The sequence below is a fragment of the Bacillus sp. ME78 genome, from assembly GCF_903970865.1.
In the GTDB taxonomy this organism is placed as follows: Bacteria; Bacillota; Bacilli; order Bacillales; family Bacillaceae_G; genus Bacillus_A; species Bacillus_A cereus.
This window is the reverse complement of sequence record NZ_CAJCKK010000003.1, coordinates 114,398-229,740: the sequence shown is the minus strand read 5'-3', so window position 1 is coordinate 229,740 and position 115,343 is coordinate 114,398. Positions and strand designations below refer to the sequence as shown.

The following is a 115,343-nucleotide window of genomic DNA, read 5'->3' as shown; positions in this document are numbered from 1 at the left end:
AAAATAAAAAGAAGCAAGCATGTATTTCATGCTTGCTTCTTTTCTTTATTTTGTAGAAACTTCGCCTTCAGCTTCTGTTTGCGGAATAAAGTATCCGATTATACCACCAATTATTGCTGGAACGATCCAGCCGATTCCTAAGTTATAAAAAGGGATCGTGTGTACGATATTAGCGATAAAACTTGGTATCATTCCCACATTATCAAGTGCGTGAATACAGCTAATAATGAATGCTGCGATCATTGCTCCGATGTAGACAGAAGGTTTACGTTTCGTATATTTATCGATAAATGATACGAAAATTAAAATGATTGTAATTGGGTACAAAATAATTAATACAGGTAGTGTGATTTTAATTAATAAGCTTAATCCTAAGTTTGAAATAACGAAACTAAAGATACAAACGTATAGTACGAGCTTTTTGTAAGAAACATTTGTTAATACTGTTGCGAAATAGTTGGCGAATGCACTTACAACACCAATTGCTGTTGTTAAACAAGCGAAGATAATGGCGATACTTAATAAAACATTACCGCTTGTCCCAAAGAATTGGTACATAACAGTTGCTAATAGTTGACCACCGTTCTCGAATTGTCCCAAGTTTCCGTTTGAAGCTCCGATATAACCGAGTAAGAAGTAAACAATTGTTAAGAATAGAGCAGCAATGCTTCCGCAAATGATTGTATATTTTGCGATAGATTTCTTCTCTTGTATACCGTTTTGACGAATTGCATTTACAACAATTGTTGATAGTACGAGAGCGCCAATTGCATCTAACGTTAAAAATCCTTCAAGAAATCCTTTGAAAAACGGGATGTCTTTATAGTCACCGATAGGCTCTGCAAACGTTCCTGGTGAAAGAATCGCTTTTGTTGCCATAATTGCAATAATTACAAGTAAAATTGGTGTTAATATTTTACCGATATGATCTACTAGCTTGGATGGATTTAATGATAAGAAGTAAACGACTGTAAAGAAAATCGCACTAAAAACTAACATAGAATACCATTGATCTGGGAAAAGTGGTGCAATCCCGATTTCATAAGATACAGATCCAGTTCGTGGAATGACAAATAGTGGGCCGATTGAAAGATAAATAATGATAGCGAATACTGCTGCGAATTTTGGATGAACACGGCTCGCTAAAGTGTTAAAACTACCACCAGCAAGGGCAACAGCAACGATAGCAAGTAAAGATAAACCGACGTCTGTAATAATAAACCCTGTAATGGAAACCCACATATTTTCTCCGGAAGAAAGACCAAGAAGGGGTGGGAAAATCATATTACCAGCACCGAAGAAAACTGCGAATAGTAATAAACTAATCGAAAGTATTTGCGCTGGTTTCAAAGTTGTACGCATATAAAGAAAATCCTCCTAATGAGTATTTTTGTCGAAAATTCAAATAATTTGTCGAGTAACTGTTATTATTTTAAAGGTCTGATGACTAGAAAGCAATAGGGAATTTTGAAAAAATTAAAAAATAATGCATTAAATCGAATAAATATACTATTTGTATGTTTAATAGGAAGGATTTAACTTTTAACGTAAAAAAAACACATATCGCTAGGATACGTGTATTAAAAATATATTTTTCTATCGCGTTCTTCTTTTAAAATTTCAACCGCTTCTCGGAAACGTTGTGAATGGACAATTTCTCGTTCGCGTAAAAAGCGTAAGCTGTCATTTATGTCGGGATCGTCAGATTGGTTGATAAGCCATTGATATGTGGCACGCGCTTTTTCTTCAGCCGCAATATCTTCGTATAGGTCGGCAATTGGATCACCTTTAGCTTGTATATAGGTTGCAGTAAATGGAACACCAGCTGCGTTATGGTAATGAAGTGCGCTGTCATGATCGACGTAATGAGGGTCTAGACCAGCTGCCTTCATCTGTTCAGGAGTCGCATCTTTTGTCAGCTTATAAACCATCGTAGCAATCATTTCAAGATGTGCAAATTCTTCTGTACCAATATCGGTAAGGAGGCCAATGACTTTATCGGGAATTGTATAGCGCTGATTTAAGTAACGTAGTGCAGCGGCTAATTCTCCATCTGCACCACCGTATTGCTCAATTAATAATTTTGCAAGTGCTGGATTACAAGTTCCTACTTTAACAGGGTATTGTAATTTTTTTTCATAAATCCACATAGTTTCTCTCCTTTATATTTGCCATGGCCAAGGACCTTTACTCCATTCCCAAGGGGCATTAGAATAGCTATTTCCATACTGTTGAAGCGGTCCATATTTTTCTTCCATTTGTTGTTTTAATACTCTTCGTTTATAGGAAAAGTCATTAAATTGATTAATAGCTGCTGTATCGTCTGGGTGGGTGTCTAAGTAAAGTGTTAGTTCCACTAATACAAAGTCTAATTCTTGGAGATTCTCTAAAAGTCGATAATATTCTTCTGGTAGTGGTTGATTCACGTCAGTAGTCACCGCCCTTTTTTATAAGGATTTTCGTAATAATCATAAAAAACAGGCCATAAAGTTCCTTTTTGTAGTGCTTCTTTCGGTGAGAACTGTGGTAAATTTGGCGGTTGAAAACCTAAATATAAATTAGGAGGGGTAGAGTAATATTTTTTTCCAATAGGAGGACAAGGATCTTGAGGGCTATGATATGGCACATATGATTTCATGTATTTATCCATTAATAAACCTCCTTATATCTTCATCACTACGTATTGTATTCAGACATAATAGGCATTTATGACACATATAAAAAGGTAATAGGTACAGGGGGAATGAATGTGGAGCAATGTATTATATTAGAAGTGAAAAATTTAAAGGAAACTTTGTATTTTTACGAAGGGATTTTAGGAATAAGACCTAGTTTAGAAAGACCTCAATTGGATGTAACAGGGGTTTGGTATGATTCTGATTCAAAGAGAATTAGTTTTGTTATGAATCGCATGTTAGGGGGACGAGAGAAGAGTTTTACGAATTCATGCGCTGGTTTAACATTTTCAATTTCTAACATAGAGAATTTAAAGAAGAGGTTAGTGTTTTATAAAATTGCATATACAGAAAACAAAAGTGAGAAGAGTATTGTAGTACAAGACCCAGATGGATATAAACTTCAAGTGATAGAGAAGGATGAATAAACGGAGGCGATTTAGTGGAGAGGAATTATGAAGAAAGTGCGTTGTTTGAGCATCAATTTTGGCTAAGGGTGCTTACTGATCATTCGCAATTTTTACTTGATGCATTAGCTCCGAAGGAAAAAGAAGATATAAAGAAGGCCACATATTTTCTTGAAACATTTACGAATCTTTTAAATAAAGTTCATAATGTGAATCTCATTGCATTTTCAAAAGAGGCAGAACGAGCCGCAAAGGAAATACGAACGTTTAAATTAAGTATTATACAGAAACAACTTGAGGGAAAAATCACTATTCATTTTACGCCAACTTTCATCAATCATATGGTAAACGAAGTAGAAGAATATATAACGGTGTTAGAATTTTTAAAGAAAGGAGAAGTTCCGCCTGTTTTTCATGAATTACATTATCATCTCGTTTGGTTAACGGATGCGGCTGGTCATGCAGGCTCTATTTCTGGTGGATTAGATCTTGTTGAAAAAAGATTGAAAGAGAAAAGTGAAGAATTTACGAAGCACTTTGAACAATTTTACTTAAAGGCAGTTGAGATGACAGGTTATTTACGGACAGAGCTTCATCATTTTCCTGCATTAAAGAAGTTTACAAAAGATGTTTCACTTGAGTTAAAATTATTTTCGCATTTTCTCCATGAGGTTGAAGAGATGGAGTTATCGAATGAAATATTAAGTGCATTATCTGCTAGAATGGCGGATCATATGGCAAGAGAAGAATGTTATTACTTATTAAAATTAGCACAATCTTCTGGACTTGAGATGCCAAAATGTAATCCGCTTTAAAGAAAAAAGAGGTCAATTTTATTTGGCCTCTTTTTCTGTTTTATTGTCTCTTTTTATTTTTGCTTGTTCAATACTTGCCTGTAATGTCTCCATAATATTGATGATGTTTGGAGCAGGAGAGATGGTTTCGGTTTTTTCCTGTTGTTCAATTTTATTTTCGATTAATTCGGTAAGAGCTTCTTTATATTCATCTGTATATAACTCTTGTTCGAAAGGATTTGTAAGATGGTGGATTAAATTGATAGCTGCTGTGAGTTCTTGTTTTTGAATCGGATAATTTTCAATACTTGGTAAGTTAGGTGTATTTGTTATATCGCGAATTTCATTAGGGTAGTGAATAGTTTGTAATATAAGCCCATCTTCAAAGTTACGGATAATAGCTAAATGTTGTTTTTTTCTAATGGAAATATGGATAAGACCAAGTTTATTCGTACGTTCAAGAGCTTCTTTTAATAATAAATACGATTTTTCATGTCCTGAGGTAGGGCCTATAAAATAAGAACGATCGTAGAGAACAGAATCAATTTCGTTATTTTGGACAAAAGATATAATACGAATAGATCTTGGTTCGTGAGCTTTTTGCAACTCAGCTAATTCTTTTTCATCCATAATAATGTACTTATGAGGTGCGTATTCATAGGCTTTTACAATATCTTTATCATCAATTTCTTCATCCGTACAATCAGGAGCAAATTTTTTATATTTAATAGGTGTTAAGCATTCTTTATGAAGACTTAAAAATTTTATATCGTTTTCTTCTACGGCACTGTATAGTTTGATTCCTATATTTAATAGTCCAAGTGAAAGGGCACCTTTCCATACGGTATGCAAATGAAGCCTCTCCTTTCATTCAAAAATGATTATGTATATTATGAGATAGTAAGAAATTTCCTATACGTTTATTTGTTTTTAGTAAAGAGTAAGCGAGAGAGCTTGAGATATAAAATATATTGACAAGCCCCCAAAAATATTTTAATGTGATTGTATAAAATTGTGTATATAAAGGGGAGTAACTTATTACAGTAAAGTCGTCATTACAGGGAGAAACCCTCGGCTTTATTGGCAACGTTTCGTTGTTAGTGAGACCTTTACCAGCAATGGTAAAGGCCCCTTATTGTCTTTTTTAGGACCCTTACCATGTTTGGTAGGGTCCTTTTTGTATACAAAGAGAGGAGATATAAAAATGAAAAAACTTATTAGTAGATTAAGAGTTGTATTTCATGTTCGCCGATTTGTTCCATTCCTATTTGACTTTTTCACTTCAAAAGAGGTTTCAATAAAGAAGAAAATTTTATCTATTGCGTTTTTAGTTGGTTATGTTGCGATGCCGCTCGATTTAATTCCAGACTTCTTACCGTTTATTGGTATTTTAGATGATATTGGAATTGTGTTATTTATTTTGAACCGAATTGTAAAAATGGCGCCAGTTCAATTACAAGAAAAGCATAACGTAAACGTAGGATAGGAGTTAAAAATATGGAGCAAATTATTTTAGATATAATCGAGTTTTTAAAGCAGTTTTCTTATTTTGGAGTTGTGTTAGCATTAACGTTTGAATTTATTCCAGCAGAAGTAGTTTTGCCCATGGTTGGGTATTGGGTATACGAGGGTGATATGAATTTTTGGCTTGCTGTACTAGCCGGAACGCTCGGCGGAACGACAGGACCGTTAACGTTATATGCACTCGGTTATTACGGCGGTCGTCCTCTATTAATAAAATACGGGAAATACTTCTTCATTAAAGAAGAACAAATTCAAAAAGCAGATGATTTCTTTGAGAAATATGGACCGGTTGTAGCATTTGTTGGACGCTTTGTACCAGGAGTTAGAACGCTTATTTCGGTTCCGTGTGGTATGGCGAAAATGAACATATGGAAATTTAGTATATATACATTTGTAGCAATGTTCCCGTTAACGACTTTGTATGTTTATTTTGGAATGAAATTAGGTCCGCATTGGGAAAAAGCAGCAGATGTTGTTGGGCAATATATGCTACCAATATTAGGAGGCGTTATTCTTATCGTTGCTAGTATCTTTGTCTATAAATATATGAAGAAAAGAAATAAAACGGAATCTATTTAGTCATTTGAATATTTTTTGAAAATAGATGAATAGTACAGGCAAAAGACTCTGAGGGACATACACATATAGGGAATATAAAAGAGAGAGGGGAAACAACTATGTCTTGTGAGTGCTCAGGGTCAGCATTAACTTGTTGTCCAGATAAAAATTATGTGCAAGATAAAGTGTGTAGTCCGTGGTCTGCTACTGTAGTTGCAACAGCAATTGATAATGTTCTCTATACAAATAATATTAACCAAAACGTAATTGGTACTGGTTTTGTTAAATATGATGTTGGACCAGGCCCAATTACTGTAGAGGTACTTGATTCTGCTGGGGGTACAATTGATACACAAACATTAAACCCAGGAACGAGTATTGCTTTTACGTATCGCCGCTTTGATAGTATACAAGTTGTGTTACCTGCAACACCTGCTGGAACGTATCAGGGAGAATTTTGTATTACAACACGTTATCCACTTTCATAGCAGAATAGGAGAGGATCGAAATGGGAATGAGAAGTTCCAGTTTGTCTTGTTGTTCTAATAAAACACTGGTGCAAGACCAAGTATGTACAGACTGGTCTATTACAGGTGCTGGTACTCAAATTGTATATACAAATAATATCACGCAAGAAGTATATGGTTCAGGCTACGTGAAGTATGATGTAGGTGCCAACCCGATTACAGTTGATTTTTTAGTAGGTACAACAGTAGTTGATACAATTACTGTACAACCACAAAGTAGTGGTACTTTCACTGTCCGATATTTTACTACTGTCCGAATTACTACGACAGGAACGACTGTTAATCAAGGCGAGTTTTGTATTACAGTACGTTATCCAATCTCATAAAAAGCATACCGTGAACGGTATGCTTTTTATATTAAGGAAATAATGAAATTGGTATTCTATAAGCAACATGTAAATTCGCAACAGTACTTGCCTTCTAAATATAGTGAAGGATTACTTGTTATATTAATAATACTGACCGACTGTAAGTCTTTTCCTGTGTACGATATTGTATTACCAGGAAACACAGTGAAAATATTGGTTACTGTTCCAACGATTTGAATTGTAATTGCTTCGGTGCTGCTAGTACTATTGTAAACCGAGACAGTACCTGATATAAGTAGTATCCCATCACTTTGCCATAGTATCATTGATTGTGATGCATCTTTGGCAGAGGGGATGGTGTTATTAGTTATGAGGAAATTCCCTGCAAATTCATTTGTTACTCGCTCGCAATTTGGATTTGGAGGAGGGGGCGGTGGACAAGGGTCTGGACAAATAATAGATAAAGGAGCGAAACAGCCGATATTTTTTTTATTCTTCAATACAACCCCTCCTTTTAAGTTGTCTTTTATTACTATTAAATGTAAAAGCATGGCCGATGTGTTAAAAAAAGAAGGAAATATTAAAAATTAAGATTGTCTAATAGGCTTAAACCTTAACTTATCATTAGCGTTATAGAAAAGATTATATGTGAATAGTCATAGGAAAAGAATGATCAGACTCTTTTAGACAAAAGGTGGTTGTATACAATAGTACGAGTAATGTTGGACTTAATTTCTAATTAACTGTATATTTACAAAAATCTAATAAAGTTCATTTGTTATTTAAACGACATTAACATGTATTAGATAAAATAGCCCTTGTAATGAATCAATTATTATGAGGAGGATTCACGTGGACAGAAATGCTTTAAGAAAAGTAAAAGGCCTTATTGGATTATTAATGGTTTTTGTATTAGCGTTCGTATCATTTCCGTGGAGTACATCAGTCAAGGCGGAAGAGAAAAAGCAAGAAAAGGCATCAAGTGAGAAGAAGATAGTTTTTCCAGTTGTAAGTGATGTGCATATTAAAAATAGTGGAACAGATGATACGTTTCGCTGGAAAAGAGCGATCGAACAGTTTAATACATTAGCACCGAAGCAAGATGCATTTGTTATTGTAGGTGATTTCACGGATACAGGATCGGTGCAGCAATATGATCGTTTCATGCAAGTGTACAATGAAAATGCAAATAAAGATGCTGTGCGAATGAATTCTCTTGGTAACCATGATTATTGGAACGGTTTATCTGTAGAAGGTGCGCAGAAGCGTTTCTTAGAAAAAACAGGTATGGAATCAATTTATTATCATAAAGTGGTAAAAGGTTATCACTTCCTTGTTATGTCTCCAGAGAATGGAACAACTCATGGCTATTATTCGGACAAGCAAATTAATTGGTTAAAAGAAGAAATGGCAAAAGCGCAAAAAGATGATCCAGAAAAACCGATTTTTGTATTTTTACATCAACATATTAAAGATACAGTGTACGGTAGTCATGAATGGGGAACACAAGATAGCGCAAAAATTAATGCAGTATTAAAGGAATATCCACAAGTTATTACGTTTTCAGGTCATTCGCATTATCCGTTAGACGATCCAAGATCGATTCATCAAAAAGACTTTACATCAGTTGGTACATCTTCAGTAAGTTATATGGAAGTTGAAGGTGGTAAAGTACAAGGGAATATCCCGCCAGGAGCTAGTACGTTAAGCCAAGGTTTATTAGTAGAAGTAGATGATAAAGAAGTAACGATTAATCGTCGTGATTTCCATACGAATTCTTGGACAGGCGAGCCTTGGAAAATTAAATTACCAGCAAAGAAAGAAACATTTACACATGTAGAAGATCGTGATAAAGAAAAGCCTTACTTTGCTAAGGATGCAAAGCTTGCTGTATCAAATGTAACAGAAAATGCGGCAACAGTAACATTCCCGCAAGCATTGGACAACCTTCTTGTTCACTCTTACCGTGTACAGGCTAGAGATAAGCAAACGGGTGAAATAAAAAATAAATTGTTAGCATTCTCAGAGTTTTATCGTGATCCAGTGCCAAAAGATCTTACGTTTACGCTTGCAGGGTTAGATGGCGGGAAAACATATACACTTGAAGTCGTTGCGATTGATTCATTTGGCAATGAAACCGCGCAGCCGTTAACTGTGGAAATTACTACGAAAAAAGATAATATTGACCCGAATGTGAAAGTACCAAAAGCTGATGTTTTCGATGTAAACTTTGCAGATGGTACATTTAAAGACAATTCACCATTTGGTACAAAAGGTGATGTGAAGGGCAATGTGACTATTGAATATGATAAAGCATTGAAAAAGAATGTTATGAAGTTAAACGGACAATCTAATACATTTGGATACCTTCCATTTTCAGCAGCACAAAAAGAGAAAGTAGCAAATACATTTACGCTAGAAACGGTATTTTCAATGAATCAAATCCGTGGTCAAGGTATTTTGCAAAATACAGAGAGCGGCGGAATTGGATTTGAGTCTACAGGAAGTGGATATGTTGAATTATGGGCTCAAATTGGCGGCAGCTATAAACGTGTTGGAGTTCAATTAGAAGCGAACAAAACGTATCACTTAACAGGAACGTATAACGGAAGTGAAGTGGCAATTTACGTAGATGGTAAAAAAGTAAATAGCCAGCCAGCTACTGGGAAAGTGTATCATCCAAACGTACCATTTGCATTTGGAGCGGATCCTGATAGTAACGGAAATGGTGGTATTCCGTTAAATGGACAAATTGCGCTTGCGAAATTATATAGTAAAGCGTTAAGTTCTTCAGAAGTATTAGCAGCGTACAATGAGTTCTCTAACCGTACGAAGTTAGAGCAAGTAACTGCGTTATTTGAAGAGCTTGGAAAAGTAAAGGAAGTGCTAGCTGGTACGTATGAATTTGGTGATAAACCAGGTCAATATTCAAAGGAAGCATTTCAAGAACTAGAGAAAAGCTATAATAATGCAAAACAAGTGTTTGAAAATGTAGGGAGTACGGGAGAGCAAATCGTTCAAACATATAACGAATTAAAAACAGCTAATGCAACATTTGTACAATCTAAAGTAGTAGAACAACCGAAAACACCGAAAGAAAAATTACAAATCAATATTGAATCTGCAAAAGTAGTAGTGAAAAAAGCGCAAGATGCAAATGTAACGGACGGTTCAGTGAAAGCATTGAGTCAAAAAATTACAGTGGCCGAAGCTGTAGTGAAAGATGTAAAAGTAAAAGATGCACAGGTAGAAACGATGAATCGTACTTTAGAGTATACGATTTCACTTGTTGAAAAAAGCATAAACAAATAAGAGAGAAGAAAAGAAGCTTATCATGATAGGCTTCTTTTTTGTTATACTAAAAGTAGTATAGAATGAAGGAGCGAATAATTTGGAACAGAAAAAGCTAAAAAGAATTCTTGAATATGTATGGATTGCGGTTGTGCTCCTTGTAGGATATTATTTCTTAAAAGAGAAAAGTATTTGGGTTTTATTTTTAATGACTTTCTTATTAGCAGGACTAGGAACGTTATTTATTAACTTTTTCTTTGATAGTTTGAATGCCTGGAAGAATAAAAAGAAGGGAACGAAGTAAAGGAGGGAATATATGCAAAAGTGGAAGCTCATATATCAGGTGATTATTTTCCTATTACTTGTAGGTATTGGAATTGTTAAATACGCAACGCCAATAGGAAATTGGGCATGGTTTACAGCTTGCATTGGCATATTTTTCATTTTACAGTCGTTAACGAAAAAATATAATAGTACAGAAAGATAGCTCGCCGTTTTATCGGCGAGCTATTTTGTTATGCTTTTTTCTTTTCATCATTCGTTTTTTCGGTAGCTAAGTGACTATGCTTTCTAGAGTAGAAGAAATAGAAGCATAAGCCGACTATAAGCCAAACGGCAAAGCTAATCCATGTTGTTTTAGACAAATTGATCATTAAATATAAGCAGCAAAGAATCGCGACAACTGGTAATACAGGTACGAAAGGTGTACGGAATCCACGTTTTAAATCAGGATGTGTTTTTCGTAAAATAAGTACAGCGCAGCAAACGAATGTAAAGGCTGTTAACGTACCGATGTTTACTAAATTCGCTAGCAAATGTAAATCTAAAAGTCCTGCTAATAAAGCAGCAACAACGCCAGTAATCCACGTATTTAATAAAGGGATTTTTACTCTTTTATTTACACGTGCTAGCGCTTTTGGAAGTAGACCGTCACGGCTCATTGCATACGAAACGCGAACTTGTCCATACATAACGACTAAGAGAACGGTTGTCATTCCAGTCATCGCTCCAACAGCGAGTAGTCCTGCAATTGTGTCCTCACCAACGAAATGCAATGCAAATGCAACTGGATCAGAAACGTCTAATTGCGTATAAGGAACCATACCTGTTAAAACGAAAGATACAATCATATATAAAACAGTACAAATAAGAAGAGAACCGATAATACCAATTGGTAAGTCACGCTGCGGTTTTTTCGTTTCTTCTGCAGCGGTTGCGATTGCATCAAATCCTAAGAAGGCGAAGAACACAGTGGCAGCCCCAGTAATAATACCGTCGTATCCGAATGGGATGAACGGTGTCCAATTTTCAGGTTTTACATATTTTGCACCTGCTACGATAAAGGCAATGATAACAGCTAGTTTAATAAGAACCATAATATTATTAATGCGTGCACTTTCACGTATACCAAAACTTAAAAGGCCAGTAATAAGAAGTAAAATGCAGACAGCTGGTAAATCGATGAGACCACCTTTTCCTACGCCGGGGGCCGAGGCGATTATGGCGGGCAGGTGTATATTGAACCCTTGTAGTAATGATTGCAAATAACCAGACCAACCGACAGCTACTGCTGCAACGGCAAGTAAATATTCGAGCATTAAACACCATCCGACGATGAAGGCGACGACTTCTCCGACTGTCATGTATGCGTAAGTATACACACTTCCTGAGACAGGAATAGAAGAAGCAAATTCAGCATAACAAAAGGCTACACAAGCACAAGTAAATGCAGCAATAAGAAATGATAGCATAATACCAGGACCAGAATGTTTTGCTGCAACAATACCTGTTAATACAAAGATCCCTGTCCCAATTACGGCGCCGATCCCTAAAAACGTTAAATCGAGTGCAGTTAATGTTCTATCTAGCTGCTTTGGTGATTCAGTACTAAGCGCTTTTTTTCGTAATAATGACTTCACTTTGGACTCTCCCCCCGTTTTTTCATTTCCATAACTGCGACTATAGTATGAGCCCATTAAAAAAGAGTAAGTAAGTGGAGGTGCAGTTATGGTATGTAGTTTTTTAAAATTGCTGGATTAATCTTAATATAATTCAGAATATTTTGTCAAATAAAAATATGACAAATAAAATGCGGATCAATAGGGGAAACTACTTGCAGAAATGGACGGGGGTTAACGACCCACTGATTAAAGTTAAAGTAGGAGCAGATGCTATGTTATTTTATTTTGAACTTGTCGTCATTTTACTTTGTACGAAATTAGCTGGTGACATTAGTGTGAGACTGGGTCAGCCTTCTGTACTTGGTAAGTTAATTGTTGGTATTATTATCGGTCCGGCTGTACTCGGTATTATTAATAGTTCTGAACTAATTGATGAACTGAGTGAGATTGGTGTTTTGTTACTTATGTTTATGGCAGGACTTGAAACAGATTTAGAAGAGTTAAACCGGAATTTGAAATCTTCATTTGCAGTAGCGGCTGGTGGAATTATTTTTCCTTTCATCGGTGGTTATGTAACAGGATTGCTGTTTGGATTAATACAGTCCCATGCCATTTTTTTAGGGTTATTACTTTGCGCAACATCGGTTAGTATTACGGTTCAGACGCTACGTGATCTAGGAAAAATGAATACGAGAGAAAGTACAACAATTTTAGGTGCTGCCGTATTTGATGATGTCATTGTCGTTATTTTATTGGCATTTGTAATGAGTTTTTTAGGAACACAAGATGTGAATATAACACTTGTCATTGCAAAGAAAATTATTTTCTTTGTAAGTATTGTTTTTATTGCTTGGAAAGTCGTTCCTTGGATTATGAAAATGCTTGTACCGCTTCGTGTAACAGAAGCGTTAATTAGCGCGGCTCTTATTATTTGCTTTTCTTTTTCTTATTACAGTGAAATGATGGGAATTGCAGGTATTATTGGAGCATTTGCCGCGGGAATTGCTATTTCTCAAACAGAGTATAAGCATGAAGTGGAACATAAAATTGAACCGATCGCTTATGCAATATTTGTTCCAGTATTCTTCGTAAGTATCGGAATGGAAATTACATTTCAAGGTATTGGAAGCCAGCTTTGGTTCATTATTATTATGACTCTCATTGCGATTTTCACAAAGTTAATCGGATCAGGTTTAGGAGCAAGGCTGACAGGATTTAACCTTCAATCTTCTATTAGTATTGGTGCGGGGATGGTATCACGTGGTGAAGTAGCGCTTATCATCGCAGCAAATGGACTTACGGCGAATTTATTAGCGAAAGAAAATTTCACAGCGATTGTTATTGTTGTTATATTGACGACGATTATTACACCGCCACTTTTGAAGAAATATTTTGTATAGAGAGGAAGGGCTTATCTGATGTAGGTAAGCTCTTTTTTTATTCCCAAAAGCAATGATCATATAGTATGAAGGGTTTGTAATTATGGTAAAATCTATGTATGTGATATGACAAGGAGAGGGAAGTGTGAAGATTACGAAGGAGAAGGTTATCGGTGTAATCGTACTTATTGCAGTATGTATACCATTTACTGCATGGAAAGAATCAAAAGTGAACGATTTTCCGGTTTCTATTTTTTCGGAAGAAGCAGATGGTGAGTACAATCAGAAGCTGAAATATACTGCTTTTTTACCTGATGTTGCGATTTGGATGAACGGTTGGGAAAAGAAGTGGACAGAAGGGGAAAGAACTGTTTATCAAAAAGGGAATCGCATTGTAAATGTGTTTCATCCTCCTGGTGATAATGGTTTTTACCTTCTTGAAGCAAGAGAAAATAAGTGAACGCAACCGTAAGAAGTGGAGGTTAAATAGTGAAAGCTTCAACATTACTATTTAAAATTGAAAGTAATATGGATCAATTTTCACCAGCTGAGAAGAAGGTTGCCATGTACATAATGGAGAATGCAGAGATTGTGCCGAATTTAACGACGAAAGAAGTTTCAACGAATGCAGGCGCAAGTGAAGCGAGTGTCGTTCGCTTTTGTAAATCGATTGGGATCGGAAGTTTTAAAGCATTTAAGATAGCACTCGTTCGTGAATTAACGATTGCTGATTATAATATTAACGATTTTTCAGTGATGAATACGGAAGATGGACCGTACGATTTATTTAATAAAGTTACTTATGTGAATAAAGCTGCAATTGAGGCGAGCGTTACTGCGATAGATAAGAAGGAACTTGAGAAAGCTGCAGATCGTATTGTCAATGCGGATAAAATTATATTTTACGGAGTAGGCGGATCAGCTACGCCAGCAATGGACGGGGCTTATAAATTTACGCGGCTTGGATTTACAGCGGTGATGCTATCTGATTTTCATATGATGTTGCCACTTGTGACGAATTTAAAAGAAGGCGATATATTTGTTGCGATTTCAACATCTGGTCGAACGAAAGATGTGCTTGAAATGGCGCAGTATGCAAAGAGACAAGGTGCAACTGTTATTGGAATTACGAAATTAGATCAATCATCACCCCTATATAAAGAAGCGGATATTCGCCTTTGTATGCCAGATGTAGAACAAGATCATCGTATTGCGAGTATTGCTTCGAGAATGACGCAATTAAATATGATAGATGCTTTATATGTTATTACTTTCAATCGAATTGGTAATAAAGTATTGGATCAATTTATGGAGACGCGAGAAGAAGCGTTGCGGTTACGGAAGTTAAAGTAGAAGAAAAGATGAGGAGACTCATCTTTTTTATTATCTTTGACACAAATATGTCATGTTGTGAAATTTTATTTCATAAAATAAGAAAGAGTTATTGATTTTTAGTTTCTTAAAGTTATAATAAAAGTGTGAAATATAATTTCAAAGAGGGTGGAAATATGTTAGAAAATTTATCGACAGAACATCGTAATGAGAAAACAATGAATCTGGATGAAATGAGCATAAAAGAAGTGTTGCAAAGTATGAATGAAGAAGATCGAACTGTTGCGTTAGCAGTTGAAAAAGAGATAGAACAAATTGAAAAGGTTGTACAGACTGTTATTAAATCTTTTGAAGAAGAGGGACGCTTAATTTACATTGGTGCTGGTACGAGTGGTCGTTTAGGTATTCTAGATGCAGTGGAATGTCCGCCGACATTTGGCACGGATGATAAAATGGTGCAAGGATTTATAGCAGGTGGATTGAAAGCGTTTACTAAGGCGGTGGAAGGTGCCGAAGATCGCGAAGAGTTAGCAGAAGAAGATTTAAAATGTATTGGATTAAATGAGAAAGATACAGTGATTGGAATTGCTGCCAGTGGCAGAACTCCTTACGTAATTGGCGGCTTGAAATACGCACAGAGCGTAGGAGCGAGTACAGCGAGTATTTCTTGTAATAAAAATGCTGAAATCAGTAAATATGCAAAGTTAAATGTGGAAGTAGAGACAGGTGCAGAAATATTAACAGGATCAACGCGTTTAAAAGCTGGTACAGCACAAAAATTAGTGCTGAATATGATTTCAACAGCTTCGATGATTGGTGTAGGAAAAGTATATAAAAACTTAATGGTAGATGTTCAATCCACAAATGAAAAGTTAGTAGAACGGTCAAAACGAATTATTGTGGAAGCAACAGGCGCTAGTTATGAAGTAGCGGCAGAGTATTATGAAAAGGCAGAACGTAACGTAAAAGCTGCCATTGTTATGGTGTTGTTGCAGTGTGAGTATGGGGAAGCACTGGAGAAACTAAAATACGCAAAAGGGTTTGTGAAGAAAGCACTATAAAGTAATAGGGAGGGGGATTCTATTATGAAGAAAGAAGAGAGAATGGCCAAGGAAATTTCGGAGCAACTTGGGGGAATAAAAAATATTCGTAGTATTGCTCATTGTATGACGAGACTACGTTTAACGCTTCATGATGAAAGTAAAGTAAATATGGACCTTTTGAAAAAAGTTGAAGGCGTTATGGGCGTTATAGAAGATGAGACTCTTCAAGTTGTCGTTGGTCCAGGAACAGTAAATAAAGTAGCAGCTGAAATGGAAGGTTTGACAGGACTACGAATTGGTGAGGTAGCAGATCATCACCTTGAAGATATTGGGCAAGAGATGAAATCAGAGATTAAGAAGAAAAATAATACACCGGTGAAAAACTTTTTACGAAAAATAGGAAGTATTTTCATCCCATTAATTCCGGGGCTTGTTGCGTCAGGAATTATAAACGGGGTTGCTAACTTTGCGAAAAATGCTGGTGCTGATCCAAATGCAACGTGGTTACAAATGTTACTACTCATTGGCGGCGGTATCTTTACATTCTTAGGAATTTTAGTCGGCTGGAATACAGCGAAAGAATTTGGCGGGACACCGGTTCTTGGGGCAATTGCTGGTATTTTAATTTTCAACCCGGCGATGGCAAACGTAAAATTGTTTGGTGAAGCATTAGTGCCCGGACGGGGCGGATTGTTTGCAGTTATTTTTGCAGCGTGGCTTATGGTTGTAGTGGAAAGACAAGTTCGAAAAGCAGTGCCAAATGCAGTTGATATTATCGTGACACCACTCATTACTGTATTAGTTGTAAGTATCGTAACGATGTTAGCCATTCAGCCATTAGCAGGTTTCTTATCAGATGGTATTACGAGCGGAATTAATGCTATTTTAAATATTGGCGGAGCATTTGCTGGCGCAGTACTTGCGGGAACATTTTTACCTCTCGTTATGGTCGGATTGCATCACGGTTTAACACCAATTCATATGGAATTTATTAATCAAACACACGTAACACCTTTATTACCAGTGCTCGCAATGGCTGGTGCTGGCCAAGTGGGCGCAGCAATTGCGATTTATGTGAAAACAAAAAACAAACGACTTCGTAACGTAATTAAAGGTGGATTGCCAGTTGGCTTTTTAGGAATTGGTGAGCCGTTATTATACGGGGTGACATTACCACTTGGGAAACCGTTTATTACTGCTTGTTTAGGAGCGGCTGTCGGTGGTGCATTCCAAGCAGTTATGCAAACAGCTTCTCTTGGAATTGGCGTATCAGGGCTATCTTTAATTCCTTTAATTGCTGACAATAAATATTTACTCTATTTCTTAGGTTTAGTAATTGCATATGCTTTCGGATTTATCTTTACGTACTTCTTCGGATTTAAAGAAGAAATGGCAGAAAACATATAGAGAAAGGGATTCCTTTCTCTTTTTCTATTAATAGAAAGGGAGATTTATATGATCGGAGTTTCCATTTATCTTTCAAAAGAACGAGTAGAGAAACAAGAAGAGTGGCTAAAAGTAGCGAAGGAAAATGGGTTTACATCTATTTTTACATCACTGCACATTCCAGAAGATGATCCAAACACGTATAAAGAGTTAATTCAAATATTAGGGAAACAAGCTCTTGCACATGAAATGGAGTTAATGGTTGATGTTTCTCCAAAATCGTTACACCATTTAGGGCTAACATATGAAAATGTGGAAGAACTATTGGAATGGGGCATTACCGGTTTAAGAATGGATTACGGCATTGCGCCAAAAGAAATTGCAAGCGTATCTCATAAGATGAAAGTAGCTTTAAATGCGAGTACGATTACAAAGCCATTTTGGAAAGAATTACTTGCAGAACATATAAGAGTAGAGAATGTAGAAGCATGGCATAATTTTTACCCACGTCCAGAGACAGGACTAGCAAAGTCCTTCTTACAAAAGCAAAATCAATATTTACAGAAGTGCGGAATAAAGACGATGGCATTTATTCCAGGAGATGCGGAAAAACGAGGTCCGTTATATGAAGGGTTACCAACGTTAGAAAAACATCGCAATATGCGCCCGCTTGAAGCGTACTTAGAACTTGTTCAAGATTGTGGTGTTGATAAAGTATTGATTGGAGATATAAGCGCAAGTTTGGAAAGTATGCAAGAAGTAGCTAGTGCGAGTAGAGGGATTATTCCATTGCGTTACAAATCATTTATAACTGATAAAGAAGTATTAAAAGTGGTGGAGCAAGTGCATACAAATAGACTAGATCCGGCTCGTGATGTTATTCGATCTGTAGAATCAAGGGAAAGAAACAGAGTGGTTTTACAGCCGATGCATACAATTGTAAGAAAGAAAGGCAGCATTACAATTGATAATGAATTGTACGGTAGATATGCAGGGGAGATGCAAGTTGCTACACATGATTTACCTGTAGATGAGAAAGTGAATGTTGTTGGAATGGTTGTGGAAGAGGACGTTTCTTTACTTCCTTATATTGGTGCTGGAAAAATGTTTCAACTTTTTCTATGCGATAGAATAAAAGCTTGAATTAGCGCTATTTTGTAAGAAAACATTATCCGTAAAAGGGATAATGTTTTTTATTTTCTTTAAAAAAGTATTTGACGAATGAAATAAAATACCGTATTGTTTTGACTTGTAAATAAAAGTTCACCATAACAAAACAAAAAGGAGAGTTCAAAATGAATCAATATATTGGGAATTTAATTATTCGTATCGTGTTAGGAGTTACGTTCTTTGCACACGGTTTAGCAAAGTTTCAATCAGGTATCGATAATGTAGCAGGATGGTTTACAAGCATCGGTTTACCAGGTGGCCTTGCATACGGCGTAGCAACTGTAGAATTAGTTGGTGGTATATTATTAATTATCGGTTTAGGTGTACGATATGTAGGATTGTTATTCGCTCTTATTTTAGCTGGAGCTATCGTAAAGGTAAATGGAGCAGCAGGTTTATTAGGAGATGGAAAGAATCCAGGATATGAATTAGATCTTGCATTATTATCAATGGGTGCGTATTTATTCGTAGTAAAAGCAGAAGGATATGTAGATCGTTTCTTAAAAGAGAAAGTAATGAAAACGAAGTAAATTTTATTTATAAATTGTTGACTTGAAGAATTATTGTAACTATAATGATTACAACTAATGAATTACGAATGAAACAATTTAAATATTTTTTTACACAAGATGTAACTATATTGGTTACGTCTTGTGTAAACATAAATAAACGGGAGGAAGTAATATGCCTAAATCAAATTTAGAAATTATTCAAAGCACGTATGAAGGATCAGCTTCTTCGAATGCAAAGCAGTTAGCAGAAGCCCTCTCTGAAAAAGTGGAATGGACAGAGGCAGAAGGTTTCCCGTATGGCGGAACATATACAGGCGTAGAAGCTATAATGGAAAATGTATTTAGCCGTTTAGGATCAGAATGGGATGATTATAAAGCAAGGGTAAATACATATCATGAAGTAAACGGAAAAGATGTAATTATTGCTGAAGGTATGTATTCTGGAGTTTATAAAGAAACAGGAAAATCATTTGAAGCAGAATTTGTTCATGTATGGCAACTTGAGAACGGAAAAATCGTGAAGTTTAAGCAATATGTAGATAGTCATATTGTTAGGGAAGCGATGAAGAGATAATGCTTTTTAAATGGATCTTAGGTATATGCATTACAATTATAGTAATTTTCTCGTCTATAGTTGGCGGAAAGAAATTGCTTGCATATGTGGAAAAAGAAAATACAAATATTCAAAACGAGCGAGCGGCAAACGAAAAAGAGAAAAAAGCTGCAGAAGAAGCTCCGCAAATTAGTGAAGGTGAAATTATTTCTACTATGCATAAAATGGTGCACCAAAAGGTAAAATCCTCTGAAAAATGGGGATTTGTAGAGATGACAAAAAAGGAAATTTCTAATGTGAAAAGGGATATTGAAAATAGTACAGGTTTTCAATATAAAATGAAGTTATTTTCTATTATAAATAGATGGGAAAAAGGAGATTTTTCTCAAACTGTTGAGGAGCATAACTTTTTATGGAGCCTTCAAGGTGGAGATACTGGTAAGGCGACGGAACGTTTATCGCCAGAAGAGGAAAAACAGTATATAAAAGAAATGAAGAGTAAATAAAAACATCGCCAACCCAGATGACGATGTTTTTTCATTAAGAATGTTTTCGCATTAAAGGTCTAACAGGCTGAACGGCAACAGTTTTGAAATGAGAAAATAAATAACACCCTGTTACAACGACAATTGTCCCTAAAATTTGTATCCACGTTAATTCTTCTCCGAGGAATATGAATGCTAAAATGGCTGTGAAAATTGGATTGAAGTTTAGAAAAATACCTGATGTAGTTGCGCCTAATTTTTGTACACCAATATTCCAAAATACCATACAAAGAACTGTCGAAATAAGCCCAGTATATAAAAGTGATGTGATGAAAGAAGTATTTATATTTGAAACAGTGAAGCTACCTATGTTAAACGGTAGTAATAAAATAACGCCGAAAATACCAGAGTACAACGTTGCCATAAGTGGTGTAGTTGTTTTTGTTGCCCATTTACTACAAACAGAATAGATTCCCCAAATACAAACTGCTGCAATCATCCATAAATCGCCACTATTAAAATGTAGTGAAAATAAAAGCGAGAAATCACCTTTTAATAGGACGAGGATAACCCCGAAGAATGAAAGAATCATGGATAGGATTTGGAGTGTATTTACTTTTTCTTTTAGAAATAATACTGAAAATAATGCGATTGAAATTGCATTCAATGTAGAGATAAGACCTACATTCGTAGCGGATGTTTTTTCTAATGCTAAAAATTGAAAGATGTTAAAAAGAGCGACCCCTGAAATTCCCATCAATATTAAAGGAAGTATTGCGGTACGTGGTGGAAGGATTTTCTTTTCTTTAAACCATACCATCGGTAATAAACAAACAATCGCAATCATCCATCTTAAATTTGTCAGTGTCATCGGCGATGCATGATCGACGAGTGATTTTCCAACGACAAAATTTCCTCCCCATAATAAGCTCGTTAGTAATAGTAAAAAGACGTAAAAATAAGGCATGCTAAAATCCCCTTTTTTGTAATCAATACGAATTGTAAATAATTTTAGCATTTTTCTTTATTGTGTAATATATTCTTTTGTATAATGGTGAAAACTCGATAAAATCTTTAGTTATGAATGATATTTACGGAATGATATTCAGTTTTTTGTAAGGTATAAGGTGTTTTTTCGAATAATCATCGGTAAGAAAAAAGGGGGGAATTATAATGGAGTCGTCTGTTATTAAAGTGTTGGATGATTTGGATGTACAAATTTTAGATATATTGCAGAAGGAGTCACAAGTAAGTAATGCAGAGCTGGCACGTCGCGTTAATTTATCACCGGCTGCGATGCATGCAAGAATAAAAAGATTGGATGGGGAAGGTTTCATCGATAAGCAAGTTGCGATTTTAAATCAAGAAAAGCTTGGGTTTGATTTATTATGTTTTATTTTTATGAGTACAAATATTCATCAATTTGACAAGCTGGAAGTGTTGGAGAAAGAATTAGAATCGATGCCGGAAGTGTTAGAATGTCACTGTTTAACAGGAGAGTACGATTATTTATTAAAGGTTGCAAATCGTGATCGTAAAGAACTGGAGCAGTTTATTAGAAAGCTGAATAAGCTTGGTATTACAAGGATACAGACAAGTTTAGCACTTCGTGAAATTAAATATTCGACGGTATTGCCGATACGAAATGAGGAACCGAGCATCGATTAGATTGCTTGGTTTTTTGTTTGTATAAATTGATTGACGAGGAGAAAAGAGGGATGTATTATTATATAAAAATATGAATTAAAATTCATTTTAAGTTATAAATATTAATATTGAGGGGCAAGGGGATGTAATATGAAAATCTGTAATGCGGTGACGAGTGATGTGAAAGAAATTTATAGTCTTATTGAGGTTTATGCAAAAGAGGGAGTTGTTTTACCACGTTCTCTTTTGTCTCTTTATCAATATTTGCAATGTTTATATGTTATGAAAGAAGACGAGAGAATTGTTGGAGTTGCTGGCTTGCATGTATTAGGAGAAGATCTTGCAGAAATACGATCGTTAGTAGTTTCGCATACATATGCAGGGAAAGGGATAGGGCGTATGCTTGTAAATCATGTAATGGAGGAAGCTACGAAAATAAATGTAAGAAGAGTAATTTCCTTAACATATGAAACAGTATTTTTTCAAAAGTGTGGATTTGATTTTATAAATAAAGAAGCGTTGCCAGAGAAAGTATGGATTGATTGTAGACATTGTCCAAAGGTGGATTATTGTGATGAAGTGGCGATGGTGCGGTATGTTGGATGAAAAATTTATAGAGAAAAAGTTCCCACTATTATTTACATATATAGTGGGAACATATATTTCCATAAGAAATGGACAGGTTATTAAGAATTTGAATTCTTTTGTCTCACGGCAAAATTATAAAGTGGATCTTTAAGTTCATAGTTATACGTTAAACCGTCGACAATTCCTACAACTTTATCATTATCATAAAGATCGAGCATAAATTGTGCCATTTGTTTTGCGGTGTGGAATTTTGGTACAACATTATCGTATTGGAATTCATCAATATCAAATGAACGCTTCGCAAATTCTGTTTCAGTTGCAGCAGGAGCTAAAACTTTTGCTCGCAGTTTTGCGCCTTGTTCTTTCAGTTCGTGAGACAGCCCTTCTGTAAATGCACTTACATAGAATTTCGTAGCGCAATACGTAACAGCATCAGCAACAATTGTGTATCCGCCGCCCGATGAAACGTTAATAAGCTGTGTTCCGTCAACCATTGAATAATCTCGAACGAAAAGAGAAGAGAGTATTGTTAGTGCTTCTATATTGACATGCAACATCGTCTCGATTTTATTTAAATTTTGTTCAGCAATTGAGGCGAAATTACCAAAACCTGCGTTGTTAATCCACGTTTCAATTTGAAAAGATTGTAGGCTTTCATAAAGTTTATAAACATCTTCAGTAACAGATAAATCAGTTTTTCGAATGACAACATCCAATTCTGGATGCATTTCGTTAATTTTCAATTTTAATTCGTTTAATTCTTCTTGTCTTCGAGCTACAAGTACTAAATTTTTTCCGCGAGATGCAAATGCTAAAGCTGCTTCATAACCAATTCCGGAACTTGCGCCAGTAATAACAGTGTATTTCATATAAAATCCCCCAAAATTCAAATTCATTTATGGTTAGATTGTATTTGTTAGAGTATACTCTAAGTCAAACGTTTTTTATAAATTTGATACGGTTATAAAATATATGAGGGTAAGCATGTGAAGGGAGTTTTAGTATGTACACAATTAGCGAGGTAGCAAAATTATTAGGCGTGAGCACACATACACTACGTTATTATGAAAAGGAAAATATATTAATTGCAAATCGTGATACAAATGGTAATCGACTTTACGAAGAGTCACATATAAAGTGGTTGCAGTTTGTAATGAAATTAAAACAAACGCAAATGCCAATAGCGAAAATAAGAGAATACGCTAGATTATATACAGAAGGGGAGCATACAACAGAAGCTCGTTTACAGCTCCTAGAAGATCATAGGAAATCTATTCAGATTCAAAGAGAAAACTTAGAAGTTACAGAGAAGATGCTCGAGAATAAAATTAGTGCATACAAAAGCTCATTGGAAAATAAATAGATGTTGTTATGTGATGAAAAATGGATTTGATCTATGAGTATTTCATCATAAGTGTGCGGACAAATAAAAAAGAGCAGCTAGCAAAAGCTAACTGCTCCATTCAAGGGATCTCTCCAAGGGGGAGTGGAGAAAATATTATGTTACTAGCAGTATTGACAGATTATTGAGAAATATACAAATTAGATGAAAGAAATTTTAAATAAACTTTCGGCATTGACAGTTTTTAAAATGTTCATGTACAATATATATGAATGACATTCAGTCATTTTTATGTGACAGGATGCAGTTAGCTTAGAAGTGGAACAAATACAATGGTAAATGAGGATGATAGTTGTTTTTATATAGTATTGATGAAAGAGTATATTTTTTTAAAACAAAATGACTGATAGTCAGTCATAAGAGGTGAGAGGTATGAAAAATAGAGCTTGGTTATATGTCATATTAACATGTATCTTTGAAATTTTTTGGGTGTTTGGTTTTAATACGGCTAATACTTGGTGGCATTGGATTATTATTTTAGGAGTTATCGCTGTTGATTTTCACTTCCTTTCTAAAGCGTGTGAACATCTTGCAACAGGGACTGTATATGCTGTTTTCGCCGGAGCTGGTACGGTAGGTACTTTCTTAATGGATGTATTTCTTTTCGGTGGAAGTTTCAGCGCAGGCAAACTATTCTTCATTCTTATGGTAGTAGCCGGTGTTATCGGTTTAAAGCTAGCTGATAATAAAGAAGAAACTGTGGAAGGAGCTGCTTAAAAATGGGTTGGTTTTTCGTATTTTGTGCTGCAATTAGTGAAATAGTCGGTGTGATAGGACTTAAAATGTATAGTAAAGATAAGACATTGGCCAATGGTGCGATTTATATAGGCGGGTTTGCTACATCCTTCGCATTTTTGTATACTTCCTTCTTATTTTTACAAGTAAGTGTCGCGTATGCGGTTTGGATTGGTATCGGAACAGCAGGTGCAGTTTTGTTAAACATGTTCTTGTTTGGTGAGTCGAAAAGTAAAGCGCGTATCATTAGTGTGTTTCTTATTGTATGTGGAGTGACAGGATTAAAGGCACTTTCTTAAAGATATATTGTATTTTTATCTCCTAATTGTTTATTAGGAGATTTTATTATAAAAAAATGATTTCCTCTTAGAGTTCACTATCATTGACAGTACAATCGATTATCTTATAAAATGAGTGACAGTCATTCAATATGCGTGTGAAAGGGTTTAGATGATGAATAAAAAAGAGAAAATTGTCTATGCAGCTATTGAAGTGTTTCAGGAAAAGGGCGTCGAAAAAACGAAGATTTCTGATATCGTGAAATTAGCTGGCATTGCGCAAGGAACTTTCTATTTATATTTTCCTTCTAAGCTATCTGTTATGCCTGCAATAGCAGAAGTGATGGTTGAAAAGATGATACTTGCAGTGAAAGAAAAAGTACAAAAAGATGTACCTTTTTCAAATAAAGTGGCACAAGTAATCGATGCGGTGTTTCACTTTATAGAGGAATACCGTGAAATACAAGCTTTAATGTATGCGGGTCTTGCATCTACAGAACATATAAAAGAGTGGGAAGCTGTGTATGAGCCTCTTTATATGTGGTTAAGCGAATTTTTAAGTGAGGCGAAAGAAGCTGGTGAAATTCGTGATTCGGTTCACGCAGAACGAACAGCGAAGTTATTTATCGCTCTTGTTGAATCAGCAGCGGAACAAGTTTATTTATATGATCATAAAGATGATGAGCAAGTGGATTTGCAAAAGGCAGAAGTACTAGATTTTTTAACACATGCACTACATATAAAGAAGTAGTAAGATGAACCTGTCTGAAAAGGTAGGTTCATTTTTGAGGAAAACTGAATGATAGTCATTCACCTAATGCTTATGTATGTGTGGAAGGATAGAGTGAAATTCTAATGAGTGGAGGCATCTTCACTCATTACTAGCCCGCAAAGAGCAGGATAAAGAAAAAGCTTCTTGGGCATTATTTTTTGAGAGGAACTTACGGGAAGAGGTGTTAAAAAGTGAAGAAACCGATAAAAGAACAAAAGATGGTATTGGTCATTCTTTTGAGTAATATATTTATCGCTTTTCTAGGGATTGGATTAATCATTCCGGTTATGCCGTCCTTTATGAATGATATGCATTTAACAGGGAAGACGATGGGATATCTCGTTGCAGTATTTGCAATGGCACAGCTCATTACTTCACCTATTACAGGCCGATGGGTTGATCTTTACGGTAGGAAGAAAATGATAATCATTGGATTATTTATTTTTGGTGTTTCAGAGCTTCTTTTTGGATTGGGAAAAGATGTATGGATGCTTTATGTAGCAAGGGTATTAGGCGGAATTAGTGCTGCTTTTATTATGCCTGGTGTTACGGCATATGTTGCGGATATTACATCTATTCAGGAACGTCCAAAGGCGATGGGATACTTATCTGCGGCTATTAGTACTGGATTCATTATAGGGCCTGGAATCGGCGGATTTATTGCAGAATACGGTATACGTGTGCCGTTTTTCGTTGCAGCAGCAATTGCTTTTATAGCATGTGTGATTTCAATCTTTATTTTAAAAGAACCGTTAACGAAAGAAGAACTTGCAGAGATTTCTTCTAATACGAAAGAATCAAGTTTTATTGGTGATTTAAAGAAATCATTACATCCAATGTATGCAATTGCATTTATTATCGTATTTGTACTCGCATTCGGATTATCGGCGTATGAAACTGTGTTTAGCTTATTCTCAGATCATAAATTTGGTTTCTCGCCGAAAGATATTGCAGCAATTATTACAATCAGTTCAATCTTTGGGGTAGTTGTGCAAGTATTTATGTTTGGCAAATTGGTAGACATGTTCGGTGAGAAAGTATTAATCCAAATATGTTTAATTGTAGGTGCAGTATTAGCATTCGTCTCAACTGTAGTCTTTAATTATTGGATTGTACTTCTCGTTACTTGCTTCATTTTCTTAGCATTTGATTTACTTCGTCCAGCTTTAACGACGTTTTTATCAAAAGCAGCTGGAAAAGAGCAAGGATTCGTTGCTGGGATGAACTCGACTTATACGAGTTTAGGAAATATAGCAGGACCAGCGATGGGCGGAATATTATTTGATATGAACATTCATTATCCATATGCATTTTCAGGCGTTGTTTTAATAGTTGGTCTCGGCATTACATTTATGTGGAGAGAGAAACAGTTGGCTGAAAGTTTTGCTAAGTAATAAAACCCCTTACGACGGTAAGGGGTTTTTGTTTTATCCTGATTAAAGTTTCATTTTATAAACTTAATCCAAACCGTTTTAATTCAATAAAAATCCCCTCTAATTGCTTTCCTTTATCCGTTAATGTGTACTCTACACGAGGCGGAACTTCTGGATATACTTTTCTCGTTATAATGCCTTGAGACTCTAATTCTTTTAGTCGAAGCGATAATGTTTTTGGACTAATACCATCCATTGATTTTTGTAAATCACTAAAGCGTAATGTTCCTTCGATAAGAAGATCACGAATGATTAAAAACGTCCATTTTGTACTAATTACATCAAGCGTTTTAGCGATAGGACAAGGTATGCCAGGTAAACCTTTCGTTAATTCAATTGGATCTATATTGTTCATGGAACTAGCCCCCATAAAATTTTTTTGGATGAATTTGCTTTATAGTATCACAAAACTATACTTTTGGTAACTATATGAAAAAAATATCACTACTTCCATAAAGGAAGTTAGTGCATATACAATAGCAATACGAAATACAAAGGCTTAGATGAAGAGGGGGTGATTTTCATGGGGATGAAAAATTTGTTTAGATTCCTTAGTGTATTTGTTATTTGTATTGTGCTTGTAGCATGCGGTGTGGAGGGGAAAACTGAAGTCCAGTTATTAAAAGAAATGCCAAAGCCAAAAGCAATGACAATTGATCCCTCACTAAGTAAAAAAGAAGCGACAGAAATGGTTCATGCGGCGCAGCGTTTTTATGCATTTTGGGATACAGGTAAGGAGGAACTTATTCCGCAGACTGTTACTGAAAATTTTTTCGATAATACATTGCCGAAAGGGCGACCAAAAGGCATTGAGGGATTAAAGTTTGCAGCGCAAAATTTTCGTAAAGTTGTGCCTGATATACATTGCGAGATTGAAGACTTATTGGTTGTTGGTGATAAAGTAACAGCCCGTCTTTCTTTTACAGGAACGCATAATGGTAAGAAAATTAATTTTTTTGCAATTGATATTTTACATGTGAAAGACGGAAAGATAACGGAGGATTGGCATTTAGAAGATAATCTTACACTACAGCAGCAACTCGGCTTAATAGCTGAAGAGTAGATCATATAGGGGAGAGAAAAACGATGAAAAATATATTTATTATAAATGGACATGAAAAATACGGTACAAAGGAAGGACGATTAAATAAAACGTTAGTAGATTATATGGTAACGGTATTAAGTGAGAAGCATCATGTGAAAACAACAACGATTCAAGATGGCTATAGTATTAAAGAAGAACAAGAGAAGTTTTTATGGGCTGATGTTGTTATTTATCAAACACCAATTTACTGGTTTAGTGTTCCAGGCTTATTTAAAACGTATATGGATGAAGTATATGAATACGGTTTGTTCTTTAAAGGTGCAGATGAATATGGAACAGGTGGTTTATTAAAAGAGAAAGAGTATATGTTCTCTACAACTTGGAATGCACCTGAAAAAGCATTTGGAGACAAGACGAAGTTCTTTGAAGGAGAAAGTTTAGAATCAACGCTTAGTCATTTACACCGCGTGCAAAAGTTTCTCGGTATGAGTCCGTTAAAGAGTTTTGCTTGTTATGATGTGGTGAAGAATCCGGATATAGAGAAGTATTTAGGGAACTTGAAGAATCATTTAGAAGAAGTTATTCAATAATTAGAGTCATCCCCGTATTTAATGCGGGGATGACTCTATCCATAACTTCGCAAAATTTGCCCAGCTGAATGAATCAGTTGTTACGTTTTTTTAGGAAGGGTGATATGTTATTCTTTTTAAAACGGATCAACTTCAGCCAAATCAGGGTTAGCATTCGGATTTGTTAATAAGGTTTTCAGCTCACCTACTTCAGAGAGCGCAACGAGGATATAACCACTAATAAGGACGACGAGTCCGATGACCCTTAATGTTTGCAGTGTAATATCACGGCTATTGTTTTCGGAGTTGTCTTGGGGCGTTGAAGGTGGATTGTTATTCATAAATAAGGCTCCCATCTTTTGTATTTATATATGTGCGAAATCATTATTTAACTTATGGATAGGAATTATATAGTCATTTTCACTATATGAGAAATGCCTATGAAAAGTGATAAGGAATTTTGGGGCGAGAAAAGGGGGGAATCCAAAAGATTATTAAAACTGAACTTTTGGATTCCCCCCTTTTTTATTTATCCTGCTATTTGTGGTGGTCGGATTTCCTGTAAACGACCAGTTGATTCATTATTTTCATGTAAATACAAGGTTAGTTAACCAAAGTAGTTATCCTAATATACGCAACGATTCTTCAATAAACGCTGGGATGTCCTCTGGCTGTCTACTTGTTACTAGCTGATTTTGACATACGACAACCTCTTTGTCATGAAAGTTCCCGCCGGCATTTTTCAAATCGACTTCAATAGATTTATATCCAGTTACATCGCGTCCTTCAAGTGTTTGTGCAGTGATGAGTAGCTGAGGTCCGTGACAAATAGCGAAAACAGGTTTTTCCGCATCCATAAATGCTTTACTAAAGCGAACAAAACGTTCATCGGCACGAAGTATATCTGGAGAAAATCCACCCGGTATGAAGAGGGCATCAAAGTTCTCTGGAGAAACATCATCAATACTTTTATCAATCACGACTTCACTTTTTCCTTGCTTACCGTGTACCGTTTTCCCTTTTTCCATTTCAATAGTTGTGAATTCATATCCCTTTTGTTTAAAAGCTTCTACTGGCGCTGTGTATTCTGTATCCTCGAAATAATCCGTTATTAAAATAGCAATTTTTTTACTCATTCTAATCCGCTCCTTATATTATATTATCGGCTCCAGAATCTTCCTTGGGCAATGCCTTCTATAAATGATTCAATTGAAGTATTTGTTAAGTTGTAAACTCCTGCTCCATCCAGTTTAATCTTACTATGGTCCAAAGCATGAGGATTACTAAGGACATGAGCTATCGGTTTAAAATGTTTAAAAGTAGTTTCTGCAAATTCTAAAACAGGGGGTTGAATGACAGACTCACTACTAAACACTAATACTGCATCAAAAAGGGAGGAGTCTGTTGTTGTATAAGTATCAGTTACTTTAATGGAATCATTGAACTGATAAATTTTATTATCTATGATGCTATAGTTAATTCGGTGTTGTACAAAAGCTTGAATCCATTCGGACAGAAGTGAGACGCTTGGGTCACCATTTAATAGAATTGCAACATTTTTGGAATCAGATTTAAAAATAGTATTGGACATACTTAGTGCAGGTGATTTTGCATCTGAATTTACTTCGTGATTTTCCTTAGGTAAAGGAGCTCCAATAATGTTAGCGACTTCTTGTGCTAATTGACGATCGACGTGGTTTAGAAGAGCAATTACATTTGCCTTCACCATGTCTGATTTACACTTCCCAACTTCAAAGCAAAAAGCTTCTTTTATGTGCTGCTTTTCAATAGGGCTCATACTATTGTAGAAAAGTTTAGCCTGAGAATAGAAGTTAAGAAAGCTTTTACTGCGACCTCTAATTTTATGCCCATCAATCTTTTCTTGATAATGTTCATATCCTCCTTGTTCGGCTTGGACGGTTGCAGGTTGATTTTTATTTAATCCATTAGGATGATAGCTTGTTTGACCGCGATGAATCTGCATTTGATGCATACCATCACGTTGATTATTATGAAAAGGACATACGGGCTGATTGATAGGGATTTGATGGAAATTAGGGCCCCCTAAACGAGATAATTGTGTATCTGTATAGGAGAATAATCTTCCTTGCAGAAGAGGGTCATTTGAAAAATCAATACCTGGTACGACATGACCAGGGTGAAAAGCTACCTGCTCTGTTTCAGCAAAGAAGTTATCAACATTTTTGTTCAATGTCATTTTACCAACTAATTTTACGGGAACTTCTTCTTCTGGCCATAATTTCGTTGGATCTAAAATATCAAAATCAAATTTATGTTCATCTTCTTCTGGAATTAACTGTAATCCAAGCTCCCATTCAGGATAATCCCCTTTTTCAATTGCTTCGTATAAATCTTGACGATGAAAATCAGGATTTTTCCCAGCAATCTTTTGAGCTTCATCCCATACTAATGAATGAACCCCGAGGGTAGGTTTCCAGTGAAATTTTACGAAATGGGCTTTTCCTTCTGCGTTAATGAGTCGAAATGTGTGAACTCCAAAACCTTCCATCATTCGTAAACTACGTGGAATAGTTCGGTCGCTCATTTGCCACATGACCATATGAGTGGACTCAGGATTATGCGCAACAAAGTCCCAAAAGGTATCATGAGCGCTAGCTCCTTGAGGAATATTATTATGTGGTTCTGGTTTAACTGCATGGACAAAATCAGGAAATTTAATGGCATCTTGGATAAAGAATACTGGCATATTATTACCCACTAAATCATAGTTTCCTTCATCTGTATAAAATTTTGTGGCGAATCCGCGTACATCTCTTACTGTGTCATTGGATCCTTTAGAACCTTGAACGGTTGAGAACCGTACAAATACAGGTGTTTTCTTTGAAGGATTAGTAAGAAAATCTGCTTTCGTATATGCTTCTAACGATTCATAAAGCTGAAAATAACCATGAGCGCCAACTCCGCGTGCATGAACAATCCTTTCAGGAATTCGTTCATGATCAAAGTGGGTCATTTTCTCGCGAAAGTGGAAATCTTCTATTAAGGTTGGGCCTCTTAAGCCCATCTTTAAAGAAAATTCATCTTCAGCTATTTTTACTCCTTGGTTTGTTGTTAAAGCATGTTTGCGTTGATTGTCGGTAACATGGTGCTTCAATTGCTCCATTTTTTTATTCACAATATAGGCCCCTCCTTTACGCTGTTAATTTAATAGATACCCTTTTTATTAGGACGTAAACATGTATTATGATTTTTGTATGTAAAAATCATAATTAAACCCTAAAACATCAAGGGGAAGAAAGGGAGTTTGTATAGCACTCTATGCTTAAGAAAAACAGGAGTAACATACCTAAAGTTTGTAATTAAGTATGAACGATAGGTTTAACATTAAAAAATAAAAAAGCCAAGGAGATAATTTATTTTCTCCTTGGCTTTTAAGATAATTCTTTTCGTTAAAATGCGGAAATTCTTTGCTTCGTTTTTGGTACAATAATAAATTTGATCCAGAGTAACCCGACAATCATAATGATAAGGCTATGTAAAAATTGACCTGTAGCAATGAGTATAACAATTGAAAATACAATGAGTTGAATACTTAGCAATATAAAGATTAAGCTAAGAAACTGCTTCATCCTTTCTTCAGTATGGATTGGATATAATGCTACAATAATATTTCCTGAAAAATATTTCCATAGTGAACGAAGCTGCATAGAAATCATATATAGAACAATGTAAGTGATAGCGCCTTTTACGTATATATTTGGTATGAAATATAAGGCGAAAGCACCGATCAATCCTAAGCGAATATATATACCGAAATAATCATTTCCACGTAAAAATGCTAGTGTATGTAAGTAGAAGAAAGTTGCTCGTTTTTTATGTAATAAAGGTTCAATCCAATTTGTAAGCCATTTTCTTTTATTTACTTGTTTATTCAGTTGCGGAACATCTGTAAAAATGCTAGCAAATTGATAAAAACGAACGTTCATTTTTTCTTCTTGCTCGATTATGTAATCCCACGGTATTCGTTTTGTAGGCTGTTTTTTCGTATATAGAAGTAGGAAAGCAAGTAGTAAGAGTAGTCCGCCCAATATGAGAACATTTGCGGAATAAAACAGCATGAAAATGATTAGGGCGTTACAAGTAATACGAATGATTAGCCATATGTTTTTTTCGTGACTATCACGCCACATCCAATGTATGTACATGTTCCAGGCTTTCGTAATCATTAACATGATAAAGATTGTACATAAAAAAGGAACCGTTAATTGCAATGATTGCATAGCAAGTGGAACGAGAATAAGGAACGTAAATAACAATGGGAAAAGCTGAATGATGTAATTGTATAGAAGAGATTTTTTGAAATAAGATGTTAATTTCTCTTCTAGTGCTAGTAAATAGACAGCATCAGGTTTTTGAATAAATGTACGGATAGAGCATCTCGTTATAATGAATGTAAGTACAATCGTTATAATTATTAAAGATATTCCTTTAGAAGGAGATGCTTTTAGAAACTGAGCATAATAATATGCACCAACGCATGAAATAAAGATAAAGCTATATAGTAAACCGTTAATCATACGTGCAAAGTATGTAATGATATTTTGAATATGTTGTTGGAAGCGACTGCTCCATAGCGATTCGATTGACATGTTTTTCACCTCTTTGTTCTATTATATATGTTTTACAAAAGAAAAAACGAGCAAATTGCGTTATGCAACTTGCCCGTTTTTCTTTTCGTTATTTTTTTTCTGATCACGATTCATTAATGGATAGAAAGCAAATCCGATTACGAATAAACCAATTCCGAGAAGGAACGTTTTTATATCGGATGCGCCGGTTTTAATAACCCATAGTGCGTAGCAAAGTGCGATAACTGCGACTATGCCATCTGTAATTCTTGCCCGCATTTCATTTTTATATGTTTCACCAGTTGCGACTAGTTTTAACTGGAAGATTGGTGAAACGAGATATGGAATGAGGTAGGCCAGTGTCGATACGGTAATAACGAATGTATAAGCTTCCGCAATGGTTCCTGATAATGTTGAGAATAGGAATACTTGCGACATAATGTTTGTTAATCGTAATGAGTAAATTGGACTTCCTTTTTTATTTGTTTTCGTGAAGAAGGAAGGGAAGAAACCTTCTTTTGCTGCTTGATAAGGTACTTCTGAGCTTAATAAAATCCAGCCTAAGATAGAACCGAACAGGGAAGTAAGAGCAAGTAATGCCATCAGTTTCCCGCCGCCATGACCCATTGCAGCGTTTAATGCATCTGCTAATGGACGTTCAGAAGCTTGTAATTTATCAACGTGAAGTACACCCATTGTTAAAATTGTAATTCCTAAGTAAATTGCAACTGTAATAAGTAATCCAGCAACTGTTGCACGTTTTACCGTTTTTGGAGAAACAGCACGGTTTGATAAAAGAACGGCTGATTCAATTCCGATAAACGCCCAAAGCGTTGTAAGAGCAGCTAAATTTACTTGTGAAAGAAGACCATGTGATACACCTGATTTATCAATCATCGGCGTGTACCATTGTCCAAACTTAGAAGCTTCGAATGCAAATAACGTAACGACGATGAATAAAAGGAATCCAGTTACTTTCGTTGTTGTTGCTAAGAAGTTTAGTTTTCCAGCTCCGCTTACACCATTTGTTAATATAATATGAGTTCCCCAAAGTAAGATGGAACAAATCGTAAATGTAATTAGTTTTCCGACTTCTATGTTAAAAGAACCGATTGAAAATAGTAGTCGCGTATCTTTCATAATTGGGAAGAAGAGTGATAAATATCCCGCAAATGATGTAATGATGGCAACGTTACTTGCCCAGTTTGCAACCCAATATCCCCATACCATACTGAATCCAGCCATTTTTTTCTTTTTTGGTGTTGAGAATAAAGCATATGCATGACTTTGTGGTCCTGTCGTTAAATCAGGACGACGAATTGCTAAATTACCGAAAACAAGAGCTAGCATTAAAACACCAAACCCTGTTGTTAACCAAGCTAAAGTGACACCGAGTGGGCTTGCTGTTTGTGCCAACGTACTTGGCACCATGAAAATACCAGCGCCAACCATGTTACCGACAACGAAAGCTGTTAGTACCCAAAAGCCCCATTTTTTTTGTTGCATAGAAAATACCTCCAAAGTTAGTATAACCAAGTCAAGCGAGGAGATATGTATGTCTTCTTAGTAGAGAAGAGAAGTCCCAAACAAAACAAAAAAAGCACGTAATCTGCCGCTACATGCTTTCTATCTTATAAGAAACCCACGACATACCTCTCGATAGCTCTCCACAAACGAAACGTTTGTGACAGTTCTGCACTTATTAAATGCAGACCCAGCAAGCGTGCATGGTGGACACGACTTACTTCGGCAACCATTCCTTTCTCATTCCTTCATCAATGCCACTACATCTCCTGAAATGATACTCTTAATGATTGCAACCTCTACCTCACCGAGATACGAATGAGGATTTAAATATTAAATTAACGTCTTTAAGAGTAACAAATGTATTTTTATACGTCAATGGATATAGTAATAATCAGATTATAGAGAAGAGTTTGTGATTAAAAGTAAGAGGGATTGTTATGTGATATTTGAATTTCCGTAATATAATACATGTTATTGGCGCTAGATGATTGAAAAGGGGATGAAATAAATGTCTGTTTGTCATAAACATTCAGTAATAGGTGTGTTAGATTCGGGAGTTGGGGGATTAACAGTTGCGAGCGAAATTATAAGACAATTGCCTAAAGAGAGCATTTATTATATTGGTGATAATAAGCGTTGCCCGTATGGGCCAAGAAGTGTAGAGGAGGTGCAATCTTTCGTATTTGAAATGGTTGAGTTCCTCAAACAGTTTCCATTAAAAGCGCTAGTCGTAGCATGTAATACTGCTGCAGCTGCTGCATTGACTGCGCTGCAAGAAGCACTTTCCATTCCAGTTATTGGCGTTATACATCCAGGAGCAAGAGCGGCAATTAAAGTAACAAAGAAAGAGAAAATCGGAGTAATTGGAACTGTAGGTACGATAAAATCTAATATGTACGAAAAAGCATTACACGAGCTTGATACATATTTGGAAGTGCATAGTCATGCGTGTCCGACTTTAGCTACAGTTGTAGAAAATCGATTAGAAGATATAGCATATGTCACGCAGCAAGTGAAACAAGCGTTACTTCCATTAACGAAAGAAGATATAGATACGTTAATTCTTGGGTGTACGCATTATCCACTTCTAGAGTCCTATATAAAAAAGGAACTAGGAGAAGATGTAACGATTATTAGTTCTGCAGAAGAAACAGCGATAGAGTTAAGTACCATTTTACAGCACAAAGGAATTTTGTCTGACAATCTGAATCCGAAGCATCGCTTTTTTACAACGGGATCTGTTTTATCATTTGAACATATTGCTGAGCGATGGCTAGGGTATCAAATTTCTGTAGAATGTGTGGATTTACCCGTAAAGAATGCTCGTATCTGTAATTAGACTGTATTAAAGTACTTTTTGTTCAATAAATTAGGTTAGTTGCATAAGAAGGAAAAAATGCACTTTTAATTGAAAAGATTAAGGTCATTTCAATTAAAGGGGAGATTGGATTATGGAATTATCAAGATCTCAATTATTTGCTTTAGAGTATATTTCAAAATATGCAGAGAACGAAAAACGTGAGGCTAAAGCAACGATTAATCATATACTTAAAATGTCTAATATTACAGATGAAATATTTGAAGAGGCTGTCGCTAATTTAAAATCTCATGCAAGGATTGCTTTACACTTTCATCCAGACAGACTTGATTCGAGTATGAAAAGTGTTGCTGAAGCATTGTTTGAGCAAGGAGTATATAAAAGTCAATTTGAAACATTACTATCTAATGGAAGCGTATCTGCTTACCCTGGTGGTGAACGTGACCTTTGGGAAAAGAGAATATTTGGAGGGGCATATCAATTAGAAGGCGTAACGAATGAGCAACGGCCAAAATACGGAGCGCTAAATTTAATGTTACATCCAGATGGGCCGGCTCCGCGTTTTGGTTCATGTTATTTTCTTTTATCTCCAAAAGTTTCTTCGCGCTCTACATATACGTATTTAGATTCGCATCAAGATCCGAAAGAAAAGGGGACTTATGAGGAGTTTGATATGATTTTAGCTGCTCTTTTAGAAGAGACATTCGTAAGAGATTTTGCAATTGGTGAAGGAAATTTGACTCCAACAATATTTATTAATCATTTACTGGCTAACCTGAAAAGGCCGTTTATAGATTTAGTAAGCAAAGAGCCAGCCCGTAAGCTTAATCATTATATTGAAGCGCAGATTCATGGAGAGATTTCTCTTAAAGAAGACGTAGAGGTGCTTGTTGCAGATCCTTCATTTAAGGGTACGGATGTAGGAAGAGTTTTAGAAGAGATTTGCCTGAAGTATGCTATTGATTTGTATTGGCACATCGGTTTTGTACTTATGGTAGACGAAGTTCCGATGGATTTTAGAGGTTCAAAAATGCCATCTTTAGCAAGACGCATTGCAAGGAATCATTGTATCGATGCAAATATAATTGGCTCTGCTGTAGTGGATTTGAAACGCAATCCATTATCTTGGAGTGATCGTGGCACTTATGAAGAAGTGCTTCAGGAATTAAAATTATTATGGCATGTTTTAGTTCGATTTGGAAAACCAAATCGGAAGTAGAATGAAATACTTCGTTTTTCGGAAGTATTTATATAGAAAAGAAGCTGATCTAAAAATAGATCAGCTTCTTTTTATAAGATTAAACTAAGTTTAATACAGTTACTTTTTCACGTGTCATAGACTCAAGGCTCTTACGAATACCTTGTGCGCCCATACCTGAACCTTTTACACCGATGAATGGGAAGTGATCAGGGCCGCGCTCTGTACGTCCGTTAATTTGAACAGAACCAGTTTCGATTTTGTTAGCAATTGCAAATGCTTTGTTAATGTCTTTTGTGAAGACACTTGCTTGCAAGCCGAACTCTGATTTGTTAGCAATTTCAATTGCTTGCTCGTCTGAAGAAACACGGATGATTGGAAGGATTGGGCCAAATGGCTCTTCCCAAGCAACTTTCATTTCTTCTGTTACGTGGTCGATTAATGTTGGGTAAATTAAGTTACGCTCACGTTTGTTACCGATAACGATTGTAGCACCTTTTTCAACAGCATCGTCAACTAAGCCTTGAACGAAGTCAGCAGACTTGTCGTCGATTAATGGAACGATTGTGCTGTCTTGTTCTGGAGATCCAACTGATAGTTCAGCTACTTGCGCTTTTAATAAGCTAACAAGCTCGTCGGCTACGTTTTCGTGTACAAGTACACGTTTAATAGCTGTACAACGTTGACCAGAGTAAGAGAATGCACCGCTTACGATATGGTTTGCAGCATCTTGTAAGTCAGCATCTTCACGAACGATACCAGGATCTTTACCACCAAGTTCTAATACAAGTGGAATCATTGAAGCTTTTTTCGCTAAATGTTTACCTGTGTTTGTACCACCTGTGAACGATACCATATTGATGCCTTCGTGTTCTACTAAGTAGTCACCAATTACAGAACCGCGTCCTGTAGCTACGTTTACAAGACCTTTTGGAAGGCCAGCTTTGTGAAGTGCTTCAACCATTTTAATACCACTAATTGCACCTTGAGTTGCTGGTTTGAAAATAACAGCGTTACCCATAATTAATGCTGGTGCAAGTTTTGCAGCAGATAAGTTTACTGGGTAGTTAAATGGTGCGATTGCTAATACAACACCAAGTGGTGCGCGTTGGATAATCGCAAGCTTAGATTTTGTACCGCCCGGGAAGCTATCGCCCATCATGCTTTCTCCGTGCATATGTAAAGCTTCTTCGATCGTGTAACGAATGAAGTCAGCTGTACGAACAACTTCTTTCTTCGCATCTTTATATCCTTTACCGACTTCTTTCATAATGATATCGGCAATTTCATCTTGCATATTTACGAGCTCATCAGCCCATTTATATAAGTATTTTGCGCGATCTTGTAGAGAAGCTTCTGCCCATGATTTTTGAGCTTCTTTTGCAGATGCAATTGCTTCATCTACTTCTCCGCGAGTAATTGCTTGTACTTGTCCAATTACTTCGTGTAAGTATGGAGATGGAATTTCGATTGTTTCTCCTGAAGAGCTTTCTCTCCATTCTCCGTTTAAATAAAATTTGTACGTATTGCTAGTTGTCATGATTAGTCCTCCTAAAATAGCAACTTGTAAGAGTGAGTATAAGGTGATTGTAGGGGGTTTGATAACATTTTTCAAATGAAATGTTTGTGAAAACGATTTCTTATTCTTTTTTTATTTTGTATGCCCTTTCTTACAGAACATTCTTTTATTTCAAACTGGTTTATTATGTCATGAACCATTTTCATTTTCGTGCATTTTACTTTATGTGTAAAAAAAAAATTGACAGAATACTCAATAAAGTTGTAAGATTATAAATGGAAAATAAATGAAGGGGGTGTGCGTAATGATTGTAATCGTAAATGTAATGAGCTTAGCTCTGTTAAATGGCAGAAAACATTTATATCATTACGCAACCCGTGCGGATATATAGGGCATCTTTGTCTTATAAAAAGCGTACGTTGCGTATATCGTAACGTACGCTTTTTATGCATTCCTGTGCATATCGTCAAGCGGCGGTATGCTTTTTTTTGTTTATTTTCCATATTCCTATATAAAATTTTGGAAGGTGGAAAAATGTGATGAGATTGTATGGGTTACGAAATGTAAATGTAATGGGTTTGGATAGTGGATAAAGAAATGAGAATTAAACGAGAACGAGAAGGGAGAGATTACATTGTTATCAGTATTACTAAAGTTAAAATGGTTTTTTAGGGAGCACTGGAAGAGATATAGTATTGCCATTGGAGCTCTTTTAATTGTGAATATAGTTGAAGTGATTCCCCCGAAAGTGTTAGGGGTTACGATAGATAACATAAAAACAGGAACGTTATCGAACGAAGCAATTATGCAATCTATTCTCATTTTAATAGGGGTTACGATCGTTGGATATGGCCTCACTTTCGTATGGCAACATCAATTGTTTGGCGGTGCATTTGTACTGGAGAAAACGATGCGCTCTAAATTTATGGGGCATTTACTTAAGATGACGCCGACTTTTTATCAAAAAAATCGTACTGGCGATTTAATGGCGAGAGCAACGAATGATTTAAAAGCAATCGCTATGACAGCTGGTTTTGGTATATTAACGCTCGTGGATTCTAGTTTATATATGCTTACGATCGTTTGTATGATGGGTTTTACAATTAGTTGGGAGCTTACATTTGCAGCGCTTATACCGCTTCCAATTATGGCGTATGCGATGAATATATATGGAAAGAAATTGCATGAAAGATTTACAGTTGCGCAAGATGCGTTCGGTGATATGAATGATAAAGTGCTTGAATCAATCGCTGGTGTGCGCGTTATTCGTGCATACGTACAAGAGAATGCAGACGAGGAAAGATTTCATCATTTAGGAGATGACGTCTACGAAAAAAATATGAAGGTAGCGAGAATTGATGCATTATTCCAACCAACTGTGAAAATGCTTGTCGGTCTTAGTTATTTAATCGGTTTAGTGTACGGTGCATACCTTGTGTTCCAGTCAAAGGTGACGCTTGGTGAACTCGTTTCTTTTAACGTGTATTTAGGGATGATGATTTGGCCGATGTTTGCAATTGGTGAATTAATTAATGTTATGCAAAGAGGAAATGCTTCGCTTGACCGTGTGAATGAAACGTTAGCGTATGAGCCAGATGTAAAGAATCCGAAACATCCAAAGCTTGTGCAAGAGCCGGATTATATTCAGTTTGATGATGTGTCTTTCTCATATCCTTCATCAACTGAAAAAAATTTAAAAAAGGTTTCTTTCACATTAAAGCAAGGAGAAACGCTTGGGGTTGTCGGAAAAACAGGAAGTGGGAAAACGACGCTTGTACGTCAACTTCTTCGTCAATATCCGCTTGGAGATGGAGATATTGCAGTCTCTGATGTGACGTTAGATAACATAGCGAATGAAAATGTACTCGGATGGATTGGGTATGTACCTCAGGAACATATTTTGTTCTCAAAAACAGCGAGGGAAAATATTTTATTCGGAAACCGAGAAGCGACTGAAGAAGAACTCGAGAAAGCGATTGAAATCGCGGCGTTTACAAAGGATTTAGAGTTTTTACCAGAAGGGTTAGAAACGCTCGTTGGAGAGAAAGGTGTTTCTTTATCAGGTGGACAAAAGCAAAGGATTTCAATTGCGCGAGCTGTTATTCAAAATCCAGAAATTTTAATTTTGGATGATTCTTTATCAGCTGTAGATGCTCGTACGGAAGCAGCGATCATTGAAAATATAAGAACGGAAAGAAGCGGAAAGACGACGATTATTACGACGCATCGTTTATCTGCAGTGCAACATGCGGATTGGATTCTCGTTATGGATGAAGGCGCAGTTATGGAAGAAGGTACGCATGCTCAGCTTATCCAGAGCGGAGGCTGGTATGCTGAACAGTTTGAAAGACAACAAGGTGAAAGTGAAAGTGCGGATAGTGGGGTGAAAATATGAGCGTTTCAAAACGATTGTTTCAATACGCGATGAAAGTGAAAGGGACGATTTTTGCAGCGATGGCGATGTTATTTATTTTCGTCATTGCAGAGCTTGCTGGTCCTTTCGTCGCTAAAACGATGATTGATGATCATATCGTCGGGATAGAGAAACCTTGGTATGAAACAGAAAAGAGTGAAGAAGCTGTTTCATATAATGGCGCGTTTTATAAGCGAAGTGATCGCTTTGAACAAGGCGAGACAAAAGGTAAAGAAGTACGCGTAATGCAAGTCGGTTTTCAATATTACTTTGTACCGAATAAAGTGAATATTGAAGGATCACGTACTGTAAAAGGGGATATGATTACCGTTCAAAATGGTAAGGCGGTGCAAGTGTATAAAGCGAAGGCATTAACGAAAGAAGAAGTGTTTGCGTTTTATAAACCAGAAATAAACCGTCTATTATTACTTGGTGGTGGCTATTTCGCTTTATTAGTAGTCGTATCATTATTTGCATACGGAAAGCAGTTCTTTTTGCAGAAGGCAGCGAACAAAATTATTCAAATTATGAGGGAAGATGTTTTTTCTCATATTCAAACGTTGCCGATTCGGTACTTTGATCATTTACCGGCGGGGAAAATTGTTTCGCGCGTGACGAATGATACAGAGGCCATTCGTGATTTATATGTAACGGTACTTGCAACATTCGTTTCTAGTATCATCTATATTATTGGGATATTTGCTGCACTATTTTTACTAGATGTGAAGCTCGCTTCACTATGTTTATTAATTATCCCAATTTTAATTGTTTGGGCGATTCTTTATAGAAAATACGCGTCTGTATACAATCATAAAATGCGCTCTCGTTTATCTGATATTAACGGAACAGTGAATGAATCCATTCAAGGGATGCCAATTATTCAAGCGTTCCGTCAAGAGCGTGAAACGAAAAAAGAATTTGAAGAATTAAATGGCGATTATTTTAAGTATCAAAATAAAATTTTAAATTTAAATGCAGCAACTTCGCATAACTTAGTAGCCGTATTAAGAAATATCGCTTTCACAGGAGTGATTTGGTATTTCGGAGGTGCGTCATTAAGTGCTACAGGTATTATTTCACTTGGGGTACTGTATGCGTTCGTCGATTATTTAACACGATTATTCTCGCCAATTACGAATATGGTGAACCAGCTTGCCAACTTAGAGCAAGCGCGCGTTGCATCAGAACGTGTCTTTGAATTGTTAGAGGAAAAAGGGGAAGCGGTAGAAGAAGAACGTATGCCTCGTTTAAAAGGAAATGTAAAATTTGATAATGTATCATTTTCTTATAATGGAAAAGATGAGGTGTTAAAAAATATTTCTTTTGAAGCGAAACAAGGCGAGACAGTGGCACTTGTCGGTCATACTGGATCAGGAAAAAGTTCTATCATGAATGTACTCTTTCAATTTTATGAGTTTGAAAAAGGAAAGCTTACGATTGACGGTCACGATGTAAGAGAAATGCCGAAACAAGCAACTCGTGAGCATATGGGAATCGTACTGCAAGATCCGTTTTTATTTAGCGGGACGGTTGCTTCCAATGTAAGCTTAGAAAACGAAAAAATTTCAAAAGAGCGTATCATAAAAGCATTGCATGATGTTGGTGCTGAAAGATTTGCAAACAATATAAATGAAGAAATTACAGAAAAGGGAAGTACGCTTTCCACTGGAGAACGTCAGCTTATTTCGTTTGCTAGGGCGCTTGCTTTTGATCCAGCTATCTTAATTTTAGATGAAGCAACGTCTAGTATTGATACAGAAACAGAGGCGATGATTCAACAGGCATTGGAAGTTGTAAAAAAAGGAAGAACGACATTTATTATTGCTCACCGTCTTTCAACGATTAAAAGCGCAGATCAAATTATTGTGCTCGATAGAGGAACGATTTTGGAAAAAGGGTCTCATGATGAACTAATGAAAAAGCGTGGGCGTTATTATGATATGTATAAAACGCAAATGGAAGGCAATCAGAGTGCTTAATAGGTATGGAGGAGAACTTGTGATTTTCACAAGTTCTTTTTTATTGATGAACATGTCGACTCTTTAGCGAATTACGACAGTTAAATAAGAAGTATTGTTTTACCTTTTTCTTTATAAATGCTATATTAAAAAATGTTACTTATTTTTTGTATGTAGCGTTATTTTTCCCTTTTGTTTGATTATGAAGAAAAAGGATAAACTAAATAAGAACATTTTCATTGAAAAATTGTTCAAGATTGCATACAATCAATATAGTTTTTAAATTCCTATCAGAATACTTGGAGGATTACAATCATGAAGAAATTATTTTCAGTGCTTGCAGTAACTACATTAGCGATCGGGATTGTAGCCGGCTGCGGTAAAGAAGAGAAAAAAGATACAGCTAGTCAAGATGCGTTACAAAAGATTAAACAAAGCGGTGAACTTGTAATTGGTACAGAAGGTACATATCCACCATTTACGTTCCACGATTCAAGCAATAAATTAACTGGATTTGACGTTGAACTATCGGAAGAAGTTGCAAAACGTTTAGGTGTAAAGCCTGTATTTAAAGAAACACAATGGGATAGCTTACTTGCTGGCCTAGATGCAAAACGTTTCGATATGGTTGCGAACGAAGTTGGTATTCGTGAAGATCGTCAAAAGAAATATGATTTCTCTAAGCCATACGTTTCCTCTTCAGCGGCATTAGTTATTGCAAAAGATAAAGATAAGCCTGCTACATTTGCTGATGTAAAAGGGTTAAAAGGAGCACAATCTTTAACGAGTAACTATGCAGATATCGCTAAGAAAAATGGTGCGGAAATTATTGGTGTAGAAGGATTTAGCCAAGCGGCAGAATTATTAGCTTCAGGACGCGTTGATTTTACAATTAATGATAAGTTATCAGTATTAAATTATTTAGAAACGAAAAAAGATGCAAAAATTAAAATTGTCGATACAGAAAAAGAAGCTTCACAAAGTGGATTCTTATTCCGTAAAGGTAGCGATAAGCTTGTACAAGAAGTAGATAAAGCGTTAGAAGATATGAAAAAAGACGGTACGTATGACAAAATAACGAAAAAATGGTTCGGTGAAAATGTATCTAAGTAGTGCATTGGTTTCAGATCGATTGTCTACTTGGACAGATATTATGCAGTCTTCCTTCATGCCTATGCTGAAGGAAGCTGTTTTTACAACAATTCCATTAACGCTTATTACATTTATTATCGGGATTATACTGGCAACGTTAACAGCGCTCGCACGTATTTCTGGTAGTCGTATTTTACAATGGATTGCTCGTATCTATGTATCTATCATTCGCGGAACGCCACTTCTTGTACAATTATTTATTATTTTCTATGGACTTCCAACTCTTAATATTGAAGTTGAGCCATATACAGCAGCAGTTGTTGGATTTTCATTAAATGTCGGTGCATATGCATCGGAAATTATTCGTGCTTCTATCCTTTCCATTCCGAAAGGGCAGTGGGAAGCAGCTTACACAATTGGGATGACATACCCGCAAGCGTTAAAACGTGTTATTTTACCACAAGCGACGCGTGTATCAATCCCGCCGCTTTCAAATACATTTATTAGCTTAGTGAAGGATACTTCATTAGCATCGTTAATTTTAGTAACAGAAATGTTCCGAAAAGCGCAGGAAATTGCGGCGATGAACTACGAATTTTTAATTGTTTATTTTGAAGCAGGTCTTATTTATTGGGTTATTTGTTTCTTATTATCAATCGTACAACAGATGTTAGAAAAGCGTTCAGAACGCTATACGTTAAAATAATCCTTTTACAAAAGGAGTTTTTGTTTTTATGATTTCAATTCAACATTTACAAAAAAGTTTCGGAGATAATACCGTACTAAAGCATATAGATTTAACAGTTGAGAAGGGCGAGGTTGTTGTTATTATTGGGCCGTCTGGATCTGGTAAAACGACATTCTTGCGTTGTCTCAACGTACTAGAAACACCGGATGCTGGTAATATTAGCATCGGTAATAAAGAGCTTAATTTCGCTCAAAAAGTATCGAAGAAAGATATTGTAAATCTTCGTACACAAACAGGTATGGTCTTCCAGCACCATAACTTATTCCCTCATTTAACAGCACTTCAGAATGTAATGGAAGGGCTCATTACAGTGAAAAAAGTAGGGAAAGAAGAATCAAAGAAAAAAGCAAACTATTTCCTTGAAAAAGTTGGTTTAGCAGATAAAGTGGATTTATATCCATTCCAATTATCAGGTGGACAACAACAGCGCGTTGGAATTGCGCGTGCGCTTGCGATGGAGCCAGAAGTGTTACTATTTGATGAGCCGACTTCAGCGCTTGATCCTGAACTCGTTCAAGAGGTTTTAAAAGTCATGAAAGAACTTGCTAAAGAAGGCATGACGATGGTTATTGTAACGCACGAAATGCGTTTTGCACATCAAATTGCCAACCGTGTTATTTTCATGGATGGTGGTGTCGTTGTCGAACAAGGTACACCAGAAGATGTATTTACAAATCCAAAAGAAGAACGCACGAAAAAGTTTTTACAAATGTTGCAGTAAATTAAGAAAGGTCTCAGGGTATATGCCCTGAGACCTTTTTGCCATATATATTTATTTTTGGAATCCGCCAAGGCTTTGTTCAGCCATTGCAACTAGACGTTTTGTAATTTCTCCACCAACTGAACCGTTAGCGCGAGCCGTAGAATCTGCTCCTAATTGTACACCAAATTCTTGAGCGATTTCGTACTTCATTTGATCGATTGCAGCTGTTGCACCTGGTACTACTAATTGATTTGAAGAATTTTGGTTTGCCATAGGAATATATCCTCCTTAGAGTTATAAAAATTTTTTTTGGTTGGACTAGCTGGAGTTGAACCAGATTATCGCCCCGGTTGGCGCTAATCCATCGGTAATTAAGTTTGTACTCATAGTATGGATGTTACCTAGAAAGATATACAAAATAATAATTTGTAAATTTTGTCAAAAAAACGTATTGATTTCGTAAATTATGAAATAAGAGTAATCGTTGTATTTTTAAGAAAACAGGCCAAACTAAGGAGGATATTAAATATAATTTTCTCATTGTAGCCTGCTACTTGTAGGCTAATCATTAGCTTCTTATTTATGATTTATTGAAATGAAATCGGTAGCAACTTCATAGTTCTATTTTTAAGTAGGGATGGAGTGAGTGACCGCTCCTATGCATGGGTAGGTGCTCTCTTCAATCTAAAAAAGAGAGGCTTTAAACGATAACGTATGGAGGAATCATGATGGGGATTTGCCCGCTTTGCAACGCATTAGAATCACAAACATATTCTTGTCAAAATTGCCAAAGTATACTCCAAGATTATGGGAAGTCTGTAGATTACATAGACGATTATAGTGCCTATATGGATCAAGAATTATTAAGTGCAGTAGATGGTTTAACGCATAATAATTCAAATGAATATTGCAATCATGTTTTTTATTGCGGAGTATGTAACGTGGAAACTGAGGTTGTAGTGAAACTTGTGTAAATAGAAAACTTCCACCTTATTATCTAGGTGGAAGTTTTTGTTTTTGTATTTGTGAGTGAATCATAGGAGAAGGGATATGTTCGGTGTTTGATGAAGCCCCTGATTTTATTTGAGACATTTTTTCTTTTGTATCACGTAAAGAATGTTCAGTTAAGTAGACGGCATATTCGTAAAATAACTGGCGCGTCAGTTCACTTTGCTCTTTTAATTTTTTATCTTGGAATACAGTTCGCCCAGGTTTAGAGTTGGCTTCAAAGAGCCACGGATTTTCCTTTGTGTCTAAACCGATATCAAAACCGATTTCTCCAATATTTCCGGTTACTTGTTCATCGAGCGCGTAACTTATTTGTAAGGCAGTATGTTTTAATTTATTTTCAATTTGAACTTGTTTCGTTGAATCTGGAAAAAGCTCTTGTAGCAATTTTGTATCACCGCCGCTATTTACGTGCGTTGTTAAACTGCCTTTGCCGGCAATTTTGGCGACGATTGCACTAACTATCCAATTACCGAAATGATTTTTATTTGTATGAATGCGGAAATCAACAGGTTGCCCATCGAAGCGAAGTAACGAAATACCTTGCTGTACGATAAACTTTTTTAAATCATGTCCTTTTAATACGTGGTTTAGAAGAGTTTCTAATGATTGATACTTTCTTAGTTTATTTTCTTCATTTTCGCGATAACGACAGTAGTAGCAATTCTCTGTTTGAGAATAAAATATTTGATGAATATTTCTACCAAAGCTCCCGTGTATTGGTTTCATGTACACAGATTTATACGTGCCAAGAAACCGTTCTACTTGTTCAAAATGCTGAAATGCTTCTGTGTTTGGTAATAAGGGTCTAATTGATTCGTCTTTCATAAGAAGTTGATGAACTTCCCATTTGTTGAAAAAACCTGGGTTAAACCATGGAATGGAGTAGTCTTGTTCTAACTTTCTTTTTGCTCTGACGATTGGTTTATAATTTTCCGCTTGTCGATTCGGTAATCGATCGTAAATGACATTTGGTAAAGGGACCTTTTTCTTTATCCATTGTTTCTCTTGAAAGAAATATCCTTCAATCGTTTCTTCTTCCCAGTTTATATGTTGAACGCCAAAGACGAATACGAACGGTCGTAATGAGAATGGTGGTGTTAACAACTCACTGAGAGCAATTGAACGATTTCCTAAAGGGTTAGAAGAATCATCGTTAAAGCCAGTTGTAAAAATGCCGATTAATGGTCCGAAAATAATTGTTTGGTTTTGTGTGAATGCATGAATAGTAGTGGATTGAGGTAGTAAAAGTTTTTCGGCAATATGTTTTCCGATAATAATTTCGCGAGTAAAGGAATAATGAATTTTCACCTCTTCACTTGCAAGGTGACGTATACCGAAGGAGAGGGATGTAATAGGTGGTGTAATAGAAAAAACGTAAGGTAAAGTAATGCTATTTGGATGTTCATCTGAAATGTTTAATGTATATATATGTTCTTTCAAAATAGGTTTACCTCCTTTCATTATGGTGTAAAGCGACTGAATTTAAGTGGTCCGTGAAATATCTTTTCAGCTAATGAATCACTATGACGAATGTATTGTTCGTAAGAAGGGATCGTGTTGACATACATAAGCCAGATTGCACCTTTTTGATCCATAATTGTGGAAAGTTCTAGTTCAAATAACGAAGAATAAGACTGATCTAGTGTTTGGAATACTTCATTTATAATGTCATGTAAAGCGTCGTGCAATAGTTGCACACCCGTACTAGATAGTACGTATTTAATTTTTGAAAATGAATGCAATGAATCATCGTCCGTTGCTGAGGGTAAAAGTTGATTAGGAAATGAGCTTTTTTGTATAAATTGACCGATAACAGTCCAAGTTTGTTCTTTGTTTTTTTGCAAAATGGTTCGAATGTGGAGTGGATATGTTAATTGATTTGGTGGTTGTAGCATAGTGTGCGCTATGTAACGGGATGAACGTATGTTAGATTTACACCAAGATATAAATTCGTCTGTCCGTTTGATTGTAATAGAAGTATGGTATTTTTCATTTACTGTATCGATATGAAACGTTTTATTTTTGTAAGCAATTCGATATAAGTTATCCTTAGAATGTATATTAGTGGGGCGTATAATAATATCTTTAGTTTTTAACAACAGTTTGAAAATGTTTTGTATCGTTGCAATTTCAAATTTTGGTATATAAGGAGACAGTTTTTTATTAGTGAGAAATAAATCATGTAGTTCACTTAAATTAATAAGTGTGTTATTTAAAAAGGTAGTGGAAGGACGATTGTGCAAAGAGTGAATAATTGATTTTGCTTTTTCAAAGTCTGTTTCCTCGTGAAAAGAATAACGATCATATATATAAGAAGGAATAGGGAATGTTTGCTCTTTCCATTTTCCTGTATCTGTATCGTAAATAAGACCAGAAATAAGGTCTGTTTTAGGATCAATACAAAATGGCGTAAACTGGGCAACGACATTATGATAAAGCCGAGCGCGTTTAGCGATTTCGGTGTAATACGTTTGTTCGTAATGAAATTTAGAAGCTAAAAGACCGAGAACCAACGAAATCACTCCTTTACTACTATTTGCATAATAGGCGAAGCTATATATTGCAAATACGTTTTTATACCATTATACTTTTGTCCGTATGATGATATGCTATAGTTTTGGAGAAGTGAAAGGTTGATTGTAATGAATATATGGTTAAATATGTTAACGACGACAGGACTCGGAGCAATTATTGGGGGATATACGAATCATTTAGCGATAAAAATGTTATTTCGTCCTCATCGTCCTATTTATATCGGAAAGTTTCAAGTTCCATTTACACCAGGGTTAATTCCGAAGCGTCGTGATGAACTTGCTGTTCAATTAGGAAATATGGTTGTAGAACATTTGTTAACACCAGAAGGAATTGGAAAAAAGCTAACAAATGAAGAGTTTCAAAAAGGTTTAATTCACTGGGCGCAAGTGGAAGTGGATAAAGTAATTACGAATGAACAATCACTGCGACATATGTTAGAAAAATGGAATGTAGCGCATGTAGAAGAAGAAGCGACTCGAAAAATCGAACATGTGATTACAGAAAAAATTCATGCATTTTTAGCAGAGTATTATACATATACATGGGAACAGGCTTTACCTCATTCTGTAAATGAAAAAGTAGAGAATGCGATTCCGAATGTCTCGGCGTTTATTTTAGAGCGAGGAATTAGCTTTTTTGAAAGTGAAGAAGGGAAAGCACGTCTTTCAAAAATGATTGATGATTTCTTTGCTTCTCGCGGAACGCTACTTAACTTAGTCGGAATGTTTTTAGGAAATGTAAGTGTAGTGGATCGTGTGCAGCCAGAAGTTATTAAGTTTTTAGGTCAAGATGGTACAAAGCAGCTTTTAACTGACGTACTGCAAAAAGAGTGGGAAAAGTTAAAAGGAAGAGATGTAAAAGAATTAGAAGCATTTGTAGAGAAAGAAATGATTGTAAGCTCCGTGCTGTCAGCAGTTAAAGTAGAGGAAACAGTGAGTAAGTTTTTAAATCAATCTGTTCAGCAAGTATGTGAGCCGGTTCGAGAAACAATTATTGAAAAAGTGGTTCCAAGTGCAGTAAAGAAAGGCTTGAAGTGGGGAACAGAAAACGTAGAGAGTATACTAAATAATCTACACCTTGCGGAAATTGTCCAGCAAGAAGTGTCTACATTCTCAACGGAAAGATTAGAAGACTTAGTTCTGTCTATTACGAAAAACGAATTGAAAATGATTACGTATTTAGGAGCATTATTAGGTGGAATGATCGGACTCGTACAAGGATTGTTACTATTGTTTCTTAGATAATAAGGTGAGTACATAGAAATAAAAGTGAAATTTCTTCACATCTCTTGCATAGTTTGATATGGTAAGAAGAGGTGCGTATGTAAATGCACTGAAAAGGCAGTGCGTATGAAAAGCGCTAGCCTTCTAAAGGAGGAAAAATAAAATGACAAAGAACATTCATGATGTTGCATATGAATTACAAAAAGCAATCGCTGAAAACGAAGACTTCAAAACTTTAAAAGAGAGCTACGCAGCAGTTCAAGCTGACACAGCTTCAAAGAACTTATTCGATGAGTTCCGTACAATGCAACTTAGCCTACAACAAAAAATGATGCAAGGCCAAGAAATCACTGAAGAAGACAACCAACAAGCACAAGAAGTTGTAGCTCGCATTCAACAAGATGCTAAAATTACAAAATTAATGGAAACTGAGCAACGCCTAAACGTTGTAATCGGTGACGTTAACAAAATTATCATGAAGCCACTTGAAGAATTATATAGCGCGCAACAACAAGCGTAATGAGAGAAGACGCTCCTAGTATAGGGGCGTCTTTTTCAGTGACAATAAAGGTGTTTAATTTTAGTATAAGAAATGTAATAGCCACCTATTAAAATTAACTTGTAGGTGGTTTTAAATTTATTTAAAACTAAATTTAATTGTTGTAGCCTTTAATTTATAAAAATAATAAAGTTGGTTAATTTTTCTTCAACTAATGCCGCTTATTGAAAAAAAGTAGCTTGCTCCATTTACTAAATTTTTATCCTGTTTTACATAGCTTAATCTGCCTCAACATCTTTTTCAACTAAATTTTGAACAAATCTTAATAGATAACCATCAGGATCCATAATTAAAAATTCTTTTTGTCCCTTTAATTTAGTATCAGCTCTATACCAATTCTCTTGAATATCAAATTTAATTGGATACTCGTTCTTTTTCAAACTATCATATAGTGAATCAATATCATTTATGATAATTTGAAAATTGATTCCTCTTCCGTAGGGATAAGATAACTCCCCAGTACTCCAATGACCATTTACTTCTTCAATCATAATCTGGCAGTCATTTAAAGACAGTAAAGCAAACTTATCCTCTGGTCTTTGATATTCAATTTTAAACAGGAGAATTTCCGAATAGAAATTTAAACTTTCCTCCATATCTGAAACTGATAGCTCTGGTATTAATGCATTGAGTTTGTGCAAAAATGCTGCCCCCTTTGCTTAAGTTATTGATTATTATAACACTCACTATAAATTCTTCTTCCATTAAACTACTTCGTTAGCCCTATAAGAAGTAAACAAGTTTATTATCTCTACACACGTCTTTTTTGTTTGTTATTTTTTGAAATACTCCGTTTTAATGTTTTTCTCCTTCAAAAACTCTTCAATTTCTTTTTGCTTCCTACCATTAACTTTCTCAAAGCGCTTTGTAAAAGAGAAATCAGTTTTGAATAAGTTACCATCTTGAGCGAATTTTTCTATTTCCTGATCTAATTCTACTGAAAGTGCTGTAGATGCTGAAATATAATTATGAATTTCCTTCGAAGGCTGTTTGTAATCAGCAGGAATCGTATTGTTACTAATAAAATGATGGAAGTTCGCATCGTTTTGTTGAGCTAAATCTATTAGTTTTTGTAATTTATCCCGGTCGGACTCAGTAACCTTCTCGTCAGACATGGCTGACGAAAGTGGAACGATGTTTTCGTATAACTCTCCGCTATAATCTAAATAAGTTTTTATATTTTGCTTCATTTCGTCTTCATTAATAGTTTCGTTTTTCTTTGAGGAACTAAATATATTTTCTGGAACTTTAATAGCAACATCTTTAATAGATTGTACATCGTTTTCTTCCTTAGGTTGTGCACTGTTTGAACAAGCTGATAGAAATAAAAGAGTAAGTAGCATGAGTGAATATAAAGTATATTTCTTCATTTTAATCTCCTTTTACATTCATTAGTGTCTTTGTAAAATAGCAATATTCCATTTTAAATACTTTACTAAAAGTGCATATAGATGTTTTACCATTTGATAAGATATGACGGATATGAGTAAACCGACGCAAAAAGCGATGAACACATTATAAACATCGGAATAACTAATTTGATGAAACCCTTTAAAGAATCCTAATCCTATTAATAAAATAGGCGAAATAATTAATACTGGCGTGGCAATGATAAGTGCTAGAAGAATCGGTAATAAAAAGAGTAGTACGAAAAAGGCGATAAAGATAAAGGCAAAGTTTAAAACACTTAAGCTCATAACAGAAAAAAGTGCAATTATCATATTTTTGAAGCTTCGTTTACTGTCAGCATTGCTTATTGCATAGGAAACAGTAAGTTCTTTAGCAATGGTTTTAGGGTTTCCTAGCTTTTTAGAAATTTCCTCTTCAGATATTCCATCTTGTTTACCACTAATAAAATGAGTTTCGTACTCCGAGATAATATCCTCCTTTTCTGAATTAGGCATATTCCGTAGGGAAGAACTAAGTTGTTCTAAAAATTCACTTTTGTTCATAACGATCACTTTCCTTTATAAAATGATGAATTATGGCTGAAAATCCTATCTTTTTTCTAAACAGCACACACAATCTATATCTACTTTTTGAAAGGAGATATACTAATTGTGAATAACATTCCAAATAATGGGTATTCCATTATTTACAAATATATCACTTACTATTATTCTTTGCAAGGTACTATAAATTGTTAATAATGTGAATAGGTGGAAGTATTTTTGTACATTTTTAGAAGAGATATAAAAATGTTATTTTAAGATAAACAAAAGGTTGTAAGCGTATTCTTTAAATCTTGTCAAAATAATGTCGAATTCATATTGTTGGAAAAATAATGCATTTGTAATATAATGATAAATGATACTTCACCAGCTTAATTAACTAGGTGAAATTAAAATCTTTATTACACACATTATGAAATAAAGGGATGATTAGTTTTGAGTACAGGTGTAAAAGCAAACGACGTGAAGACAAAAACAAAAGGAGCAGATCTTGTTGTTGATTGTTTAATTAAACAAGGTGTTACACATGTTTTCGGTATTCCAGGAGCAAAGATTGACTCTGTATTTGATGTATTGCAAGAAAGAGGACCAGAGTTAATCGTTTGTCGTCATGAACAAAATGCAGCATTTATGGCAGCTGCTATTGGTAGATTAACAGGGAAACCGGGCGTATGTCTTGTAACTTCAGGACCAGGGACATCAAATTTAGCGACAGGTCTTGTTACTGCGAATGCGGAGAGTGATCCCGTTGTTGCTTTAGCTGGTGCAGTACCGCGTACGGATCGATTAAAACGTACGCATCAATCTATGGATAATGCTGCACTATTCGAACCAATCACAAAATATAGCGTAGAAGTAGAGCATCCTGATAATGTGCCAGAAGCACTTAGTAATGCATTTCGAAGTGCGACTTCCACAAATCCGGGAGCTACTTTAGTAAGTCTTCCGCAAGACGTTATGACTGCGGAAACAACTGTAGAGTCTATCGGTGCGCTTTCTAAGCCACAGCTTGGAATCGCTCCCACAAATGATATTACATATGTAGTAGAAAAAATAAAATCAGCGAAATTACCAGTTATTTTACTCGGTATGAGAGCGAGCACAAATGAAGTGACGAAAGCTGTTCGTAAATTAATTGCGGATACAGAACTTCCTGTCGTTGAAACATATCAAGCAGCTGGTGCGATTTCACGTGAGTTAGAAGATCATTTCTTCGGCCGCGTTGGATTATTCCGTAACCAACCAGGTGATATTTTACTAGAAGAAGCAGACCTTGTGATTTCTATCGGTTATGATCCAATCGAGTATGATCCAAAGTTCTGGAATAAACTTGGCGACAGAACGATTATTCATCTTGACGACCATCAAGCAGATATCGACCATGATTACCAACCAGAGCGTGAATTAATTGGTGATATTGCCTTAACGGTAAATAGCATCGCGGAGAAATTACCGAAACTTGTATTAAGTACGAAATCAGAAGCGGTATTAGAACGATTACGCGCAAAATTATCAGAACAAGCAGAAGTTCCAAATCGTCCTTCAGAAGGTGTTACGCATCCACTTCAAGTGATTCGTACACTTCGTTCTTTAATTAGTGACGATACAACCGTTACATGTGACATCGGTTCCCATTCTATTTGGATGGCGAGATGTTTCCGTTCTTATGAACCACGTAGATTATTATTTAGTAACGGTATGCAAACGCTAGGTGTTGCACTTCCTTGGGCAATCGCAGCTACTTTAGTAGAACCAGGTAAAAAAGTAGTTTCCGTATCAGGTGACGGTGGTTTCTTATTCTCTGCGATGGAGTTAGAAACGGCGGTACGTTTAAATTCTCCAATCGTCCATCTTGTTTGGAGAGACGGCACATATGATATGGTTGCATTCCAACAAATGATGAAATACGGCAGAACATCAGCTACAGAGTTTGGCGATGTTGATCTTGTGAAATATGCGGAAAGTTTCGGGGCGTTAGGTCTTCGTGTTAACACGCCTGATGAATTAGAAGGTGTGTTAAAATCCGCGCTAGCAGCAGATGGTCCTGTCATTATTGATATTCCAATTGACTATCGTGACAATATTAAATTAAGCGAAAAATTATTACCAAACCAATTAAACTAATGGAGGCAGATTTGAGATGACTGTTGCGCAATTAATTGATATTGATGCAAAAAAAACGAAAACGAGTAATGAAGTATATCAAACATCTACAATGCTTGCGCTATTAGATGGTATATATGATGGTGTGATTAGCTTTGAAGATTTGAAAAAACATGGTGATTTTGGCATCGGCACATTTGATCAATTAGATGGTGAAATGATTGCATTTGATAATGAATTTTATCATTTACGTTCAGACGGTTCAGCAGAAAAAGTAGAACCAGAAGAAACAACACCATTTGCGACTGTAACGTTTTTTGAAAAAGAAATGAGTTATACGGTAGAGCGTCCGATGAATCGTGAAGAAGTTGAAGCATTATTACATGAATTAATGCCAAGTAAAAACTTATTTTACGGTATTCGAATGGACGGTACGTTCCGTGAAGTAAGAACGAGAACTGTTCCAAGACAAGAAAAACCGTATACACCGCTCGTTGAAGTGACGAAATCACAACCAATCTTTTCATTTGAAAATACAGAAGGTACGCTTGCTGGATTTTGGACACCAGATTATGCGCAAGGTATTGGTGTAGCTGGATTCCACTTACATTATATTGATGATGAAAGAAGCGGGGGTGGACATGTTTTCGACTATGTTATAGAAAACTGTACGATTCAAATTTGTCAAAAAGCTCATATGCATTTAGCACTTCCAGAAACAGCTGATTTTATGGCGGCTGAATTATCAAGAGAAAACTTAGAGGATAATATTGCAACTGCGGAAGGTGCAGAGTAAAAGGGAAAGACTGTTCCATTTTGGAACAGTCTTCTTTTATTCGTAATGTTATTATTTGTCGATAAATCGATATTTCTTGTCGAACCGTTGATATATTGTAAGTTATGATAGATATATTTGAAAAATCGTTGATATTGCTTATTTCTTTGAAACAAACGGATGTCCCTCATAATAAAAACGCCACGGATAATGTACAGCTTCTTCTGCATAGTCGATATTAATACGAGGTCCTGCTGCTATTTTATATTGTGATGATATGTGTTCATCTTTTGGGACGAGTTCAATATGTAATGTGTCACTTTGTAATGATAAGCCTCGTTCTTCTAAAGTAATTCCGAGGGCACGGCATAGTTTGCCAGGACCGTTTGTTAAATTTTTGTACTGCGCTTTTGTAATGTCTGTTTTGTTGTAGCGTGCTAGTTTTATTTCTTCTATTCCATTTACCGGTTCAAGGGCTCGAATGAGAACACCTTGCGGGGTACCAACTGGTGCTGTAATAACGTTAAAACAATGATACATACCGTAAATTAAATATACGTAAGCATGCCCTGGTGCGCCAAACATGACTTCTGTGCGGTCTGTCCGTCTGCCGCCGTAACTATGTGCGGCCTTATCATCTGGGCCTTTATATGCTTCTACTTCTATAATGATTCCGCTTCGCTTTATTCCGTCTACAATATGAACGAGTTTTTGCCCGAGTAATTTTTTTGCTACTTCTAACGTATCGCCTTCATAAAAGGAAGGAGGTGCCTGCATTGTACTATCTCCTTTACTAAGTGTATATGTATATAGTAAACCAAATTTTCAGTAGTAATTCTAACTCGTTCTATTTATCGGGTGTATTTCATAAATTATGGATAGAGTACAACAGCGAAGAGGGGGAGTGCGACATGATTTATCGCTTACTAGCTCTTAATATAGATGGGACACTACTATACAACAATGGAAAAATTGCAAAAGGATTAAGAGAAACAATTGAATTTGTGAAAAGAAAAGATGTATACGTTACGTTATTTACGAGCCGTAATTTTCAATCCGCTCATAAAGTAGCAAAGGCGTTAAAATTAGATTCTATATTAGTGACACATGGTGGTGCTTTCGTTTCAGCAACGTTAGATAAGCCGTACGTTCAAAGAAGATTATCTGAAGAGAAGACTTTTAACATTGTGCAAGTGTTAGAGCACTTTGATTGTAACGTACGTATTTCTCATGAACGGTTTTCGATAGGAAATCGTGAGAGAAATACACCAAACTTAATTGCGCGCACTGTATTATCAAGCGCAGATCCGTTATTTTATCCAGTTCAATTTGTAGATTCGTTAGGTGACGCGCTTCGTGACCATCCGGTAGCGGCGCCAAAAATTGATGTTCTTTTCCAAACTAAGGGTGAAAAAGAAAGAGGGCTGAACACATTAAGAAAAGCATTCCAAGATGTAGAGTATGTTGAATGTGATTCAAAACGAATAGAAATCTTGCCGCAAAATGTATCAAAGTTACGCGGATTACAATTGCTTGGAGAGCATTTAAATATTTCGCTAAATGAAATGGTTGCGATTGGAGATAGTATGGAAGATTTAGAGGTTATTGAAAACGTGGGACTTGGTGTAGCGATGGGGAACGCACCTGTAGAGTTAAAGCAAGCAGCAGATTGGATTACACGTTCAAATAGTGAGAACGGTGTAGAGTACATGATTAAAGAGCATTTCCGTAAGCAATTCCCGCTTCCATTTTTGAAGAATCATAAAAATACACCGAAACGATGAAAGAAAAACGTAGCTTTTTGGCTACGTTTTTTTGTTGAGCTTATTAAAAGGAATGAAAACGTTTTAAAATGTGAATTGTGTATGAAATCTATACAATTCACTTGAATCCTTTAGAAAACTAATGTAAAGTGAATGATGTTGTCAAAATAGTTACACCACATGAAATATTCTTCAGATTAATTTTATTGGGCTCCCATACGTAAAAGTATTTCCGCATGACAGTTTAGTTCACGTCTTATTTCAAAAATGAATTGTAGTAATTTTATTAAGTAGTTGTAGCGTTCCTTTGTTGTATTTAAATGGATTATTTTAAGTTAATGTGAGTAAGACCTGGTACATATGAAATGTGCTTCTTTTTGTGATTTTAGGAAGTTTAAAAGGGGGAATGAATTTCTTGAGGAAATCATTTAATCAAAAAATTAAAAAGTTAAGTAGTAGTTTAATAGTTGTATTACTAATATGTATGAATTTTTTAATCCATTTACCATTTAAAGCAGAGGCAGCTACAACAGAGTTAAAAGGTTTAGGTGATGTATCTTATTACAACGCCATCATTTTTGGAGATCATAGTGCAACGAGTGCGGATATTGAAGGTGCGATGGCTGTTCAGAAAAATATGAACGCATCAAGTTATACAGTCGTAGCGGCTGCAACTGGAGCAAATAACTTAGCTGGAGCAACTTGGGTAGATGAAGGATATCCATCATTATTACTAGGCGGTCAATTTACGAAAGCGGGAGCAGGACAAGTAATTATTCAAGATGGAACAGTGGCGATGACAAAAGATGGTGACCCAGATGGCGCAATGAAAACATCATATGACCGTATCTCTTATAAAGAGCAAGCGGAGATTGATGCTAAGTTTAAAGAATTTAGAAAAGACGTTGATGGTGTAATTGGGGATGCAAGTAAACTACACACTGATAAGCCAAAACCTAATATGAGTTTTGGAATCGGTGAAGATGTAAATAACCCTAATATTTATGTCTCTTCAGGCCAAACGGGAAAGAAAGCATTTGATGTAAAAGACGTTTTTCTTCCGAATGTAGAGAATAAAGACTTTATTGTTATTTATTCAGATGCAGAAGAAGTGAGTTTTGGTGGCGGTGCAATTTTGTATGATACAAGAAATACTGGGATGGCGACGGATTTAATTAATACATCTCAAGCATACGACCCTAATTCATCTTTTACTGAGTTAGCTAGTAAGGTAATTTGGGTATTTCCTAATGCTACAAAGATAACAACTAAAGGTTATGGTGTAGTAGGTAGTGTGTTTGCACCTAATGCAGTTGTAGAAACAAAAGGTGGTTCTATTAATGGACAAGCCTATGTTGGAGGATTACACCAAAGAGATGGTTTTGAGGTTCATAACTTTAAATTTAACTGGCCAAAATGGAATAAACCAGCAGCTGAAAAAGGACATTTACAAATTAAAAAAGTTGATGAAAACGATGGAAATATTGTTTTAAAAGACGCAAAATTTGATGTTATAGACAAAGATAATAACGTTGTGGCTACTGTTACAACAAACGAAAAGGGTATTGCGGAAGTTAAAGATTTACCACTTGGTGACTATTTTGTAAAAGAAATAAGTGCACCAGAAGGATATATAAAAGTTGATACACCAGTCAAAGTAACAATTGATAATACAAACGTAATTGAACTTGTTATGAAGAATACGAAAAAAGTAGAGAATGGCCAATTTAAATTATTGAAAAAAGATAGTGAATCTGGTCAACTTCTACCAGGTGCAAAATTTGATGTTATCGATAAAGATGGGAAAGTTGTGGAAACAATTGTTACAGATGATAAAGGTGAAGCCTTATCGAAACAACTTCCAGTTGGAAGCTATACATTAAAAGAAGTAGAAGCACCGAAAGGATATGAATTATCATCTAGTTCAGTTTCTGTTGATGTAGAGGCTAATAAAGTAGTGACTGTAGATGTGGTGAATAAAAAGATCCCCGAAAAAGTAACAGGTCAATTTGAAATTGTGAAAGTAGATGCGGAAGATAAAACGAAAGTATTATCAGATGCAGAATTCGAAGTGTATAAAGATGGTAAAAAAGTAGATACGTTACGAACAGATAAAACTGGTAAAGTAGTTTCTCAGAAATTAGAACCAGGAAAGTACACATTAAAAGAAACGAAAGCACCACAAGGATATAAATTGCTAAAAGAAGAAATTGAAGTCGTTGTGGAAGCGGACAAAGTAGTAGAAGTACAAGTAGAAAATGCAAAAGAACTAGGAAGCTTACAAGTAATCAAAAAGGATGCAGAGAGTGGAAGAGTTCTAGCAGGTGCAGAATTTAAACTGAAAAATGAAGCTGGTCAAGTAGTTGGAGAAGCGAAAACAACGAATAAAGACGGTGTTGTGAAATTCGAAAACGTAGTGCCAGGAAAGTACACGTTAGAGGAAACAAAAGCGCCAGAAGGCTATAAAGCGCTAGAAGTGACAGTAGAAGTGAACGTTGTAGCAAATGAAGTAGTAAAACAAGAGGTTACGAATGAAAAAGTAACAGGTCAATTTGAAATTGTGAAAGTAGATGCAGAAGATAAAGCGAAAGTATTATCAGACGCAGAATTCGAAGTGTATAAGGATGGTAAAAAAGTAGATACGTTACGAACAGATAAAACTGGTAAAGTAATTTCTCAGAAATTAGAGCCAGGAACATACAAATTAAAAGAAACGAAAGCACCACAAGGATATAAGTTGTTAAAAGAAGAAATTGAAGTCGTTGTGGAAGCAGACAAAGTAGTAGAAGTACAAATAGAAAACGCAAAAGAACTAGGAAGCTTACAAGTAATCAAAAAGGATGCAGAGAGTGGAAAAGTTCTAGCAGGTGCGGAATTTAAATTAAAGAACGAAGCTGGTCAAGTAGTTGGAGAAGCGAAAACAACGAATAAAGACGGCGTTGTGAAATTCGAAAGCTTAGTGCCAGGAAAGTATACGTTAGAAGAAACGAAAGCGCCGGAAGGTTATAAGGCGTTAGAAGTAACAGTAGAAGTAAATGTTGTAGCAAATGAAGTAGTAAAACAAGAAGTTATGAATGAAAAAGTGAAAGAAAAAATTACAGGTCAATTAGAAATTACAAAGGTAGATGCCAATAATACAAATAAAACATTAGCAGGCGCAGTGTTTGAAATTTGGAAAGACGGAATAAAAATCGACACATTAACAACAAATAAGAGCGGTAAAGCGACTTCTAAGAAGTTAGAACCAGGAGATTACACTTTAAAAGAAATCCAAGCGCCAGAAGGATATACTTTATCCGATAAGGAAATGAAATTTACGATTTCTAATGAAAAAATTGAAGTTGTAAAGCTTCAAATTACAAATAAAAAAGATACAGATAAAGATCCGGAAAAACCAGGTGAAGGAACAGGGAAGCCTGATGAAGGAACAGGAAAACCAGGTGAAGGAACAGGAAAACCAGGTGAAGGAACAGGAAAGCCGGGTGAAGGAACAGAAAAGCCAGGTGAAGGAACAGAAAAGCCGGGTGAAGGAACAGAGAAGCCAGGTGAGGGAGTAGAAAAACCTAATTTACCAGAAAAAGGACAAGGTTCTTCTAATAATCAACAACTTCCAGCTACAGGACACAATACGAATTACGTTCCATTCATCGGTTTTATGCTTCTGTTACTAGGAATACGTTTAAGATTCATGGCTAAAAATAGTTAACGGATGTATAAAAGGCATCAGAGATATACAATCTCTGATGCCTTTTAAATTAATACAGATAAATATTTTAAGCTTCAATTACGCTAAGCATTCTGTTTATAAATGCAGCTGCGTGTGCACGTTGTGATGGTCCTTTTGGTACGAATTGATTAAATTCATTACCTTTTACAATTCCATATCCATACACTCTTTGTACTTCTTCTTTAGCGTAAATTAAGTTTTGGTCTACGAATGGTAGTTCAACTTGTTTTGCAAAAATACCAGCGTGTTTTAGAGAACGATCAATCATAATAACAGCTTCTTCGCGTGTAATTGTAGTATTTGGATCAAATGTATTATCACCACGTCCGCGGATTATGCCTGCGCTTGCTGCACGATTAATACCGTCTCTTAAAGATGGGTGTACTTGTTCTAAGTCTGTGAACTTAGCATTTCCACTTGGTAATTGTAAAGCACGAGTAATTAGTGTAGCAAATTCAGCACGCGTTACAAGACGTTCTGGGAAGTACTTGCCGTTCCCTTCTCCTTGCATAATGCCTCTAGCTGCTAATTGACGAATGTCTTGTTCATACCATCCACCTGTAATGTCATCAGTTACGGGATTTTTTTGGTTTTCCTTATAGTATGTTTCAGTTCCTTTTAAGAAAGCATTCCATTGTCCGCGTTGAATCATAAACGCAGGGCAGTTTTTTCCTGACCAAAATTGATGTTTTTGGACCTTATCTAGAGAAATATTTAAGTCGTTCATTAAATAAGCTGCCAATTTACGGGCATTTTCTACCGCTTTTTCATAGTTTCCATCTTGATTAACGGCAATTTCAATTCCGATAGATTCATAGTTTCCAGTTTTATTTCCAGCATGCCATCCAACTTCATTTACCGGAAGATGTTGATAAATTTCTTTATCATCTACTGTGAAATGCCAAGATGCGGCGCGATCAGCTGTTCCGCGTGCTTGGTTATCTAAGAATTTTGCATGATTTAGAGCATTAGCACCTTTCGCTGTATTAGCCGTTTCGTGAATCGTAATATATTTAGGTACCATCGGGTAGCCAGGGCGAATATCGTCATTTCCTTTTGGGACAATCATTTCTTTAAATGTAACGCCATAAATATTGTTTGTTTGTAGAGCTTCCGGAGCTCTCAATAAACTATTTTTAGCAGTACGACTGTTTTTTAGTAATGAAGCTTTTGTACCTTCAAATGTAGCAGAAGGTGCATAAATCCATTTTGCTGTTTCGTTTATTTGGACTTTAAACCAATTTCCAGCTTGTTCAGTAGGAGTAATGACTTGTGGTTGTAGTTTCCCTTCTTCTTTAAACGATTGGAACGGAAGGGCATGTATGGAAGCTTCTTCTTTTACGATTAATTTTTGGTTAGATAGTTTATGAATCTCTTGAACTTCTAAGCTATTATCATTGTTATCTATCCATCCAGCGCCAGTTGGCGTCGTTATGTAGTAAGCATTTCCTTTTTTCTTTGTCGCCGTTACGACTTGTTCTGTAATCTCGATATTCGATTTGTTTTTTAAATCATTCGTGGTATATAATGAATGTTTTTTTGAAGTGTATAGTAGGAATTGGCCAGTAACCTCGATATCTTCTTCATGAGTACTATGCTCATTAACATGCTCTTTAATACTTTTAAAAACTTGATCTTCCGTATATACTTCGGCGGATTTTTCAGCACTCTCTGCAAATGAATAAGTAGGTGCAAGAACAGTTTGTAATGCAAGAGAGAGAGTTAAAACACTATAAAATTTCTTTTTCATATTTTTTTTAACACATTAGATTATGGAATCTAGTGTTAACATTCCTCCTTTTTATATTGTATTTTCGCTATGTAACGATTTTTTGTACTAATAAATTTTAACAAGAGAAAATCATGATGTCTATATACATGAGCGATATTCATAAAAAGAATTATTTGAAAAAATGTAAGAGAAACAGGTAAAACCTTCTGTATTGACCTGTAAACGCCCTTCAAGTAAACTAAAGAGAGTTTGCAAATGAAAAGGTGATAATGTGTTAATTTCAATTAAAACGTTACAAGATGATCGTTTTTTACGTCCGCTACAAAATATTGGCGGCTTATTTTTTGAAGATAGTACGATTGGATTTGAACAAGAGGAAGCGAATCTGATCGTTGATATACACATTGAGGATAATGTGAAAGCATCCGCTCGATTAACGGATGTTAGCACAGGAAATGTGTATGAAGAAACATTCTCGAAAGATTTATCTGCTTTCACAGATGAAAAAGAGCGTATGAAGCAAGTGAAGCACGTTGTTTCTTATGTATATCTTTCTGTTCTTCAGCAGTTAACTGGACTTGAACAAAGCTGGGGTATTTTAACGGGAGTACGTCCGACGAAACTTCTTCATAAAATGCTTCAAAATGGTATGTCAAAAGAAGAAGCGCATCAAGAACTTCGTGAAAGTTATTTAATTCATGAAGAGAAAATTGAACTTCTTCAGCGTATTGTTGATTGCCAATTAGCAGTTGTTCCGGATTTATACCGTTTGAAAGAAGAAGTAAGTATTTATATCGGTATTCCGTTTTGCCCAACGAAATGTGCATACTGTACATTCCCGGCTTATGCGATTAATGGACGCCAAGGATCTGTTGATTCGTTCTTAGGTGGTTTACATTATGAAGTTCGTGAAATTGGTAAGTTTTTAAAAGAAAAAGGTGTGAAAGTTACTACGATTTATTATGGCGGCGGTACACCTACAAGTATTACAGCAGAAGAGATGGATATGCTGTATGAAGAAATGTACGAAGCGTTCCCAGACGTGAAAAATGTACGTGAAGTAACAGTTGAGGCAGGTCGTCCAGATACGATCACGCCAGCAAAGCTAGAAGTGTTAAATAAATGGAACATTGACCGTATTAGTATTAATCCGCAGTCATATCATCAAGAGACACTAAAAGCAATTGGACGTCATCATACTGTAGAAGAAACAATTGAGAAATACCATTTAGCTCGTGAAATGGGAATGAACAATATTAATATGGACTTAATTATTGGTCTTCCTGGTGAAGGGTTAGATATCTTCAAGCATACGTTAGATGAAACAGAAAAGTTAATGCCAGAATCATTAACAGTTCATACGTTATCATTTAAACGTGCTTCTGAAATGACGCAAAACAAACGTAAATATAAAGTAGCAGGTCGCGAAGAAATTACAGCGATGATGCACGAAGCAGAAGAATGGACGCAAAAGCATAATTACGTACCATATTACCTATATCGTCAAAAGAATATTTTAGGTAACTTAGAGAACGTTGGTTATGCAATGCCGACGCAAGAAAGTATTTACAACATTGTCATTATGGAAGAAGTACAATCAATTATCGGACTTGGTTGCGGTGCATCAAGTAAATTTGTTCATCCGAAGACGGGGGCAATTACGCACTTCGCGAATCCGAAAGATCCAAAATCATATAACGATGGCTTTGTAAAATATACAGAAGATAAACTGAAAATTTTAGAAGAGCTATTCGCATAAGAAGAAAGAGGTTGTTCCGAGTCGGAACAACCTCTTTTTATCCTGCAGTAATAGGCGGTCCGATTATATCTTGTCAGTTTTTGTCGGTAAGTCGATATATTCGAAAAATCGCTGATATAATTTCATTTATCGTCTAGTGGTACCGTATGTAAAACTATGTCGATAATAATCAGAAAAATTAGTCAAAACATTGAAGGACAATGTCTACTTATAGACGAAATGATAGATTTATGAAAGAGAAAAGGGGGAAATTGTTGGCATGTACATGACGATAGGGAGAATTTTTGATTTATCTGTTGGTAAGTATACGAATAAAGAGGCGTTAGTGGAACCTGAAAAAAATATTCGCTGGACATATAAACAGTGGGATGAACAAATAAATAAAACGGCACACGCTTTATTAGAAGACGGAGTAAGAAAGGGAGATACAGTATCTGTTTACTTATATAACTGCCATGAATTTGTAAACGTTTACTTAGCTTGTGCGAAAATTGGTGCGATTTTTAACCCGATTAACTTCCGCTTAAAGGCGAAAGAAGTATCTTATATTCTTCAGGACGCATCCTCGAAAGTCGTTGTCTTTGAAAAAGCAGTTGAGTCAACTGTTGCTATAATTGAAAGAGATTTTCCAAATACATCTTTTTGGTCTATAGAAAACGATAAACCTTCCTATGCAAGTTCCTACCATGAAAAAGTGAATGCAGCATCTTCTGAGAAAGTAAATATCGAAATTGATGAAATGGATTATTGTTCAATGCTTTATACGAGCGGTACGACAGGTCATCCGAAAGGCGTGTTACATCGTCATCGTGAAATGGCTGAGCATAGTATGATTTGTACGTATTTCCTAAAATATAATAGAGATAGCGTTGGGCTTGTTGTTGCGCCTTTATATCACTGTGGTGAATTAAATGCCGGAATCATACCACGCATTCAAGTTGGTGGGAAGAATATTATTTTACATCATTTTGATACAGACACAGTATTACATACGATTCAAGAAGAAAAGATTACGACGTTCTTTGCAGCACCGACGATGTGGAATATGTTGTTGCAAAAAGATTTAACTCAGTATGATTTAACTTCAATGAAAATCGGTATATATGGCGGAGCGGCAATGGCACCGGCGTTAGTGAAGGAATGTAAAGAACGTCTTTATATTGACCTTGTTCAAATATACGGAATGACAGAAATGGGACCAGTTGTGGCATTTCTCGTAGAGGAGGATCAAATTACGAAAGCTGGTTCAGCAGGCACACCATGCTTTAGTCATGAAGTTCGTATTGTGAAACCGAACGAGGATGCACCGGCAGAACCAGATGATGTATTACCTCCTTATGAAGTAGGAGAAATTATTTTACGCGGCCCAACTATGATGGCTGGCTATCATAATCGCGAAGAGGCAAATAAAAAATCGATGTATAAAGGATGGTATCATTCTGGTGATTTAGGATACTTTGATAAGGATGGTTATTTATTCGTTGCAGATCGTGTTGATGATATGGTAATTAGCGGTGGCGTAAATATTTACCCTCGTGAAATTGAAGATTTCCTTCATAGTCATCCCGGTATATTAGATGTGGCGGTACTTGGTGAGCCAGATGAATTATGGGGAGAGCGTGTTGTGGCAGTTATTGTGAAGAAAGATGAAACAATAACAGAAGCTGATTTAGAAACGTATTGCAAAGAAAGTGACGAATTAGCAGATTATAAGCGTCCACGTCATTATTTATTTGTAGATGAACTTCCGCGTAATGCGAGCGGGAAGTTGCAGAAGTTTGTGCTGAGGGAGTCACTGAAAGGTGCGAAAAAATAGAAAATGAAGGATACCCCATATCTATGGGGTTTTCGTCTCTTTTTCTGTAAGAGATTAAACAGAAGAAACAATATCTTTGTTAATTCTTAAATGTCCTGTTCTTTTGTAGAGGTTGGGAATTAAGTGAATATCAGTCACTTTATATTTACTTAATTCTCATTTCTTCTTGGTGAAGGTTAATTAGCGCATTTGAAATAAGGTGGAAAAACAAAATGGATGTAATGTCCAAAAAGAAAAGACACCTTAAGGTGCCTCTCTCCGACTTGAACCATTTCATTTCATACGAATCGGAATCTATCCGTATTACCATTACCCCTTTGTTATGAGTGTAAACACACACTATAAAGCAGAATCGTCTATATACACTAGATTGTTAGTTCACAAAAGACAAGAGATTTGAGATCAATATCGAAGTGACGCCACATCCCCTATAATAATTGATATGTTACGCCTTTTAAAAGAATCTGCTTTATAGAACGTGCCCACAAGTTATATTTTACTACATGTAATATTCATTTAGTGTATTTTTTAATGAATATGTATAATTACATAAACTGTATGAAAAAAAGAGAGTATACTCTAACATTTTGTAATAAAGATAAAGCCCGCTTACGGAATAGTGGGCTTTTCTTACTTTTTATAGATATTTATTCCAATTATATTATCAGATGAATCTAAACGAATATAAACGTCAGCTGATAAAAGGTGTGCATTATATATTCGTTGTTTATATGTTGATATCTCGAAGCGTTTTCCATTTAATTCACATTCTAGAATAATCATATCGCCATGTTCTTTCCAATTTATTAATTTAGCAGTTGTATTCATATAAACCTCCTCTGAATCATTTTATGAAAATTAATAGAGTTAGTGTGAGAAAGGAGTTTATATAACAAAAAAAGACACCTTAAGTGTCTTTTTTGATTACTATAAAAGTCGTTCAATGAAATAGGTTTCTATTTTTATTTACGTGAAAACCCTTCTTCATCAAGGTATTCCGCAGCTTCTGGATAAGAGTTGAATGTACCGTCTAAGTTTACACCAGCGTACACGTTCCACATGTCATCCTCTGAAATAAGAGTAAGAATATGACCATCTTCGTTCTGCCATTCTTCTTCTTTCGCAGGTTCTACAGGTGCTACTACTTCTTCTTGTGATAGAAGGTCAATTGATTTCTCAATTACTGAACGTAACTCTTCTGCTGAAAACTCACGGATGTTAACCATACCTTTATCATCCGTTTTGTAACCTTTAATACCGCTTGCATACACAAATCCATTTCCATTTGGGTGTAAATGAAATACAACGTTCTTTTTATCTAAACGACTTTCTTCAAAGTGGAAGTTTACACGTTTTAATGATACGTTCTTTCTTTCTAGTTCTGGGAAAGATTCAATAATCGATAATTTTTCTTCAAAAGTTAGCATAGTGCCTCCAAGTATATAGTAAAAGATTTAATTTGTTCATTATAGCATAGTTGCAATTGTTTCCAAAGATAAGGGGGAAACTTTTCATTGAATACGTTTACGTCACGAGAATGTAAAAAGTGAGCTAACGAATGTATCTTTTTAGGTGTACAATGGAACATGGACTTTATACAAAGGTGGTTTTTTTATGTTTCAAAAAATAGCAAAGGAATGTTTAGCAGGATTTACTGTTGCGATTGTTGCGTTACCACTTGCGATTGCATTTGGTATTGCTGCGACAGGAACGTCTGAGGGAGCGCTTGTTGGATTGTATGGTGCGATTTTTGCAGGTTTATTCGCAGCGTTATTTGGCGGGACACCTGGGCAAGTAACGGGGCCAACTGGACCAATTACCGTTATCGCAACAGGAGTTATTGCGACGCACGGGTTAGAGGCAAGTTTTATTGCCTTTATGATGGCAGGGTTATTTCAAATTTTATTCGGTGTATGTAAGCTCGGTTCTTACGTTCGATATATTCCGTATCCTGTCGTTTCAGGATTTATGAATGGTATTGCATTAATCATTATTTTAGGCGAAATAAAGCACGTACAAAATAGTTTTCTACTTGTTGTGTTAACGATTATTGTAATGATTGTTTCTGGTAAATGGATTAAGGCGATTCCGTCTAGTTTAGTAGCACTAGTCGGTGTGACAGCTTTGCTACCTTTATTTTCTTCCCTACTCGAAGGACTTACAGTAAATTTACCGATTATCGGAAATCTTTCATTAAACAAAGTAATTGAAAAGATTGGAACCATTCCAGAAGCGATGCCTACGCTTCATATTCCATCTTTAAGTGGAACAGGAATAGCAGCACTTATTTTACCAGCGCTTAGTATTGCTTTATTAGGATCGATTGACTCGTTGTTAACATCGGTCGTAATGGATAATGTGACAGGTACACGTCATAAAAGTAATAAAGAGCTCGTTGGACAAGGTATCGGTAATATGATGAGCGGATTGTTTGGCGGATTAGCAGGTGCAGGTGCGACTGTAAGGTCTATCGTGAATATAAGAAGTGGCGGTAAAACGGCACTTTCGGCATGTATGCATAGTGTTATCTTATTCATTTTTATTATGGGTCTTGGTTCGGTCGTACAATATATTCCACTTGCTGTATTATCAGGTATTTTAATTTTAACTGGTATTGGAATGTTCGATTGGGGAAGCATGAAAAAGATGCATGTCGCTCCTAAAGGTGATGTCGTTGTTATGCTCGTAACGATGATTGTAACGGTGAAGTTCGATTTAATGATTGCTGTTGCATTCGGTATTATTCTTTCGTTCATCATATATATAGTGAAATGTAAAGAACGCAAAGCTTCTATCGTAAAAGAAAAAGAAGAAACGTACACAATTCAAGGACCGCTCTCTTTCCTATCAGTAGATCGTATTTTCTCTACTTTACAAGATGTGAAGTCACCGGTTGTTTTACGTATGAAAGATGTGCGTTATATGGATGTATCAGGAGCTATGGCATTATTAAATTTTGTTGAGCAATCAAATAAAGTAGGAGCAAGTGTAAAGCTTGAGCAAGTACATCCGAGTATTGAAAAAACAATCATAGTAATGGCAAGCGATGAACAGAAAGAACAATTGAAAATCTTAAGTGTTTAGATGGTAATTAGAATATCTCACAATTTTACATACATTATAATGTAGAGTTGTGGGATATTCTTATAATGTTTTTAGTAATATGTACTGCAGTGATAGAGAAGAGCTCTTTTTGAGTAAAGAAAACAGTTATAATGTGTACATATAATGGAAGGAATTAGAAGTTAGAGTGTGAAGAGATAGGCGTGAATTGGTTCTCTTTTCTATTTTGTAAAAAAAACCAAGTATTCAACCTATAATAAATTTGTTATGATAACCAATGGGATAAAGTGAATCCCTATCGTTTAAAACAATATGTTTGAGAGTATATGTATAAAAGAAAAGAGAAAAAATATGAATAAAACATTTGTAAAAGGAGCAGCGATTTTAACAATTACAACTTTTTTGTCAAAATTGCTTGGTAGTTTTTTTCAAATTCCATTACAAAATATTGCAGGAGATGAAGTGCTCGGTATTTTCCGTCTTGTTTTTCCTGTATATATGATTGCTCTTACATTATCGGTAGCCGGAGTTCCACTTGCAATTTCGAAACTAATTGCAGAGTTGAACGAAAAAAATAAGCAAAAGGAAATTGCGAAATTATTTACATCAGCGTCAATTATAGGAATAGCATTTGGCGTTTTCGGCTGTTTAGTCATTGTATTATTTTCTATTGAAATTGCAAATATGCTTGGTGGACAAGAAACTAGAATGCCGTTGCTTATTACTTCATTAGCATTACTCATTGCTCCATACATGGCAGTTTATAGAGGGTATTTTCAAGGTTTCGGTGATATGAAACCAACAGGGGTATCACAGGTCATTGAGCAATTTGTACGTGTGTTTTTTATGTTAATAATTGCTTACATACTAGTATCATGGGATAAGAGTAATACTATTATTACTAGTGGTGCGATGGTTGGCTCTTTTCTTGGAGTCATTAGTTCGCTTATATATTTGCGTATAAAATATAATAGAAGTCCATACTACAATAAAAGCAATTCCTATTCACTCCGAGATTTAAGAGAAAACGGCAAAAAGATATTGAGGGTATCGATCCCAATCGCTATCGGAGCTTTATCAATGCCACTTTTAAATTTAGTAGACTCGCTTACAATACCGCATGTATTACAAGGATCATCAACAGAAATTCAAGAACAATTTGGAATATACAGTCGCGGTTTTGCATTCACGCAAATAATTGTTATTTTTGCAAGTGCAATTGTATTTCCGTTAATACCACTCTTAACTTCCGCATTGGCCAAAAGAGATATAAATTTGGCGAAAATAACAATTCAAAATACAAATCGACTAGCGCATGTTTTGACAGCGCCGTTAACAATATGGTTGATGGCATTAACAGTACCGTTAAATGTCGGATTGTTCACAGACGTAAAAGGCAGTAGTATGTTAACAGTTATGATTGGCAGTTCGTATTTTACTGCGGTTATGGTATTATCAATAGGTGTTTTACAGGGCATTAACCGTTCTGCACAAGCTGCATGGATAGTTATTGGTGCGAGTTGTGTGAAAGTCGTGTTAAACATAATGTTCGTGCAGAAGTTTGGCATAGATGGAGCGGCGTATAGTACATTCATTACTTACGTATTGATTTGTATTGTAAATCATTTGTATATTCGAAGCTATATTGCCTATTCTATTCATTTAAAAAGTTTTTTTGGTGTGCTAGCAATAGCATCTATTTTAGGACTAGGATTGTATGAACTATTTAATGTGATAGATGTTACATCTTCAAGAATTATGACGTTATTATTCAGTGGTATAGCATTAAGCATTACAACCATTTTGTATGGTGTATGTGCTTTGAAATTAAAATGGATATCAATAAAAAAAATACCATTTTTGAAAAGATAAATATAAAAATTTAATTTTTTATTAAAATTCATATGAGCTGATAAAGAGGAAACTATGTAGGGTATTAAGTGTTTAGGTAAGGAATGGGTACCAGTTTATGTTAGATGAAATAAACGGTTACCTAGTTTTGGAGGAGATTTAGGGTGCGTTTAGTCTTATCAGGATATTATGGTTTTTATAATGTTGGAGACGAGGCGATTCTACAATCAATTATTGAATCGTTAAGTAAAGAGAACCCGGATATAGAACTAGTAGTACTATCAAATGATTCTAAATATACAAAGGAAATGTATGGTGTAGAATCGGTAGATCGCTGGGATATAAAAGCTGTTTATCATGCGATCAAAAACAGTGATGGAGTTATTAGTGGTGGCGGGAGCCTTCTTCAAGATCAGACAAGTACGAAGAGTATTCTATATTATACGGGTATTATGGGACTCGCTCGATTATTAAAAAAGCCGTATTATATTTATTCACAAGGAATAGGTCCAATTACAAAAGGATATAATCGTCTATTAGTAAAATGGAACTTGTCAAAAGCTTCCTATGTATCAGTTCGAGATGAGGATTCGTTTTTATATTTAAAAGGACTTGGCATAAAAAACGATATTGAAATTGTTCCAGACCCTGTTTTAACATGGAAACGGACAAAACAATCGGATTGGTTGCAAAAACATTCGATACATGGAAAAGTAATCGCGGTTAGTGTGCGTTATTGGAATGCAAAAGAAGATTATATAAAAAAATTAGCTGCGGCATTAAAAAAATTAAAGCAAGAAGGATACCAAATTCTATTTGTTCCAATGCATGAGCCATTTGATCAAAAAGCTTCGCGTGAAGTAGTAGACTTAATGGGAGAAGAGACGTATATGCTTCCATATAAAATGGATATCGACGAGAAAATATTCATTTTATCACAATGTTCATTACTAATTGGCATGCGTCTTCATGCACTAGTTTTTTCTGCTGTAGCCAAAACTCCAATGGTCGGGATTTCATACGATCCGAAAATTGATTCGTTTTTAAGTCAAGTGAATCAGCCAGTTATAGGAAGTGTGGATGGCGAATGGAGTGCTGAATATTTATATGAAATTGCGAAAAAGCAATTAATGCAACAAGGAACTGTGCAGCAAGAGTTACAATTGACAATAGATGAGCTTCGGTTGCAAGGCAAACAGGCAACAAAGAAACTCATTGATCATATGGAAAAAGGCACTTTATTAAAAAAGTAAAGTGTCTTTTATTTTGTTTTGAATGTAATGAAAATTCTAATTAAAAAACGTTTCATTTTAATTCCTATTTATTATGCTAAAATGATTGTGAGTATTATATAATCAAATTTGTGATAATAAATTCGTAGATTACGAGGAGGATAACCTTGAAGACTTTTTCAAAAGGTATAACAGCAGTGGCATTAACGGGATCATTACTTTTAACTCCTATTTCAAGTTATGCGGCAAATGATGATATTACAGGACATATGTTTGAGACGAATATGCGCTCACTTATTACTAAAGGAGTTTTAATGGGGTATGGAGACAATGTATATGCGCCTGATAAATTAGTAACAAGAGCAGAGTTTGCTACATTCATAGCAAGGGCTTTAAATTTACCGAAAGCTGATTCGAATTTCGAGGATGTGCCGAAGACTTACGGTTTATATGATGGTGTAAGTAGAGCATATGGAGCGAAAATTATTAATGGTCGTACGAACGAGACATTCTCACCAAATGATGTGATTACACGTGAAGAAATGTCGATAATGGTAAAGCGAGCGTTAGACTATAAAAATATTAAAGTAGCTGTAAGTCCGCTTACCTTTACTGATAAAGATAGTATTAACTATAAAGAGCATGTGCAAGTTATGGTGGCTACTCAAATTATTAAAGGGTATCCAGAAGATAATACATTTAGACCACATTTATCAGCTACAAGAGGGATGGCTTCAGCTATGTTGGATCGCATGCTTCAGACGATTGAAAAAAACGGAAATAGCAATCCTGTAGAAACTAAGAAATATGTTGTGACAAATGTAAGAGAAAACGGAACAGAGCAAGAAGTAGAGCGCTATAATACGTATAAAGAAGCGGTTACGGCTGCTCAAAATAAAGGTATGAATGCGGTAAAATACGAGAACGAATTTTTATGGATTAAAGATGGTTTTGCAAGTGCGAAAAGAATAACTGGGCAAAACATCATTAATATTTATGATGAGAATTTGTCAACAGTATATACGTATATTCAGTATGGAACAGAATTGAAAGTGTTAGAAGTTGGCGAAGATCGTGTGAAAGTTCAACTTTCTGGTTTGACAGGTTATGTGAAGAAGAATGAAATCACTTTAATTCCTACAAATGAAATGAAACAGTCGTCTTATTATGTGAAATCAGATGGATATTTATACCATAAATATTATACATATAATACAAGTTCACCTGGATATACAGAATTTAGATATGGTGTGGCACCTTCTTTCATGAAGCAAGGACAGCAAATGTATAGTGTAGATGGCAAAACATTTGGAGACGAAACTTTCTATCAATATTTCAATTATTTATCATTACGTTCGAAAACAGATTATACAGCTGAACAACTAGATAGTTATGTAAAATCGATTAAGCCAGACTCTCCATTAATTGGTTTAGGAAAGAAATTTAAAGAAGTAGAAAGCAAGTATAATGTAAATGCATTATTCTTATATTCATTAGCAATTCATGAAAGTTATTATGGAACAAGCGCTCTTGCAAAAGACAAAAATAATTTATTTGGTTTAAAAGCAACAGACGATAGTCCATATGGTAACGGGGAAGCATTTAATTCAAAAGAAGATTGTATTGAACATGCAGCAAAATTATACATGAATGAAGGATATTTAAATCCAGGACATTGGCGTTATACAGCAACATATACAGGTGATAAAGCTGCTGGTTTAAATGCAAAATATGCATCTGATGCGAACTGGGGTAAAAAAGTAGCGGGGCACATGAACCGTTTTGATTCTTATTTGGGTAAAAAAGAATACAACAAGTATAAACTTGCACGTGTGATGAATAACGTGGAAGTGAAAAAGAATCCTAGTATATCAAATGAGCGACTGTATCGTTTAAATACAAATGCAGTTGTCACAGTTACTGGTGAAGAAATAATAAATGGAAAATCTTGGGTTAAAGTTATTTCAGATAACCCTACTGTAACAGAAGCGTATATCGCAAAAGAAAGCTTAGAGTACGTAAAACATTAATTAAATAAAAAAGAAGGTGCTACTAATATTTCGTAGCACCTTCTTTTTATCCCGCATTAACGGGCAGTAATCCCCCACCTCAAAATTCAGTGGAAGCAAGGAAGTTAGGTGGGGGATGAACTGCCCGTAAAAGCCCGATTGGTTCAACTAATAATCAGTGGGGGATGAACAAAACCCCCACTGATTAAAGTTTCACTTTATTCAATTTCAAAATCAACAATGATATAAGCGAGAATAACAATGAAGAAAATACTAACGGCTGGCGCTGTTAATACGTGGCCAGACATAAAGCCAATGCCAAGTGATAGAATGAGTGTGCTCGCTAATAGCATATACTTTACGGTCATAATTTTCTTAAAGTTTGTGATCATGCGGATGAATAATTTAATACCAAAGTATAGAAGTGGTATTAAGTAAATAAGGAAACCGACAATTCCAAAGGCGAAAAATAGGTCATGGAAGTCCATTTCAATTAATTTAATTTTATCTGTGTAGTTACCAGCGTAACCCATTCCGAATAGTTTTTGTGAAAGCGGTGCGTCTTTATAGTACTGTTTGTATGTTTTTAAGAATTTGTCGCGATCACTGTAAATCAAACTTTTCATTTCAGAATCTGTAAGTTCACCTTTTGCATGTTTTTTTGCATCTTCTGGATCTTCTTTAATTACTTTTCCTTCTTTTCGATCTTTTTCTTCTTGTACTGATTTTTTGTATTCGTATATTTGCATGTGAATGCCCATATTTTTTGCGATAGGAGTATGCGGTGTAAGAGCAATTAAACCTCCTAGTATAACTGCGGCAACAACGGTATTTACAATATGTGTGAATCCTTTTCCTTCTTTTTTACGATTTATCATATATTCAATGAATGAGAAGAAAAGTGCTACGCCTAATGTAATAACAATTGCGCCATATCCGACTTTCGTTCCGACCATAATACTTGCATACATCGCAAGTATTGTTGGAATCCAGTAATATATTTTCGAGAAAGAAGTTGTTTTATGAATCGAATATAAGACAATGATTGGGAACATAATGGCGAAAAGAGAACTTAAATCATTTCCAGCGAAGAACCAACCTCTTGAACCGATTTTTGAATGAGGATAGCTTGGGAAATCCGTTCCAGTTTGCATTGCGACAATCATTGTGATGCTTAAAATTAAAGTTGCATATAAGAAATATGTAATGATTTTATGAAATACATACTCTTTATTTTTTAGCTCTTTAAAGGCGATAATATATCCAAACAGTAGCACAATTGGATATATGCTCTTTAAAATGAATTTAACTTCTTCTCCAAATGAAAATGGAGATTTAACCATCATATTATTTACAAGACCGATTGCGAGTGCGATTCCGAGTAAACATAAATAGAGGATGTACTTTTTCGCATCTTGTTGTTTGTGATGAAGAAGTAGGTATCCTAATGCAAGAAGCATAAAGGCGAAACGGACTACAACTCCAACTGTTGCGCTCATGTGTAGTATATAGATTGAAAAAGATGTTAATAAATCTAAAATTGGTTGAAACACAATGAATAGCAATAGGAAATGTGGGAAGTAGTTATCCGTTTGTTTCAACTTATTAACCATATGTTCCTCCAGTTCTTCATTCCTTTATTACAACACCCAAAAGATGGGTATAAAGCCTTTTTTACATAGTAAGGCGAATGAATTTCAATATTTGTTTTTTTATCAAACTTAAGAATACACCATTTCATTGTAATGGTAAATAGATGAAAAGCATGGATAAACCGACTTTAATTTCTATATTTTTCAACGGAATTGTATGTTTTATACGGTATATGTACAAATTGCGAGATTATTAGACAGAAAATTGAGAAAAAAGAAGGATTTTTCAATGGTTCTCTATAATTATATAAGTATAATCTTTATGGAGAAAAGAGGGGTATATATAATGGAAATAACAAGTAAAACAGAATCTGTCGTTGTGAAATATGAAGGCCACGTTGCAACGGTTATGGTCAATCGCCCAGAGGTGTTAAATGCGTTAGATGAGCCGACATTAAAAGAGTTATTACAAAAGTTGAAAGAAGTAGCGGAAAGTTCTGCGCATATCGTTGTGTTATGCGGGAACGGCCGTGGTTTTTCTGCGGGTGGGGATATTAAATCGATGCTTTCAAGTAATGATGAAAGTAAGTTTGATGGCATTATGAATACTATTTCTGAAGTTGTCGTGACGTTATATACGATGCCAAAGCTTGTTATTAGTGCAATTCATGGACCAACTGCAGGTCTTGGGTTAAGTATTGCGTTAACAGCTGATTATGTAATGGCGGATATATCATCTGTTATTGCGATGAACTTTATTGGAATCGCTTTAATTCCAGATGGAGGCGGTCATTTCTTCCTTCAAAAGCGCGTCGGTGAAAATATGACGAAGCAAATTATTTGGGAAGGCAAGAAATTATCGGCGAGCGAAGCGCTTGATATCGGCTTAATTGATGAAGTAATCGGCGAAGATTTCCAAACGGCTGTGAAGCAAAAAATTAATGAATGGTCACAAAAACCGACTAAAGCAATGATTCAAACGAAGCAAATTTTATGTGAAGTAAATCGCTCTAATTTAGAGCAAACATTGCAATTAGAAAAGCGTGGTCAATATGCAATGAGACAAACAGCGGATCATAAGGAAGGAATTGCTGCGTTTTTAGAGAAACGTTTACCAGCATTTAAAGGGGAATAAAGTTTGTCCATTCCTCACTGATTATTAGCTCGTTAATTCGGGATAAAGGGGAGAAAGTGCTAACACATTTTAGTATAATTGTGTTAGCACTTTTTTTAAGGAGTAATACATGAAGAAAATGATCGGTGTTATCACTATTATTTTGCTTACATATTCTGCTTTGCATAGTACACCATCTTTGGCAGTTCGGACTGCGTTGTTTTTTGAGGGACATCCAAGTGTTGCATTTTCTGACGGGGTGACGAAAGAAAAAGATGTGAAAAAAGAAGCGATTCCAGATGAGTATTAAACTCTATATGGTAAGGACGAAGACTTAGAGCACTATTTCTTTCCACATGTAAGAGCACATGGATCAGGAATTGATATGTTAAGTGCGTGCGTGAAGAAAAAATGGTTTTTCTATAAAGCAGAGCTCGGATGTTATTAAATATAGGAGGATGAATGATGTCAGCATATAACAAGTTAGTAAGAGATCGTGTTCCAGAGAAGATTTTAATGTCTGGAAAAACGTATACAGCACAAAAATTAACAGGTCAAGCATACATACAGGCTTTAGCGAAAATTGGAACGGAAGAAATTCGTGAATTTGCTTCTATGAAAGAACGCGAACATGCGCTAGATTCTCTTGCGGATGCACTAGAAGTAATCATTTCATTAGCACGTGCGGAAGGTGCATCGATTGAAGATGTGGAACGCCTTCGTAAGAAAAAAGAAGTAGAGCGCGGTGGATTTGAAAGAGGGATTTATTTATTAGATGTTTCAGAAGAATAGTTTTATAGGAAAAGCATAGCGTTAATGATTAACGCTATGCTTTTTTGTTGCAATGAAGCTAATAATGAAGAAGATAGCTGTTAATATCCAGCCAATTGTAATAGAAGTAGTAGTATGAATGGCATAAGAGATTTGTAAACAAAATAATGATGCTAAAAACCAAATGAGTGCAATGTGTATATATTTTTTTGATATATTCATATTTCAGGACTCCTTTTGTATACTAAAAAGAATTTTACTACAATTTAGAAAATTAAGCCATATAAGTAGAGGTTTTCTGGCGGATTTTGTATACTGAATAGTAGAGAAAATGAGGAGGAAACGACAATGGCACATCATACGAAAGAAACGATGGAACTGATTAAGGAGCTTGTCTCTATTCCGAGTCCGTCTGGAAATACAGCGAAAATTATTAATTTCATTGAAAACTATGTCAGTGAGTGGAACGTAGAAACGAAACGTAATAATAAGGGTGCTCTTATTTTAACAGTAAAAGGGAAGAATGATGCGCAGCACCGCTTATTAACGGCACATGTTGATACGTTAGGTGCGATGGTGAAAGAAATTAAGCCTGATGGTCGCCTGAGTCTTTCTATGATTGGTGGATTTCGTTGGAACTCTGTAGAAGGAGAATATTGCGAAATTGAAACATCAAGTGGCAAGACGTATACAGGAACGATTTTAATGCATCAAACATCTGTACATGTATATAAAGATGCAGGTGAAGCAAAACGCGATGAGAAAAATATTGAAGTTCGTATTGATGAGCGCGTATTTTCAGCTGATGAAGTACGCGAATTAGGAATTGAAGTAGGAGACTTCGTGTCATTTGATCCGCGCGTTCAAATTACAGAGAGTGGATACATAAAATCACGTCATTTAGATGACAAAGTAAGTGTTGCGATTTTATTAAAATTAATTAAAAGATTACAAGATGAAAACGTAACATTACCATATACGACGCATTTCTTAATTTCTAATAATGAAGAGATTGGATACGGTGGTAATTCTAATATTCCAGACGAAACTGTTGAATATTTAGCGGTTGATATGGGAGCGTTAGGTGATGGACAAGCATCTGATGAATATACAGTATCTATTTGTGCAAAAGACTCTAGCGGCCCGTATCATTACGCTTTACGTAAACATTTAGTAGAGCTTGCGAAAACGAATCATATTGAATATAAAGTAGATATTTATCCGTACTACGGATCTGATGCATCAGCTGCGATTCGCGCGGGATTTGATGTGAAACATGCGTTAATTGGAGCGGGTATTGATTCTTCTCACGCATTTGAACGTACACATGAAAGTTCTATTGCGCATACAGAAGCATTAGTGTATGCATATGTAATGTCTAATTTAATTGAAGAATAATTTCATAGATAATAGAGAGCTGATTAAAAATATTATTTTTAATCAGCTTTTTATTTGGCGAAGCGATTAGGAGACATGTCCTAATCGTTTTTTTATCCCGCTATTTGTGGGCTGATTAAAGTTTTATTTTATATACATTCATTATAAGTTATATATATGCGATTTTTGTTATAAGGCCGGAAACGTATTTACTATAGATATATAATGTTATACACTATGAAAGGAATTAATTAATAGTTAATATTTTTTAGTTAGCTTGATTAAAAAAATGTATGAATATGAAGTTTTGAGAGGAGATTTATTTTTCATGAAGTACAAAGCAATAGCCGCAGGTTTATTAGCAGCAAATTTACTAGCACATCCAATTAGTAGTTTAGCAGAAACGAAGAAATTTCCTGATGTTTCAGATAGTGCGTGGTCGAAAGACGCAATTTATTATTTAGTAGAGAGAAATGTAATTAACGGTATGCCAGATGGTAACTTTATGCCATACGGAAATTTAACACGTGCCCAGGCAGCAAAGATTATCGCAACAGCAATTGGTGCTAAAGTAGATCCGAATGCAAAGCCGTCTTATAATGATGCAAAAAATAATTGGGCAGCTTCATTTATTGCAGCCATGGAAAAAGAGAATATTATTAAAGGGCGAGAACCAGGAGTATTTGATCCTGAAGGAAAAGTAACCCGTGCTGAAATGGCAGCTATGCTTGTAAGAGCATATAATCTGAAAAGCAAAGTAACAGGACCAGTTCCTACAAAATTCGCTGATTTAGAGAATCATTGGGGTAAAGAAGAAGTTAATATTTTAGTAGAATTAAAACTTTCTTTAGGTACAGAGAATGGCTGGAAACCGAATGATTCTATTACGCGTGAACAAGCAGCTCAGCTTACTGCGCAAACAGATAAATTTAGCAAGAATAGTGATCGTCCAGTAGAAACAAAGAAAATGTACATAGATAGAAAATTCATTACATATCACGCACCATCATTAAGTTCTGGGATTAGTGCGAATCAGCATAACCCACAAACGGTTGAAATTAAAGAAGAACGAGATGGATGGATCAAAATTGCAACAAGTAACGGTGATAAATGGACACCTTTAGTAGAGAAAACAGAAGTTATTAATGAAGGATTCACTACTTATGCAGAAGCTTCTTCTTCATCAAAAGTAATGGGAACACATAACGCACAGCAAGTAACTGTTATTGAAGAGAACGGCAGCTGGATTCGTATCCGCATGGGCGCTGGTTTCCAATGGGTTAATAAAAATCAATTAAATCCAGTGAAGCAAGGGAATTTCTTAGAAGGAAAAGCGATTATTATTGATCCAGGTCATGGTGGAGCAGATTCAGGTAATCCAGGTTATTATGAGAAAGAAAGTGAAACTGTATTAGATGTATCATTACGATTACAGAAAATATTTGAGAAAAAGACACCATTTACTGTGTTATTCACTCGTACAGATGATACACGTCCAGGAACAAGTGCTTCTGATTCTTTAAAGAAACGTGTAGAATTTGCTCAAAAAAATAATGGGGATATTTTTGTAAGTATTCATGGTAATGGCACGGAAGAGAAAAATGGACAAGGTACAGAAACATTCTACTATGAATCAGCGACAGCAAGAGGAACAAATCCTAACGTATCAGAAAGTCGTTTACTAGCAGAAAAAATTCAAGAGCGTCTTGTAGATGCACTGGGAACAAAAGATCGTGGTGTGAAAAAAGGCGATTTATACGTAATTAGAGAAAATACAATGCCAGCTGTATTAGCAGAATTAGCATTTGTAGATAATAAAAGTGATGCAGATAAAATAGCTACACCAGCGCAAAGACAAAATGCAGCGGAAGCTATTTATCAAGGTATTTTAGATTACTATGAAGAAATGGGTAACAACGTGTCTTCTTTCCGTTAATAAATAATAAGAGATTGCCATTGGCAGTCTCTTTTATTTATTAACGTTTCTCTTTATTTCCGGCATATGATATCATTTAATTTTATATACAAAAAAGTATTTGAGTAATTGTAATCATAACAATTTTAAACGATAGAGGATGATAATAGATTGAATAATCATAGTAAAACACCTGCCTGTATATATACGTATGCATTTCGTGAGGAGGAGCGTGCTTTATGTTACTTGGAAATGCGCTCGTTCTTTGGAATGGAGTCGCACGTTAATATTTTAAAAAGTGATGTAAAAATTGACCCGAGTAGAAGTGCGTTTATGAAAGAGCGCGTTGAGGTTATGTATGAAGGGGACGACTTAAAAAGCATTTTAAAACAAGTGGAACAAATTGATTTAGCGGGGGCGTCGTTTAAAGTTATCTTCGTTAAAATCAATGACCTCGTTGGAGAAAATAAAATTGAATATGGAGAAAGACGTCTTATTGAACGAGACCTTGGCATGCATATTGAAGGAGAAGCGGATGTTCGTAATCCAGAGCGTGTATTCGGGATTGTTCCTCTTGGAGGACGCTGGTACTTCGGGCACTATGTAGAAAGCGAACCAGTTTGGTATCATCACATAAAAAAACCGCATAGTTATTCGACATCACTTAGCACACGTGTTGCGAGATCGGTTGCAAATATCGCTGTACCAAATCTAGAGGGAGTACGAGCAATTGACCCGTGCTGCGGTATTGGAACAGTAGTAGTAGAAGCACTTTCTATGGGGATTAACATCGTTGGTAGAGATATAAATCCACTTGTAGTTCTTGGAACAAGAAAAAATATTGCACATTTCGGATTTGAAGGAACAGTCACAAAAGGACCAATCGAGGAAATTACTGAGAACTACGACGTTGCCATTATCGATATGCCGTACGACCTATTTACGCATGCCACACCAGAAGACCAGCTCTCCATTCTTTCAAGTGCACGCCGCATCGCTAAAAAGGTAGTCGTTGTAACGATGGAGACAATGGACGACATGATCCATGAAGCAGGATTTGAAATTACAGATCGCTGTATTACAAGAAAAGGATCATTTACTAGACAAATTCTTGTTTGTGAATAGAAAGAGAAAGGTCACCCGTTTGGGTGACCTTTTTAGTGTAGTTTGATGTGTGATTGATTGGCAGTTTGCAGGTGGCGATAAGTTGATATTGTGATAGGAGTCTATTACTGTTCTTTTAATTTTTCTTGTTGTGCGATGAGTAAATTGCGTAATATGTGTCCGCGGTAACTTTCTAGTTTTCGACCTTCATGATAGCGCACGCCTAATTTTTTAAGTTCAGCTACGTACCAGCCCTTTGTTCCGTAATACATGGGATCACTTCCTTTTTGCTTTTGAACAGTATATGTTGGGGGGCGAAGTAACTTTACATTGAAAATAATAAGACTGGTTATATCAAGGGGGCCCCCATAACATAGCCTCTGGACAGTGTATAAAAAAATAGACAGTAGTGTATGTTTTTCTAAAAAATGCATACAAATTTATACCCTATGCGTTGGCATGATATTTGCAATGAAAAGAGTATCAACGTATAGGGGAGAGATCGAAATGAAGGTTAGTAAAATATATACAACGATTGATGCACACGTAGCTGGGGAGCCGCTTCGAATTATTACGGGCGGAGTGCCAGAAATAAAAGGAGAAACGCAGCTGGAAAGACGCGCCTACTGTATGGAACATTTGGATTACCTTCGTGAATTTCTTATGTATGAACCGAGAGGGCATCACGGAATGTACGGTTGTATCATTACACCGCCAGCAAGTGCCCACGCTGATTTTGGTGTTTTATTTATGCACAATGAAGGATGGAGTACGATGTGTGGTCACGGTATTATCGCTGTTATTACAGTTGGAATTGAAACAGGCATGTTTGAAGTGAAGGGGGAAAAACAAAAGTTCATTATTGATAGCCCGGCTGGGGAAGTCATTGCGTATGCAAAATATAACGGGAGTGAAGTAGAATCTGTATCATTTGAAAATGTCCCTTCCTTTGTATACAAAAAGGACGTTCCTATTAAAATAGATAACTATGAATTTCAAGTAGATATCGCGTTTGGAGGAGCATTTTACGCTGTTGTAGACTGTAAAGAATTTGGTTTGAAAGTTGATTTCAAAGATTTATCTGCTATTCAAATGTGGGGCGGTAAAATTAAACATTATATAGAGAGCAAAATGGAAGTGAAACATCCACTTGAAGAAGGATTGAAAGGAATATACGGCGTTATCTTTTCAGATGAACCGAAAGACAAAGGTGCTACGCTACGAAATGTAACGATTTTTGCTGATGGGCAAGTAGACCGTTCTCCTTGCGGTACAGGAACTTCCGCGAGAATCGCAACTCTTTTTGAAAAAGCTACCTTGCAAAAAGGAGAAGTATTCATCCATGAATGCATTACTGATGGGAAATTCCAGGGAGAAGTATTATCCGTAACCGCAGTAGATACATATGAAGCTGTCGTTCCAAAAGTAACGGGGAATGCCTTTATTACAGGATTTCATCAGTTCGTTGTAGATCCGAGAGATGATTTGAATCGAGGATTTTTGTTAGGATAAGGGGAGGGGGTGGAAAGATATGCTAGTCATAAGCGCGAACGAACAAAGAAACTTAGTAAATATGAATGAAGTTATTGAATACGCGGCGCTTGCTTTAAAAGAATTTTCCGCAGAAAGAACGATTACACCAATAAGGGGCTCATTACCATTTGCGAACGAGCAAAATACGGCATTAATTATGCCTTCAGTAGCGGAAGGGCTTGAGGCGCTTGGAGTAAAAATAGTAACGGTAGTCCCGCAAAATAAACAGATAGGAAAGAAAACGATCAACGGGATTGTGATGCTATCAGACTTTCAAACGGGAGAACCGCTCGCACTTTTAGAAGGATCGTACTTAACGATGATCCGAACAGGCGCCTTATCAGGAGTAGCGACAAAATATTTAGCTCGTCATAACGCAAAAACTTTATGCATTATCGGAACGGGTGAACAAGCGAAGGGAATGGCCGAAGCAATATTTGCGGTTAGAGATATCGAAAAAGTCATCTTATACAATCGAACAGAAGAAAAAGCGTATGCATTTGCGCAATATATACAAGAGAAATTTGGAAAACCAGCTTACGTTTACAGGGATCCAAATGAAGCAATACGTGAAGCAGACATTATCGTCACAACTACGAATGCATCCACACCAGTCTTCTCAGAAACACTACAAAAAGGCGTCCACGTAAACGCCGTCGGCTCATTCAGACCGAGCATGCAAGAACTACCCTCACATGCCATAGCTAAAGCAAACAAAGTAGTAGTCGAATCAAAAGAAGCAGCACTAGACGAAACAGGAGACCTTCAAGTTCCGATAAAAGAAGGTCTATTCAAAGCAAACACCATTCACGCTGAACTTGGTCAAATTATAAGCGGAGAAAAAGCTGGCCGCGAAAATGATGAAGAGATTACTATTTTCAAATCAGTTGGTTTAGCGGTAGTAGATATTATCGTTGCGAAGTATTTGTATGAGAAAGCGGTGGAGCAAGGAGTAGGGAATAAGATTGAGTTTTGAGACTGCCTTTTGGTGGTCTTTTTGTCAGGATGGGTGTGCTAGTATTTATAATTGAAGCCTTTTAATATTATGTTGAAATATATGAATTCTGCGCGGACATCAAATCATTCATTCAATTGGTATATGGAAAAGTTGCACCTCTAATTATTAGAGATGCAACTTTTTACCATTCACGCCATTCTTCTGTTATATCTTCCTCGGATTCTAAGCCAGCTATTCGTGCTGCTGTATCGATAAATTCATAGAGATCTTCTCTTTCCATTGTTTCGATAAAATGGTCATGTTCGATATTTAATTCATTTAATTTAATAACTACCTCTTTAACAACTTGCATTACTTCGACTTCGGTTGGATTCTCTCCTAATCGCTGTAAATTGTTAATGTAAGTGTCAAGAACTGTATTTGTTGCACTTATATTTTCTTCAGTAAAAAATTCCCCATCTTCATCATACTCAACCCATGAGGTTGTTGGTTTATTTTTTTTTAATTCATCAAATGTCATGATAACCTCCTAAATGTGTTTTTTGTCTTTAATTTCATTCTACATTTTCGATCATATAAAACAATCATTTTAGAGGGATTTTCTGTAAGTTGATAGTTTTTTAACCCATTTTATGAGGCTACTTATTCGTGGTCTTTTTATTTTCTCCTCCGCATAAATATAGTTAATCGCAAGAATGCATTAATAGATTACAAACTTTCTACCTTTGCGAAAAAGTTTGACAATACATACCGGTAGTGGTAATTTAAAACCTATAAGAAAACTAGGTATTAATTCCGAGTTTTCTTATAGGTGTAAATAGTCGAGAGGGGTCGAAATATGAAGAAGAAGTTGTTTGTATTACCATTTGTCCTACTATTATTTATTGCATTAGCTGCTTGTTCAGGGGAAAAAGATTCGAAGCAAGCAGGAACTAGTAAATCAGGGACTCCGAAAGACGGAGGGGCGTTAACGATTGGTGTTAGCGATAATCCAGATACGATGAATCCGCTTTATGCGAATGATCGTGTGTCATTAACTGTGCAGCAAGCTTTATATGCGCCGCTATATCATATGGAAGACGGTAAGAAAAAGTTTGTTCTTGCTGAGAGCTTTACGCCTTCAGAAGATCAATTAACTTGGACACTGAAGTTAAAGGATAATTTGAAATGGCATGACGGTAAGAAGATTACATCAGATGATATTGCATTTACATTCCAATCTATTTTAGATGAGAAGCAAAATAGCTCAAGCCGTGAAAACTTTATTTTTAAAGGAAAGCCGCTTGAGGTGAAAAAGGTAGATGAGTTAACAACTCAATTCGTTTTACCGCAAGTAAGCGCATCTTTCGAAGGTGTGATGAATGATTTCTTCCCAATTCCGAAACATGTATTTGAAGGGGAAGCAGATTTAGCGAAGAGTAAGAAAAACTTACAGCCTGTAGGATCAGGGCCGTTTAAGTTTAAAGAGTATAAATCAGATGAGTATGTTGCATTAGATCGATTTGATGATTATGTAGGTGGGAAAGCTAAGTTAGACTCTATCGTATACCGCGTTGTAAAAGACCGTAATACAGCAAATGTTTCACTGCAAAATGGTCAAATCAACATGAAGATGATTGAGCCGCAAGACTTTAAGAAATTAGATAGCACTGGGAACTTCTCAATGGTGACATTCCCTGAAGGTAGATTATTCTACTTATCTTATAACATGAATACGGATCTTATGAAGAAAAAAGAAGTGCGCCAAGCAATTGCACATGCGTTAGATAAGAAAGAAATGATTAACTCAGCATTCGTTTCAGGTGAATTTGCAGAACCAGCAAATTCAATCTTAACGCCAGACGCTATGTATTATGCGAAAGATATTAAAGACTATAAGTATGATAAAAAAGAAGCGAAAGATTTATTAGCAAAAGCTGGCGTGAAAGATAAAGAAAAAGTACGTGTGATGTATGTAACGAATAATAAAATTATGGAAAGCTTAGCGTTATATACACAACAAAAATTAAAAGAAGTTGGCTTAGAAGTTGAACTAAATGCATTAGATGCTAGTGCGGCAAGTGAAAAAGGCTTAGATAAAGAGAATAAAGAATATGACATTACATTTGGTGGTTACATAATGGGACCTGAGCCAGATTCATATAAGAGCTTATTCTTAAGCAATGCTGAATACAATTATGCACGATATAAAAACGCTGATTTCGATAAGTTATGGGAAGAAGCTGCAGTTGAGACAGATAAAACAAAACGCGCAGAGCTATACCATAAAATTCAAGAGACAGCTAGAGAAGACGTACCTTATCTACCAATCGCGTATCCGAAAGCAGTTATTGCAGTAGATAAAAAGTTTGATGGATTAAAAGAAGCGAAAGCAATTCCTGTCACAATGTTTGAAGATCTATCTAAGATTTATGAAGTGAAATAAGAAACAATAAAGAAGCTGGTGGAAATCAGCTTCTTTAGCTTGAGGGGGGAAGTTTGTGTATAAAGTAATTGCGAAGAGGCTTTTAAATGCAATTCCGCTTTTATTTGTTATTTCTATTATTTCTTTTCTATTAATAAAACTAGCACCGGGGGATCCGGTTCGAAACTTTGTAACGCCAAATATGAGTCCAATTGATGTGGAGCGTATTCGCAAAAGTTTAGGATTAGATCAACCAATTTACGTGCAGTATTTTTTATGGTTAAAAAACATTTTAACAGGAAACTTTGGTTACTCACTTCAAAATCATCGTCCTGTTTTGGAACTTATCACAGAAAGATTACCTGCAACAATTGGATTAATGGGATCATCTTTACTCGTCTCATTCGTAATTGCAATACCACTTGGACTATTTACAGGTGTGAAAAAGAATTCATTCTTTGACCGCATTGTAAACTTTATTTCATACGTTGGTATTTCTATGCCGGTTTTCTGGTTTGCACTACTATTAGTCTACTTATTCTCTTTAAAATTGAACCTACTTCCGAGTATGGGTATGCGCACCGTAGGTAAAGATTCTGTCTGGGATATTGTGCAACACGGCATTTTACCTTGCATGGTGCTAGCGTTCCAAAACGTATCTGTTTATATGAGATATATTCGTTCAAGTACGATTCAGCAATTAGAAGAAGAATATGTACAAATTCAATATGCGTACGGTGCTTCGAAGAAAACGGTTTTATTTAATCACGTACTTCGAAATGTATTAATACCAATCATTACAATTTTCGGATTATCAATTCCAAGTTTAGTAGGCGGAGCATTTATTACGGAAACAGTATTTTCATGGCCGGGTCTTGGTTCACTTGGGGTAAATGCTATTTTTAGATTTGATTATCCGATTATCATGGCAATTACATTACTATCATCATTCATGTTAATTCTCGGTAACTTAATTGCTGATATTTTATATGGCGTAGTAGATCCGCGCATTCGAATGAGGGGGTGATTTGGAATGAATAATAGGAGATTTCAAACGATAAAACATAGCTTTACGAAAAATAAGTTTGTTGCAATGGGAGTTATTATACTTGCGGTTTTAACGATCACATCAATTTTCGCATTCGTATCGCCGTACGATCCTAGCAAAATGTCGATTCCAGATCGCTTACAAGAACCAAGTATGAGTCATCCTTTCGGAACGGATGATTACGGAAGGGATTACTTAACGAGAGCGTTATATGGCGGACGAGTTTCACTTGCGGTCGGTTTCCTTGCGATGGTTGTTTCTATTACAATCGGTACTGCAGTTGGAACAATTAGCGGATATTTTGGCGGAAAGTTAGACAACTTTTTAATGCGAGTTGTTGAAGTACTGATGTCAATTCCATCATTCTTTTTAATGCTACTATTAAATGCGTATTTAAAACCAGGAATTACGACGCTAGTTCTTATTATCGGATTACTAACATGGATGGACACCGCCCGTATTGTAAGGGCAGAAACGTTATCTGTAAAAGAGCGTGAGTACGTTTTATACGCAAAAGTATCAGGACAAAAATCACTTATGATTATTGTAAGACATATCATTCCTAACATTTTATCAACCATTATTATCGCCGCGACATTAACGATTGCGACATCGATTTTAATGGAATCATCACTTAGTTTCTTAGGTTTAGGTATTAGAGAACCAGATTCTTCTTGGGGCAGCATGCTAAACAATGCGCAAGGATATATTGGTGAAGCTTGGTATTTAACGCTCTTCCCAGGATTCCTTATCCTTTTAACGGTACTTAGTTTTAACGTAATTGGTGAAGCATTGAAGAAAGCTTTCGCACCAAAAGGAGCCGGACATGAAAACTAAAGTGTTAAGTGAAAGGAGTGAGAAGCGTGTCTGAAAAACTACTAGAAGTGAAAAATTTAAAGACTTCTTTTTTCATAGAAAGTGGCGAAGTTGAAGCGGTTCGCGGCGTTACATTTCGCTTAAATAAAGGAGAAGTAGTCGGTATCGTTGGGGAATCTGGAAGCGGGAAGAGTGTAATGGCGAAGTCTGTTATGTCTCTCGTTATGTCACCAGGAAAAGTGAAAGAAGGGGAAATCCTTTTTCATAATGAAAACATACTTTCTAAATCTGAAAAAGAATTACGTTCTATTAGAGGAAATCAAATTTCATTTATCTCTCAAGACCCAATGTCAGCGCTGAATCCGGTCGTGAAAATTGGGAAACAAATGATGGAAGTAATTATACGTCATCAAAAAGTGAAAAAGAAAGAAGCAGAGCAAATCGCGATTAACTTGTTAAAACAAGTCGGCCTTTCGTCACCAGAAGAAAGGGTAAAACAATATCCGCATGAACTAAGCGGTGGTATGAAGCAGCGGGTTATGATCGCAATGGCGATGTCTTGTAACCCAGACCTTCTTATTGCTGACGAACCGACGACTGCACTTGATGTAACGATACAAGCACAAATACTAGATTTAATGAAAAACTTAAAGAACGAAACGAATATGGCGTTACTTCTTATTACGCATGACTTAGGAATTGTCGCGCAAAACTGTACGCGCGTCATCGTTATGTACGGCGGGCTTATTATGGAAGAAGGATCTGTACTTGATATTTTCCAATCGCCGAATCATCCATATACGAAAGGGCTATTAAACTCTCTGCCAAAAATAGCGAACGGCGTAAAAGAAAGACTCGCTCCTATTCAAGGTGTAACACCAAACTTATTAAACCCGCCACAAGGTTGCCCATTCGCAGAGCGTTGCCCGTATGCGATGGATATTTGTGAAAAAGAACGTCCACCATATTTTGAAATCGGAAACGAAAGACGTTCTATGTGTTGGTTAAATGATAGGGCGGTAGGTGATTTCCATGCATGAAGAAAACTTAATTGAAGTTCGGAACTTAAAAAAGTATTTTCCTATTAAAAAAGGACTATTCGGCAGAAAAACAGAGCAATTAAAAGCAGTCGATGACTTAAGCTTCACTATTAAAAAGGGTGAAACATTCGGGTTAGTAGGAGAATCTGGCTGCGGAAAATCAACGACAGGAAGAAGTATCATTCGCTTACACGATGTCACTTCAGGTAACGTTTTGTTTGACGGAAAAGATATCGCAAGTTTAAAGGAAAGTGAACTAAAAGAATATCGAAAAAGAATGCAAATCATTTTCCAAGATCCATACGCATCATTAAACCCGGCAATGAATGTATTCCAAATTATTAGCGAACCGATGAACATTCACGGTTCCTACGAAAAAGAAGAACAAAAAGAAATCATTTTAGACCTTCTGAAAAAGGTAGGATTAAAAGAAGAACACTTATATCGCTACCCGCACGAATTTAGCGGAGGCCAGCGCCAGCGCATTAGCATCGCGCGCGCACTATCTGTAAAACCAGACTTTATATTATGTGACGAACCAATCTCAGCACTCGATGTCTCAGTCCAAGCACAAGTCGTAAACATGCTGCAAGACATCCAAGAAGAAACAGGCGTCACATACTTATTCATCGCACATGACCTATCTATGGTAAGACACATATCAGACCGAATCGGAGTCATGTACCTAGGAAACATAGTAGAAATTGCCGACAGCGAAGACCTATACACAAAACCGGCACATCCATACACACAAGCACTACTCTCATCTATGCCAGAACCAGATCCAACAAACATAGGAAAAGAACGGATCATCCTAGAGGGAGAAGTGCCAAGCCCACTAAACTCACCATTCGGCTGCAAATTCAGAACGCGCTGCAAATTCGCCACTGAAAAATGCGCGCAGGAAGTACCGAAAATGGTGGAGATTGCGAAGGGGCATGAGGTGGCTTGTCATTTGTTTTAGATTTGAGGAAAAGCATTGGGGGGACCTGGTGCTTTTTTTCTTTGTAGGTGAACGTGATGTGGGATTGGTTGTTAGTTTAGGAGATAACGCGCTCGAAATTTGTCGGTAAATCGATATGTTGTGTCGAAACGTTGATATATTCGGAGTTACGATCGATATAATCGAATAATCGTTGATATATTTTTTTAAAGAGTGGGATTGGTTGTAGATTAATGTAGAAATTTAATGTTTTCGAAAAAAAGAATTGACTTCTATATTAGTTGTAACTAAAATAGTTACATAAAGATGTAATCAATTTAGTTACAACTAATATCTGCTAAAAATATGATTTATATATTTAATTAAGGATGGTGGTCCATACGTTGCCACCCGGTGTAGAAAGTTACTAACACATTCAAATCAATGCATATTCTAAGCTTTAGTATTTTCTGTTACGGGGCAATAAGGTGCAACGTTATCTTTTGTTAAAAACCTTGGTGGATCTTTCTTTGGAAATATTAGTTTTGGGGAAATATAGTAAGGTATCTAAAAAAGAACAAGGTATAAAAAGATGTACTTATATAAACCCAAAATTTAGTTGAGCTGGATAATAAAAAAAAGGTAGGAGATTTAAATGGAGACGAAACAAGATAACCTTATTTACGTATGGGATGCATATTGTGGATGGTGCTATGGTTTTTCAGAAAGTATTAATGGATTTTACAAAAACCACACTGAAGTGCCATTAACGGTTTTATGTGGAGGGTTATTTTTAGATAATTTACCAATGAAAAACTTCTCATATATAGAAGAAGGAAATAAAAGAATTAATCAACTTACAGGTGCTGAATTTGGTCCTTCATATCAAAAATTGGTGGAGGAAGGGACTTTTAAAATGAATTCGAAAGATGCTGCAATTGGCTTTTCAGCTTTACGCTCATTAGCGCCAGACCGTTTATTAGAATTCACTTCGGCTATGCAAAAAGCGTTTTATTATGAGGGCCAAAGTCTGAGTGATCCTGAAACATATCGCAAGATTGCAATCGAGCATGGTTTGGACCCTGAACAAGTATTAGAACGTTTAAACGCTCAAGAAACAATAATAGATGTCCAAAATGATTTCAATAAAGTTCGACAGCTTGGTGTTAATAGCTATCCTTCCTTACTTTTACAAAAGGATAATCAAATTATTCCTATTGGTGGTGGCGTAATGACGCCGGATAAAATTGAAGCGCGTTTTAAAAATTTATATTAAGAAAATTTAGGATATAGTAGCAAACATGTTATCTTAGGACACCTGACATTCATCTCCGGAATATTCGCCAGTACTATTACACTTTCAGATGAATGGGATTGGGAGATTTTATCGGAACAAGATAAAAATATGATAATTAGTTAATAACTTTAACAAAAGGAGAATAACATACTATGTTTAAAACAATCGATACAAATCAAAAAGATGTGAAATTAACGGTGTTTAGTTCGGACGAAAAAAGCTTTATGGTCACAGCAACATTAGTTGAGAAAGCAGGACATGCATTTTTAATAAACTCAAAATTTACTCAATCTGATTCGAAAGAAATTGTAGAGTATTTGAAAAAAAACAACTTATCTCTAGATAAAATCTTTATTATTCATGGGGATCCAGACTACTACTTTGGATTAGAGAGCATTAAAGCCGTTTACCCAGAAGCTATAGCGTATGCTACGGAGTCTACTGTTGAACATATCGTTCATTCTGTCTTAGGGAAATTAAAAGTTTGGAAAGACGCCCTTGGAGAAAATGCGCCAAGTAACGTGGTATTACCTCAAGTGTTTAAAGAAAAAGCGATTGATTTTCAGGGGTTAACATTTGAACTAGTAGGCTTAGATCATTACAGAACTAGCTTATTTAATAAAGAGCTGAAAGTATTAATTGGTGGTATTGATGTATTTAACGAAATACATGTATTCTTAGCGGATACTAGCTTAAAAGCGGCGATGGAGGCGTGGATTGAGAACTTGAAAGTGTTACAAGCATTACATGCTGACATAATTGTACCAAGCCATGGATCAATCGGAAAATCTCTAAATAATCAAGCACTTACTGCGACAATGGATTATCTAAGAACTGCGGTTCAAGCTTCTGAGGAAAGTGGAACTTCAAAAGATTTTGTGGCAAAACTTGAAGCAGCATATCCAGACTATGCAAATAAAGGTATATTAGAATTAAGTGCAAAAGTTGTAACAAAAGAAATGCCTTGGGGTTAATGATATGAATAAATATCAAAAACTATTACATGAAACGTATGTGTTAACTGGCGAAGGGAAATTGGATGCGTTCAAAACGTATTTAAGTGAAAATGTATCTTGGACAGAAGCTGCTGGGTTTCCATATGCAGGTACTTATATAGGTCCAGATGAAGTAGTGAAAAACGTACATGAACGTCTTGGCACGGAATGGGATGACTATAGCGCTAAAGATGAAATTTATACTTTTAATAACAATACTGTTATTGTGTATGGAAAATATAGTGGAACATATAAAGCTACAGGGAAGTCATTTGTAGCAGATTTTTGTCATCTTTATAAGTTTGATGAGAACGATAAGGTTAAGAAGTTTATTCAAATTGTGGACAGTGCAACTGTTAATGAGGTATTAAGTTAGAGTTAATCGTTTCTAATATGCCTTGTATAGGGGGAGGATAAATGAAATTCCTAACATTACCCCTGACATTACATTTTGGGGAAGGTTTCTCCTTCTTCAAACTTTTTATAGAAGAAAACTTATTTAAGTAGAAGAGGTAGGTATATATGAAATTAGAGAAAAGTTTAATCATAACAATTATTTCTGTATTTATTTTAGGAGTAGTTTCGACTTTGGTATATCAAGCTTCCACCGGTAATAACAAAGGGAACGCAATAAAGAGCGAGAATGTTGCTTCTGTATCAAAAGAAGTGAAAGAAAATGAAAAGAATAAAAAGATGGTAGTTGATTTCTATAATGAAGTTTTTAACAAACATAATATCGATATTATCCCTAAATATGTTAGCGAAGATTATAAGCAACATAATCCTTTTGTTGCTGATGGACGAAAAGCCTTCATGGATTTCTTTAAGGAGGATTTTGTTAAAAATCCTAATTCCTCTGCAGAGATTAAACGTGTAGTAGCTGAAGGGGATACAGTTGCTCTTCATGTACACTCTCGTACTAATTCTCAAGATAAGGGAGTTGCTATAGTGGATATATTTCGTATCAAGGATGGAAAGATTGTCGAACACTGGGATGTAATTCAAGAGATTCCAAGTGAAGCAGCTAATGATAATACGATGTTTTAGATAGAAGATATATTTAATAATTGTTTAATTGATAGTGCTGTATAGAATTTAGAAATTTAGATAATTAGTTATCAAATTTGGAAATCATTTAAAAATAGCATATTAAATGATGGCACAAATTAATACGAAATAGCTCTTTAATAAAAAATCCGACTCATTAAAAAATGAGTCGGATTTTTTATTAAAGAATAGTGCTAATTTTGTGGTTCGGCACCATCTAAATTTGGAAACCATGAAAGTATAGGTATTCTATATCCACGTAAAGTAAAATCGTAATTTTTTCCTTCTTTTATGTTTGCTTGCAGATTCACTGAATTAAACTTCATCATAAGAAGGCTATCCTCATTAGAAATAACTTTTTCAGCTCCATTTTTTTGCTCAACCTAGTACAATCTCACCAGTATAAAAAAGACCACCATTACTGGCAGGCCTTTTTTGGTAGTTTTAGAAATTTAATTATAACATATTAATATACAAATTATAAATATACTTTTCCCAAAGATACTATAAGTTTTTTATAATTCTTGATTTCTCAATTTTCATTGCATGATGAATTTTTCTATAAGTATTAACAACTAACATTAAAATTATCAATCCGCTAAATTATTAGAAAAAACTGGTTATCTATATAATTATTTGGTAAAATATAGATATAATTAAGAGGGTAAAGTTAATATAGATCAACTAAGTAATGCTAAGAAAATGTTTTATTGCATAAAAAAAGGCTCCATTGCTGGAGCACTCAAAATAAACAAACGAATTAAAACAAGAAACAGACAATTTAACTATATATATAAAACATAAATAAATCTATATATATGTAAAAATGCATATAAAAACTCTATTTATTGATGCTATAATAGGTTTACTCGATGATTGTTATATTTTTTTATGGTTTTTAAGAAATAAATACCTTCTTAACACCAAGTGTACAAGTAAAAGAAGACATCTTAGGCGATGTCTTCTTTTCTTATATAATAACAACACAATAAAATTAAGATGGTTTAAGTAGGAGGAAGGCACCTTTGGGGTGTCTTTTCTTTGTCGAATTTGCCTAATAGGGGCAGCACCACATTGCTATCAAGTTCAAACATAATTTTCATCCAAAACAAAAAACGAGCTGAATTCACATAAATAACTGTAGAGAGCTAACAATTTTATTTTGGGAGTACTTTAAAATATTAGCTTGATGGTGATGGGGTAGTACCCCATCGCTATCAAGCTAAAAATATGAATTTCCCCAAAACAATAAATACGAGCAAAATGCACAAAATTTTCGTTCTGGGGGTAATATGAGATTTTAACTTGATGGGCATAGGATCGTACCCTAGATATCACAAAATGATGAGAAAAATGACAAAACTGTAAGATAACGAACTATTTTGTAAGGAAAATCACTCGTTTCATTAGCAAATTTTTTCTATAGTAAAGATAAGAAGAAAACAAATAGGGTGATATGAAAATGAATGTTCTTGAAGTAAAAGGTTTAACGAAATTTTATCAATCAAAAGGTGCGGTTGCGACCAATCTGATTTTTCATTACAGGCTGTTCGACTGTTCTTAATGAATTCATGAAATGAGGTTGTACTTATATTGTAAGGAGTGGGACAATTGAAAACGGTACTATCGGTGCAACACCTAACGAAAGAAATCAAAGGCAAGTTAATTGTGCAAGACATATCATTCGATGTGGTAGAGGGAGAGATTGTTGGATTACTTGGTGCGAACGGAGCAGGTAAGACAACCACGATGAAGATGATAGTTGGTCTAAGCACAATAAGTGCCGGGGACGTGCAGATTGCAGGTTACAGTATTAAGAGTCAGTTTTCTAAAGCACTCTTCAATGTAGGGGCAGTGATTGAAGCACCTGCATTCTATCCTTATTTGAGTGGATACGAAAATTTACGTCAATATCAGCGTTTGCACAAAAATTCGAGTAAGGATTGGTTGCTGGAGGTAGCCAGTCTAACAGGTATAGAACATGCGCTTGAGCAGCGAGTAAGTACGTACTCCATGGGAATGAAACAACGCTTGGGAATTGCACAAGCACTACTGCGAAAGCCAAAGTTGCTTGTGTTAGATGAGCCAATGAATGCACTTGATCCTGCTGGTGTCCGTGAAACCCGGAACTATTTGAATAGAATTGCGGCAGATTTGGGCGTAGCAATTGTGATTTCCAGTCATCAACTTTCTGAGATTGAGCAGATGGCACGCCGAGTGGTTATTATGCAGAATGGTTGCTTAGTGACAGAGCAGCGGATTGATGATGGGTTAAATGATGGGAAATTCTATATCACTCTTCACGTTGATAATGTTGAGCTTACAAGCGAAGTTGTGGTTAACTTGTTTGGAGATGATCATCATGCATTGGATTATACGCAGACAAAGAAATTATCTAACGGTTTGCATACTATGACAGTAGCTATTGATGAAAGTCAAGTTCCAAAGCTGATTCGAGCATTGTGTGATGCTAGGGTGGAAGTTCATCGGGTCTTGCCGGCACATACGAGTTTAGAGGATAAGTTTTTAAAATGGACAACTGCGCGTGGTGAGGTGAATTAAGTTGTTATGGAATGAATGTTTGAAGATAGTGAATAAAAGAATCTTTATTCTTTCACACATTGGTTTTATTGTGATGACTGTACTGTTATCTTGGGCATACACCAGTAATATCAAGGCTGATGATACGGTGGCTCAAGTGGTAAATGCTTTGCTTGGCCTATCGGGAATGCTTGTTATTCTACCTTGGGCGATTGTTTTATCACCTCTTATTTGGACGGATGAGTATCAATATGGTACTCTGAAACAACTGTTCCTGCATACATCCTCGCGTTCACGGTTGTATGTTGCAAAAATTGCTGCAATGATTTTGCTCATCATTACGGGTATTGTTAATATATTCATTGTTTCTTTGTTAACGAATCTTCTGATGGCTCCCCAAAACATACAATGGGGCGACATGACGGGTGCTATATATTCTATCGGAGCAATCGTATTACAATGTTGCCTATATGCAAGTCTAGCATCCTTAATTGGCGTGTGGACGAGATCAGCTGCTATCGCAGTAGGAAGTAGCTTAGTGCTATACTTTTTACAAATGATATTTGGTGGTAGTCTCTTATCTATATCATGGACACACATTCTATTTATTCATCATGATGATTTAAGTGTCTATTGGAGCACGTCACCATATAAATCGGAATTAGCTGGCTTACCTATGTCGTTAGCGATAGATATCGCCTATATTTTGTGTTTCTTTGCAATTGGATTATGGTTGTTCGTCAAAGAGAGAGGAGCAGACTAAACATAACACGGAGCTAAGAATGAGCAAAATAGAATACAGTTATGTCGCTTATACCAATACTCGGGATAAGGGTATGGAAGATAAAATAATGAATGTGAAACTGAAAGTAGCCAATAATGATAATTGATTACGCTAGTCCAATAAACCAGCAGCAGTCTAGGACTTTATTTTTTTGTCAAAGACTACCGCTGGTTTTACATTAAAGTCAGTCTAACATTTTATCTTTTTCGGGCAGAAACAATAGAATCAGGGGTACTACTACATCGCTATTAAGCTAATAAAACTAAATTTCCTTAAAATGAAAAAATACGCTATTCTTTCTGTAGAATCCTAGGAAAGGATGGCGTTTTTTATGTCTGTTTCTGTGTCTGACGAATTACAACTATTTGCTCAAGAGATTCAAAATTTTTTATCTCCAAATACCTTACGGGATCTTGCTAGAGAAGTTGGCTTTGTAAAAAGAACCAGCAAGTACCAAGCAAAAGATTTAGTAGCTTTATGTGTATGGTTGAGCCAAAATGTAGCTATGACTTCTTTAACTCAGTTATCTAGCTGTTTAGAAGCATCAACAGAAGTACTCATCAGTCCTGAGGGACTGAATCAACGGTTTAATAAGGCAGCTGTTCAACTTTTACAACACCTACTAGCCGAACTACTAAACAAAAAATTGGCCGTATCTATGCCGATTTCTTCTCCCTACACTTCTGTTTTCAAGCGTATTCGTATTTTAGATTCAACTGCATTTCAACTCCCGGATGTATTTTCATCGGTTTATCCAGGTGCAGGAGGATGCAGCCATACAGCTGGAATAAAAATTCAACTTGAGTATGATTTGTTAAGTGGACAGTTCCTACATATTCATACAGGTCCAGGTAAACAACATGATCGCACTTACGGCTCTCTGTGTGTCCCAACTGTGACAGCAAATGATTTATGTATCCGAGATTTAGGTTATTTTCATTTAAAAGACCTTCAATATATACAAGATAAAGAGGCCTACTATATCTCTCGTATCAAGTCGAATACACGTATTTATCAAAAAAATCCTAACCCTGATTATTTTCAAGACGGAAGAATTAAGAAAGGTACAGAGTATATACAGATAGATATGGAAACGTTAATGAACTCCCTTCAACCAGGACAAACATGTGAAATAGCTGATGCTTATGTAGGAATGATTGATAAAGTGCCAGCTCGTGTAATTGTTCATCGATTAACAAAACAACAGCAACAAAAACGATTACAAGATCAAGCTGTAAGAGAAAAAAAGAAAGGAATGAAGTATTCTCCTCGTAGTAAACGACTCAGTGGTATCAATGTATATATGACAAACACTTCTACAGATATTGTCCCGATGGGACAGGTACATGACTGGTATTCTTTGCGTTGGCAAATCGAAATTTTATTTAAAACGTGGAAGTCATTTTTTCAAATCCATCATTGTAAAAAGATAAAACCCGAACGATTGGAGTGCCATTTATATGGTCAATTGATTGCCATTCTACTCTGTTCTTCTATCATGTTTCAAATGCGCCAATTGCTCCTCATGAAGAAAAAACGAGAACTTAGTGAGTATAAAGCTATAAATATGATTAAAGACTATTTTCTTCTTCTATTCCAAACTATACAAAAAAACACCCAAGAGCTATCAAAGGTGTTACTTCGTCTGTTCAAACTCCTACAGCAAAACGGGCGAAAATCCCATAGGTATGAGAAGAAAACAGTCTTTGATATATTAGGTGTCGTTTACAATTGTACCATGTCGGATAACCAAGCAGCTTAATTCAAAAAAGGAAACCCGATAGGGTTTATTTCGTATGCAAATCTTTAAAGCATCTACGTATAGACTTTCGAAAAAAGAAACAAGCTTGCTTATCATTGACGTTACACGGGCTTAGCTTGATAGCGATGGGGCAGCACCACATTACTATCAAGTTCAAACATAATTTTCATCCAAAACAAAAAAACGAGCTGAATTCACATAAATAACTGTAGAGAGCTAACAATTTTATTTTGGGAGTACTTTAAAATATTAGCTTGATGGTGAGGGGAGAGTACCCCTAAAATGTGAATTTACTATATTAATTTGTTTCTAGTCTTAAAAATGAATAAATTTAACATCAATAGGGATTTTGAGATAAGTCATACGAGATACTTGTAAGCCTTAGCTGAAGTGTAAAAGTAATTAAATATCTATCAATAGAATAAATCATATTGATAGATATTTAATATTGTAAATTTGCAAGTTCTTGATGTTATTTCAGTTTTTTATTAATTTCAATATATTTTAGGTTCATGAGTACTTACTGGGGATATTATTAGAAATATGCATTGAATTAAATACAAAGTGTATCTAGTATATTGTCTTTTTCTACCTTATTGATACCAATATATTTCAGTGTAATTTGTAGGGTGCTATAATTGAGTATTTCTTGCAACATCGCCATATCTTTTGTTTATAGAACCAATATCCAAAGGTTTTTAAATTATATATGAATAAATTATGCCTTCTTAGATAAAGAAAATTGAGTTCAGATTAACGAAGAACGTAGAATACATAATTTCAACTAGATTTATTATTAATTAAACTATCCCCACCACCAAGCTCCGCCTCAATCTGCGAAGTCTTCGATGACTCATCCATACGCCAATACGTAATAAAGCTTATAGCGATACATCCAGCTACGTAGAAGTAGAATAGTGATTCCATTCCGATACTTTTTAGCCATAATGCGATGAACTCAGCTGTTCCGCCGAATATCGCAACTGTTAGTGCATATGGTAAACCTACGCCAAGTGCGCGAATTTCAGTTGGGAAGAGTTCTGCTTTTACAATTGCGTTAATGGAAGTGTAACCAGTAACGATAATGAGACCGACCATCATGAGTAAAAATGCTACGATTGGTTCTGTCGTTTTTTCCATGAAGAAGAAGATCGGCGCTGTTAGTAATGTTCCGAGAATACCGAATGCCATTAATAGTGGGCGGCGTCCAATTTTATCGGATAATAGCCCCGCAATCGGTTGAAGTACGACGAATATAAGTAGTGCGACAAAGTTAATCCAGCTTACAATTTCTTTCGGAAGGCCGACTGTGTTTACCATGAACTTTTGTAAATATGTTGTGTACGTATAAAATGCAACAGTGCCTCCTAATGTTAGGCCGACTACTGTTAATACTGCTTTTGGGTGTTTCATAAGAGCGCGAACGGTTCCTGCGCTTTCGCGTTTTTGTGATTTTATGTTTGAGAACTGCTCCGACTCATCCATCGTGCGGCGAAGCCATAATACAGCTACTGCGCCCATCGCTCCAATAATGAATGGAATACGCCATCCCCAAGCTTTCATATCTGGTTCGCTTAGTAATTGCTGAAGAACAATTTGAACGCCTAACGCAACCATTTGTCCAGCAACGAGCGTTACATATTGGAAGCTTGAATAAAAGCCACGGCGTCCACTACTAGCCATTTCAGATAAATACGTTGCGGAAGTTCCATACTCTCCGCCGAGTGACAGCCCTTGAAGTAAACGAGCAAGAACTAAAATAATTGGTGCCATAATACCGATACTTTCATAACTCGGTGTACAGGCGATAATTAAAGAACCACCCGCCATAACTGTAATGGAAAGCGTTAATGCTGCCCGGCGTCCGTGCCGATCTGCATAGCGTCCCATTAATAAACTGCCGATAGGGCGCATTAAAAATCCAACTGCGAAAATAGCCGCTGTGTTCAGTAACTGACTCGTTGGATCTCCTTTAGGAAAGAACTCTGCTGAAAAATAAACAGCGAAAGCAGAGTAAACGTACCAGTCGTACCATTCAATTAAATTGCCGACTGAACCTTTGAAAATATTGCCGGCGACTCGGTTTGATTTTGCTTGAGCCATAATCATTCCTCCTCTTGCTTAGTAATAAAATGATAATTATGAAAGCGTGTTCATTATAGTTGGATTGTACTGTTCTTTAAATTAAATCTCAATATTATGACAATTTTATTCTTTTTGTACTTTATGAACATGGATATTTTTAATAGTTGCTTCATTTTCAGTTTTGTCATAATAATAGAAAAAGGAGATTGATAGTTTCGAATATTTTATCAAAGGATATGAAGTATGAAGAAATCAGGCAAAGTGTCATTACAAACGAAAATAGTAAGCTTAATTATCGCGTTAATTTTATTTGTCGTTCTCCAATTAGCGGGAATATTTGTTTACATTCAGTCCGTTGATACAAAGCGCCAAGTGGAGCAGTTAGCACTGCAAACTGCGAAGTCGCTCTCTTTTATGCCAGCTATAAAAGATGCTTTTCAAAATAACGAACATAAAAGTACCATTCAATCCATTGCGGAACAAGTTCGTGAGCAAGCTGGTGCAGATTATGTCATTATAGAAGATCGCTTTGGGGTGATGTATTCTCATTCTAATTCGGAGTTAATTGGCACAAAGAGTAACAATCCATATAACTATGAAGCACTCACCTTTGGTGGTTATTATACGCTCGAAGGAAATGGTGTAAATGGCCCGGCTTTAATGGCGAAAGCACCGATTATTGTTCAGAACGGAGACTACGATCAAGTCGTAGGTGTTGTGACAGTAGAGTTTTTAATAAAAGGTATTGAATCTAACATACTGAGCAGAACGAAAGAAATTATACTCTTTTCCTTAGCTGTATTACTAGTTGGAATTGTTGGTGGCATTCTTTTAGCACGTAGCATTCGTAAAGATACACTCGGTTTGGAACCGAATGAAATCGCAGCGCTATACCGGGAACGAAGTGCGATACTACTATCTATAAAAGAAGGAATTATCGCCATTGATCAAAATGGTTTTATTACGATGATGAACACGTCAGCAGAAGAGATGCTACATGTAAATGGTGATTATATGCAACAACACATTTCAAAAGTGTTACCGGATTTTAATATGGAAAGAGTGCTAGAAAACGATCAAGAAATCGCGTTTCAAGATAAAGTATTTATTTTAAACATGACACCGATACTCGAAAATAATAATACAGTAGGCGTTGTATGTAGTTTTAGAGATAAAACAGAACTGCAAAACCTTGTGAACACAATATCTGAGGTAAGAAAGTATTCAGAGGACTTACGTGCTCAAACGCATGAATTTACAAATAAACTTTTCGTTTTATCAGGATTACTTCAGTTAGGACATTACAAAGAAGCAATTGAATTTATCCAGCAAGAATCTAATATTCATCAAAGCCAAAACCATATTTTATTTCATCAAATTCACGATGCGAAAGTACAAGCTATTTTATTAGGAAAAATCGGAACAGCGTCTGAAAAGAAAATTGATTTTCATATTGAAGGAGATAGCGCGCTTCATCCGTTACCAGACCATATAAAAGTGTCGCATCTTATTACGATCCTTGGAAACATAATCGATAATGCATTTGATGCGGTGAATGAACGAGAGGAAAAGAGTGTTTCCTTCTTTGTTACGGATATTGGACACGATATTGTGTTTGAAGTGATAGATAGCGGGATAGGAATACCGGCAGAAAAAATAACGACCATTTTTCAAAAAGGATTTTCAACGAAAGGAACTGATCGTGGTTACGGACTAGCAAACGTGAAAGAAATGGTAGATCTACTAGAGGGAACTATTGAAATTCAAAACGAGAAAAATGGGGGAGCTATTTTTACAATTTACCTTCCGAAAACATTGAAAGAAAGTACATGACAAACAGGGGGATGGACATATGTTGAAGGTTGCAATTGCAGAAGATGATTTCCGCGTCGCGCAAATTCAGGAAGAGTTTTTATTAAAAATAAAGGATGTAAAAGTAATCGGAAAAGCATTGAACGCGAAAGAAACGATGGAACTACTACAAAAGGAAGAAATCGATTTACTTCTATTAGATAATTACTTACCAGATGGAATCGGAACAGACTTATTACCACAAATTCATGCTGACTTTCCAAGCGTTGACGTCATTATGGTAACGGCGGCGAATGAAAACTATATGCTAGAAAAAGCAATTCGAAACGGCGTAAGCAACTACCTTATAAAACCAGTCACGTTAGAAAAATTTGTTCGTACAATTGAAGACTATAAAAGAAAGAAGCAACTATTACATAGTAACAATGAAGTGAATCAAGCACTCATCGATAATTTCTTCGGGACTTCGCAAACACAAGACATAAAAAACTTACCGACAGGTGTGGATCCGTTAACACTGCAAAAAGTGAAAGGGATTATAAAAGGATTTGAAGATGGCATTACAATAGAAGAAATGGGAGAACAAATGGGGGCCTCCAGAACAACCGCAAGAAGATATTTAGAATACTTAGTAGCGACCGGCGAATACACAGTCGAGTATACATACGGCATTATCGGACGACCAGAACGAAAATACCGAATAGGAAGAGGTCTATGAAAAAACGATTATTACTATGTATATGGATCATGACAGGAGTAATAGTAATAGCTGGTTGTTCCTCGGAAAAATCCCATACGAATAAAGTGAACATCGACAAATTAGAAATCGTTGCGCCAAACGTTCAAGGAGCAGGATGGGACTTAACAGCACGAGCAATGCAAAAAACACTAACAGAAGAAAAAATCTTCACAAAACCAATCACAGTCACAAACAAAGTAGGTGGCAGCGGTGATGTCGGATGGAAATATACGAAACAAAAAGGCGGTCACGTACTGGCGATTAACTCAAGCTTACTCATAACGAACAACCTACTAGGCCACAGTAAACTAACATATAAAGACTTCACACCGCTCGCAACACTTGCATCAGATTGGGAAGTTGTTGTCGTATCAAAAGACTCAAACATAGAAAACGCAAAACAACTCATGGAACAACTAAAACAAAACAAGAAAAACTTCAAAATCGGCGTTGCCCCAGGCCTAGGAAACGACGATCACCTATCCTTCGTACAAGTAAGCAAAGCCTTCGGCATAAACCCAGCCGAACTACAATTCTTCGTCTACGAAAACAAAGAAAAAATCATAAACGCCCTAACGAACAAACAAATAAACGCCGCAACCATGACCCTATCCGAAGCCGAAAAACAATACAAAGCCGGCAAAATAAAAATACTAGCCGTATCTGCCCCAAAACGACTAGACCGCCTACAAGAAATCCCAACGTGGAAAGAACAAGGAATCGACGTCATCTTCCAGCACTGGAAAGGAATTATGGGCCCAAAAGATATGACGGAGGAAGAGGTTGCTTATTGGGATGGTGTGATTAAGAGGATGGTGGAGAGTGATAGTTGGAAGGGGATTTTGAGGGAGCGGGGTTGGGAGAGTTTTTATAAGGATAGTGGGGAGACGAGGGAATTTTTGGAGGAGAGTAGTTTAGGGTATGGTGAGTTGATAGGAGGAATTGGCTTGAGATGATGAGAGAGAGTACTTCTACAATAAATTATGTAAAAACACCTTCTCACTGTATGTACTAATCATGTGAAGTGAGAAGGTGTTTTTTATGGTTATAGAAACTAAAGATAAATTATTCGTTAACGCTATTGGCAACAACAGAAGCAATATAAGAACTATTCAACCAATAACACTGCTTTGTAATTTGCTGTCCATCAGGTAAAGTTACTTTATCAGCACCGTTGCGGGCTTTTGGTCGAATATGTGCAACGCCGTTGAAATTCATTTTTGGTAGGTTATTTACTTCAACGGTTTTATCACCACGTGTTTTATATTCAAGTTGAATACCTTCATTTACCACCGTATTTACTTCTTCCCAAAGTTCACGTATCTCTTTTTCTATTGTAGGAACAGGCATGTTCCAAAGTTTAATACCTTTAAAGTAGAGCTCGCGGTTTGGGTTTTCTTTTTTTGTTTGTTTAAATTCAAAAATTACAAATAAGAATTTGGTTTGGTAGAAGCGTTCTCGAATTTCGCTCTCTTCCCATGCTTCATTTGTCCATTGATGGAAATCAATAGTTTCAAATGACATGCTTTGTTCTGGTTTTCCGTTTGGCTCTAGGCGGACTGTTTTAAATTCTATATTTGCTTTAGCGAATTCTTCAATATTAGTAAGACGTGTGTTTTTAATACCTAGTAAAGAGCTTACCAGTGATGGAATGAAATTTTTTGCAGTAGGTTTAGAATCTATTTCTAGTGAGTGGGCAATCTCTTTATCTGTTAATCCTATATAAGGTTCGAATTTTGAATGAAGGAATTCCTCTAATGATTTTCCTTTTAAGTCGTTTGCTGTTGTGAAGCTTATTAACTCTTCATTTTTGATATATCTACGAACTAATGTAGTCATATAAGATGGTTTTAATGAAAACGCTCGTTGCATTGCTTGTATTTCGGAAAATGGTTGTGGACGAATTGAATTTTTATTTGCTCCCTTTGTACAGGCTCCCAAATAATTTGTATCGCCTTCAGATAACTCATGTGCTTTTCCAGAACGAATCTTAGATACGATTGTTTCCCAATCTTGCTTTATTATTTCTAAGTCAGCTTCAGGATATGAAAATAGAACACTCTTTGCGATATGGAAGTCTTGACGATTTAAATCTGCTTTCCATTCGTAAAACATAAGTAATAATTTTTTGTTCTTTTCCCAGAAGCTAGACTCTTCAAAAGATGTATTAACTTCCTCCATGTAGTTAATGATATTTAAAACTAAGCGTTCTTTAGCGGATAAAGAACCATTTTTATTTTGCTTAAAAGGTGTTACTTTTAGTTTAACTCCAAGGTTTGTAAAGTTAATATCCGCATCTGAGGCGCTTTCATACCCAAAAAATCCTTCTTTGATTAACTGACCAAGTTCACCTTTAGAATTTGCTGTTGTAAGTTTATTTGTTGAATCAATTTTATTAAATTTTTGTCCTTCAGCTTTTTTTGCTTTTAACATTAGTTCATCTAGTGTAACGTATGTAACCATAGTAATCCCCTTTCGTATTCTATATTAATTAGTTTGCTTAGAAACTGTTAAATGAAAAGTTGTGATATAATAAAAAGCTGTTTTAATTTTATAGAGATAAAAATTATGTAAAGGAAAATCAGAGGATTTCTTACTAAATAAGATATGGAAATCCGAAATCTATATTATGGAATAGAAGTGTTTACTCTCATAATGGAGGGATTGATCTTTTCCTTACTTTTTATTATAATGAAGCATAAAGAAATAAAACACCGAAGGGATGTTCGTGTATTTATGGTGAAAGTAGTAGAACTTTTTGCGGGAGTGGGGGGTTTTAGGTTAGGACTTGAAGCGAACGAGAATTTTGATATTATTTGGGGAAATCAGTGGGAGCCTTTAACTAAAGCGCAACATGCATTTGATTGTTATATCACTCAATTTGAAAATAAAGGAATACATGAAAATAAAGATATAGCAGAGGTTTGGCCAGAAATACCTGAGCATGATTTATTGGTAGGTGGCTTTCCATGTCAAGATTATTCAGTAGCACGCACAATATCAAATGAAAAAGGAATACAAGGGAAAAAAGGTGTTCTTTTTTGGGAGATAATGAACATAGTTAATTCTCGCAAGCCAAGATTTGTTTTGTTAGAGAATGTAGATAGATTATTGAAATCACCAGCAAAACAAAGAGGTCGTGATTTTTCTATTATGCTGGCGAGCTTTAGAGATGCAGGGTACTCGGTGGAATGGCGAGTTATTAACGCTGCGGATTATGGGAATTCACAAAGAAGACGAAGAGTATTTATTTTCGCGTACTTAAAAGAATCTCATTTTGCATCAGTTCAAAGTGAAATGAAGTCGTTAGAGATATTATGTGAAAATGGATTTTTCGCTCCGATTTTTAATGTGCATGAAGCGCCTAAAGAAAACAAAAAAAGAGGGCAATTTGAGTTGCCAGTCGATATTATTGAGGTTTCTGATACATTTAAAGCTGAATACTATAATTCTGGCGTGATGATAGATGGACAAGTATATACCGAAGAATTAGTTCCGGTAACGGAAAATCCAGAGACTTTAGGTGAGGTTGTTCAGAAAGTATATGATAAATTTGGTCCTGCAGATGAATCATATTACTTGAAAATGGATAAGGTTAACAAAAAGGGAAGAACGGAATTTGAGGAACTTAAGTACCTTAAAGGGCCTAAAAAGGAAGAAAGGGTATCAAAGGCGACAGGTCATAAATATTTCTATGCCGAGGGAGGAATGGCTTTCCCTGATGATTTAAATAAACCTGGACGTACAATGTTAACAAGTGAAGGGACTTGTAATAGAAGTTCTCATGTAATTGAAGATCCTTACACAAAAAAACTAAGATACTTAACACCAGTTGAATGTGAGTTATTAAATGGATTTCCGATGGATTGGACGAATACAGGTATGCCAAAAAGAAACAGGTACTTTTGCATGGGAAATGCTTTAGTGGTTGATTTGGTGGAGCGAATGGGTCAAAGGATTTTAGAGATTAACAAAGAAGAAGAGAAGATGGATAGTGTTGTACAGTTAAGTTTATTTTAGAAAGTAAATGTAGCATGTTTTTGTGAAAAACTTAAAAGTATATAGTGTTGGATAACCTGGGTTCTATAGTTAAAGACTCAGGTTATTTTTTATGTAATCTTTTAAAAGTAAGAATGGAGTAGTGGGAACTGTTTAATTTTATTATGAATAAAAAAACCACTAATTTCCTTTTTTCTTAATACCAACAATTCTTCTATAGATATTGTATAATATGGAATATATTCGAAACGTATTTTTAGATTAAGAGGTGTTACATCATTGGAGAAATATACATTTGATTTTCTACAAGAGGTATTCCCCGAGTTAGTGGAGATGGGGAGAGATATTGAAAATATTTTTTATCAAGATCCCCAATCGGTTTTAATTAAGGGAAGAATATTTGCAGAGCTATTATCAAAACGCATTGCGGAAGAACATGAACTGCACGACGTACAATACTTAAAGCAAGTAGAGCGTATTCAAAAATTAGAAAGAGAAGATATCTTATCAAAGGAAATTTCACGTGCATTTGATACTGTTCGCTATTTAGGAAATAAAGCGGCACATGAACATATTGAAAGTGGGGTAGAGAGTGCTTTCAAAATGCATAAAAATCTATTCCAAATTGCAGTATGGTTTATGGAGGTATACGGGAGTTATGAGTTTGTTGCCCCGAAATACAAACATCCACAGCCGAAGAGTAGTGTACATATTGTGGAGAAATTAGAAGAAAAGATATCTGCTAGTTTAGAAGAAAAGTTAAAAATGCTAATTGAGATTGCAAATAAACAAAATAAATCAAATCAAACTGAGGAATTAACAGAAATAAATAACGCTGAGATTGCGGTAGGGTTAGAAATTGAAGATAAACAGTCTGTGGATAACGAAGAAGAAGCAGATAACAATTTTGTGTATGATGATTTTATTTTAGGAGAAGGAGAGAGCTATTTACTAGCAGAACTCTCGAAGCTGAAAGAATCATCTCAAGAGGCTATCGAAAATCCTAATGAATTTAGTTCGTTTAAGGATTATTTACATGTTGAAAGAACGATACAGAACGATATGATGTCTGCTCTAACAGCAGCAGCTGGGCAAAATACAAGTCAATTAATTTTCTTGTGTGGTAGCGTTGGAGATGGGAAATCACATTTATTATCGTATGTGAAAAATAAATATCCTGAATTGATGGAAGAGTTTTCGGTGCATAATGATGCTACGGAAAGTTTTGATCCACAAAAGAGTTCCCTTGATACATTAGCGGAAGTATTAAAGCCATATAGTGATAGTGAGATTGATGGTTCTAGATTCAAGCTAATTTTAGCTATTAACCTAGGAGTTCTGCATAACTTTATTGAATCAGATTATGCAAAAGAGAACTACCGAATTTTAACAAAATTTATTGAGGAATCTGGAATATTTGAGGCAAATGAAGTTGCTACTAATCAACAAAGCGGTAATTTTCACTTAATTAGCTTTAGTGATTATCAACCTTTTGAATTAACTAGTGAAGGGCCAAAATCAGATTACTTTTCATCAATTTTAAAGCGAATTGTGGTTGAGTCAGAAAACAATCCATTCTATCAAGCTTATTTGAAGGATAAGCAACGTGGTATAAATGGATTCTTTATGGTGAATTATGAGTTATTGCAACAACAACAAATACGAGATGGTGTTTTAAGTATATTAATTGAAGCAATAGTTAAGCATAAGATGATTATTTCGACACGTTCCATGCTTAATTTTATTTATGATATTTTAGTACCTTCTCATGGGAATGAAGATTTTCTTGGGGCAGGTATGATGGAAAAAACCGAAGCCTTATTACCGAATTTATTATTTGATGGTCAAGAAAAATCAAATTTACTAGCAGTTATTTCTAAAATGGATCCTATTCATCTACGATCAAATAGTGTAGACCAAATGCTAATTGAGCTAAACAATTCAGTAAATATGAAGAATACTTTCCAAAAGCATTTGAATTTACATGGACTTGATGGATGGATAGAAGGGCTAGAAGAAATGGGTTCTTTCTTTGAGCTAAGTGATTCATCTAGACAGGTATTCAATAAAACATTAATACGTATGTCATTATTTTTATCTCCGGTTTTAAATGAAATATTTGGGGATGAAAATTATAAAAAATATATGGAATATTTATATGCCTTTAATAAAGGAAATCGATCTGATTTAAAAGATATGTATAATTTAGCGAGAAAATCAATTTTCTTATGGAACGGAAGTCCGAAGTCAGATTATGTATTTATGGATTACTCAAATGATACTACTCAGGTTGCACAGTCTCTTAAAATTAAGCCGTTTGTAGGACATTTGAAAGGGGTAGAACCAGAGGTTTTAAATCGATTTAAATTAAATATATTACTTGCTTTTTCCAATGAGGATAAAGTAGCGCCTGTATATTTAGAAATTGATTATCCATTATATGAAATGATGGTCAAACTTTCAAAAGGTTATCGTCCGAATAAAAAGGATAAAGAAGATTGCATTCAGTTCGTTGAATTTGTGGATAAGATAATGAAATTAGGAAATAGAGAAAAAGAATTATTGTTTGTTCAATCTAATGAAAATGGAATGTTTAGACTAACATACGACGAAGATTTTGAAGAATTTACGTTTAGAAGGGATTAGAAAATGATTGTAAGAGAGAATTTAGAGGATTTGAAAAACTCGCTGAGTATTAAACCAGAAAAGTTAGGATTAAAACATACAATAAATAAAAAAGCTCCTCTGTTACCTTTCTCTACCCGAGGAACAGAGCGGGCAAAATTCGCAAAAGGGTTTCAGGGAGTATTAGGAGAGTTTACGCGTCTAGTCAGCGGAAATAGGTTAAAAATGGAAGTTAATCTAGAAGAACTTATTGGAGAGATTAGTAAATCTGTCGATGTATCAAAGCAAGATAAGTCGCAATTTGAACAAATACTACGTACCTTTCTGCAGGATAGTGACAATACAATTAAAATTTTTCATTTGCATTTGTTTCAATATTTACCATTAAGTGATAAGGCTGATAAAAAAGGAGAACAAGATATTGCTAGATTCCTTTTAGACGTCTTATTAGGTGAAAAAGAAACAGTAGAAGAGATTTTTGGAAAAAGCGATTCAACAGATTTAATGTCACGTCTTGTGTTAAAACAATTAAATCATTTGGAGAGCGACGAAAAAGAACGCCGTCCGTATATTAATCAAATTCCATTTATCTCAAAGCTATTCAAAGAAGATTTTCAATTTTTAGCGGAACATAAAGATTATTTTAGAACGCATTATCATTTGTTTCTTAGTTATTATTACTTTATATATATTACTCAATTGACTTTAAAGCTTTCACAAGTTGGGAAAGCGAACTTTAGTGAGAACAATGAAGTTTATTTTACACTTGACTGGGAGTCTACGAGTAAGAATAGAAAAGGTTATACTCATGGTTATCAAATGATTAAAGATACAGGTAGACATTTACTACTACATATTAATTGCTTAGAACATTTAAATTTCCTAATGGGAGTAGAAAAAGCAGGTGGCTATCCTGAATTAAAGGAAACATATCAGCAATTATCAGATGAGGATAAAAAAGTATTTTTAGAGATGCTTTGTGATTGGGTTATGGAATATAGAGGACATTTAGGTCTTGGGGCTTATGAAGGAAATTTAGAATTAGAATATGATACGCTTGTACAATCCTTATTCCGTAGTATAGAAGAAGCCTATGAAAAAGATACGATGCAAGGACCTCGACATAGATATTCTTTATCAATAGAAGAGGTTGGAAAAAAATATTTCTTAAAAACTCGAGGTTCACTTGGTTATATGCTTAATATTAGTCAAGATATGTTGTTGCTACTAACAGCATTGAGTTTAAAAAAGGAAAGAAAACCTTTGAAGCAAGTATTCATAGATTTAGAGGCTAGAGGCCTATTCTTTGATCGGTACTCAAAAGAAGAAATTGTACAGTTATTTGATAAGCTGAATTTAATAGACAAAAAAAGTGATAGCGGTGATGCACAGTATGTTAAACCAATTTTATAATTATCTTTCAGATAAACTAATAAATTATTTAGAAGCGGAAAATCTTAGAGGTGGAGAGCGATTTTACCTTCAATTTGATAATCATGAACAAGTGCAAGCATTTTATGACACATTAAAAGAACAAGATTTATCGCAGGCGTTTTATTACCAGCATAAGCAAGGAACTCCATACGAAACGATTGCTATTAAGGTTTCAGAGGAAATGAAAGTAGTTGTTGCGACTACATCGGCAAATGTTACTCCGGACTTTTTAGTAACACTTCGTAATGAAGTCGGTGAACAAAAGGATGTTTGGGAGAAAACAGCTTTACTTAGTATATGTCATGAGACACTGGACAGTATTAAGGGTGGTAGCAGTGATTTACAAAAAGAGGGCATGCCATTTAATGTGAAATCAATTTTAAAAACATTAAAAGAAGAGATTGAAACTTCTTCTCTAAATAAAGAGGAGAAGGAAGTACTTTCATTTTATTTACGTAAAAAATTAGATGATACAATTGTGCGACCATCTCTTTGGGATTATGAAGAAATTCTTGGATTTTTATCAAAACAAGAGATTGCGAGAGAAGATTATTCTAATCTAGGGATTTTTTATGATGAAAATTTAAATCAATTTACTTCAGCTCAAATGAAAAAAAGGCTAGAAGAAAATGCTTCATTTTTTGAGAAAGTACAACATATGCACGAGTATGAGCATTTAGAGAGTCAATTAGAAAAATTATTCGATGAAAAAGGTGTGTCTCGTCTAAAGAAGGAAGATTGGCAGCAAGCGGATTATGTTCTTATTAAAGATTCTTACGACAAAATGACTGAAATAGATCGCCCTTTAGAATATATTGAATCAGCAAAGAAATATTCAAAAGAAGGTTTATTATATTGGGAAAAGGCACAAGCTGAGACAAAGGCTGGGAGACGTAAACGTCATATTATTGTTTTTAATCCTACACAGATAGAAAATATCAACCTAAACTTTGAATTTGAAGAAAAGTTAAAGAGGGAATACATTCATAAAAATTCACAGGGTTTTTGTGGAGTATCTGGGAAAAAGCTAACTGTTAGTTTAGCGCATAAGCAAAATGTGACTTCATTCCATAAAGCTGTATATACGCATAAAATGCAATCTAAGTCGAAATATGAATTTCATATTGCTGTTGTAGAATGTGAAGCCGCGTTTTTACAATCACTTCAAACAATTTATGAAGTGAATGTGAATAAGAAAAATGTAGTTATGAATAAAGCTGAAGAATGTATTGTTTTTGGAGATATTTCTAATGACCCAGAAGAAGTATTTATTGAGGAAGATGCGCAGATTATAAATTGGCAAGGTGGAAGTTTTGAAGTCTCTGAATCTTCCCCTGCATGGAATGATGATAGTTTATCGTTTTCTGTTCAAATTGAAACATCTTTAATTCCTATTCTTATTAGAGAGCAAGTTGCAAAGACTGTTCCAGTATCAGGAGAAAGGATATGGAAATTAAAAAGAGAACATCAAGAAAGCTTTGAATATAACCTTGATACAAATAAATTAAAACAAGGTGCAAGGGAATTTTCAGCACGAGAAGGATTCCGAAATTATTTACAAGATGAGAGAGTATGGATTGAAAATGAAATCGCTTTTGCAGTTAGAGGAGTATCAGGCCTAAATAAGGTTGAATTATCAATGAACCCATCATTGAGAGAGGCGTACCAACAATTATTAAATTACTATAAATTTAATAATACGCTTCCTAGTCTTTGTTTTGCGGATGATCAATTAAGAGAGCTATCTATAAGATACTTGAAAGCTTTTAACGAAAGCGTTGCTCATATACAAGAAAATGTAATGTTAAAAGAAGAAGAAAAGAATCTGTTTAAATTGGGAGTTATTGAAGAGGAACAAAGAGTCATACTGACACCGTTGCATCCTCTTAATGTTGCCTATCAGTTAAGTATTAATGATGAAATTAAAAACGAAATAGTTGAAATGCATATTTTAAATCGTTTGCATCCTAACAATCTATTGCCATATATATATGGACAGAATGATGAATTGTATAGGCCAGTTTCTCAAAATGAAGCGCCTGAATGGACTGTTTATGAACCGCTTCATAAGGTTGCGATTGGAGAATCTAATGCGTTTTTAGCTAATGTAGTTGAAGAAAAGCTTCAACAATTTGTGGAACATTTCCAATACTTATTTTTACAAGAATCTAAGTCTCCGATACGAATCAATGTGATTAATATAAATAATGATAAAGAAGTTGTAAGAGGTTTAGTACAGTTTATTAAGAAGCAGATAGATAAAAAAGGGCCGTCCAAAATTATACCAGTAGAGGTTGCTTTATATCATGAGGGTAATATACTAAGTGCTTTTGAAAAATTTTCTATATATGATGATGTTCAAAAATTCGAGGAGTTCTTTGAATTATCGTTAACATCAAAGAATCTTGATGCTGTAGACGTATTAAGGCTAATTCGAGAAAATGTTTTCTATTATAAACTTATTGGTACGAAAGAATATGGTTACGCTCATATTTCATTCTATAAAATGATTTCAAATGAGAAGCATGCGAAAAGTACAATGGAAGATATTGAAACAGGATTATCTTTAAATGGAATGTTATCATCCCTATCATCTATTAGTACAGAAGTAGATTATCGTACAGGATTTGGATTAAAAAATGTATTGAATAATGAAGATTTATTAATTCGAACTGCTATAGGAATGAATGAATTAGGAAGTAATTTAAATAATGATGGTACAAACCCTTACCGTAAGAATGAAACAATTGTTACGAGAACATCTACTTATGATGAACAAGTTCTAGAACATTTATATGAATCTTCTTATTGGGTAACATTTATTGAACCTAATGTAGGTTTAGATTTCTTCCAAGATTCATCACGTAATTTATTGGTCATTCACTATAGTGATCAATATTCTTCATCAAGCCAGTATGATGCAATTACAGTGACGGATAAAGCGAGACAATACCGAGCGGTTATTGAACAGTATTTAGCAGAAAAAGAAATTGTATCGACACCTGAAAAAATTAATACAGCTATTAGAGCTTTCAATAGTCTAAATGGTGAGTGGTTGCTAAGAATTATAGGAAGTAAGGGACAATTCTCAAGAGAAAAGTTAAGTATTATTTCAGCTG

107 protein-coding genes, 2 pseudogenes and 1 riboswitch (2 of these 110 running past the window's edge) are annotated in these 115,343 nt (G+C 35.5%); of the genes and pseudogenes, 76 read left to right on the top strand and 33 right to left on the bottom strand.

Going from position 1 to position 115,343, the window contains the following annotated elements; translation table 11 throughout:
* A protein-coding gene (locus tag H6481_RS06645; protein ID WP_071731164.1) for an ABC transporter permease subunit crosses the window boundary here: on the top strand, position 1 shows a 1-nt sliver of it. The gene continues 1,004 nt to the left of window position 1, outside the view; a 1-nt sliver of its 1,005-nt coding sequence is all that appears in the window; its start codon lies beyond the left edge, outside the window; only part of the stop codon is in view: it crosses the left edge, with 1 base visible at position 1.
* A 44-nt stretch (positions 2-45) separates the two neighbouring features.
* Here the strand turns inward: H6481_RS06645 and brnQ are convergent, their stop codons facing one another.
* The 4 genes from brnQ to H6481_RS06625 form a co-directional block, all read right to left on the bottom strand.
* Positions 46-1,362 (bottom strand): branched-chain amino acid transport system II carrier protein, encoded by a 1,317-nt coding sequence (gene brnQ, locus H6481_RS06640; RefSeq protein ID WP_059304120.1) that lies wholly within the window; start codon positions 1,360-1,362, stop codon positions 46-48.
* A 218-nt stretch (positions 1,363-1,580) separates the two neighbouring features.
* Positions 1,581-2,150, bottom strand: coding sequence for a spore coat protein CotJC (gene cotJC / locus H6481_RS06635; protein WP_000265278.1), 570 nt, complete (start codon positions 2,148-2,150; stop codon positions 1,581-1,583).
* A gap of 12 nt (positions 2,151-2,162) precedes the next feature.
* Positions 2,163-2,438, bottom strand: coding sequence for a spore coat protein CotJB (gene cotJB, locus H6481_RS06630; protein ID WP_002157501.1), 276 nt, complete (start codon positions 2,436-2,438; stop codon positions 2,163-2,165).
* Entirely contained in the window at positions 2,435-2,650 is a 216-nt protein-coding gene (locus tag H6481_RS06625; RefSeq protein ID WP_000362188.1) for a spore coat associated protein CotJA, read from the bottom strand. Before H6481_RS06625 ends, cotJB begins: the two co-directional genes overlap by 4 nt.
* Before the next feature lie 33 nt (positions 2,651-2,683).
* On the opposite strand from H6481_RS06625, the gene H6481_RS06620 reads away from it, so the two are divergent.
* Both H6481_RS06620 and H6481_RS06615 read left to right on the top strand, forming a co-directional pair.
* Positions 2,684-3,103, top strand: a complete 420-nt coding sequence (locus H6481_RS06620) for a VOC family protein (RefSeq protein ID WP_140155568.1) — start codon at positions 2,684-2,686, stop codon at positions 3,101-3,103.
* A 14-nt stretch (positions 3,104-3,117) separates the two neighbouring features.
* Complete coding sequence (locus H6481_RS06615; RefSeq protein WP_000440991.1) at positions 3,118-3,897, top strand: DUF2935 domain-containing protein; 780 nt, start codon at positions 3,118-3,120, stop codon at positions 3,895-3,897.
* 18 nt (positions 3,898-3,915) lie between these two features.
* On the opposite strand, the gene H6481_RS06610 is transcribed toward H6481_RS06615, so the two are convergent.
* Complete coding sequence (locus tag H6481_RS06610) at positions 3,916-4,728, bottom strand: Ku protein (protein WP_071731166.1); 813 nt, start codon at positions 4,726-4,728, stop codon at positions 3,916-3,918.
* A 352-nt stretch (positions 4,729-5,080) separates the two neighbouring features.
* Here H6481_RS06610 and H6481_RS06605 point away from each other — a divergent pair, with 352 nt between their 5' ends.
* The 4 genes from H6481_RS06605 (at position 5,081) to H6481_RS06590 (ending at position 6,811) form a co-directional block, all read left to right on the top strand.
* Positions 5,081-5,362 (top strand): DUF1232 domain-containing protein, encoded by a 282-nt coding sequence (locus tag H6481_RS06605; RefSeq protein ID WP_000733844.1) that lies wholly within the window; start codon positions 5,081-5,083, stop codon positions 5,360-5,362.
* Positions 5,363-5,373: 11 nt separating this feature from the next.
* Entirely contained in the window at positions 5,374-5,979 is a 606-nt protein-coding gene (locus H6481_RS06600) for a DedA family protein (RefSeq protein WP_000435017.1), read from the top strand.
* Between the two features lie 98 nt (positions 5,980-6,077).
* Positions 6,078-6,446 (top strand): DUF3992 domain-containing protein, encoded by a 369-nt coding sequence (locus H6481_RS06595; RefSeq protein ID WP_001277537.1) that lies wholly within the window; start codon positions 6,078-6,080, stop codon positions 6,444-6,446.
* A gap of 20 nt (positions 6,447-6,466) precedes the next feature.
* Positions 6,467-6,811 carry an S-Ena type endospore appendage gene (locus H6481_RS06590; RefSeq protein ID WP_000525820.1) on the top strand — a complete coding sequence of 115 codons (345 nt, stop codon included), beginning with the start codon at positions 6,467-6,469 and terminating at the stop codon, positions 6,809-6,811.
* 56 nt (positions 6,812-6,867) lie between these two features.
* On the opposite strand, the gene H6481_RS06585 is transcribed toward H6481_RS06590, so the two are convergent.
* Positions 6,868-7,248 (bottom strand): S-Ena type endospore appendage, encoded by a 381-nt coding sequence (locus H6481_RS06585; protein WP_231690768.1) that lies wholly within the window; start codon positions 7,246-7,248, stop codon positions 6,868-6,870.
* Here H6481_RS06585 and H6481_RS28775 point away from each other — a divergent pair.
* The 4 genes from H6481_RS28775 (at position 7,136) to H6481_RS06570 (ending at position 10,571) form a co-directional block, all read left to right on the top strand.
* The gene (locus tag H6481_RS28775; RefSeq protein ID WP_249275568.1) at positions 7,136-7,384 is read left to right on the top strand and encodes a hypothetical protein; all 249 of its coding nucleotides are present in this window, start codon (positions 7,136-7,138) and stop codon (positions 7,382-7,384) included. The genes H6481_RS06585 and H6481_RS28775 overlap by 113 nt on opposite strands.
* 261 nt (positions 7,385-7,645) lie before the next feature.
* Positions 7,646-10,105 (top strand): FN3 and LamG domain-containing metallophosphoesterase family protein, encoded by a 2,460-nt coding sequence (locus H6481_RS06580; RefSeq protein WP_000375665.1) that lies wholly within the window; start codon positions 7,646-7,648, stop codon positions 10,103-10,105.
* 79 nt (positions 10,106-10,184) lie between these two features.
* Complete coding sequence (locus H6481_RS06575; RefSeq protein ID WP_000435797.1) at positions 10,185-10,388, top strand: hypothetical protein; 204 nt, start codon at positions 10,185-10,187, stop codon at positions 10,386-10,388.
* Positions 10,389-10,400: 12 nt separating this feature from the next.
* The gene (locus H6481_RS06570; protein ID WP_001174839.1) at positions 10,401-10,571 is read left to right on the top strand and encodes a hypothetical protein; all 171 of its coding nucleotides are present in this window, start codon (positions 10,401-10,403) and stop codon (positions 10,569-10,571) included.
* Positions 10,572-10,599: 28 nt separating this feature from the next.
* Here the strand turns inward: H6481_RS06570 and H6481_RS06565 are convergent, their stop codons facing one another.
* The gene (locus H6481_RS06565) at positions 10,600-12,060 is read right to left on the bottom strand and encodes an amino acid permease (protein ID WP_153592908.1); all 1,461 of its coding nucleotides are present in this window, start codon (positions 12,058-12,060) and stop codon (positions 10,600-10,602) included.
* 113 nt (positions 12,061-12,173) lie between these two features.
* On the opposite strand from H6481_RS06565, the gene H6481_RS06560 reads away from it, so the two are divergent.
* The 9 genes from H6481_RS06560 to H6481_RS06520 all read left to right on the top strand — a co-directional run bounded on the left by H6481_RS06560 (position 12,174) and on the right by H6481_RS06520 (position 19,866).
* Positions 12,174-13,385 (top strand): cation:proton antiporter, encoded by a 1,212-nt coding sequence (locus tag H6481_RS06560; protein ID WP_120460771.1) that lies wholly within the window; start codon positions 12,174-12,176, stop codon positions 13,383-13,385.
* Between the two features lie 124 nt (positions 13,386-13,509).
* On the top strand, positions 13,510-13,824 hold the full coding sequence (locus H6481_RS06555) for an outer surface protein (RefSeq protein WP_182811260.1): 315 nt from the start codon (positions 13,510-13,512) through the stop codon (positions 13,822-13,824).
* A 29-nt stretch (positions 13,825-13,853) separates the two neighbouring features.
* Complete coding sequence (locus H6481_RS06550) at positions 13,854-14,717, top strand: MurR/RpiR family transcriptional regulator (RefSeq protein ID WP_182811257.1); 864 nt, start codon at positions 13,854-13,856, stop codon at positions 14,715-14,717.
* Between the two features lie 155 nt (positions 14,718-14,872).
* On the top strand, positions 14,873-15,757 hold the full coding sequence (murQ, locus tag H6481_RS06545) for an N-acetylmuramic acid 6-phosphate etherase (protein ID WP_000892339.1): 885 nt from the start codon (positions 14,873-14,875) through the stop codon (positions 15,755-15,757).
* A 24-nt stretch (positions 15,758-15,781) separates the two neighbouring features.
* A complete protein-coding gene (locus H6481_RS06540) occupies positions 15,782-17,146 on the top strand; it encodes a PTS transporter subunit EIIC (RefSeq protein ID WP_000711293.1) in 1,365 nt (454 codons plus the stop codon).
* A gap of 48 nt (positions 17,147-17,194) precedes the next feature.
* Positions 17,195-18,268 (top strand): MupG family TIM beta-alpha barrel fold protein, encoded by a 1,074-nt coding sequence (locus H6481_RS06535; protein ID WP_182811254.1) that lies wholly within the window; start codon positions 17,195-17,197, stop codon positions 18,266-18,268.
* A gap of 152 nt (positions 18,269-18,420) precedes the next feature.
* The gene (locus tag H6481_RS06530; RefSeq protein ID WP_001077751.1) at positions 18,421-18,825 is read left to right on the top strand and encodes a DoxX family protein; all 405 of its coding nucleotides are present in this window, start codon (positions 18,421-18,423) and stop codon (positions 18,823-18,825) included.
* Positions 18,826-18,979: 154 nt separating this feature from the next.
* A complete protein-coding gene (locus H6481_RS06525; protein ID WP_071731175.1) occupies positions 18,980-19,381 on the top strand; it encodes a nuclear transport factor 2 family protein in 402 nt (133 codons plus the stop codon).
* Positions 19,381-19,866, top strand: a complete 486-nt coding sequence (locus H6481_RS06520) for a PRK06770 family protein (protein ID WP_071731176.1) — start codon at positions 19,381-19,383, stop codon at positions 19,864-19,866. Before H6481_RS06525 ends, H6481_RS06520 begins: the two co-directional genes overlap by 1 nt.
* Before the next feature lie 34 nt (positions 19,867-19,900).
* On the opposite strand, the gene H6481_RS06515 is transcribed toward H6481_RS06520, so the two are convergent.
* Positions 19,901-20,812, bottom strand: coding sequence for a DMT family transporter (locus H6481_RS06515; RefSeq protein WP_001146242.1), 912 nt, complete (start codon positions 20,810-20,812; stop codon positions 19,901-19,903).
* Between the two features lie 206 nt (positions 20,813-21,018).
* On the opposite strand from H6481_RS06515, the gene H6481_RS06510 reads away from it, so the two are divergent.
* On the top strand, positions 21,019-21,513 hold the full coding sequence (locus H6481_RS06510) for an Lrp/AsnC family transcriptional regulator (RefSeq protein ID WP_000446097.1): 495 nt from the start codon (positions 21,019-21,021) through the stop codon (positions 21,511-21,513).
* Between the two features lie 129 nt (positions 21,514-21,642).
* Positions 21,643-22,098 carry an N-acetyltransferase gene (locus H6481_RS06505; RefSeq protein WP_000686663.1) on the top strand — a complete coding sequence of 152 codons (456 nt, stop codon included), beginning with the start codon at positions 21,643-21,645 and terminating at the stop codon, positions 22,096-22,098.
* Between the two features lie 80 nt (positions 22,099-22,178).
* Here H6481_RS06505 and H6481_RS06500 read toward each other — a convergent pair whose 3' ends face one another.
* Positions 22,179-22,949, bottom strand: a complete 771-nt coding sequence (locus H6481_RS06500; protein ID WP_075716860.1) for an SDR family NAD(P)-dependent oxidoreductase — start codon at positions 22,947-22,949, stop codon at positions 22,179-22,181.
* Positions 22,950-23,083: 134 nt separating this feature from the next.
* On the opposite strand from H6481_RS06500, the gene H6481_RS06495 reads away from it, so the two are divergent.
* The 5 genes from H6481_RS06495 to H6481_RS06475 all read left to right on the top strand — a co-directional run bounded on the left by H6481_RS06495 (position 23,084) and on the right by H6481_RS06475 (position 26,661).
* Positions 23,084-23,443: a MerR family transcriptional regulator gene (locus H6481_RS06495; RefSeq protein WP_075677766.1), complete on the top strand. Its 360-nt coding sequence runs from the start codon at positions 23,084-23,086 to the stop codon at positions 23,441-23,443.
* 411 nt (positions 23,444-23,854) lie between these two features.
* Positions 23,855-24,199 (top strand): SMR family transporter, encoded by a 345-nt coding sequence (locus H6481_RS06490; RefSeq protein ID WP_000796020.1) that lies wholly within the window; start codon positions 23,855-23,857, stop codon positions 24,197-24,199.
* 2 nt (positions 24,200-24,201) lie between these two features.
* Positions 24,202-24,516: a multidrug efflux SMR transporter gene (locus H6481_RS06485; protein ID WP_000539671.1), complete on the top strand. Its 315-nt coding sequence runs from the start codon at positions 24,202-24,204 to the stop codon at positions 24,514-24,516.
* 151 nt (positions 24,517-24,667) lie between these two features.
* The gene (locus tag H6481_RS06480) at positions 24,668-25,246 is read left to right on the top strand and encodes a TetR family transcriptional regulator (protein WP_002025356.1); all 579 of its coding nucleotides are present in this window, start codon (positions 24,668-24,670) and stop codon (positions 25,244-25,246) included.
* Positions 25,247-25,458: 212 nt separating this feature from the next.
* Entirely contained in the window at positions 25,459-26,661 is a 1,203-nt protein-coding gene (locus tag H6481_RS06475) for a tetracycline resistance MFS efflux pump (protein ID WP_000742953.1), read from the top strand.
* 55 nt (positions 26,662-26,716) lie between these two features.
* On the opposite strand, the gene H6481_RS06470 is transcribed toward H6481_RS06475, so the two are convergent.
* Positions 26,717-27,055, bottom strand: coding sequence for a helix-turn-helix domain-containing protein (locus H6481_RS06470; protein WP_023521247.1), 339 nt, complete (start codon positions 27,053-27,055; stop codon positions 26,717-26,719).
* A 168-nt stretch (positions 27,056-27,223) separates the two neighbouring features.
* Here H6481_RS06470 and H6481_RS06465 point away from each other — a divergent pair, with 168 nt between their 5' ends.
* Entirely contained in the window at positions 27,224-27,763 is a 540-nt protein-coding gene (locus H6481_RS06465; protein ID WP_075716858.1) for an ester cyclase, read from the top strand.
* 23 nt (positions 27,764-27,786) lie between these two features.
* A complete protein-coding gene (locus H6481_RS06460) occupies positions 27,787-28,335 on the top strand; it encodes an NAD(P)H-dependent oxidoreductase (RefSeq protein WP_075716857.1) in 549 nt (182 codons plus the stop codon).
* 116 nt (positions 28,336-28,451) lie between these two features.
* Here H6481_RS06460 and H6481_RS06455 read toward each other — a convergent pair whose 3' ends face one another.
* The 5 genes from H6481_RS06455 to H6481_RS06435 all read right to left on the bottom strand — a co-directional run bounded on the left by H6481_RS06455 (position 28,452) and on the right by H6481_RS06435 (position 34,430).
* Positions 28,452-28,655 carry a hypothetical protein gene (locus H6481_RS06455; RefSeq protein WP_016078064.1) on the bottom strand — a complete coding sequence of 68 codons (204 nt, stop codon included), beginning with the start codon at positions 28,653-28,655 and terminating at the stop codon, positions 28,452-28,454.
* Positions 28,656-28,934: 279 nt separating this feature from the next.
* The gene (locus H6481_RS06450) at positions 28,935-29,450 is read right to left on the bottom strand and encodes a type 1 glutamine amidotransferase domain-containing protein (protein WP_097998858.1); all 516 of its coding nucleotides are present in this window, start codon (positions 29,448-29,450) and stop codon (positions 28,935-28,937) included.
* Between the two features lie 23 nt (positions 29,451-29,473).
* Positions 29,474-31,471: a catalase gene (locus tag H6481_RS06445; RefSeq protein WP_182811251.1), complete on the bottom strand. Its 1,998-nt coding sequence runs from the start codon at positions 31,469-31,471 to the stop codon at positions 29,474-29,476.
* Between the two features lie 274 nt (positions 31,472-31,745).
* Positions 31,746-32,945, bottom strand: a complete 1,200-nt coding sequence (locus H6481_RS06440) for an ABC transporter permease (protein WP_075716855.1) — start codon at positions 32,943-32,945, stop codon at positions 31,746-31,748.
* Between the two features lie 60 nt (positions 32,946-33,005).
* Positions 33,006-34,430: an amino acid permease gene (locus H6481_RS06435; protein ID WP_001186292.1), complete on the bottom strand. Its 1,425-nt coding sequence runs from the start codon at positions 34,428-34,430 to the stop codon at positions 33,006-33,008.
* Positions 34,431-34,576: 146 nt separating this feature from the next.
* Positions 34,577-34,758: riboswitch (Lysine riboswitch) on the bottom strand.
* A 201-nt stretch (positions 34,759-34,959) separates the two neighbouring features.
* Between H6481_RS06435 and racE the strand changes: the two genes are divergently transcribed.
* Complete coding sequence (gene racE, locus H6481_RS06430; RefSeq protein ID WP_000109671.1) at positions 34,960-35,790, top strand: glutamate racemase; 831 nt, start codon at positions 34,960-34,962, stop codon at positions 35,788-35,790.
* Positions 35,791-35,902: 112 nt separating this feature from the next.
* Positions 35,903-36,988 (top strand): DUF3626 domain-containing protein, encoded by a 1,086-nt coding sequence (locus tag H6481_RS06425; RefSeq protein WP_182811249.1) that lies wholly within the window; start codon positions 35,903-35,905, stop codon positions 36,986-36,988.
* Positions 36,989-37,067: 79 nt separating this feature from the next.
* Here the strand turns inward: H6481_RS06425 and gapN are convergent, their stop codons facing one another.
* Positions 37,068-38,507 carry an NADP-dependent glyceraldehyde-3-phosphate dehydrogenase gene (gene gapN / locus H6481_RS06420; RefSeq protein WP_000213634.1) on the bottom strand — a complete coding sequence of 480 codons (1,440 nt, stop codon included), beginning with the start codon at positions 38,505-38,507 and terminating at the stop codon, positions 37,068-37,070.
* 613 nt (positions 38,508-39,120) lie between these two features.
* On the opposite strand from gapN, the gene H6481_RS06415 reads away from it, so the two are divergent.
* The 5 genes from H6481_RS06415 (at position 39,121) to H6481_RS06395 (ending at position 45,418) form a co-directional block, all read left to right on the top strand.
* Complete coding sequence (locus H6481_RS06415) at positions 39,121-40,881, top strand: ABC transporter transmembrane domain-containing protein (protein ID WP_182811246.1); 1,761 nt, start codon at positions 39,121-39,123, stop codon at positions 40,879-40,881.
* Positions 40,878-42,878: an ABC transporter ATP-binding protein gene (locus tag H6481_RS06410; RefSeq protein WP_106823034.1), complete on the top strand. Its 2,001-nt coding sequence runs from the start codon at positions 40,878-40,880 to the stop codon at positions 42,876-42,878. The genes H6481_RS06415 and H6481_RS06410 overlap by 4 nt, the downstream gene beginning before the upstream one ends.
* A 294-nt stretch (positions 42,879-43,172) precedes the next feature.
* Positions 43,173-43,970, top strand: coding sequence for an amino acid ABC transporter substrate-binding protein (locus H6481_RS06405; protein ID WP_000732858.1), 798 nt, complete (start codon positions 43,173-43,175; stop codon positions 43,968-43,970).
* Complete coding sequence (locus H6481_RS06400; RefSeq protein ID WP_000281502.1) at positions 43,957-44,655, top strand: amino acid ABC transporter permease; 699 nt, start codon at positions 43,957-43,959, stop codon at positions 44,653-44,655. The genes H6481_RS06405 and H6481_RS06400 overlap by 14 nt, the downstream gene beginning before the upstream one ends.
* Positions 44,656-44,683: 28 nt before the next feature.
* Positions 44,684-45,418 (top strand): amino acid ABC transporter ATP-binding protein, encoded by a 735-nt coding sequence (locus tag H6481_RS06395; protein WP_182811244.1) that lies wholly within the window; start codon positions 44,684-44,686, stop codon positions 45,416-45,418.
* A 51-nt stretch (positions 45,419-45,469) separates the two neighbouring features.
* Here the strand turns inward: H6481_RS06395 and sasP are convergent, their stop codons facing one another.
* Positions 45,470-45,673, bottom strand: coding sequence for a small acid-soluble spore protein, SasP family (gene sasP, locus H6481_RS06390; RefSeq protein WP_000013339.1), 204 nt, complete (start codon positions 45,671-45,673; stop codon positions 45,470-45,472).
* Between the two features lie 455 nt (positions 45,674-46,128).
* Here sasP and H6481_RS06385 point away from each other — a divergent pair, with 455 nt between their 5' ends.
* Positions 46,129-46,374, top strand: coding sequence for a hypothetical protein (locus H6481_RS06385; RefSeq protein ID WP_000510477.1), 246 nt, complete (start codon positions 46,129-46,131; stop codon positions 46,372-46,374).
* A gap of 19 nt (positions 46,375-46,393) precedes the next feature.
* Here H6481_RS06385 and H6481_RS06380 read toward each other — a convergent pair whose 3' ends face one another.
* The gene (locus tag H6481_RS06380; protein WP_000658108.1) at positions 46,394-47,851 is read right to left on the bottom strand and encodes a YheC/YheD family protein; all 1,458 of its coding nucleotides are present in this window, start codon (positions 47,849-47,851) and stop codon (positions 46,394-46,396) included.
* Positions 47,852-47,871: 20 nt separating this feature from the next.
* Positions 47,872-48,924 (bottom strand): YheC/YheD family protein, encoded by a 1,053-nt coding sequence (locus H6481_RS06375; RefSeq protein WP_063546557.1) that lies wholly within the window; start codon positions 48,922-48,924, stop codon positions 47,872-47,874.
* Between the two features lie 129 nt (positions 48,925-49,053).
* Here H6481_RS06375 and H6481_RS06370 point away from each other — a divergent pair, with 129 nt between their 5' ends.
* A complete protein-coding gene (locus H6481_RS06370; RefSeq protein ID WP_002060818.1) occupies positions 49,054-50,190 on the top strand; it encodes a DUF445 family protein in 1,137 nt (378 codons plus the stop codon).
* Between the two features lie 142 nt (positions 50,191-50,332).
* Entirely contained in the window at positions 50,333-50,689 is a 357-nt protein-coding gene (locus tag H6481_RS06365; RefSeq protein ID WP_000164614.1) for a YlbF/YmcA family competence regulator, read from the top strand.
* A gap of 257 nt (positions 50,690-50,946) precedes the next feature.
* Here the strand turns inward: H6481_RS06365 and H6481_RS06360 are convergent, their stop codons facing one another.
* The 3 genes from H6481_RS06360 to H6481_RS06350 form a co-directional block, all read right to left on the bottom strand.
* Positions 50,947-51,369, bottom strand: a complete 423-nt coding sequence (locus tag H6481_RS06360; protein WP_000549334.1) for a VOC family protein — start codon at positions 51,367-51,369, stop codon at positions 50,947-50,949.
* Between the two features lie 132 nt (positions 51,370-51,501).
* On the bottom strand, positions 51,502-52,098 hold the full coding sequence (locus tag H6481_RS06355) for an NDxxF motif lipoprotein (protein WP_075716849.1): 597 nt from the start codon (positions 52,096-52,098) through the stop codon (positions 51,502-51,504).
* Positions 52,099-52,119: 21 nt separating this feature from the next.
* Complete coding sequence (locus H6481_RS06350) at positions 52,120-52,680, bottom strand: DUF1700 domain-containing protein (RefSeq protein ID WP_023521266.1); 561 nt, start codon at positions 52,678-52,680, stop codon at positions 52,120-52,122.
* Positions 52,681-53,115: 435 nt separating this feature from the next.
* Here H6481_RS06350 and alsS point away from each other — a divergent pair, with 435 nt between their 5' ends.
* Both alsS and alsD read left to right on the top strand, forming a co-directional pair.
* Entirely contained in the window at positions 53,116-54,804 is a 1,689-nt protein-coding gene (alsS, locus tag H6481_RS06345; RefSeq protein ID WP_000103533.1) for an acetolactate synthase AlsS, read from the top strand.
* 16 nt (positions 54,805-54,820) lie between these two features.
* Positions 54,821-55,579 (top strand): alpha-acetolactate decarboxylase, encoded by a 759-nt coding sequence (gene alsD, locus H6481_RS06340; protein ID WP_000215024.1) that lies wholly within the window; start codon positions 54,821-54,823, stop codon positions 55,577-55,579.
* A gap of 138 nt (positions 55,580-55,717) precedes the next feature.
* On the opposite strand, the gene H6481_RS06335 is transcribed toward alsD, so the two are convergent.
* Positions 55,718-56,335 (bottom strand): DNA-3-methyladenine glycosylase, encoded by a 618-nt coding sequence (locus H6481_RS06335; RefSeq protein WP_075716847.1) that lies wholly within the window; start codon positions 56,333-56,335, stop codon positions 55,718-55,720.
* 134 nt (positions 56,336-56,469) lie between these two features.
* Here H6481_RS06335 and H6481_RS06330 point away from each other — a divergent pair, with 134 nt between their 5' ends.
* Together H6481_RS06330 and H6481_RS06325 are read left to right on the top strand one after the other, a co-directional pair.
* The gene (locus H6481_RS06330) at positions 56,470-57,342 is read left to right on the top strand and encodes a Cof-type HAD-IIB family hydrolase (RefSeq protein WP_000640430.1); all 873 of its coding nucleotides are present in this window, start codon (positions 56,470-56,472) and stop codon (positions 57,340-57,342) included.
* Between the two features lie 385 nt (positions 57,343-57,727).
* Positions 57,728-61,027, top strand: coding sequence for a SpaA isopeptide-forming pilin-related protein (locus tag H6481_RS06325; protein ID WP_075716846.1), 3,300 nt, complete (start codon positions 57,728-57,730; stop codon positions 61,025-61,027).
* A gap of 67 nt (positions 61,028-61,094) precedes the next feature.
* Here H6481_RS06325 and H6481_RS06320 read toward each other — a convergent pair whose 3' ends face one another.
* The gene (locus tag H6481_RS06320; RefSeq protein WP_142238791.1) at positions 61,095-62,798 is read right to left on the bottom strand and encodes an S-layer homology domain-containing protein; all 1,704 of its coding nucleotides are present in this window, start codon (positions 62,796-62,798) and stop codon (positions 61,095-61,097) included.
* A gap of 253 nt (positions 62,799-63,051) precedes the next feature.
* Between H6481_RS06320 and H6481_RS06315 the strand changes: the two genes are divergently transcribed.
* Positions 63,052-64,539 (top strand): coproporphyrinogen III oxidase, encoded by a 1,488-nt coding sequence (locus H6481_RS06315; RefSeq protein WP_000908776.1) that lies wholly within the window; start codon positions 63,052-63,054, stop codon positions 64,537-64,539.
* Between the two features lie 259 nt (positions 64,540-64,798).
* Positions 64,799-66,355, top strand: a complete 1,557-nt coding sequence (locus H6481_RS06310; protein WP_071731830.1) for a fatty acid--CoA ligase — start codon at positions 64,799-64,801, stop codon at positions 66,353-66,355.
* Between the two features lie 630 nt (positions 66,356-66,985).
* Here the strand turns inward: H6481_RS06310 and H6481_RS06305 are convergent.
* Positions 66,986-67,183 carry a hypothetical protein gene (locus H6481_RS06305; protein ID WP_001098258.1) on the bottom strand — a complete coding sequence of 66 codons (198 nt, stop codon included), beginning with the start codon at positions 67,181-67,183 and terminating at the stop codon, positions 66,986-66,988.
* A gap of 134 nt (positions 67,184-67,317) precedes the next feature.
* Positions 67,318-67,782 carry a hypothetical protein gene (locus H6481_RS06300; protein ID WP_000954998.1) on the bottom strand — a complete coding sequence of 155 codons (465 nt, stop codon included), beginning with the start codon at positions 67,780-67,782 and terminating at the stop codon, positions 67,318-67,320.
* Positions 67,783-67,969: 187 nt separating this feature from the next.
* On the opposite strand from H6481_RS06300, the gene H6481_RS06295 reads away from it, so the two are divergent.
* The 4 genes from H6481_RS06295 (at position 67,970) to H6481_RS06280 (ending at position 74,531) form a co-directional block, all read left to right on the top strand.
* On the top strand, positions 67,970-69,439 hold the full coding sequence (locus H6481_RS06295) for a SulP family inorganic anion transporter (RefSeq protein WP_000486667.1): 1,470 nt from the start codon (positions 67,970-67,972) through the stop codon (positions 69,437-69,439).
* 330 nt (positions 69,440-69,769) lie between these two features.
* On the top strand, positions 69,770-71,290 hold the full coding sequence (locus H6481_RS06290; protein WP_097987991.1) for a polysaccharide biosynthesis protein: 1,521 nt from the start codon (positions 69,770-69,772) through the stop codon (positions 71,288-71,290).
* A gap of 143 nt (positions 71,291-71,433) precedes the next feature.
* On the top strand, positions 71,434-72,522 hold the full coding sequence (csaB, locus tag H6481_RS06285) for a polysaccharide pyruvyl transferase CsaB (protein WP_001241596.1): 1,089 nt from the start codon (positions 71,434-71,436) through the stop codon (positions 72,520-72,522).
* A 146-nt stretch (positions 72,523-72,668) separates the two neighbouring features.
* Positions 72,669-74,531 (top strand): S-layer homology domain-containing protein, encoded by a 1,863-nt coding sequence (locus H6481_RS06280; RefSeq protein ID WP_182811241.1) that lies wholly within the window; start codon positions 72,669-72,671, stop codon positions 74,529-74,531.
* A gap of 197 nt (positions 74,532-74,728) precedes the next feature.
* Here H6481_RS06280 and H6481_RS06275 read toward each other — a convergent pair whose 3' ends face one another.
* The gene (locus tag H6481_RS06275) at positions 74,729-76,123 is read right to left on the bottom strand and encodes an O-antigen ligase family protein (protein ID WP_000247522.1); all 1,395 of its coding nucleotides are present in this window, start codon (positions 76,121-76,123) and stop codon (positions 74,729-74,731) included.
* 301 nt (positions 76,124-76,424) lie between these two features.
* Here H6481_RS06275 and H6481_RS06270 point away from each other — a divergent pair, with 301 nt between their 5' ends.
* The 3 genes and pseudogenes from H6481_RS06270 to H6481_RS06260 all read left to right on the top strand — a co-directional run bounded on the left by H6481_RS06270 (position 76,425) and on the right by H6481_RS06260 (position 78,008).
* Positions 76,425-77,237, top strand: coding sequence for an enoyl-CoA hydratase (locus tag H6481_RS06270; protein ID WP_182811290.1), 813 nt, complete (start codon positions 76,425-76,427; stop codon positions 77,235-77,237).
* A gap of 109 nt (positions 77,238-77,346) precedes the next feature.
* Positions 77,347-77,664 (top strand): annotated as a pseudogene (locus H6481_RS06265) (hypothetical protein).
* A 17-nt stretch (positions 77,665-77,681) separates the two neighbouring features.
* Positions 77,682-78,008 carry a nucleoside triphosphate pyrophosphohydrolase gene (locus tag H6481_RS06260; RefSeq protein WP_001277348.1) on the top strand — a complete coding sequence of 109 codons (327 nt, stop codon included), beginning with the start codon at positions 77,682-77,684 and terminating at the stop codon, positions 78,006-78,008.
* 21 nt (positions 78,009-78,029) lie between these two features.
* Here the strand turns inward: H6481_RS06260 and H6481_RS06255 are convergent, their stop codons facing one another.
* Positions 78,030-78,209 carry a hypothetical protein gene (locus tag H6481_RS06255; RefSeq protein WP_029441719.1) on the bottom strand — a complete coding sequence of 60 codons (180 nt, stop codon included), beginning with the start codon at positions 78,207-78,209 and terminating at the stop codon, positions 78,030-78,032.
* A gap of 126 nt (positions 78,210-78,335) precedes the next feature.
* On the opposite strand from H6481_RS06255, the gene H6481_RS06250 reads away from it, so the two are divergent.
* The 3 genes from H6481_RS06250 to H6481_RS06240 all read left to right on the top strand — a co-directional run bounded on the left by H6481_RS06250 (position 78,336) and on the right by H6481_RS06240 (position 82,404).
* A complete protein-coding gene (locus H6481_RS06250) occupies positions 78,336-79,385 on the top strand; it encodes a M42 family metallopeptidase (RefSeq protein ID WP_029441720.1) in 1,050 nt (349 codons plus the stop codon).
* A gap of 307 nt (positions 79,386-79,692) precedes the next feature.
* A complete protein-coding gene (locus H6481_RS06245; protein ID WP_000875328.1) occupies positions 79,693-81,300 on the top strand; it encodes an N-acetylmuramoyl-L-alanine amidase in 1,608 nt (535 codons plus the stop codon).
* A 150-nt stretch (positions 81,301-81,450) separates the two neighbouring features.
* Positions 81,451-82,404 carry a methyltransferase domain-containing protein gene (locus H6481_RS06240; RefSeq protein WP_182811238.1) on the top strand — a complete coding sequence of 318 codons (954 nt, stop codon included), beginning with the start codon at positions 81,451-81,453 and terminating at the stop codon, positions 82,402-82,404.
* 104 nt (positions 82,405-82,508) lie between these two features.
* Here the strand turns inward: H6481_RS06240 and H6481_RS06235 are convergent, their stop codons facing one another.
* Positions 82,509-82,817 (bottom strand): YflJ family protein, encoded by a 309-nt coding sequence (locus tag H6481_RS06235; protein ID WP_259347362.1) that lies wholly within the window; start codon positions 82,815-82,817, stop codon positions 82,509-82,511.
* Between the two features lie 73 nt (positions 82,818-82,890).
* On the opposite strand from H6481_RS06235, the gene H6481_RS06230 reads away from it, so the two are divergent.
* Positions 82,891-83,895 carry a proline racemase family protein gene (locus H6481_RS06230; RefSeq protein WP_000868674.1) on the top strand — a complete coding sequence of 335 codons (1,005 nt, stop codon included), beginning with the start codon at positions 82,891-82,893 and terminating at the stop codon, positions 83,893-83,895.
* 19 nt (positions 83,896-83,914) lie between these two features.
* Entirely contained in the window at positions 83,915-84,892 is a 978-nt protein-coding gene (locus tag H6481_RS06225) for an ornithine cyclodeaminase family protein (protein ID WP_000960325.1), read from the top strand.
* A gap of 163 nt (positions 84,893-85,055) precedes the next feature.
* Here the strand turns inward: H6481_RS06225 and H6481_RS06220 are convergent, their stop codons facing one another.
* Entirely contained in the window at positions 85,056-85,394 is a 339-nt protein-coding gene (locus H6481_RS06220) for a hypothetical protein (protein WP_000141782.1), read from the bottom strand.
* A gap of 318 nt (positions 85,395-85,712) precedes the next feature.
* Between H6481_RS06220 and H6481_RS06215 the strand changes: the two genes are divergently transcribed.
* The 12 genes from H6481_RS06215 to H6481_RS06160 all read left to right on the top strand — a co-directional run bounded on the left by H6481_RS06215 (position 85,713) and on the right by H6481_RS06160 (position 99,530).
* Positions 85,713-87,299: an ABC transporter substrate-binding protein gene (locus tag H6481_RS06215; RefSeq protein ID WP_046392390.1), complete on the top strand. Its 1,587-nt coding sequence runs from the start codon at positions 85,713-85,715 to the stop codon at positions 87,297-87,299.
* Between the two features lie 55 nt (positions 87,300-87,354).
* The gene (locus H6481_RS06210) at positions 87,355-88,305 is read left to right on the top strand and encodes an ABC transporter permease (RefSeq protein ID WP_000278778.1); all 951 of its coding nucleotides are present in this window, start codon (positions 87,355-87,357) and stop codon (positions 88,303-88,305) included.
* A 6-nt stretch (positions 88,306-88,311) separates the two neighbouring features.
* On the top strand, positions 88,312-89,163 hold the full coding sequence (locus H6481_RS06205) for an ABC transporter permease (protein ID WP_078994529.1): 852 nt from the start codon (positions 88,312-88,314) through the stop codon (positions 89,161-89,163).
* 26 nt (positions 89,164-89,189) lie between these two features.
* Entirely contained in the window at positions 89,190-90,182 is a 993-nt protein-coding gene (locus H6481_RS06200; protein WP_097920689.1) for an ABC transporter ATP-binding protein, read from the top strand.
* Entirely contained in the window at positions 90,175-91,146 is a 972-nt protein-coding gene (locus tag H6481_RS06195) for an ABC transporter ATP-binding protein (RefSeq protein WP_142307464.1), read from the top strand. The genes H6481_RS06200 and H6481_RS06195 overlap by 8 nt, the downstream gene beginning before the upstream one ends.
* Positions 91,147-91,759: 613 nt before the next feature.
* Positions 91,760-92,380, top strand: a complete 621-nt coding sequence (locus H6481_RS06190; RefSeq protein WP_182811236.1) for a DsbA family protein — start codon at positions 91,760-91,762, stop codon at positions 92,378-92,380.
* A 173-nt stretch (positions 92,381-92,553) separates the two neighbouring features.
* Positions 92,554-93,375 (top strand): cytoplasmic protein, encoded by an 822-nt coding sequence (locus tag H6481_RS06185; RefSeq protein ID WP_182811233.1) that lies wholly within the window; start codon positions 92,554-92,556, stop codon positions 93,373-93,375.
* A 4-nt stretch (positions 93,376-93,379) separates the two neighbouring features.
* Positions 93,380-93,772: a nuclear transport factor 2 family protein gene (locus H6481_RS06180; protein ID WP_001046367.1), complete on the top strand. Its 393-nt coding sequence runs from the start codon at positions 93,380-93,382 to the stop codon at positions 93,770-93,772.
* Between the two features lie 146 nt (positions 93,773-93,918).
* Positions 93,919-94,443, top strand: coding sequence for an ester cyclase (locus H6481_RS06175; protein ID WP_065482361.1), 525 nt, complete (start codon positions 93,919-93,921; stop codon positions 94,441-94,443).
* Positions 94,444-96,054: 1,611 nt separating this feature from the next.
* Positions 96,055-97,005, top strand: a complete 951-nt coding sequence (locus H6481_RS06170; protein ID WP_182811230.1) for an ABC transporter ATP-binding protein — start codon at positions 96,055-96,057, stop codon at positions 97,003-97,005.
* 1 nt (position 97,006) lies between these two features.
* Entirely contained in the window at positions 97,007-97,747 is a 741-nt protein-coding gene (locus H6481_RS06165) for an ABC transporter permease (RefSeq protein ID WP_182811228.1), read from the top strand.
* A gap of 352 nt (positions 97,748-98,099) precedes the next feature.
* Positions 98,100-99,530: an IS4 family transposase gene (locus H6481_RS06160; RefSeq protein ID WP_182811225.1), complete on the top strand. Its 1,431-nt coding sequence runs from the start codon at positions 98,100-98,102 to the stop codon at positions 99,528-99,530.
* Positions 99,531-100,083: 553 nt separating this feature from the next.
* On the opposite strand, the pseudogene H6481_RS06155 reads toward H6481_RS06160, so the two are convergent.
* Together H6481_RS06155 and H6481_RS06150 are read right to left on the bottom strand one after the other, a co-directional pair.
* Positions 100,084-100,229: pseudogene (locus H6481_RS06155) on the bottom strand (integrase); the annotation flags it as partial.
* An 81-nt stretch (positions 100,230-100,310) separates the two neighbouring features.
* The gene (locus H6481_RS06150; protein WP_182811219.1) at positions 100,311-101,633 is read right to left on the bottom strand and encodes an MFS transporter; all 1,323 of its coding nucleotides are present in this window, start codon (positions 101,631-101,633) and stop codon (positions 100,311-100,313) included.
* A gap of 225 nt (positions 101,634-101,858) precedes the next feature.
* Between H6481_RS06150 and H6481_RS06145 the strand changes: the two genes are divergently transcribed.
* Genes H6481_RS06145 through H6481_RS06135 form a run of 3 tightly spaced genes read left to right on the top strand, consistent with a single transcriptional unit; the run spans position 101,859 to position 105,122 of the window.
* Positions 101,859-103,448, top strand: a complete 1,590-nt coding sequence (locus H6481_RS06145; RefSeq protein ID WP_182811217.1) for a sensor histidine kinase — start codon at positions 101,859-101,861, stop codon at positions 103,446-103,448.
* 19 nt (positions 103,449-103,467) lie between these two features.
* Entirely contained in the window at positions 103,468-104,145 is a 678-nt protein-coding gene (locus tag H6481_RS06140; RefSeq protein ID WP_182811214.1) for a response regulator, read from the top strand.
* Entirely contained in the window at positions 104,142-105,122 is a 981-nt protein-coding gene (locus tag H6481_RS06135) for a tripartite tricarboxylate transporter substrate-binding protein (RefSeq protein ID WP_182811212.1), read from the top strand. The genes H6481_RS06140 and H6481_RS06135 overlap by 4 nt, the downstream gene beginning before the upstream one ends.
* A gap of 109 nt (positions 105,123-105,231) precedes the next feature.
* On the opposite strand, the gene H6481_RS06130 is transcribed toward H6481_RS06135, so the two are convergent.
* Positions 105,232-106,629: a Sau3AI family type II restriction endonuclease gene (locus tag H6481_RS06130; protein ID WP_182811209.1), complete on the bottom strand. Its 1,398-nt coding sequence runs from the start codon at positions 106,627-106,629 to the stop codon at positions 105,232-105,234.
* 273 nt (positions 106,630-106,902) lie between these two features.
* On the opposite strand from H6481_RS06130, the gene dcm reads away from it, so the two are divergent.
* The 4 genes from dcm to dptH all read left to right on the top strand — a co-directional run.
* On the top strand, positions 106,903-108,186 hold the full coding sequence (gene dcm / locus H6481_RS06125; RefSeq protein ID WP_097984156.1) for a DNA (cytosine-5-)-methyltransferase: 1,284 nt from the start codon (positions 106,903-106,905) through the stop codon (positions 108,184-108,186).
* A 258-nt stretch (positions 108,187-108,444) separates the two neighbouring features.
* The gene (gene dptF, locus H6481_RS06120; RefSeq protein WP_109737133.1) at positions 108,445-110,811 is read left to right on the top strand and encodes a DNA phosphorothioation-dependent restriction protein DptF; all 2,367 of its coding nucleotides are present in this window, start codon (positions 108,445-108,447) and stop codon (positions 110,809-110,811) included.
* Positions 110,812-110,814: 3 nt separating this feature from the next.
* On the top strand, positions 110,815-112,203 hold the full coding sequence (gene dptG / locus H6481_RS06115; RefSeq protein ID WP_182811207.1) for a DNA phosphorothioation-dependent restriction protein DptG: 1,389 nt from the start codon (positions 110,815-110,817) through the stop codon (positions 112,201-112,203).
* On the top strand, positions 112,184-115,343 hold the 5' portion of the coding sequence (dptH, locus tag H6481_RS06110; RefSeq protein ID WP_097984552.1) for a DNA phosphorothioation-dependent restriction protein DptH. Its footprint extends 1,925 nt past the window's final position; the window shows 3,160 of its 5,085 coding nt (coding positions 1-3,160); its start codon is at positions 112,184-112,186; its stop codon lies beyond the right edge, outside the window. Before dptG ends, dptH begins: the two co-directional genes overlap by 20 nt.

Coding starts and splice junctions, on each gene's coding strand:
- H6481_RS06235 (WP_259347362.1), bottom strand. CDS start 82,817: ATGCATTTTTTAGAAAAACATACACTACTGTCTATTTTTTTATACACT.
- gapN (WP_000213634.1), bottom strand. CDS start 38,507: ATGACAACTAGCAATACGTACAAATTTTATTTAAACGGAGAATGGAGA.
- H6481_RS06405 (WP_000732858.1), top strand. CDS start 43,173: ATGAAGAAATTATTTTCAGTGCTTGCAGTAACTACATTAGCGATCGGG.
- H6481_RS06355 (WP_075716849.1), bottom strand. CDS start 52,098: ATGAAGAAATATACTTTATATTCACTCATGCTACTTACTCTTTTATTT.
- H6481_RS06525 (WP_071731175.1), top strand. CDS start 18,980: ATGCCTAAATCAAATTTAGAAATTATTCAAAGCACGTATGAAGGATCA.
- H6481_RS06400 (WP_000281502.1), top strand. CDS start 43,957: ATGTATCTAAGTAGTGCATTGGTTTCAGATCGATTGTCTACTTGGACA.
- H6481_RS06485 (WP_000539671.1), top strand. CDS start 24,202: ATGGGTTGGTTTTTCGTATTTTGTGCTGCAATTAGTGAAATAGTCGGT.
- H6481_RS06425 (WP_182811249.1), top strand. CDS start 35,903: ATGGAATTATCAAGATCTCAATTATTTGCTTTAGAGTATATTTCAAAA.
- H6481_RS06480 (WP_002025356.1), top strand. CDS start 24,668: ATGATGAATAAAAAAGAGAAAATTGTCTATGCAGCTATTGAAGTGTTT.
- H6481_RS06350 (WP_023521266.1), bottom strand. CDS start 52,680: ATGAACAAAAGTGAATTTTTAGAACAACTTAGTTCTTCCCTACGGAAT.
- H6481_RS06130 (WP_182811209.1), bottom strand. CDS start 106,629: ATGGTTACATACGTTACACTAGATGAACTAATGTTAAAAGCAAAAAAA.
- cotJC (WP_000265278.1), bottom strand. CDS start 2,150: ATGTGGATTTATGAAAAAAAATTACAATACCCTGTTAAAGTAGGAACT.
- H6481_RS06370 (WP_002060818.1), top strand. CDS start 49,054: ATGAATATATGGTTAAATATGTTAACGACGACAGGACTCGGAGCAATT.
- murQ (WP_000892339.1), top strand. CDS start 14,873: ATGTTAGAAAATTTATCGACAGAACATCGTAATGAGAAAACAATGAAT.
- H6481_RS06490 (WP_000796020.1), top strand. CDS start 23,855: ATGAAAAATAGAGCTTGGTTATATGTCATATTAACATGTATCTTTGAA.
- H6481_RS06320 (WP_142238791.1), bottom strand. CDS start 62,798: ATGAAAAAGAAATTTTATAGTGTTTTAACTCTCTCTCTTGCATTACAA.
- H6481_RS06600 (WP_000435017.1), top strand. CDS start 5,374: ATGGAGCAAATTATTTTAGATATAATCGAGTTTTTAAAGCAGTTTTCT.
- H6481_RS06305 (WP_001098258.1), bottom strand. CDS start 67,183: ATGAATACAACTGCTAAATTAATAAATTGGAAAGAACATGGCGATATG.
- H6481_RS06565 (WP_153592908.1), bottom strand. CDS start 12,060: ATGGGCTCATACTATAGTCGCAGTTATGGAAATGAAAAAACGGGGGGA.
- H6481_RS06435 (WP_001186292.1), bottom strand. CDS start 34,430: ATGCAACAAAAAAAATGGGGCTTTTGGGTACTAACAGCTTTCGTTGTC.
- H6481_RS06460 (WP_075716857.1), top strand. CDS start 27,787: ATGAAAAATATATTTATTATAAATGGACATGAAAAATACGGTACAAAG.
- brnQ (WP_059304120.1), bottom strand. CDS start 1,362: ATGCGTACAACTTTGAAACCAGCGCAAATACTTTCGATTAGTTTATTA.
- H6481_RS06495 (WP_075677766.1), top strand. CDS start 23,084: ATGTACACAATTAGCGAGGTAGCAAAATTATTAGGCGTGAGCACACAT.
- dptG (WP_182811207.1), top strand. CDS start 110,815: ATGATTGTAAGAGAGAATTTAGAGGATTTGAAAAACTCGCTGAGTATT.
- H6481_RS06535 (WP_182811254.1), top strand. CDS start 17,195: ATGATCGGAGTTTCCATTTATCTTTCAAAAGAACGAGTAGAGAAACAA.
- H6481_RS06295 (WP_000486667.1), top strand. CDS start 67,970: ATGTTTCAAAAAATAGCAAAGGAATGTTTAGCAGGATTTACTGTTGCG.
- H6481_RS06250 (WP_029441720.1), top strand. CDS start 78,336: ATGGCACATCATACGAAAGAAACGATGGAACTGATTAAGGAGCTTGTC.
- H6481_RS06325 (WP_075716846.1), top strand. CDS start 57,728: ATGAATTTCTTGAGGAAATCATTTAATCAAAAAATTAAAAAGTTAAGT.
- H6481_RS06540 (WP_000711293.1), top strand. CDS start 15,782: ATGAAGAAAGAAGAGAGAATGGCCAAGGAAATTTCGGAGCAACTTGGG.
- H6481_RS06310 (WP_071731830.1), top strand. CDS start 64,799: ATGTACATGACGATAGGGAGAATTTTTGATTTATCTGTTGGTAAGTAT.
- H6481_RS06385 (WP_000510477.1), top strand. CDS start 46,129: ATGGGGATTTGCCCGCTTTGCAACGCATTAGAATCACAAACATATTCT.
- H6481_RS06140 (WP_182811214.1), top strand. CDS start 103,468: ATGTTGAAGGTTGCAATTGCAGAAGATGATTTCCGCGTCGCGCAAATT.
- H6481_RS06530 (WP_001077751.1), top strand. CDS start 18,421: ATGAATCAATATATTGGGAATTTAATTATTCGTATCGTGTTAGGAGTT.
- H6481_RS06455 (WP_016078064.1), bottom strand. CDS start 28,655: ATGAATAACAATCCACCTTCAACGCCCCAAGACAACTCCGAAAACAAT.
- H6481_RS06505 (WP_000686663.1), top strand. CDS start 21,643: ATGAAAATCTGTAATGCGGTGACGAGTGATGTGAAAGAAATTTATAGT.
- H6481_RS06220 (WP_000141782.1), bottom strand. CDS start 85,394: ATGACATTTGATGAATTAAAAAAAAATAAACCAACAACCTCATGGGTT.
- H6481_RS06190 (WP_182811236.1), top strand. CDS start 91,760: ATGGAGACGAAACAAGATAACCTTATTTACGTATGGGATGCATATTGT.
- H6481_RS06185 (WP_182811233.1), top strand. CDS start 92,554: ATGTTTAAAACAATCGATACAAATCAAAAAGATGTGAAATTAACGGTG.
- H6481_RS06230 (WP_000868674.1), top strand. CDS start 82,891: ATGAAGGTTAGTAAAATATATACAACGATTGATGCACACGTAGCTGGG.
- racE (WP_000109671.1), top strand. CDS start 34,960: ATGTCTGTTTGTCATAAACATTCAGTAATAGGTGTGTTAGATTCGGGA.
- H6481_RS06245 (WP_000875328.1), top strand. CDS start 79,693: ATGAAGTACAAAGCAATAGCCGCAGGTTTATTAGCAGCAAATTTACTA.
- sasP (WP_000013339.1), bottom strand. CDS start 45,673: ATGGCAAACCAAAATTCTTCAAATCAATTAGTAGTACCAGGTGCAACA.
- H6481_RS06500 (WP_075716860.1), bottom strand. CDS start 22,949: ATGAAATACACTGTTATTACTGGCGCAAGTTCCGGAATTGGTTATGAA.
- H6481_RS06225 (WP_000960325.1), top strand. CDS start 83,915: ATGCTAGTCATAAGCGCGAACGAACAAAGAAACTTAGTAAATATGAAT.
- H6481_RS06300 (WP_000954998.1), bottom strand. CDS start 67,782: ATGCTAACTTTTGAAGAAAAATTATCGATTATTGAATCTTTCCCAGAA.
- H6481_RS06335 (WP_075716847.1), bottom strand. CDS start 56,335: ATGCAGGCACCTCCTTCCTTTTATGAAGGCGATACGTTAGAAGTAGCA.
- H6481_RS06270 (WP_182811290.1), top strand. CDS start 76,425: ATGGAGAAAAGAGGGGTATATATAATGGAAATAACAAGTAAAACAGAA.
- H6481_RS06570 (WP_001174839.1), top strand. CDS start 10,401: ATGCAAAAGTGGAAGCTCATATATCAGGTGATTATTTTCCTATTACTT.
- H6481_RS06205 (WP_078994529.1), top strand. CDS start 88,312: ATGAATAATAGGAGATTTCAAACGATAAAACATAGCTTTACGAAAAAT.
- dcm (WP_097984156.1), top strand. CDS start 106,903: ATGGTGAAAGTAGTAGAACTTTTTGCGGGAGTGGGGGGTTTTAGGTTA.
- H6481_RS06150 (WP_182811219.1), bottom strand. CDS start 101,633: ATGGCTCAAGCAAAATCAAACCGAGTCGCCGGCAATATTTTCAAAGGT.
- H6481_RS06330 (WP_000640430.1), top strand. CDS start 56,470: ATGATTTATCGCTTACTAGCTCTTAATATAGATGGGACACTACTATAC.
- H6481_RS06465 (WP_075716858.1), top strand. CDS start 27,224: ATGGGGATGAAAAATTTGTTTAGATTCCTTAGTGTATTTGTTATTTGT.
- H6481_RS06275 (WP_000247522.1), bottom strand. CDS start 76,123: ATGGTTAATAAGTTGAAACAAACGGATAACTACTTCCCACATTTCCTA.
- H6481_RS06215 (WP_046392390.1), top strand. CDS start 85,713: ATGAAGAAGAAGTTGTTTGTATTACCATTTGTCCTACTATTATTTATT.
- H6481_RS06395 (WP_182811244.1), top strand. CDS start 44,684: ATGATTTCAATTCAACATTTACAAAAAAGTTTCGGAGATAATACCGTA.
- H6481_RS06195 (WP_142307464.1), top strand. CDS start 90,175: ATGCATGAAGAAAACTTAATTGAAGTTCGGAACTTAAAAAAGTATTTT.
- H6481_RS06515 (WP_001146242.1), bottom strand. CDS start 20,812: ATGCCTTATTTTTACGTCTTTTTACTATTACTAACGAGCTTATTATGG.
- H6481_RS06365 (WP_000164614.1), top strand. CDS start 50,333: ATGACAAAGAACATTCATGATGTTGCATATGAATTACAAAAAGCAATC.
- H6481_RS06560 (WP_120460771.1), top strand. CDS start 12,174: ATGCGGATCAATAGGGGAAACTACTTGCAGAAATGGACGGGGGTTAAC.
- H6481_RS06440 (WP_075716855.1), bottom strand. CDS start 32,945: ATGTCAATCGAATCGCTATGGAGCAGTCGCTTCCAACAACATATTCAA.
- H6481_RS06595 (WP_001277537.1), top strand. CDS start 6,078: ATGTCTTGTGAGTGCTCAGGGTCAGCATTAACTTGTTGTCCAGATAAA.
- H6481_RS06255 (WP_029441719.1), bottom strand. CDS start 78,209: ATGAATATATCAAAAAAATATATACACATTGCACTCATTTGGTTTTTA.
- H6481_RS06135 (WP_182811212.1), top strand. CDS start 104,142: ATGAAAAAACGATTATTACTATGTATATGGATCATGACAGGAGTAATA.
- H6481_RS06410 (WP_106823034.1), top strand. CDS start 40,878: ATGAGCGTTTCAAAACGATTGTTTCAATACGCGATGAAAGTGAAAGGG.
- H6481_RS06510 (WP_000446097.1), top strand. CDS start 21,019: ATGGAGTCGTCTGTTATTAAAGTGTTGGATGATTTGGATGTACAAATT.
- H6481_RS06180 (WP_001046367.1), top strand. CDS start 93,380: ATGAATAAATATCAAAAACTATTACATGAAACGTATGTGTTAACTGGC.
- H6481_RS06590 (WP_000525820.1), top strand. CDS start 6,467: ATGGGAATGAGAAGTTCCAGTTTGTCTTGTTGTTCTAATAAAACACTG.
- H6481_RS06175 (WP_065482361.1), top strand. CDS start 93,919: ATGAAATTAGAGAAAAGTTTAATCATAACAATTATTTCTGTATTTATT.
- H6481_RS06520 (WP_071731176.1), top strand. CDS start 19,381: ATGCTTTTTAAATGGATCTTAGGTATATGCATTACAATTATAGTAATT.
- H6481_RS06470 (WP_023521247.1), bottom strand. CDS start 27,055: ATGAACAATATAGATCCAATTGAATTAACGAAAGGTTTACCTGGCATA.
- H6481_RS06605 (WP_000733844.1), top strand. CDS start 5,081: ATGAAAAAACTTATTAGTAGATTAAGAGTTGTATTTCATGTTCGCCGA.
- H6481_RS06450 (WP_097998858.1), bottom strand. CDS start 29,450: ATGAGTAAAAAAATTGCTATTTTAATAACGGATTATTTCGAGGATACA.
- alsD (WP_000215024.1), top strand. CDS start 54,821: ATGACTGTTGCGCAATTAATTGATATTGATGCAAAAAAAACGAAAACG.
- H6481_RS06145 (WP_182811217.1), top strand. CDS start 101,859: ATGAAGAAATCAGGCAAAGTGTCATTACAAACGAAAATAGTAAGCTTA.
- H6481_RS06260 (WP_001277348.1), top strand. CDS start 77,682: ATGTCAGCATATAACAAGTTAGTAAGAGATCGTGTTCCAGAGAAGATT.
- H6481_RS06160 (WP_182811225.1), top strand. CDS start 98,100: ATGTCTGTTTCTGTGTCTGACGAATTACAACTATTTGCTCAAGAGATT.
- H6481_RS06290 (WP_097987991.1), top strand. CDS start 69,770: ATGAATAAAACATTTGTAAAAGGAGCAGCGATTTTAACAATTACAACT.
- H6481_RS06625 (WP_000362188.1), bottom strand. CDS start 2,650: ATGGATAAATACATGAAATCATATGTGCCATATCATAGCCCTCAAGAT.